Source organism: Candidatus Magnetaquiglobus chichijimensis, assembly GCF_045865675.1.
GTDB lineage: Bacteria > Pseudomonadota > Magnetococcia > Magnetococcales > Magnetaquicoccaceae > Magnetaquiglobus > Magnetaquiglobus chichijimensis.
This window is the reverse complement of record NZ_BAAFGK010000004.1, coordinates 1,319,508-1,434,850: the sequence shown is the minus strand read 5'-3', so window position 1 is coordinate 1,434,850 and position 115,343 is coordinate 1,319,508. Positions and strand designations below refer to the sequence as shown.

Here is a 115,343-nt window from a genome sequence, read left to right as displayed (position 1 = left end):
CTCCGACTGATCGCCGAAGATCCCGCCGGAGATCACCAGCGGGTTGACCGGACGGGCGGTGAGCACCTCGCCGGCGTTGCCCAGGAATTCGATCTGCACCCGTGCCGCGATCAGCGGCTGGCTGCCGTGGTTGTAAACCCGTCCCTGCACGCGCCGCTCGCCGCTCTCCAGAATGAAGATCGCCAATTGATCGACACTCACCCCATCCTTGGCCAGGGTGACCGGTGGGGGTTCCGGACCTTCGATACCCGCCGGGACTCCTTTCAGGGGGCCGGACAGACGCAGTTTCTTTTCGGCTTCCGTGGCCTCGCGATGGGCCTGTTCGGCCTCCGAGGAGTCCTTGATGGCGCCGAGCTTGGTGTAGAACAGCCATCCACCGCCCAAAAGCAACAACAGGGCGATGACCGCGCCACCCAGCAGAAGAATTTTCTTCCTGCCCGGTTTCGCGGTTCCTTCCTCGTCCATACTTTCGACTTCCTGTTCGTCCATGGCTCTCACCCGCCACCTTCAATACGTCTCACATCCCATCCAGCCAGCTTTTGGCATTGGCGAACATCCGTGCCCAGGGACCGGCATCGCCCCGCGCGCCATCCGGGATCCAGGAGTTCTGGACCCAGCGGAACACCCGTTCGGGATGGGGCATCAGGATGGTCACGCGACCATCGTGACTGGTCACCCCCGCGATTCCGGCGGGCGAACCGTTCGGATTGGCGGGATAGTGTTCGGTCACGTTGCCACGGTTGTCCACATAGCGCAAGGCAATCCGTCCCGCGTCCGCCAGACGGGCGCTGGCGCGTCCCTCGCCGTGGGCGCAGGGTACCAGAAGTCGTGCACCTTCCATGCCGGCCAGGAGCACCGAGGGAGAGTCGCCGATCTCCACCCGCGCGACCCGCGCCTCGAAGCGACCGCTTCGGTTGCGCACGAAGCGGGGCCACCCTTCGGCGCCGGGGATCAGTTCGGCGAGGGTGCTCATCATTTGACAGCCGTTGCACACCCCGAGGGAGAAGGTGTCCGGACGGTGGAAGAAGCTCCGGAAGGCCTCGCGCAGGGTGTCGTTGAAGAGAATCGAGCGGGCCCACCCCTGTCCGGCGCCGAGCACGTCGCCGTAGGAGAAACCGCCACAGGCCGCCAGTCCGCGAAATTGTTCCAGGCGGATTCGACCGCTGGACAGATCGGTCATGGTGGCGTCCACCGGATCGAAACCGGCGGCATGGAACGCCGCCGCCATCTCCACATGGCCGTTCACCCCCTGCTCGCGCAGGATCAGCACCTGGGGACGGGCGCCGGTGGCGATCATCGGGGCCGGGATTTCGAACGGCACCCGCACCGACAATCCCGGATCGGAACCGTCTTGCAGGGTGTCGTACTCCTGGCGGGCGCAGACCGGATCGTCGCGCAGGGCGCGGATGCGCCAGCCGGTCTCCGACCAGAGCCGGCGGTAGCGGATCCGGTCGCCGTTCAGAATCTCCCGACCGGCATGGAAAAAGCCCAACCGGGTGCCCGGCATCGGCTCGCCGAGTCGCGTGGCCAGGATGCCCAGGCGGGCCAGGCGGTCGCGGGTGGTCTCCAGGTGTGCGCGGCGTACCTGCACCACCGCGCCCAACTCCTCGGCGAAGAGCGCCGCCAGGGGATCCCGACCCAGGCCATCCAGGGCGATCTCCACGCCGCAACCGCTCGCGAAGGCCATCTCGCACAGGGTGACGAACAGTCCGCCGTCGGCGCGATCGTGATAGGCGAGGATGATCTTTTCATCGGCCAGGGCGCGCACTTCGTTGAAGAAATTCTTGAACGCCACGGCATCGTCCAGATCCGGCGGTTCATCCCCCATCTGGCGGTAGACCTGGGCCAGGGCCGAGCCGCCCAACCGGTCGCGTCCGCGTCCCAGATCGATGAGCAGAAGGTCGGTCGGGCCGGCGTCCAGGCGCATTTGCGGGGTGAGCGCACCGCGCACGTCCTCGACCACCGCGAAGGCGGAGACGATCAGGGAGACCGGCGCGGTGACGGACCGTTCCGTGCCGTGATCGCGCCAGACGCTCTTCATCGAGAGCGAATCCTTGCCTACCGGGATGCCGATTCCCAGGGCCGGACACAGCTCCATCCCCACCGCGCGCACCGCTGCGAACAGGGCCGCGTCCTCGCCCGGATGGGAGGCGGCGGCCATCCAGTTGGCCGACAGTTTCACGCTCTCCAGCGCCTTGACCGGCGCGGACAGCAGGTTGGTCAACGCCTCGCCCACGGCCAGACGCGCCGAGGCCGCCGGATCGAGCAGCGCCACCGGGGTGCGCTCGCCCATGGCCATCGCCTCGCCGGCATATCCCTGATAATCGCGCAGCGTCACCGCCGCGTCGGCCACCGCCACCTGCCACGGTCCCACCATCTGGTCGCGATGGACCAGTCCGGTCACGGTGCGGTCGCCGATGGTGATCAGAAAGCTTTTGTCCGCCACGGTCGGCAGACGCAACACCCGTTCGGCGGCCTCGGCCAGATCGATGCCGCGGGTGTCGAAGGAGATGCGCAGCGGCACGCGGTTGCGGGTGTCGCGCAGCATGCGCGGCGGTTTGCCCAGGAGCACCTCCATGGGCAGATCGATGGACACCTCGCCCGTGCGGCTGTCCACCAGGTGCAGAACCGGTTCGGCGGTGGCCACGCCCAACACCCGGAACGGGCAGCGCTCACGGGCGCAGAATGCGGCGAACAGGGATTGGTGTTCCGGCGCGATGGCCAGCACATAGCGTTCCTGTGCCTCGTTGCACCACACCTCCATCGGCGACATGGTGGGGTCGTCGTTGGGCACGCGGGCCAGGTCGAGCCGACCACCCACGCCGCCGCCGTGCAGGAGTTCGGGCACGGCGTTGGAGAGTCCGCCGGCCCCGACATCGTGGATCGACAGGATCGGGTTGCCGCCCTCGTGACGCAGACAGGTGTTGATCACCTCCTGGCAGCGGCGCTGCATCTCGGCGTTTTCGCGCTGCACCGAGGCAAAATCCAGCTCCGCCAGGGAGACTCCGCTCGTCTGGGACGAGGCGGCCCCGCCCCCCAGACCGATCAGCATCGCCGGTCCGCCGATCTGGATCACCAGGGAACCCGGCGCCAGAGGCTGTTTTTCGATCTGTTCGGGCTCGATGGCGCCGAGTCCGCCGGCCACCATGATCGGTTTGTGATAGCCGCGCACCTCGCCGCCCACCTTCTGTTCGAAGGTGCGGAAATAGCCGGAGAGGTTCGGGCGTCCGAATTCGTTGTTGAAGGCCGCAGCCCCCAGCGGTCCCTCGATCATGATTTCGAGGGCCGAGACGATCCGTTCCGGCTTGCCGTAAGGCTCCTCCCAGGGCTGGATCGCGTCCGGGAGATTGAGGTTGGAGACCGAAAAGCCGCACAGACCCGCTTTGGGACGGGAACCGCGTCCGGTGGCCCCCTCGTCGCGGATCTCCCCGCCCGAACCGGTGGCCGCGCCCGGAAAGGGGGCGATGGCGGTCGGGTGGTTGTGGGTCTCCACCTTCATCAGCACATGGAGTTCGGCGGGCGTGGTCCGGTAGACCCCTCCCTCGTCCGGCGCGAAACGGACGCCGGGACCGCCGCGCATCACGGCGGCGTTGTCCCGATAGGCCGACAGGGCCGGATCCGGGGTTCTGGCCTCGGTTTCGCGGATCATGCCGAACAGGGTTTCCGTCTGTGCGCGACCGTCGAGCACCCAGGCGGCATGGAAGATCTTGTGCCGGCAGTGCTCGGAGTTGGCCTGGGCGAACATCATGAGTTCGACATCGGTCGGATCCCGTCCCACCTTGCCGAAGTGGTCGGCCAGATAGCGGATCTCTTCCGGGGAGAGGGCCAGCCCCAACGCGACGTTGACCTTCTCGAGCGTGGTGACCGGAACCTGGACCAGGGGGCGCGCCTCGCCCTGGGCGAAGAGTCCCATGGCCTCCACCAGATCCGAGCAGACCGATTGGGTCATGCGGTCGTGCAGGAGCGGCATAAGCCGTTCCCGTTGCGCCCGGTTGACCCGCTGGTCGCCGAAGTCGTGCAACACCCCGCGTTCGATGCGGGTGACGGCGGTGAGACCGCAGCCGCGCACGATCTCGGTGGCCTTGGTGGACCAGGGAGAGATGGTGCCCAGCCTCGGAATCACCACCAGCGGCGGCGAGACGAAACGATGCAGCGCCAACTCGCGGGGCTGGGCGTTGAGCAGGGCGGCGAGTCGCTCCCGCCCGTCGGCGGTCAGCGGTTCGTTGGCGGCGACGAAATAGACGTACCGGGCCACGAAGACCGGCAGATCCAGATCATCGGGCCAGAACGAAAGCCGCAACCGGGAGTCGCACACCTCACCCGGCCAGACGAGTACCGGGCGCGTGCTCATGACTCCCCAGAGACTCCCATGCGCCGCGCCACCTCCTGGTAGGCCTCCACCACGCCGCCCAGATCACGGCGGAAGCGATCCTTGTCCAGTTTTTCGTTCGTGACGAAATCCCACAGCCGGCAGGTGTCCGGGGAGATCTCGTCGGCCAGCACCACCTGGGAGGGATCCGAGGCCAGACGACCGAATTCGAGTTTGTAATCGACCAGGCGGATGCCGATGTTGGCGAAGAAGCCGATCAGCACGTCGTTGATCCGTTTGACGGCGGCCTCGATCCAGGCCAGCTCGGCTTCCGTGGCCCAGCCGAAGACCAGGGCGTGGTCGCGGATGATCAACGGGTCATCCAGGGCATCGGCCTTGTAGTAGAATTCGAGCACCGGACGGGGGAGTTGTTGACCCTCGGGCACCCCCAGGCGCTTCGACATGGAACCGGCGGCCACGTTGCGCACCACCACCTCGATCGGAATGATCGACACCTTGCGGATCAGTTGTTCGCGGTCGTTGAGGCGTTGGACGAAATGGGTCGGAATGCCCACCGCGTCGAGGATGGTCATGAGCTTGGAGGTGACCAGGTTGTTGATCACCCCTTTGTCGGCGATGGTCCCTTTCTTGACGCCGTTGAAGGCGGTCGCGTCATCCTTGAAGTACTGGATGAAGTGATTCGGGTCGTCGGTGGCAAAAATGGCCTTGGCCTTGCCCTCGTAGAGTTTTTCCCGCTTTTCCATGATTGAAACATCCCTATTGCCGCATTGGTATTAAAACGAACAACGCACACTCAATCCCTCGCCCACGCGAACCGGGATCATCTCCTGGCACCGTCCGGTCACCGCGTCGGCGCGGATCAGAACGCCGCACAACATCGCCTCGCCCCCCGCCGGTTCGAAGCGGGTGGGCATTTTGGTCACGAATTTGGGCATCACCGTATCGGCGCGCATGCCGATGATCGAGTCGTAACAACCGGTCATGCCCACGTCGGTGATGAAACCGGTGCCCTGTTTCAACACCCGATGATCGGCGGTGGGCACATGGGTATGGGTTCCCACCACCGCCGTCACCCGGCCATCCAGATGGAGGGCCATGGCCATTTTTTCCGAGGAGGCCTCGGCGTGCAGATCCACGATCCACAGATCCGCGTCCCGTCCGAGTCGGGCGATGTCCAGCACCGCGTCCGCGCTTCGGAACGGGCAGTCCAGATCCTCCATGAAGACCCGTCCCTGGAGGTTCATCACCCCGATGCGGGTGCCGCCGGCGGTCGGATAGATGCCAAAGCCCCGTCCCGGCGCGCCGGGGGGGTAGTTGAGGGGGCGCAACAGGGTTTTGCGCTCCTCCATGAAGGGCGCGATCTCCTTGACGTGGCGCCAGACGTGGTTGCCGGTGGTGATCACGTCCACGCCGGCCTTGAACAGCTCGCCGGCCACCTCCGGGGTGATGCCCACGCCGGCGGCGGCATTTTCGCCGTTGGCGATCACGAAATCCGCGCCGCTCAACGCCTTGATTTCGGGGAGATGACGCGCCACGGCGCTCCGACCTGGACGCCCGAAGACATCTCCGATCAAAAGCACGCCAAGGGTTCGGGTTCGAGCGTGATTGCGCATCGACAACCGCCTGTCCATAAAAGTGCGATCGCCTCTTTCGTGACGTGTTGCCGGGCAACACGGAAAGATCGATCGGCAATCCTCAAGGGGAGTGGATGAAACGGATCGAAGACGATTCCAAACGGATCGAAGACGATTCTAAAGTATGCCTCGCCCCGACCATATTGGTGATACATTGCGGGGAAGAATTGCGTGTATTCATTACAAGCCTCGACTCTTCCCCAGCATACCATCCGAGTCGAGGCAGGGAAAAGGGTTCTTGACATTTTCCTGATTTGCCTGATGAGCGGAGGCCCCCTCACCGTCAAAGGTGGATGGGCGATTCCTTCCATGGGATCCCCAAACGCGCGCGAATTGAAAATCGATCGCATGGGGAAAAACACGCGATCGTGATTATTGACAGCTTGAAATGGAGAGGAATCCTGGTATTCTCTTTAAAGAAACCAACTCGCCGCCCACATGGAGAGTCATCCTTGAGTCGATTTCTACCCGTCATCGCACTTTTTCTGCTTTTGGCCGGCGCGGGACTGGGGGTTTCCGTGTCCACGGTGACCGATCTGGAGGCGCACACCCTGCGTCTGGCCCAGGATGGACTCCCGATCCCGGAATTCGGACTGCTGGTGGCCCGCCTGCATGGCGCGCTCGACCTGCTCACCCTGTCGCTGGGGAGCGGTTTTGGTCTGCTTGGGGTGGGGCTCTGGCGTCACCACGCCGCCCGGCGCGAACAACACGAACTGGTCAGCCACCTCTCCGGCCTGATCCAGGCCGCCGAGGAGGGGCGCAAGAGCGAAACCCTGCGTCTGGAGAGCCTGCTGATCACCCAGGTCGAGCAGACCCGCGAGTTGGCCGCCGAGCTGGCGGTGATCCGCGAAACCACCAGCCGTTCCGAAGAGTTGGTGAAAAATGCTCCGCCCCCGCTGCACGCCCCGCCGGTCAACGCCTTGATGCCACTGGTTTCGTTTGCGGCCCACGCCGACGATCACCACCCGCGTGCCCCGTCCAACCGCCGGTTGGCCATCGCCGGTCCCGAGATCCCCGGCGATCAACAGGACGAGGAGTTCGAGCCGTTCTGACGGCGGGCCGGGAGCGGCCCTTGAACCAGGCCCTCCGACTCCGTATCGTGATCCGCTCCGCGTGGATTCCCAATCATCCGTCCAAGGAGCACGAACCACCATGGCTCTGTTGCGTTATTTTTCCTGGGTGCGCGAGAAGATCGGCGTGGCCTCGGAGTCGATTTCCCTGCCCGAGGAGGTCACCACCGTGGCCGCGCTGCGTGCCTTTCTGGCCACGCGCACCGCGGCCCATGCCGAACTCCTCCACCATCCGACCCTGCGCATCGCGGTCAATCAACGTTACGCCCAGCCCGGCGATCCGGTGGCCGACAGCGACGAGGTTGCCATCTTTCCCCCCGTGAGCGGAGGGTGAGCCCATGACCCCCTCCCTTCCGCCGGTGATCGGTTTCGTCGCCCCGAGCGGCACGGGCAAGACCACCCTCATGGAGCGGGTGATCGGCCATCTGGTCGCCTCGGGCCTCAAGGTCGCGGCCATCAAACATGGCCACCACCCCGCCGATCCGGACATCCCGGGCAAGGATACCCATCGCTTCCGTCAGGCCGGGGCCCGGAGCGTGCTTTTTGCCTGCCCGCAACGCTGGTTTTTGATCCAGGATCTGGGCGATCTGCCGGAACCCACCCTCGCCGAGCAGGTGGCGCGTCTGGCCGGTCACGATCTGATTCTGGTGGAGGGGTACAAGGAGGAGGATCACGACAAGATCGTCGTGCGGCGCCGCGACACCCCGGCCAACGATCTGCTCGACCGGTTGAGCCGGATCGTGGCCGTCGCCACCGACGACCCGGAGCCGGACGCCGATCCGCCGCAACTCCCCTTGAACGATCCGGCCCGGGTGGCCGGGTTCATTCGCGCCCGACTGACGCCCGACCAGGCTGGAGCGTAACGCGATGACCAATACCTTGAAGATCCTGACCGGGGATATCACCCGACTGGTGATGGATGCCATCGTCAACGCGGCCAACGCTTCGCTGCTCGGGGGAGGGGGCGTGGATGGGGCGATCCATCGCGCCGGCGGTCCGGCGATTCTCGAGGCGTGTCAACGGATCCGTCGCGAGCGTTATCCGGAGGGGCTGCCGAGCGGCGAGGCGGTGGCCACCCCCGCCGGCAATCTTCCGGCCCGGCTGGTGATCCACACCGCCGGCCCGATCCATCACTCGGATCCGGATCCGGATGGCAATCTGGCGCGCTGCTACCGCCGCTGTCTGGAGGTGGCCCACGAAAACCAGGCGCGACGGGTCGCGTTTCCGGGGATCAGCACCGGAGTGTATGGTTTTCCGAAGGAGACAGCGGCCCGGATCGCCATCGCGACGATTCGGGCCTTTTTCGACGCCCATCCCGATGCCGGGATGGCGGTGACGCTGGTGGCCTTTTCAGACGCCGACGCGGAGATTCTGCGCCGTCACTTGAAGTGATAGAAGGTGGCGTTCAGATAGGCAACCACGTCGGCTTCATCCTCCGGGAACCATTTGGAGTTGAGCACCTGCTGGTTGCAGAAGGCCACCTGGGCCTTGAGTTTCTCCAGGGAGTCCTTGCGGTTCTTGCGGGTGTAGAGGGCGTTCACGTCCCCCGCGCCCTTGGCGGCGTGACAGGCCCCTGCGCACGACGGATCGTGCAGTTCCTTGCCCTTGGCCACATCCCCGGCCCAGGCCGACGCTACGCCCAGCACGACCACCGCCAGACCCAAACCCAATACCTTCCCGTATCCCATGGAGGCCACTCCTTAGTTTCTTCGATGTCCCGCGCGCGGGGTTGGTGACAACGGCCTCGGGTCCGTGGATCCCCGGTTTGAGGGGATGTCGGGCAACCGTGTCGGCCCATTTGGATCCTGCCTGCCCGATGAACGCCCATTCAGGCCGGGAAATACCCTAGCACGCTCTGCGGGGCTAGGCAACCGTCCGTCCATTCCGAATGCACCCTTTTGTCATGGTTTTTCCAAAGGTTGTCTTTTATTTTGTCATTCCATGCTTTTGATTGTAGAGATTCCGCCGCCGAGCCACTTCCGTCACCCCTCCCAGGAGCTTCGCTGGACGCCCGCGCATTCCTCCGGGGTACATGGAGGGGGAATCGAGGTTAAACTGATTTGGCATGCAACCTGCTTGGGTTTGGTTAACCGGAGATGAACTCCGCATTCTTGACTCTGAAATGGGATTTTTGCCATGCAGCTCACTTCGCACGACAGATCGTCTGTCAACCCGTCCATGCCCTTGATGCGCGGCGTGACCGGTGAAATGGAACACCGCGTCCTCGATCACGACAATGCCCGTCGCCTGTGGGCCGCGGTGCTGGAACGGGCCATTCTCGATCTTCAGGATCGCACCACCCGCGCGGACGCCATCACCTGGATCCGCTCCCATCGGCACGGAGTGGGCTCTTTTCACTGGATCTGCCAACAACTCGACATGGATCCCGACTCGGTGCGTCACGCCCTGCTCGGTCCGTTGACCGCCACCGGCGCGACCGGTTTCAAGCCGGTTGACATGGCGCCGGGCTCCCTGTCAACGCACTGACGGCATTTTGGTTCCGGAGGAGGTTGGAGCGGTTCTTGCTTTCTGTTGGACATGGTGGAATGATAGTATCCATCGTTTCCGATGACTTTCAACCTCTGGCAAGGATCTTCCATGAACGTTTCCAGCATCATGCCGAGCGATATCAGCACGGTGAATCAGATCCGTTCCATTCAGGCGGCGCAACGGGTCTTTCATACCGTGCAGAACCAATCCTCGCAGACCCGGCAGATCATCCAACAACAAACCTACATGCCGCCGAACTATCTTTCCACCAAGGCCTATGTGGTGAGTCTGTCGGCTCAGGCCATGCAACTGAGCGCGAGCATCCAGTAGCGCCCGACGTCGGGACCACGAAAGCCCCGGATCGTCGGGGAGGGCGGTTCCGAGCGATTGTTCTTGAGATTCGTCTCCTGTTGGCCTACCATTGTTGCAATGCAACAAATCGAACAAGGCCAGAGGAGCCACCATGTCCAAACACCATCTCCCCCCGAAACTCACGGAGTGGAAACACCATCTCAAATCCGGGGACCGGATCTTCATCGGCTCGAACGCCGCCTGTCCCCACGCCCTGACCGAGGATCTGGTCAAGCACGCCAACGACTTCCGTGACCTGGAACTGGTCCATATCCTGATCCTGGGGCCACACCCCTGGACCGAGCCCAAATACGCCCGTTCGTTCAAGGTCAACTCCCTGTTTCTGGGACCCGGAACCCGCAACTCCGTGGCCTCCGGGGTGGCCGACTATACCCCCTGTTTCCTCTCCGAGATCCCCTCGCTGTTCACGGACGGCATCCTGCCCATCGACGTGGCCCTGATTCAGGTGTCGCCGCCGGATCAATACGGCTACTGCTCGCTCGGCCCTTCGGTGGATATCGTCTCGGCGGGCTGGAAATCGGCTCGCCAGGTGATCGCCCAGATCAACCCCTCGGTGCCGCGCACCTTGGGTCAAAGCTTCATCCACGTCAGTCAGATCCACGCCTGCATCGAGGCCGATCGTCCCATGACGATCCTGCAACCGCCGGAACTCGACGACGTGGCGCTGCGCATCGGTCAGTACGTGGCCCAGTTGATCCAGGACGGGGCCACCCTGCAAATGGGGATCGGACGGATCCCGGACGCGGTGTTGCGCGCGCTCGGCGACCACAAGAACCTGGGCATCCACACCGAGATGTTTTCCGACGGGGTGATCGAGCTGTTCCGCTCCGGGGTGATCAACAACACCCAGAAAACCCTCCATCCCGGCAAGATCATCGCCTCGTTCTGCATGGGATCCCAGAAGCTCTACGATTTTGTCCACGAAAACCCGCACATTGAGTTCCACCCCACCGAGTATGTCAACAACCCCACCGTGATCGCCCGCAACGACAACATGGTGGCCATCAACAGCGCCATCGAGGTGGATCTGACCGGACAGGTGGTGTCGGATTCGGTGGGCCAACGGTTCTACAGCGGCATCGGCGGGCAGGTGGATTTCATTCGCGGCGCGGCCCGGAGTCGCGATGGACGCCCGATCATCGCCCTGCCGTCCACCGCCAAGAACGGCACCATCTCCAAGATCGTCCCGTTCCTGACCGAAGGGTCCGGGGTGGTCACCTCGCGCGGGGATGTCCATTACGTGGTCACCGAGCATGGCATCGCCACCCTGCGCGGCAAAAGCATCCGCGAACGGGCCCTGGAGTTGATCCGGGTGGCCCATCCGGCGTTCCGCGATCGTCTGCTCGCCCAGGTGCGTACCCACCACTGGGTTCCCGACTATCAGATCACCCAACCCAGTCGGGTCGAGGAGTTGGGCGATCCGCAACAGGTCAAGGTGCGTCTGAAGGGGAACGTCTACTGCATGCGTCCGCTGCATGCCGCCGACGAGCGCATCTATCAGGAGTTCTTCTATTCGCTCGACGACGAAACCGTGATGCAACGCTACCGCTATCACCCGGATGGCATGTCGCGGCAGAAGGCGTGCGAGGTGGTGAATGTGGATCAGACCCGTGATCTGGCGCTCTGCATCGTGCGCTGCAAGGGGCCGCACCATGTGATCCTGGCGGTGGGTCGCTATTACTGGATCGAACAGGAGAACAGCGGCGAGGCGACCTTCGTGGTTCAGGAGGGGAGCCGCGCCAAGGGCATGGCGAGCGTGCTGTTGAACAAGATGATCGAAATCGCCCGCAAGCGGCGCCTGAACCGGTTGGTCTGCGTGGTGCGGGTGGACAACAAGCCGATGCGGAAGTTTCTGGAAAAATACAAGTTCGAGACCTATGCCGGCAGCGAACCGATGGAATTGCGCATGGTTTTGCCGTTGAATCCGGCGCCCGTGCCGGCGGTGCAACCGGTCATGCCGGCGGAGTCGCCGCAAGCTCCGGCGTGAACGGACAGACCCGGTTGCGTCCCAGGCGCTTGGCCTGGTAAAGGGCCAGATCGGCGGCCTTGAGCATGGCCTCGGGCCCTTCTCGTCCACACTCCGGGAAGATGGCCACGCCGATGCTCACGGTGACTTTCAGCCCATCGACCACCATGGCCTCGACACTCTGGCGGAGCCGCTCTGCGGAGCGGTTCACGCCGGAGGAGCCGGTGCTGGGCATGATGGCGCAGAACTCCTCGCCGCCGTAGCGGCAGGGGTGATCCACGGAGCGGAAATGGGTGCGCATCACCTCTGCAATGGCCTTGAGGACCCGATCCCCCTGGTCGTGGCCGTGGGTGTCGTTGAACCGTTTGAAGTGGTCCACGTCGAAGAGCAGCAATCCCAGGATCAATCCATAGCGTTTGGCGCGATCGTACTCCTCGAGGAGTGCGGCGTCGAAGCGGCGTCGGTTGAAGAGCCCGGTCAGGGGATCGGTGTTGGAGAGTTTGCGCAGTTCGTCTTCCAGGGCCTTTTCGCGGGTGACGTCGCGGATCATCGCCGCCGAGCCGATGGGATGACCGGCTGAATCGCGGATGTTGGCGGCATGGATCTGTAGCATGCGTTCGTTGTGCAGGACCAGTCCCGGCAGTTCATGGACATGATCGTCCAGGAGGGCGCGCATGTGTTCCGGGTCGTCGAAGAGGGTCATGAACCCCTGGGTTCGGATCTCGTCGGCGCTTTTGCCGATGAACCGTTCCGCCGAAGGGTTGACCAGCACGATGCGGTTTTCCCGGTCGGTGACCACGATGCCTTCGCGGGTGCCGAGCAGGATGGTGGTGAGTTTGTCGTGCTCCTCGCGCAGATCGAACCAGGCGCTGCTCAACTGGCTGCTCATGTGGTTGAAGGCGGTGGCCACTTGGCGGAATTCCGCGCAGCCGGTGACCGGCACGGAGCGATCGGGATCGCCGTGGTGGTGGTCGTCGCCGAGGATGCGGGCCATCCGTTCCAGGGGGGCCACGGCAGAGCGGCAGACCGCCTGGTGGATGATCAGCATCACTGCGGCGGCGATGAGGGTGCCGAGGCCGAAGATCCACCAGCGGGCCTGATGGATTTCGTGATTGGCCTGGGAGAGGGACATGGTGAGTTTGATCAGGCCGCGGAACGGGTCGTTCTGTCCGTGGCAGGGGCGGCATTCGTCCTGGTTGGGGATGGGGGCGAAGAAGGTGAGCAGCGGAGCGCCGTTCAAGGGGTCGCGTTCGTAGATCGGCACCTCGTGACCGTTGCCGAGCACGTTTTTCAGGGTGGTGGAGTCGCTGGGGAGAACCTGGACCTTGTTTTCGCGTTTGCGGGGGTGGAACCGTTCGCCGCCCAGGCGTTGGTTGACCAGACGGATGGTTTCGTTGGTGCGGAAGGCCTCGCTGCCATCGGGTCGCAGGATGCGGAAATCGACCAGACCGTTGATGTTCTGGAGATTTTTGCTGAAATCCTCGGCGATCTCCGCGTCGCCGGCGAGCATGATGGTGCGCAGTCCGCTGGAGACCCCACGGGTGATCAGCAGCACGGCCCGTTCGTTCTGGCTCATCACGAGTTGTTCGTGGAACTCCGAGATGAGCACCGCCAGTCCCAGCCAGCCGAACACGAAGGTCACCCCCACATAGACGAGGATGCGTCCGCCGAGGCGATCGAGCACGGAGTGGGTCCAGACGATGGGGGAGAGACGTTTGAGCGGGGTGAGGAACCGGTTGCTCATGATGGCGCGTTGAACCAGGGGTTGGAGTGGGGTGATCGGACCGGTCGAGAAACCTGGATGCCGTGTGAACGTTGAATCATTCTCGTGCTTGCATGATAATCCCTCGCGGTTCAGGTTTCCATGCAAATTTCGCAGGCTGCGGAAGGTTTTCGCCGGGTTCGATTGGCGACGTCGATGGCGGATCGGGCGGGTGGGCAACGTCAGGAAACAAGGAGAGGCCAAGTGGCAAGACTCGAAGGTATCCGCATTCGGAATTACCGTGCCTTGCGCGATGTGACGCTGGGGAAATTATGGAATTTGCAGAGGGTGGACCCCTTGCAGCCTTTGACCGTGGTGATCGGCAAGAACGGCACAGGCAAGAGTTCGCTCTTCGATGCCTTCGGATTCTTGGGGGATTGCCTGCGGGTCGGGGTCGAGGAGGCGTGTGATCTCCGGGAGCGGGGCGGATTCCAGCGCATCCGTTCCCAGGGGGTCGAAAACGAGCCGATTCAGTTCGAACTCTATTATCGTGAGGAAGGAAAGGCCCGTCCCATGACTTATGAGTTGGCAATCGATCTCGATCTTCAGGGCCGTCCGTATGTGGCCAGCGAGCGACTGCGGCAGCGGCGCAAGGGGCAATCCCACGGTCATCCTTTTTCTTTCCTGTATCTTCGTGAGGGTCGGGGCTTGGTCTGGTCGGGTCTGGAGAGTTATGCCACCGATGCGACGGAAATGGTTATGTCCGGTAGTGATGATTTTTGGTTGGAAAGTATCCAGGAAGAGCCAGAGAGTGAGTGGATCGAACTGACGGATCAAAGGCATTTGGGAATTGTCACCCTGGGATCGCTCAAGGCTCATCCACGCATCGAGCGGTTCCGGAATTTTTTGCAAGGATGGTATTTAAGTTATTTTTCGCCCAATTCCGCGCGGGAGGTCTCCAAGGCCGGGCCACAAAAGCATCTCAACGAATCGGGCAGCAACATCGGCAACGTGGTGCAGTTTCTGGAACGGGAACACAGGCCGCGCATTCAGAAGATTTTGAATCAGATCGCGGACAAGATTCCAGGGATTCAGGATATCCGCATCCATCGTGACGAGATTTCCAAGAATCTCTATCTGCTTTTTTACAGTTCATCCTTCCAGGAGCCGTTCACCCATTACCAGATGTCCGATGGCACGTTGAAGATCTTTTCCTATCTGTTGCTGCTCAACGATCCGGAACCGCCGCCGTTTTTGTGCATCGAGGAGCCGGAGAACGGCCTGTATCACAAGGTGCTGGAGGTGTTGGCCACGGAGTTCCGATCCTATGCGGAATCCAAAAAGGGTGGAACGCAGGTCTTTATCACCACGCATCAGCCCTATTTCGTGGATGCTCTGGAGCCGGTGGAGGTTTGGGTGATCGAAAAGGGGGAGGATGGTTTCTCGAAGATCACCTGCGCCAAGGATATTCCCTTTGTCCAGAACATGGTTCTGGAAGGGCAGCCCTTGGGATCCCTGTGGGCCGCCGATTATCTGGATGCGGGGAGTGTGATCCATGCATCTTGAGGTGCTCGTGGAGGGCACGACGGAGTTGACCGCGCTCTCCATTCTGATGTCCCGGATCATCGGACCCTATCGTGAGCCGCACACATGGACGATTCACAAGCATCGTGGCATCGGTTCTTTGCCGGAGGATCCAACCGCGCGACCGAATCCATTGGATCCGACCTTGCTGCACAACCTGCCGTCGAAACTGCGCGCTTATGGCAAGGAGGACCGCGCCGACCTGCTGGTCGTGGTGTTGGTGGATCTGGACGAGCATCCCGATTGTCGGGCGTTCAAGCAGCAGTTGACCGGGTTGCTGGCGTGGTGCGATCCAAAGCCCAACTGTCTGTTCCGGATCGCCATCGAGGAGCTGGAAGCTTGGTATTTGGGGGATCGTGAGGCGCTTCTCAAGGCCTATCCGGAAGCGGATCCGGTCAAGTTGGAGGCTTACCAGCAGGACTCCCAGTGTCGGACCTGGGAGACCCTGGCCGATATCCTTCATCCAGGGGGGATCGGTGTGAGGAGAACCGCCGGAGTTACGGGAAAAAGATCGCCAAGTGTCCTGAATCACAAGATGCTCTGGGCCAGGACGATCGCACCCGAAATGGATGTGGAGCGGAATCGTTCCGGCAGTTTCCAGTGTTTCCGAGACGGCTTGCGACGCCTGACCGCGTAAGGTGCCGGCGTGCCCGAGGGGCATGACGCTCCCATCCTTCAGAAAACCGGCTCTCGGGAACCTCCCGGTTCCGGTCATGCCGCCCGCTTTGGCGTCCGGGCAGCCGGGCGTGGACAGCCGCTTGCATCGAACCACCTTTTATGGATCATCCATTTCCCGTATGATTGACCTTTGCAGGTGAAAGGGCCACGGCGTTATCCAGGCCGGCCATAGCGGTCATCCGGGGGGGAGGATGGTCACATCAGAACAGCTTCGCATCGCCGAGGCGCCCGAACGGGTGCCGTTGCGCCAGAGGCTCGTCTACCGTCAGTTGCGTCTGGCCCTGTGGGTCGGGCTGGGGGTGGGGGTGGTGTTCGGTCTGGCCGGGTGGTGGGCGGATCGACTCCTCGGAGCCGGCGCGGGCATGCTCTTGTCCATCGGGCTGCTTCAGTCCCTGGTGCTGGCCCTGATTCTCACCTGGCTGTTCCACCGTCTGCTTACCCGTCCGATCCGGCGCATCGGACGGCAGTTGGCCAGCATCGATCCCACTCGTCCGATCCGTCTGCCCATCACCGTCCCGCCGGAACACCAACAAAGTGAACTCGGACTCCTGGCCCGGCACCTCAACCATGCCCTGACCCTGTTCGACAACGCCCTGCTGGTCCACAAGGAGACCGACCGGCTGTTGCAACGGACCCAGTTCAGCGTGGATCACGCGGCGGACATGATCTGTTGGGTCGATCCTGCGGGGCGGTTCATCTATGTCAACGAGGCGATGTGCCTGGCCACGGGGTACTCCCGGGCCGAACTTCTCACCCGTACCCTGTTCGACATCCGCGTCGATCTGACCCTGGACCAGTGGGCCGATCACGGCGAGGCGCTGGAACACAGAGGTCAGTGTTGCATGGAGTACGCGGTGCGCACCAAGGCGGGGGCGTTGCTTTATCTGGAGGTGCAGACCACCCTGCTCAAGATCGAGGGGATGACCATCCATTGCCATTTCGCCCGCGACATCCGACCGCGCAAACAGGCGGAACGGGCCATCCGGCGCGCCAACCGTACCCTGCTCACCTTGAGCCATGGCAACGAAACCATGATCAAGGCCACTTCCGAGCAGGAGTTGCTGAAACGGATCTGCCGACTGATCGTCGAGGAGGGGGGCTATCGCATGGCCTGGGTGGGTTTCGCCAGTGCCGATGGTCGCATCCTGCCTGCGGCCCAGTATGGTTTCGACGCCGGGTATCTCGACACCCTGGAGATCACCTGGCTCGACGCCGGAAAGGGCGGGGGACCCTCGGGCGCCGCCTATCGGACCGGCAAGCCGATTCTGGCGCGGGAGATCGGCAGCGATCCGGACTTCGCCTCCTGGCGGGAGGAGGCGGCACGGCGCGGCTATGTGTCGTCGTTGGCGCTCCCCTTGCCGGTCGATGACCTGTTGCCCCTCGGCACCCTCAACATCTACAGCGGCTCCCTGGATGCCTTCGATCCGGAGGAGATCCAGCTTCTGGAGAACCTGGCCAACAACCTGGCCTTTGGCATCCTCAAGTTTCGCGAGGCCGAGGAGCGGCGTCGCGCTCAAAAGGCGATGCGCATCTCCGAGGAGAAACTGCTCTCCCTGCTTCATCACTCCCCGGACCCCATCATGACCCTGGACCGCGAAGGACGGGTGCAGTACTCCAACCGCGCGCTGACCGATCCGATCCTGGATGCTCTGCTCAAGTCGCGTCTGCCCGATCTCAATGCGCGCATCGCCGAGGTGTTCGTCAACGGCGAGGCGGTGGAGTTCCCCCTCACCGACGGCGAATCCTCCTGGTGGGAGGCGCGTCTGGCGCCGATCTTCCACGACGGACGGGTTTCCGAGGTGCTGGCGGTCTGTCAGGATGTCACCGAAAAACATGTGTTGCAGGCCCAGAATCTGCGTAATGCCCGTCTGGCCTCCCTGGGGGTGCTGTCGGCCAGTGTGGCCCACGAGATCAACAATCCCAACAACGCCATCCAGTTCAACGTGCCGATCCTCTCCGCCGTCTGGGAGGATGCCAGACCCATGCTGCTGAATCTCCACGAGCGCTCCGGGGCCTTCTATCTGGGCGGCATGCCCTGCGAGGAGGCCATGGAGGTGGTGCCGCGTCTGCTCGATGGCATCCGCATGAGTGCGCAACGCATCCAGCTCATCATCTCCGGCCTGAAACACATGGTGCGACAGGACAAAGGGATCCTCACCCAGCGGATCAACATCCTCGACCCGATCCATGCGGCCATGATGATCCTGCAAAACCAGATCCGCGCCGCCACCGACCATTGCCGGTTGTGGCCGCCGGAACAGCCGGTGATGGTGCGCGGCAATGCCCAGCAGTTGGAACAGGCTTTTATCAATATTCTCCAGAACGGTTTGCAGGCCTTGACCGGTCGCGAAGAGAGGATCGAAATCGTCATTCACTCGGATCCTGGCGCGGGTTTTCTGGAGGTGGTATTTCGGGACGAGGGGCGTGGCATTGATCCGGATCATGTGGGAAAATTGACCGATCCGTTTTTTTCCACCAAGACCGAATCCGGGGGCATGGGATTGGGGTTGTCGATCACCAAAACGATCATCGAGAATCATGCGGGTACGATTGCCTTTGCCTCGGAGTTGGGGCGGGGGACAAGGGTGACCGTGCGATTGCCATTGGATGCCAGCACCACGCGGGGAGAGTCGGCATGAGCGAGCCCAACAAGAAGAGTCTGCCCATCGTGCTGGTCGATGACGAGGAGACAGTGCTGTTCAGTTCCAAGATTCTGTTGAAGACCGCCGATGTGTCGCCGGTGGTGACCATGACCGATGGTCGGAATCTCCTGGAGTTTCTGGAGGAACATGGGGCGGCGGTGGTGGTGTTGGATCTGGTGATGCCGCACACGCCGGGCACCGAGTTGTTGCCGCGCATCAAGGAGCGGTTTCCGGAGGTGCCGGTGATCGTGATGACCGCGAATCTGGAGATCGAGATCGCGGTGCAGTGCATGAAGGATGGGGCGTTCGACTATCTGGTCAAGCCCGCGGAGAACAGCCGCTTCATCTCGTGCGTGAAGCGGGCCATGGAGTTGCGCTCGTTGCGCCGCGAGGTGGGGACGCTCAAGCACTATCTTTTGGAGGACTCGTTGCAGGATACCGAGGCCTTCGCCCCGATCATCACCAAGAGCCGCAAGATGCGCGCGGTGTTTCAGTATGTGGAGGCGATCGCGCCGTCGTCGGAGCCGGTATTGATCATCGGCGAGACCGGGGTGGGCAAGGAGTTGCTCGCCCAGGCGGTGCATTCGGTGAGTCACCGTTCCGGGCAGTTGGTGGCGTTGAACGTGGCCGGGTTGGACGACAACATGTTCTCCGACACCCTGTTCGGCCATCGCAAGGGGGCATTCACCGGGGCCAACGACAACCGCGAGGGGATGATCGCGGCGGCGGCGGGGGGGTCGTTGTTTTTGGACGAGATCGGCGATCTCAAGGAGTCCTCCCAGGTCAAGTTGTTGCGGCTGTTGCAGGAACGCAAGTACTACCCCCTGGGTTCGGATGGCTACATGAAGACCGATGCGCGCATCATTTGCGCCACCAATCGGGATCTGAAGGGGCTGATGGCCGAGAAGAGCTTTCGGTCCGATCTTTATTTTCGGCTCTCTTCCCATCAGGTGCGCATTCCCCCCTTGAGAGAGCGCAAGGAGGATATTCCGCTTCTCACCGCCCGTTTTCTCGAGGAGGCGGCACACGCCATGGGCAAGCCTGTGCCGATTCCGCCGCCGGAGTTGTTCCATCTGCTCAACACCTATGGCTTTCCCGGCAATGTGCGCGAGTTGCGGGCCATCGCTTTCGATGCGGTGGCGCGCCATCAGTCCGGGGTGTTGTCGCTGGAGCGGTTCCGGGAGAGCGTGTTCGCCACCGGCACCCCCGAGGAGTCGGACGCCATGCAGGAGGAGGACAACCCCTTCAAGCGCATGAGCGCCAAGCTTCCCACGCTGCGCGAGGCCGAGGTGTTGCTGATCGAGGAGGCGCTGGAGCGCTCCCAGGGCAACAAGAGCGTGGCCGCCACCCTGCTGGGGGTGTCTCGCCAGACCCTGAACTACCGGTTGCAGCAGTTGAAAAAGGGGAATGGCGGGCGGGAGTAGTTTTTCAAAGGCTGGCGGTCGGCAGTCTGTTGTGCGTCACGAGCATGGCCGGGAAGCTGGTTGGCCGGGTGGTTCGGAATCTCCTGATCGCATGAGCGAATTCAGGTAGGCCAGATTCACTTCTATTTGCTGGATATGCGGATGGTCCGGCGGGAGATTGGAGGCACGGAGAATCGTCAGGGAGCGCACGTAATTATCGCGCGCTCCCGCGATGTCGCCTTGATCTTTCAGCACCAGGGCCAGGTTGTTGAGGCAGAGGGCCACTTCGGGATGTTCGGATCCCAGGATTTTTATCCTGATTCTCAGGGCCCGTTCCAGGTGTTGCCTCGCTTCTAGGAGGTCTCCCGAATCCAACAACACCATTCCCATGTTGTTGAGCCACTTGGCCATTTCCGGATGATCCGGGTCCAGGCGCTTGTCGCCGATTTCCAGGGCTCGTTTGATCAGTTCCCGCGCCTCGGAGAGATTCCCCTGCTTGCGCAATACACTCCCGAGATTGTTCAGACGGATTGCGATGGTGGGATGGTCTGGATCCAGATACTTTTCGCCAATGGCCAGTGTGCGTTCGAAGATCTCCCGCGCTCCCGTGAGATCGCCCTGCTCGTGTAGCATCAGGCCCAGATTGTTGAGGGTGGGGGCGACATTCGGATGTTCCGGGCCATGGATCTTTTCGGTGAGGGACAGGGCCTGTTCGAACAGTTCTCTTGCCAGTCCATAGGCTGCCTGGCTTACCCAGAAGAGGGCGCAGCGGTTGTAAAGAAAATTAACGCGTATCAGATCCACTCCGAAACGCTCCCCCATGCGGGCAATATTCAGTACGTGGTGATGAAGACGTCTGGCATCGGGGCGTGCCGCCATGTCATGGAATTCGATGTCATAGGCTTGGCGCATCACGGCCAGGACCAGAGCAAGGTAGCGTTCTTGTCCCTCTTCTCCGAGCCGGTCGCGGGTCACCGCGCCAACCAGACGGTGGATGGAGAGGCTGTCTTTCTCTTTTTCCAGGCGGATCAGCGCGAAGCGGTGCAATGTGGTCAGGGCCAGATCGTAGGCATCTTCGTCTGGCAGTCGCCTGGCCCAGTCCATCTCTTCGTTCAACCATCGAGCCCGCCATTCCCACAACAGATTTCGGGGGATGTCGTCTGGCTCCAGGAAACTCATCAAGTTGAGCAGCACGCAAGCCATCGGGTTTTCATCCATCGCCTGATCAAAGGAGAGTTGCCAGGTGGTGTATATCGTTTGCGCATACTCGCCCAGTGTGGGTCGGGCACTGATTGAGTTCATCAGGGCGAGCCCCTTGGCGCGGAACTTTTTCAGGTAAACCTCCAGGGAAAGGGTCATTTCGTCCATGTAGGAGGCGGCCTGCTCCAGGGCCAATGGCAACCCACCCAACTCTTCGGTCAGGGTATCCGCCGTTTGGCGTTGGGTTTTGGTCGCCGTATCCCACATTTCCATGCGGTGGAGCAGAAAGGCGCTACCTTCTTCTTTGCTCATCACATCCATGTCCAGGGCGTTGGCCAATTTTTTCCATCCGGCGCGGTGGCGGGTGGTGATCAGCAGATGTCCGGCATGGTTTGGTGGAATCCATTCGGTCACTCCTGCCGGGTTGGGAGCGTTGTCCAGAACAATCAGCCAGTTGTCATGGTATTCCAGCCATCCGAGTGCGGCCTGGCTACGCTCTTCGACGTTGGTTCCCGCCAGGCCGATTCTTTCTCCCAAGGAGGCGATATCCGATTGCAAGGTTTGTCCGCTCTCCGCGCGTATCCACCAGATCACCTCGTAATCGTGAAGATGGCGCCAGGCATACTCCAACACCAGTTGCGACTTGCCGATGCCGCCCAGTCCCTGGATCACCTGGGTGCCGCTGGTGCCGGTCGTGGTGTAGACGGCCACGGATTTTCTGCTCAACAGGGTTGCCGCCAACTGTTTGAGTTCCACCTCGCGACCGGTGAAAAAGCGATTGCGCATCCCGAGATTGTGGATCGCCGATTTGGTCGTGGCCGTGGCCGTGGCCGTGGTTGTGGTCGTGGCCGATGAGGGGGGGGTCATGGATCGGGCGTCGAGAGCCGTCAAGGCGCGTTTGATCCCCAACACGACGTTTACATAGGCGTCATCCGGGTTGGTCCATTGTGTGATGGGTTTGGCCTTGTCTTTGTCGTCGTTTGGAAGGGCGGTCAATTTCCCAAAAGGGAGTTGTTCCCAAACGCAGGCGCGCAGGATGACCGGGATCACCACGGCAGAGCCTGATTCATGGCGTTCCATGGCCCGCTTGATCTCCACATCCTTGACGTATTGGGTGGAGTTGAAGTCCGATGAGACCAGAAGCAGAATAATTTCGGAAGTTTCCAATTCGACCTTGATTTTTCCGTCCCACTCCTGACCGGGGATCAACATGCGATCATGCCAGATTGTGACGTCTCCCGAATCCACCAGGGGAGAAAGGTGCTTACCCAACTCGATACGATAGGCACTGTCACTTTTGGAATAGGAGATGAACAGCTTGGCGGCCATGGTTTCCCCAATCTGATGCGGCGGGCAACGGACGAAATGAAAAGATAAGTATATCCCCTACCCGAGGGGATAGCAACCATGACCCAGGATGTCACCGTGGGTGATACGTTCGCCACGCCAGCCAGATGTTTCGTATACAGCGTGGAATCGGCGCGTATTGAAAAAAGAAGATTCAGTTTTCCGGCCCGCGCGACGATAAACGAATCAGCGCTTCCCATGGGGATGACGCGGATCGGGTGGGCTTGCGTCGTGGGGAGCACGGCAGCGCCACAATCGGACGGGCTGGCGAAAAGAGTGGTCGAAAAACATGTTTGTCACCTTGCGGAGCAATCAGGCGGCGCTGAACACGCAACGCGCCCTGGAGATCCAGACCAGAAGTCTGGAGACGACCATGCGTCGTCTCGCCACCGGGTTGCGGGTGGAGCGGGCCTCGGACGACGCGGCGGGGCTCTCCATCGTCACCCGCATGAGTGCCCGGATCCGTGGGTTCAACATGGCGATCCGCAATGTCAACGACGGCATCTCCGTGGTGCAGGTGGCCGACGGGGCGCTGGAGGCCACCACCGAGGCGTTGCAGCGCATGCGCGAACTGGCGGTGCAGGCCGCCAACGGCACGGTCAGCGGCACGGATCGCGCCAGCCTGAGCCTTGAGAAGGATCAGTTGATCTCCGAAATCCAACGCATCGCCGCTCAAACCACCTACAACCATTACACGCTCCTCAACGGGGTTTCCAACATCGCCTATTTCACCACGCCGGGCGGTACGCCGGGCGGGTCGCGCACTTCGCTGCAGATGAGTTTCCAGGTCGGTGCCAACGCCGGTCAGAACGTGGTGGTGGAGATGACCCTGGCCCATGTCAGCGCGCTGGGGTTGGGCAACAACGGCAGCCTCACCTCGATGCTTACCCAGGGTGGGGCCAGCACCCTGATCGGTCGCGTGGACAGCGCCTTGGAGTCGGTGGCCTCGATCCGCGCCAATCTGGGCGCGGCGCAGAACCGTTTCGAGGGGATGTTGTCTAATTTAATGAATGTTAGCGAAAACACCGAGGCCGCCCGTTCGCGCATTCGCGATGCCGACGTGGCTTTGGAAGCCGCCCATTTGACCCGGGCGTCGATTCTCCAGCAGGCGGGCACGGCGATTCTGGCCCAGGCCAACGTGCAGCCGCAAATGCTGCTTAAACTGTTGAGTTAACGATATTTATCACTGGCAGTCAATTTGCATGGTGGGGGGCGCACCCCTCCACCCCACCCGTGGGTCTCCTGAATGGGCGTGCCACGGCAACGCAAGCTTGCGGAGGTTGCCTTGAAGTACCCAATACCATCGTCATGGGAGTCAGAGGGCATGCAAGCGATCGAAATTCAGGCCGACATCACGCCCGAGGGGAACATCACCCTCCCGTCCCCTTACAAGAGTCTCTATGGCCGTCAGGCGCGCCTGATCGTGCTGGTGGAGGAGATCGCCACCTCCGGGGAGAGTCTTCTGGCCAAGGATCCGGTGCAGGCGGTTCAGGAACAGCTGCGCGACGATCCGAGCGGCGAGAGTCTGAACCACGGGATGGACAAGGTGTGGGATGCCTGGCGGGAGTTCAGCGCCGAGGTCGAGGAGGGGGGGGCTTTCAATCAGGCGTTGTTGATCTCCCGCATTCAGTCCGCCATGCCGAGCGTGATCGCCATCTATGCCCTGGGGGAGCGCATCGAGAAGGGATCCGGCACCCTGGGCGTGCCGCTGGAGTTGGCCATCCTCCTGGAGGGGGAGGCCGATCCGGTGGCGTTGTGGTCGTTGGCCAAGGAGTTGTCCACGCTCGCCCACTGCCGGGTGGAGCTTTTGGATCTGCGTGTCAGCGCCACCCAGCTCCAATATCAGGTGGTGACCACCGCCGAGCGGTGGTGGAGTTCCAATCCCCGTGCCGGTCTGTTCGAGTGTTTCGTGCTGAGCGAAAAGAGCGCCCTAGACGAAGCCCGCCCCTCCCTGGGATCCCCGATCCTCCCGACCCTGGCGGAGTTCGATCCGGCGGATCTGGAGATGGATCATCCGTTCTCCTGTTGAGCTGATCGTGGAACTCCCGTCAGGGAGCTTCCCCAGGTCGGAGGGTGAGGGGACTCCCCCATCCTGCCAGTTTTCCGGCAACCGATTCCACGCACTGCCCGATCTTTTCCCTGCGGAGCGCCGCATCTCGCGGAGCGCCGTTTTTTGATTGTTCGCGGACGATCCCACCGGATAAGATTCGGGAACGAATTAAGGCTTTTTGCGTCGCCTGCCGACGCAAAAAAAGCCTTAATTCGTTTGACAAGTGCGACCGGGAAAAGGATTATGAGGCGGTGTGGGCGGAGTTTGTCAGAAGGGGGAACGTTGATGGAATCTGATCGTTTTTTACATTTCTGCACGTCAAACCGGGCTCTTGCTTTAGGTCAGCACAAAGCATTTGTCCAAGGTATTGAAAAACATGTGCTGGATGTTTTTCAATATATTGAAAAAGACGGAGAGGATTTTATTAAGCAAGAATATAAGAGATTGTGTTCAGCCCCTGGATGGGAGGATGGACCAGATTGTGCTGATCTGGCTGAATTGGCCCAGGCCAGAGGACAGGAACACTTTGATAATCTTTTGTTTGTAAAAGGGCAAATGATGAATCTGGCGACAGCCGGGCTGTATCATTTGTGGGAAAGGACACTCAAGTCTTTTCTTGAACGAGAAGCCCATTTTTTTTCAGAGAAGTACTTCGGGGAAGACCCAAAAAAGACGATCCAACAGGCCGATTTTCTAAAAATTCGCAACTGGCTAAAAGAGTGGAATTTTTGCGAACATCAAGATGCGAAAACGATTATGGAAGGTCTCCATACATTAAGCCTTGTTTCCAATACAATAAAACATGGTGCTGGTTCTTCGTGTGAAAAATTATTCAAGAAAGATCCTGGTTTCTTTAAAGGTCCATACCCAGAACTGTCACCTGTTCTGTTTGATAAAATAAAAAAAATCCCCCCTTTTGATCAGGCTAACCCAGACGATCTTTGGATAACTCCTGAGAAGTTTCATGAGCTTTCTGGAATTGTTGAACAATTCTGGGAAGCTCTTCCTGAACAAATTAAAACTACTAACAAAGAAAAAACAATTAATATTATTTTGTCTTTGCGCGTCATGCAGCGAATGTTTGATCAGGAAATATCTATGGATGAGATTCACAACACATTGAAAAAAAATAATGTGATTGAGGATGATCCAGATAATACTCACTACTCAATCAGGTTGATGCTAGGGCATGTAAAAAACTGCAAGCCCTTTCATGTGGTCGTGGCGGAGAATAGTGAAGAAAAAAGAAAAATTATTATCACTGTTTATCATCCAAACCCGACCTTATGGTTGCCGGATTGGAGTACCCGGAGGAACAGACCATGAAATGCGCAGTTTGCAAACACGGAGAGACCAGACCGGGTACGGTCAGCGTGACTCTGGAACGCAGAGGGGCCACCTTGGTGTTCCGCGAGGTGCCAGCCTTGGTCTGTGATAATTGCGGCGAGGCGTATCATGAAGAAAAGGTGGCGACCCAATTGATGCAACAGGCGGAAAAGGCTGTGCGCGGCGGGGTCGAGATTGATGTGGCGGTATGCCGTGGTATCCCCACAACATGAATACCTGAAACGGAGCAAGATCGGCCATGCTGACCACGATTGAAATCAATGACACCCTGATGTTGACCGCTCAACAATTGGCACATCAACGCAATCAGACCCTGCGGCAGGTGGTGGAGTCGGCCTTGCAGTCCTTCGTGGAACAGGAGCAAGAAAGAAAAGCTGGATTCCGTCTGCGCAAATGTACTTTCCGAGGCAACGGTCTTCAAGCGGATATTCAGGAAGGGGATTGGGCGGGGCTCTAGGCTCCGACTATTCTGATGCCTGTTAGCGCATACTAGCAAAACTTACCGAGACGAAATTGTTGACGATAACTCAATCCAAAAGTTTTTATTTATTCATAAACTGCTAATATCACGATCGGAGTTCATTAATTATAGTCCGCTAGCATTTGTTTTCAGATAGCTGCAGAATAGTCGGAGCCCAGTGCCCCGCCTTGCGTCCAACGGTCAAAACCTGGTCTATTGCTCCTAACGCGATCGTGGTGCTCAATCATGAACTGGCACGGGAACTGGGGATCATAACCGTTTGAGGGGATGGGGTCTGGTGCGGACGGGTCGAATTGGAAAGGTTCACATCCCGCCGCCGATGCGGGTGATGAGTTGCGGGTCCTCGGGGGTGGAGGGGCGGATTTCGACCACCTGGGCGGCCTGGTTGCTTTTTTCGAAGAACCCTTCCGCCGCTTTCTGGGCCGACGTCTTGTCGTCGTAACGACCGATCCAGATCAATTGCCAGTTGTGGCCCTGGGCGTCGCGGGTTTCGCACAGGTGCAGATCGAACCCCTGGCGGGAGAGTTGTTCGAGGCGCTTTTCGGTGTCGATGGGATTGCGGAAGGCAGCCACCTGCACCGCAAACCCTTCCAGGCTGGTCGTGGTCGGGGGCTGGAACGAGGCGGCATTCTCCACGGACGGGGCCGGGATGGTGGATTGCGCCGCGTGGGCGTGGTTTTCCGGGGTGGCCTGTTGGGGCGGTTGAGGGGCGGCTGGCTTCTGCGCGCGGGCTGGAATCGGGGCATCGGCAAACGGCAGCGACTGCCCGACCGACGAGCTTCCGCGACGTGCCATCGGGGTGATGAAACCGGGTCTCCCCTCCTGCTCGGTGAATCGTTTCAACAGCGCGCGCGCTTCGGCTTCGTTCTCCAGGCGACCGATCGACACCCGATACCAGATCTTATCCTTCCCCTCCTGGATCTCTTGCAAATAGAGGTCGTACCCCTTGAGCTGCAACAGACCGATGAGCTTCACCGCCGAGGTCTCGTCGTCGAACGCGCCGATCTGGATCGTGTAGTGCAACAGATCCACCGGCGGATATTTCGCGGTGGGCGTGCGCTCCTCCAGACTCATCAGACTGGCCAACTCGCGCGGGGTGACACGATCCCCCTCGGCGATGGCGGGTTGGGCGTTGGCATCGGCCTGAATATGCGGATCGTTGTGCGGTGGGGCCGGGTTGGCGTCGCTGGAGCGGTCCATGGTCTTGGCCAGCGCATCCAGGGCCTGGTTGACCGCGCGGGGCGAGGGTTTGCCCTGTTGACCGGCGGTGGCGAGCAGGGCGGCGCGCGCCTCCGCCGCCGGGATTTTCTCCTCACCGGTCACGGGTGGGGCGACCTGGGAACTCGCGGGTGGCGCGATCGCCTCGTCTGGGGGCAGGGAGGCGCTTTGTTCCGTCTCCGGGAGGAACAGGGCCTCGACCAACTGGTCCATCGCCTCCTCCTGGGCGTGGGTCAGTGGCGCATCCGCGGGGAGCGCGGCGGGGGCGGGGCGGTCCGTGGCCGTTGGTCTGGCGGTTTTTTTCGCCAGTCTGGTCGCGGGCGAGGTGGCGGGTGCGTTCGTCAGTTCGGAGGGGGCGGCGGGTGGCGGCTCCGGAGCGCGGGCATTCGTGGGGGCGCGGGAGGGCTCTTGCGCCTTCTGGAACGGTTGCAACACCAGTTCCGGCGGGGTGGGGTCCGGCTGAACCAGGGTCTCTTTCAGAAGCCCCATCGACGAGATCAGCCGGAACGACTCCATCAGGAACTGATACTCCTCCTCGACCAGCAGCCGTTTGGCGGACTGGAGTTCGTGCTCGGAGTTCAGGAAATCGAGCATGGTCTGACTGCCGAGACGATACTGCTCCTGCCGATCCCGATGGACCGCCCGCATGGTCTCGACGTGTTTTTCCAGGCTTTGCAGACGGGCGCGCGAGGCGATCAGGGCGTTCCAGGAGCGGTTCACCTGCTCTTCGACCTGATCCCGCGTCTCCTCCAGTTTGTCGCGGATGCGCGCCGCTTTGTGGGCGCTCTCCTTGAGTTTGGAGCTGTCCGCGCCACCCCGAAAGAGATTGTACTTGAAACGCAGCATCGCCGAGGCATCCTGCGAATAGCCGCGTTCGCCCCCCGCGTTGTTGCTGTCCGACATCGCCATCTCCAGGCTGATCTTCGGCCACAGGGATGCGGCGCTGGCCTTGCCTTCGGCGCGGGTGGATTCCAGATTCGCCCTGGCCGCCAACAGCGACGGATGTCGGTTGAGCGCGGTCTCCAGGGCGTCGGAACGCTCCCTGGGCAGGAATTTCTTGTCGATCAGGGGAGGGGACAGCTCGCCGGGGGGAAATCCCACCAAGGTTGCGAAGCGGCTCTCGGCGGCGCGCAGATGACCTTCGGTGGCCGCCAGTTCCGAGGCGATCAACGCCACGCGGCTCTCGGTGAGACGGGCATCCATCTCTGCCGTGATTCCCAGCTTGATGGTCTGGCGGGTCTTGACGAGGATCTCCGAATGGATGGTCATCGCCTCCTTGGACAGCTCCAGCAGACGACGCTGCTTCATCACTTCCGCGTAGACCAGGGCGACATCCAGGATGACGGTTTCGGCGGTGTCCAGAAAGCCGTAATCCTCGGCCTGCACCTGCGCGCGCGCCTGCTCCACCTTGTTGACCGTGTTGAAACCGTCAAAGAGCGGCTGGTTGATGTTCAAGCCCGCCTCGCCGCGATCCAGGGTCAGGCCACCCTTGGCGGTGAAGCGGCTGCTCGGGGTGTTGGTCCACTCCCGACCGGTGCCCATGTTGAAATCCACCGTGGGCAGATAGCCGGCGTAGGCCTGCCGGATGCGTTGCCGGGTCTCCTCCAGACTCTGACCGGCGGCCAGAAGCTTGGGATTGGCGCGCATGGCTTCGTTGACCGCATCGCCGAGGGTCAGCGACCAGGCTGGGGCGCTCTGACTCAGGGCGACCAAGGTCAACAGTGCGGCGGTGAGTGAACCCCTTTTCACACGTCTGTCCATTCCGGCAAGAAATCCAATTGACGATGGTTCATCCATCAGCAATTATTGTGCCTGTTATGTTTTTTGCAAGGGCGGGAAGGGTGTTCCCCGTTCGGTGTGCTTCCGCGATGGGGGATATTTTGACATTCGTTCTTGTGATGGCGAAGTCGCCAACCGATAAGCAGGCTGCATGGGGCGTCGAGCCGGGTTGTTCGGTCCGAGCCGGTCCGCCCGGCTCGCGCTTTGGATGGCCGCCAAATTGCAAGTCATTCGTGATTTCTGTTTTGAACGAATTTCAAACCAGAATCGTTTGGCGATTCGTCGGGTTTTGAATCGTCAAACAGCCTCCAAGTTGGGTGGAATGGGGCTGGGCATGGTGAAGGATGCGTTTTTTTCGAAGGATGGCTGGCCCGCGCGCCTGACCCCTTTTTCCGTGGTCGCGGATTCGATCTGGGATCTGATGCTGGTTTCGACCATGCTGAACTTGCTGGCATTGGTCCTGCCGCTCACCCTCCTGCAGGTCTATGACCGCATCCTGGCCAACGAGGCGGTCAGCACCTTGAGTTGGCTGCTGCTCGGCGTGGGCGTGGCGATGCTGCTCGAGGCCCTGTTGAAAATGGGACGCTCCTACATCGGCGCCTGGCTGGGTGCCCGGTTCGAACACAACGCCGGCGTGAGCGCCATGGAGCGGCTTTTTTCGCTGAATCTGGCCGATTACGAACGGACCGGTTCCGGTATCCATCTGGAACGGCTCAACGCCCTGAACGTCATCAAGGATTTCTACTCCGGGGCCGCGGTGCTGGTGATTCTCGATCTGCCGTTCGTGCCGATCTTCCTGATCATGATCTACCATCTGGCCGGCCTGCTGGTGCTGATCCCGATCATCGTCTTCATTCTGTTTGTCCTGTTCACCCTCTACATCGGCGACAAACTGCATCATGCCGTTTCCGAACGGGTCAAGGCGGACGACATCCGCGTCAACTTCATCATCGAGGTCTTGAACGGCATCCACGCCGTCAAATCCATGGCCATGGAGGCCATGATGCTGCGCCGTTACGAGCGGTTGCAGGACGCCTGCGCCATGGGGGCCCAGAATGTCGGCATGCAGAGCGCCGATGCCCAGAACATCGGTTCGTTCTTTGCCCAGTTGGCCACCGTGGCCATCGTCGCCTTCGGCAGCATCCAGGTGATCAACCACGATCTGACCATCGGTGGTCTGTCGGCATGCAGCATGCTCGCCGGACGCTCGATCCAGCCGTTGCAGCGCGCTGTGGCCATCTGGGCCCGTTTCCAGACCATTCGCGTCTCCCGGCGGCGTTTGAACGCCATCTTCGAACTCAATCCCGACGTGCCACCCGGTTCTCAGCCCCTGCCCGAGATCGAGGGACGGCTGGTGATGGAGAACGTCAGCTTCGCCTATCCGGTGGAGATGGCCGATGGACATGCCAATGCCAATCCCAATGCCAAGCCGCCGGTGGCGCCGCTGGTGCTGCGGGATATCAATCTGGTGGTCAATCCCGGCGAGACCATCGCCATCCAGGGCGCGAGCGGCAAGACCACCCTGTTGTGGCTGATGATGGGGGCGATCCGACCGACCCAGGGACGTGTGCTGATCGACGAATATGATCTCAACCAGTACGATACGAGTTCCCTGCACGAACAGATCGCCTACATGCCCCAGACCGGCATGCTCTTCAAGGGGACGATCCTGGAGAACATCCACATGTTCCGCCCGGAACGCGAAGAGGCGGCGATGCGGGCCGCGACCCTGCTGCAACTGGAGGATTTCATCTCCAAACTTCCCAAGGGCTACGAAACCATCATCGACGATGGGGCCGACGAGTCGATTCCGCGCGGCATCAAACAGCGCATCACCATCGCGCGGGCGTTGGTCTCGTCGCCGCGCATCCTCCTGTTCGACGAGGCCAACACCGCCATCGACAGCGGTGGCGATGAAAAGTTGAAACATGCGCTGGAGTTGATGCACGGCAAGGTCACCCTGATCATGGTGACCCATCGTCCGTCGCTCGAAAAACTCGCGGATCGGGTCTATGAACTCAAGGATGGCGCGCTGACGATCAAGCCGCCCAGGGCGCCGTTCAAACCCCCGCCACCGGCTCCCGCCGCCCCTGCTGGAGGCGCTTCGGGATGACCATGCCCCATCCGGTCATTCCCGATTGGGATCTGGAACTTGAATCGATCCGACGCATGATCAAACCCAGGCAGCCGGTCACCGGACTGTTGGCCGAGTTTTCGCGCCTGTCGGACTTCGGGGCCTGCATGATTCCGCTTTTGATGGCCTTGGGATACCGTGGGGATATGCGTCATCTGGCCGAGGCGCTTCCGCACTTCGCCGAGACCCTGGATCTGACCGGTCTTCGCAACATGATGGCCAATCTCACCTACATCAGCCGACCGGCCCGTCTGGATCCGCGCGAGATCGATCCGCGGCTGATGCCCTGCCTGTTCGTGCCGGACAAATCCGCGGCCATCGTGCTGCTCAAACGCAAGGAGGATGGCTGGATCATCTTCAACGGCGAGAACGGCGAGGTGGAACGGCTCCCCCTGGCACGGATCTCGGGCACGGCCTATTTCTTCTCGGCCATGGACCTGGAAGAGCGGGCCATGACCCAGAAGCGGCTCGGCTGGTTCCGGATGATCGCCGAGCGATTCCGGCAGTTGATCGTTTACATCTTTATGGTCACCTTCGCGATCACCATCCTTCAGGTGGTCCCGCCGCTCTTCACCATGGCGGTCTACGACCGGGTGGTGGGCAGCCGCTCCCTGGATACCCTGACCCATCTGCTGATCGGTATCGGCGTGGTGATGATCTTCGACTGGATGATCCGCAAGCTGCGCACCAAGATGCTCATGTATGTCGGCTCGCGCATGGACAGCATCGTCAGCAACGCCATCTTCATGCGCATCCTCTCTCTGACCCCGAGTTTCACCGAACGGGCCCCGACCGGCGCCCAGGTGGCGCGTATCAAGGATTTCGACTCGGTGCGCGAGTTCTTCACCGGGCCGTTGATGATGGTCTTCTTCGAGTTGCCGTTCTCCGTGGTCTTCTTCGCGGTGATTGCCCTTCTTGCCGGTCCCCTGGCCTTGGTGCCCATGGTGACCATGGCCCTGTTTGTGGCCCTGTGGGCGATCATGATGCCCATGGTGGCCCGTGAGGAGGCCCGGTCGCGGCGTGCCACCAGCAAGAAACAGGAGTTCGTCGTCGAGGCGTTGAGTCGCATGCGCGCCCTGAAATACAGCGGCATGGAGTCGATCTGGCTGGGCCGTTTCCGTCAACTCTCCGCCCAGGCTGCCATGGCCAACTTTCGCACCGCGCTCATCAACGCCCTGGTCAACGCCATCTCCACGGTGTTGATCGTCGGATCCGGCGTGACCGTCATCGGTCTGGGGGTGTTCCGGGTGATGGAGGGATCGATGACCACCGGGGGTCTGGTCGCCTCCATGGTGCTGGTGTGGCGGGTGCTTGCCCCGATCCAGAGCGCCTTCATCGCCATGACCCGCCTGGAACAGGTCCGCTCGAGCATCACCCAGATCAACAGCCTGATGAACGTCACCCCCGAGCGGGAAGAGTACACCGCCATCGAGCCGATCAAGAGCTTCAAGGGGCAGATCTCCTTCGTGCGCGTGAGCATCCGCTACATTCCGGAGGCCGAACCGGCACTGATGGGCATCAGCTTCGAGGTGCAGCCGGGACAGGTGGTGGCGCTGATCGGTCCGAATGGTTCCGGGAAATCGACCGTGGTCAAACTGCTGGCTGGTCTCTACACCCCGCAGGCGGGCAGCATCCGCATCGACGGCCTGGACATCCGCCAGATGAACGTCATCGAATTGCGGCATGCCATCGCCTATGTGCCCCAGTCGTGCAATCTGTTTTACGGCACCATCGCCCAGAATCTGCGACTGGCCCACGCCACCGCCTCGGACGAGGATATCGAGGATGCCTGTCGCAAGGCCCAGGTGTACGACGAGATCATGGCCCTGCCGAAAAAATTCTGGACCCGGGTGGGTGACCAGAAATCCGCGCAGTTGCCATCCAGCATGGTGCAAAAGCTCTCCCTGGCGCGTGCCTATCTGAAGCCCTCGACGATCATGCTGTTCGACGAACCGGCCAACAGTCTCGGTTGGGAGGATGACCAGGCCTTCATCCGCGTGGTTCAGGAGTTGCGAGGCAAGCGGACGATCTTCGTCGTCACCCATCGGCCCAGCCATATCCGCCTGGCCGATCAGGTGCTCTACTTCGATCAGGGGTATCTGCGTCTTTCCGGCAAGCCGAATGATGTGCTGCGTCAGATTCCAGGAGGTTTCGTATGAGCGAATCCATCGACAAGCCGCAGTCCCGTCCCGCGCCGCGCATGTCGTTCGCCATCGGGAGAGCGGCGCCCAAGGGGGAGCAGGGGGCTTCTGCCGTGGCTTCCGTACCCTCGGCAGGATCGTCTGTTCAGGCTCCGGCCTCGACCCCCGCGCCGACTCCGGCCCCGACCCCCGCGCCGACTCCGGCCCCGACGCCCGTGCCGACTCCGACGCCCGCGCCGACCCCGGCCCCGACGCCCGCGCCGACCCCGACCCCTGCGCCGACCCCGGCCCCGACGCCCGCGCCGACTCCCGAGGCGCTCAGACGCATGAAGGCCACCTTTGCCATCGGTGCCGCGCCCAAGCCGACTGTCGAGCCCACCCCGGCTCCGACCCCGGCTCCGACCCCGGCTCCGACCCCCGCGCCGACCCCGGCTCCGACCCCGGCGCCGAAGCCCGTACCCGCGCCGACCCCGGCTCCGACCCCGGCTCCGACCCCGGCTCCGACCCCGGCTTCGACCCCGGCTCCGACCCCTGCGCCGATCCCGGCTCCGACCCCGGCTCCGACCCCCGCGCCGACCCCGGCTCCGACCCCCGCGCCGACCCCGGCTCCGACCCCGGCTCCGACCCCGGCTTCGACCCCGGCTCCGACCCCGGCTCCGACCCCGGCTCCGAAGCCCGTACCCGCGCCGACCCCGGCTCCGACCCTGGCCTCGACCCCGACCCCGACCCCGGCTCCGAAGCCCGTACCCGCGCCGACCCCGGCTCCGACCCTGGCCTCGACCCCGACCCCGACCCCGACCCCGGCTCCGACCCCGGCTCCGACCCCGGCTTCGACCCCGGCTTCGACCCCGGCCCCGCCGCCCCTCGCCTCCTCGCCGCCCCCCGCGCCCATTGATCTGGATGCGTTGAAACCCGAGAAAAAGGTCGCCCAGACCATGAAACAGGGGAGCAAGCAGCGGCGTTATCTGGCTCAATCCGTGGTGTTGGAGGAGTCGGGTCTGTCGTATCTGGTGCGGCTCTCCCTGGTGTTCATGGCCGCGCTGTTGATCCTCTTCGTTGTCTGGGCATCCTTCTCCAGCATGGAGGAGATGGCCGCCACGGTGGGTGAGGTGATGCCCGCTGGTCCGGTGCAACGCATTCAGCATCTGGAGGGGGGGATCGTCAAGGCGATCCTCGTCAAGGAGGGGGAGTTGGTCGAGTCGGGCAAGGTGCTCTTTCAGATGGCGCCGGAGTCGGCTTTGGCCGAACTCAATCAGATGCGCGCCCGACATGCGGCCCTGGAATCGCAGATTGCCCGCAATCGTGCGTTCCTGGACGAGAAGGAGCCTGATTTTGCATCGATTCCGAATGAATTCAACCATCTCAAGCGCGAACAGGTGCAGCTGCTCGCCGCGCAACGGTCGTTTCTGGAGAGTCGGCGCGAGGTGATGCGGCTCAAGATGGATCAGCGGCGTACCCGGTTGTCCAGCCTCTCCACCCAGAAGGAGAACCTCGAGCAGCAGTTGCGCTATTACGACGAGGAGGTGGCCATGCGGCGTGCCGGGCTTGCCAAGGGGGTGATGTCCCGCCTGGCGGCCCTGGGCAGCGAACGGGATCGCAGTCGTGTCGCCGGCGATCTGGAGCGCACCCAGGCGGATCTGATCACCGCCAGAAAGGAGTTGGACGAGTCGGTCAAGCAGATCGTCTCGCTCGACGACGAGGTGCGGCAGGAGGCCCTGAAGGAGCTGGGATCCCTCTCTTCGGAGCTGCGTCAGCTGAAAGAGGGGATGCTGCGCCAGGAGAATCGCGTCGAACGGTTGGAGGTCAAGGCTCCGGTCAAGGGGGTGATCAAGAATTTGCAGATGGAGACCCTGCGTGGCGTCGTGCCGCCGGGTGGGATGTTGACCGAAATCGTGCCGGTCGAGACCACCCGGAAGGTCGAAACCCGCATCACCACCCGTGATATCGGTCATGTGCATCCGGGGCAGCGGGTGACGGTCAAGGTCACCACCTACGACTATTCGCGCTATGGGGGCATCGATGGGGTGCTGGAGTCGATCTCCGCGTCCACCTTCAAGGATCCTGCGGATCCGGCCCCCTATTACAAGGGGATCATCCGTTTGGATCACGCCTATGTGGGCACCGATCCGAAACAAAACGAGGTTCTGCCCGGCATGGCGGTTCAGGCGGATATCCACACCGGTTCCAAGACCCTGATGGAGTATATGCTCAAGCCGATCTACGCCTCGGTCAACAAGGCGTTTCGCGAGCGCTGAGACTGGCTTTTTGAGCCGTGATGTGTCAGATTGAACAGATCATGACTGGCGGGATGGATCCTTATGTGAGGGAGATGGGGAAGACCGATGGAAAATGAGACCGGTGACGGGGATGCCCAGTTGGATGAGCCTCGGGATTTGGCTGTCGATTCCACCGCCAATGTTCTGGATCGGCTGGCGATTCTCGAGGAGGAGGTGAGGTTGCTCAAGGCGGCCTTGTACACCCTGCCTGGCGCGCTCGAGAAGGAAAAAATGGAGGTGCGTCGCGGTCTGGAGGAGTTCAAAGGGGCGCAAAAACGTCTGACGGAGTTGGCGAACACCACCGTCCAATCCAACCAGAAGGTGGAGCAGCTCGGCAAGCAGGTGGAAGGGGTCAAGAAGGAGACCAGCTCCTGGCTGGTGGTGAGTATCGTCTGTTTTGCAATCTTTTTCATCGTTTCACTTTTTATCAGGGCAGGTTGAGATGTCAGGAACGAGCGGTTTGGGTGAATCCGGTACGGATCACCAGTTGGAAGAGGAGATCGGCGTGGAGGTGCAGAACATGCTGCACGCCGAGATGAATGGGAAGGTTTCCGTCGTGGAGCGGGAGTTGACCGAGGATGAGAAGCAGCTCTTTTCCGAGGCATTCTTGAGTTCATCCCTGGAACAGATGATTCCCTCGGTGGGTCAGGAGCGGCGTTTGATGGGGGTGCCGAAGGCGGCCAAACGCGCCAAGACCAACAAGCGCGCCAAGACCGACAAGCGCGCCAAGAGCGCATCCAGGCCGGCCAGGCGCGGCAAGGGATCGGACAAGAAGGGGAAGGGTGCCGGGTCCAAGGGAAAGAAGAGCCGAACGAACGCGCGCGCCAAGGGCAAAGGCCGGAGCGGCAAGCGATGAAACGGGTCGGCGCGCATGTGAGCATCGCAGGCGGGGTGGGCAATGCTCCGCTCAATGCCCGTGCGATCGGCGCGCGCGCCTTCGCGATGTTCACCAAGAATCAGCGCCAGTGGAAGTCCAGGCCCTTGACCCCCCCGGAGATCGACGCCTTCCACCAGGGGATGGCGGAGGGGGGCTTTCGCGCCGACGACGTGTTGCCGCACGACGGGTATCTGATCAATCTCGGTCATCCCGAGGAGGGGCCCCGACAACAGTCGCTGGAAGCCTTCATCGACGAGTTGGAGCGCTGCCGTCTGCTGGGTCTGAACCGGTTGAACTTCCATCCCGGCAGTCATCTGCGCCAGATTTCGCCCGAGGCGTGTCTGGATCGGATCGCCGAGTCGGTCAACCGCGCTCTGGAGGCGGTCCAGGGGGTCACGGCGGTGATCGAGAACACCGCCGGGCAGGGGTCGAATCTGGGGTTTGCCTTCGAGCAGCTCGCCTATCTGATCGAGCGGATCGAGGACAAATCACGCATCGGGGTCTGTCTGGATACCTGCCACGCCTTCGTGGCCGGGTACGATCTGCGCGACGCGGCCAGCTATGCGGAGGTCATGGCCGGTTTCGGGTCGATCGTCGGTTTTTCCTATCTCAAGGGGATGCATCTGAACGACTCCAAGCCGGACCTCGGCGACCGGGTGGACCGCCATCAGAGCATCGGCAAGGGGAAACTCGGCCTGGAGCCGTTCCGCTTCATCATGAACGATCCCCGGCTTGAGGAGATTCCTCTGGTCCTGGAGACCATCGACGAAACCCTCTGGCCCGAGGAGATTCGTCTGCTTTATTCGCTGGTCGAGACTGATCAGGATTGAAGGTTCTTCCAGGAAGAATCGGCTTCATTTTTGGGCGCACGCACCAGGAAGTTTCCCTCTGGCTTGTCAATCATCCCGTCATCCAATCATCCCGTCATCGAGCCCGACCTTCCCGAAGGATGAATCATCCACGGGAGGGCCGGGGTTCGATGCACGGGTGAATCAATCGATGCCGATCTCTTCGAAGACGGTGCGCACCACGCGCTTGTCGTAGTCGAGGAGTTCCGGTTTCTTGCCGGTGTAGGGCAGGCAGCTCAATACATACTTGATGCCGTTGATGCGGGCCAGTTTCTTGTCGTTGGACTTGATGATGGTCCAGGGGCACTGTTCGGTGGAGGAGTAGAAGAACGTGTCCTCCTTGGCCTTGGTGTATTCATCCCACTTGTCTTGCGACTCCTTGTCCACCGGGGAGAGTTTCCACTGTTTGAGGGGGTCGTTCTGACGGCTGTTGAAGCGGCGGAGTTGCTCTTCCTTGCTCACCGAGAAGTAGAACTTGAAGAGGGTGATGCCGGAGGCCACCAGTTGCCGTTCGAATTCGGGCACGGTGCGCAGGAACTCCTTGACCTGATCCTTGGTGCAAAAGCCCATGACCCGCTCCACGCCGGAACGGTTGTACCAGCTGCGGTCGAACATGCAGATTTCGCCGGCAGAGGGGAGGTGCTTGACGTAGCGTTGGAAATACCACTGGGACCGCTCCTGATCGGTCGGTTTTTCCAGGGCCACGACCCGGCAGCCGCGCGGGTTGAGGTGTTCGATGAACCGTTTGATGGTGCCCCCCTTGCCCGATGCGTCGCGTCCTTCGAAGATGGCGATGATTTTGTGGCCGTTCTCCTTGACCCAGTTCTGCATCTTTACCAGCTCGATGTGGAGCGGGCCCATGATTTTGAGATACTCCTCTTCGGAGATCTTTTTCAATTTGGGATGCGCGGACCGTTTGGCCTGTTGACTCCCGGTACCCAGGACGACTTCCTTGTGGCGGGACTGGGCGTGATGGCGACCTTTGTGGTGGGTATCTTCGGACTTTTTGGACTCTTCGGACTTCGTATTGGACATTGGGCGGTCTCCCAGAATCTTGAGTGTGAGTTGAAACCGGCAGAGATTCTAGCATTGCCTGAATGAAATAGCCATGGCTTTTACGTGGTCATGGGGACGGGAATCGGTATGGTTCGTGTTTGGGTGGAGAGTTTGTCCCGATTGGGATTTTGGTGCGGGGGACGGGCGATTGGCAGGGTTGGGGTGGTCGGAGACGGCAGGGTGGGTGATGGCGCGGTTATGGATGACGGGTGAGGGGTGGTGTGGATATTTTTCTTACAAATATAATTATATTAGAATATTCTAAATATCAAAGTTATGACGATGGGTTTCGATCTGGCGAATGGGAAGTCGGGTTCAGGAATGGGAAGGAATTGAGAAAAATATTAAAATTCAATGTTCTGATTCGATTGCACGCTGGTCTGCGAGGAAGGTTGCGAAATCGATCGATTTTTTTTGATCGAATACGAATTCTGCCTGGAAAAGGGGTGCAGCAAAATGATACAATAGCAGCAATTGCTGCACCCTTGTTAAAAGTGCACCAAATTATTCCATCAAGGGATCGAGATCAGGCGATCCGTGTTTCGTGCGCATGTTGATCAGCCGACGATTCAGGGATTGCCGGGTGATGCCGAGCAGAGTGGCGGCGATGCCCTGGTTGTTGTTGGCGCGGCGCATCGCCTCGAGCACCATGGCGTCGATCCCCTCCTTGAGGGTGGGGAACGGGCCGGAGGTGAACAGCGCCGCGTTGGGGGTGGCTCCCCCTTCCAGCCGTTCCAGGGTTGCATGGTTGGAATGGTTGTGGGCGCGGATCGCCTGGTGGAAGCTCTCCATGGAGAGGGTCGGGCCGCCGGAATGGAGCGCCACCGCATCATGCACCAGCGCGCGCAGTTCCCGGACGTTGCCGGGGAAGTGATGGGCCCCCAACAGGGTGAGCAGTTGCGGTGGGGTGTTGGGCACGGATTTGTTCATGGAGCGGGCCGCCTCCTGGGTGAAGAACCCCAGCAGCAGAGGGATGTCTTCGGGTCGCTCCCGCAAGGGGGGAATCTCGACGCGGTGAGAGGTGAGCCGGTAGTAGAGATCCTGTCGGAATGTGCCAGCCGCGATCATCTTGCGCAGATCGGTGTTGGTGGCGGTGAGGATGCGGGTGTTGCTGGGTTTGGGGACATCGGAACCCAGGGGGAAGTAGCTCTGCTCCTGCAACAGATGGAGCAACTTGACCTGGGAGGCGGGCTTGAGATCGCCGATTTCGTCGAGAAACAGCGTGCCTCCCGAGGCGCGGGCCACCAGACCCTCCCGGTTGGTGTCGGCGCCGGGAAAGGCCCCCTTGCGGTGGCCGAACAGGGTTTCGGAGAACTGGGCGTCGTCGAGTCCGGAGACGTTGAGCGGGACGAAGGCGCCGGAACGACCGCTCACCTGGTGGATCGCCTCGGCGATCAGCCCCTTGCCGACCCCGGTTTCGCCGGTGATCAGAATGGTTTCGCCGCTGCCGGCCACGGCCTCGATGTATTGGAAAATGCCCTTGAGCTGGGTGGAGTTGGTCAGGATCGGACGGAAGGCCTCTTCGTGGATCAGGCCGCCGTGGATCAGATAGCTCTTTAAGGCATGGACCTCCTTGCGCAGCAGGAAGGTATCGACCGCGCGGCGCACGGTGGTGACGAAGCGGGTCCGTTCCACCGGTTTGACCAGATAGTCGAATGCCCCCTCGCGCATGCAGGTGACGGCGGTTTCCACCTCCTGGGAGGCGGTCACCACCACCACCGGCACCTCGGGGTGGTGGCGAATGATCTCCGGCAAAAGCTCCAGGCCGGAGAGATGGGGCATGAACAGATCGAGGATCACGGCCATGGCCTTGCGGCGGGCCAGCATGGCCATCAGATCGCGACTGTCGCCGATCGTGACCACCTCCTTGATGCCCGAACCGCGCAGGAACAGGCTTAAGCTGTTGAGGACGTGTTCTTCGTCATCGACGAGAATGACCGGCGGTTTGCCGGTGAGCTTGCCATCGTTCATGCGAGATCTCCATGACAGGGGAGATGGACGAATACCGTGGTGCCTTGGTCGGGTCGGGATTCGAAGCGCAGCCGACCACCATGATTCTTGACGATGGACGCGGAAATGGAAAGTCCCAGTCCGGTCCCGCCCTTCTCGAGACGGGTGGTGAAAAAGGGTTCGGTGATCTTTTCCAACACCGCCGGGGGGATGCCGCACCCCTGATCGCGCACGATGAGAATCACCTGGCGGTTGGTCTCGTCGTGGACAGCCTCCAGATGGACGCCGTGGCCGCGATCGGGCAGGGATTGCAGGGCGTTGACGAGGATGTTGATCAACACCTGTTCGAGCTGCTGCGGATGGCCGGAAACCGGTGGAAGATTCTCCGGGAAGTGGTGGGTGAACCGCTCGGTATGACTCTGGATGGTGGTGTTGAGCAGGACCAGCGCTCCTCTGGCCAGTTCCGCCAGATCGACCGGGTGCCGGACGGTGGTCGATTCGTCGCGGGAGAGGTTTTTCAAGGCCTCGACGATCTTTTTGATCCGTTCGGTGTTGTCGAGGATCCAGCCGATGATCTTCGGGATCTTTTCGCCCATCTCCGCATAGGAGAGGCCGGAAATCACGAAATCGCCCTGTTCCCGATGGTAGTCGTCCAGGATCGACTTCACGGTGGGCCAGGCGTCGGCGAGCATGCTGGCGTTGTAATAGATCGAGTTGTTGGGGTTGTTGATCTCGTGGGCCACGCCGGCGGCCATGAGCCCCAGGGCGGCCAGGCGGGCATTCTTGGCGGCCTGCTCCTCCAGCAGTTTGATCACCGAGATGTCGGTGGTGACCACCATGGCCGTGGGGGCCCCGGTCTCCTCGCGCAAAGGCACGACGCGGATTTCGAACCAGCGGTCGTGTCCGGCGCGATGGTGCAGGTGGCGGACTTCGTTCATGGCGAAGGCCTGCTCCAGGGTGTGGCGATAAAGCTCCTGGAACCCCTCCGGTTGGACGACCAGGGGATCCGACGCATCGTTGTCGATGACGGCCCGGGTACGGTTGATCAAGAGCGGGTTGCCCAACCGGTCCACCAGACGGATGGTGTCCGGGGAGCGGTAGAAAAGAATGCTCAACAGCCGTTCGGATTTTTCCAAGCGGCGGGCCATGCGGGTGCGCAGGATCAGTTCGCGGTTGATGCGCCACAGGTGATGCACCAGCAGGCTGGTGAGCAGGAGTCCGGCCAGAAACACCACCCAATCCCCGTGCACGAACCACTCCGCAGAGCGGAAATGGTCGGTCTGGGAGCAGGTGATGGACCAGTCGCGGTTGCCGAAGCGGTTGGTGGCGGTGAGTTTGGGGTTGGGTCGTTCGATCCAGGCTTTCCAGTCGTGGGGGTCGGCGAAGGAGAACGGTGCGCCGATGAGACGCGAGGCGTAGAAGTGCAGGAAACGCGCCTCGGGAGGCGCCCGGTCGTCGAGGATGATGCACTCCACGCCGCGCGGTTCGAGCAGGGCGATGGCCTGTTCGGCGAGGGTGGCGAACTGGAATACCCCGAGAATGTAGCCGCTTAGGAAGGCGTGTCGCTCCAGCACCGAGAGCGCGCGCACATCCGAGCGGTAGACCGGCAGGGCGGCCAGAAAGCCGAAACGGTTCGGATCGCCCGGTGTGAGCGCGATCCTCTGGCTGACCACCATGGCGCCGCTGTCGCGCGCCTCTTCCAGCCAGGAGCGTTGGAGGGGGTCGGCATAGTGGTCGTGGCCGCGGCTGAAGAGCGGGAAGGAGAAGGGCTCCAGATGGGTGACGCGCGCGGCTTCCGGTTGGTCATTCCTGGCGGGTGTCAGGGTGATCCACTGCAGGGATTCGATCCCTGGATGACGGCCACGGATCAGGGTGGCGAGACGCTGGAAGGTCGATTCGTTGACCTCCGGGGCGGATTGAATCAGATCGTGCAGTTCGTGGAGCGCGATGGTGGCGCTCTCCAGACTCTTCTGGACCGCCCGGTGGCGATCCTGGGCCACCCAGGCGAACTCCTGTCGAAGGTGGTGGGTGATCTGCAGGCGCACGCTCAAAAAGAGGAACAGCGAAAAGATTCCGCCCAGAAGGGCCACCAGCAGAATCAGCCCATGGGCGCGCAGCCAGGCGAGCGGGGGGGCGGTGGGCGGTTTTTCCGGGTGGGGCGGGGAAGGGTCCATCGGATCCGGCTCCTGGATGGGTGGGTCATCGATGCGGTTCGGGTTGGGCATGGTGGACGGGTGGAAAGAGGGTTGAAGGTCAATCGCTTTTGCGATGGGAGTGGGTAAGGATGGCTGGGGTGCGTTCCAAGGTGTTGATCGTCGATGACGAGGCCGATATACGGGATACCGTCTGCCTGATCCTGGCCAACGCCGGTTTCGAGAGCCTCGAGGCTTCCAGCGTCCCCGAGGCCCAGGGACTCATGCGCAACATCACCCCGGATCTGATCCTCCTGGACTGGATGCTCAAGGGAACCTCGGGGTTGGACTACCTGCGCCAGCTCAAAAAGGACGATCTGACCCGGAGCATCCCGGTGATCATGCTCACCGCCAAGGGGGAGGAGAGCGACAAGGTGAGCGGTCTGGATCAGGGCGCGGACGATTATATCACCAAACCGTTCTCCTCCAAGGAACTGCTCGCCCGCATCCGTGCCGCCCTGCGACGCATCGAACCCTCCATGCTCGACGATCAGGTGGAGTTCGCCGGACTGGTGCTCGATCGGGCGCGCCACCTGATCAGCATCCATCGCTATCCGCTCAAGTGCAGCGCCATGGAGTTCCGGCTGCTCGGCTTTTTCATCACCCATCCGGATCGGGTCTACCACCGCGATCAGTTGCTGGATCTGGTCTGGGGACGGCATGTGCATGTGGGGGATCGTACCGTGGATGTGCATGTGCGGGCGTTGCGCAAGCTCCTGGAGCCCTTTGGCAAGGATGTGCTGTTGCAAACCGTGCGCGGTGCGGGATACATGTTTTCCGCCAAGCCGCAACCATGAACCAGACGCGCGCCCTGGCCTGGCTGGCGGTGCTCGGTTTTTTGCCGGCCTGCCTGTGGAGTCTGTCCAGCGTTTCGGTGTGGGTCTGGCTCGTGCCGATGGGCATCGTGCTGCTGGTCGGGTACCGTCTGCGACCCGAACCGGTCGTGGAAGACGAGGATATCCCGGACGTCTGTCTGGCGCGCGGGGACGATCCCCATTTGCGTCAGCGCTGGAAGGTGGCCTTCAACCGTTGGCGCGCCGCCATGGATGCCTTGCCGGATGGCGTGCTGCTGCTTGATTACCGCTTCGGGGTGTGCTGGTTCAATCCCGAGGCGCGGCAGATGCTGGAACTCTGCCCGGAGCGGCACATGGGCAGACCCTTGGCGCTGCACATGGAAGATCCTCTGCTCGACGACTATCTGCGTCGCGAGGAGTTCACCCGGCCCATCGAGCTGGCCTCGCCGGTGAATGGCAATCAGGTTCTGGAGTTCCGCTTCCTGGCCCTCAAGGGGGACGAGGGGTGGCTGGTGCTGATTCGCGACATCTCCGGGCCATATCATCTGGATCAGCGGCAGAACGACTTCATGGACAACATCTCCCATGAGTTGAAGACCCCGCTCACGGTGTTTCGCGGGGTGCTGGAGCTGTTGCCGGAGATGGAACCCGACTCTCCCCATTGGGAGAATGCCATCGGACTGCTGCACAAGCAGAGCCTGCGCATGCAGGCGTTGATCGAGGATCAGACCCGGCTGTTGCGGTTGGGAACCAAGCGCTATGGGTTCCCGGTGGAACGGTTGGCCATGGCGCCGTTTCTGGAGGAGATGATCGAGGCTGCCGAGGCCTTGAGCGGTGAGTTGGGACATCGGTTCGTGACCGGGATCGACGGATCGTTTCCGTTCGAGGCCAATCGCGAACTGGTGCGCTGCGTGGTGAGCAACCTTTTGACCAACGCGGTGCGACACACCCCAGCCGGGAGCGAGGTGGGGGTGACCTGGGGGCTGGATGAGCAACGCCGTCCGATGTTGACGGTCACGGACAACGGTCCGGGGATCGCCTGTCACCATCTGCCGCGTCTGACCGAACGGTTTTATCGGGTGAACGCCCAGCAGAAGGTCGAACAACCGGATCTGCACGACGATCACGGTTCCGGTTTGGGCCTGGCCCTGGTGAAACAGGCCTTGGCCCGCGCCAATGGCAAGTTGGAGATCGTCAGTCATCTGGGCAGTGGCAGTCGGTTCATCTGCCGGTTTCCGCCCCTGGTGGAGTCGTGGGTGTAGGGTTTTGTCTGCCGGAATGTTCCGCGAGGGCGTTTTCCGGTGGTGGGTGAGGGGGTTTCCCCTGGTTTTCGTTTAAGTTGTTGTTGAGTCATTCAACCAAAAGACAGTAAGGAGAGATGCATGAGTAAAATTATCGATGCCATTTTGCCCCCCATGCCGGCGTTTCTGGACATGGTGAGCGCCCAGGCCGAGATTCTGGCCAAGTGCATGAGCACCGGAGTGGATTGTCTGACCGATCCGGAACCGATCCGCTATCAGGCCTTGGCCGATCTGGAGAACAGCGCCAAGGAGTTGCGCCTTCGCCATCTGGACAAGTTGAGCGATTCGTTCTCCACCCCGATCGACCGGGCGGACCTGAATGAGGCGATCAATACCCTGGAGACCCCGGTCGAGGAGATGCGCGAGACCCTCGAGGAGATGCGTGCCCTGGGTGTCGAATCGGACAAGTACCTTCTGGAGATGGCCATTGTGCTGCGCGAGGCCGCCGCCGCGCTGCAACGCGGGTATTCGAAGCTGGCCACCAAGCCGGGTCAGGCCGATCCGGATGCGCTGGCCGCCGTGGCCTGTCCGGGGCGGGTGGATGCGATCTACCGCAAGGGTCTGGGCCGTCTTTACACCTTGAACGAGGATATGGAGGCGATCAAGGCCAAGGACGAGGATATCCGCGTGGCCACCTTCATCCACACGGTGGACATTCTCAAGCGGCGCGAGGCGTATCGTCATATGCGCAGCGTCTCCTTGCAGATCGGTGATGCCGCCGAAGTGCTGCACGGCATTGTCGCGCAGATCGGATAAACGTTTCTTAACGCGTGCTTTACAATGGGCGCCATTGTAAAGCACGCGGTCTGTTTGATGGCGCAATTTATGATTATTTTGATAATTTTATAGTGATTTTGAGTATTAATTGACGGTCTGATCCTTTTTGCAAGATTCTTTTAACAAACCCTTAATAATAGCTTAATTTTGAGTTAATCCAGGGCTGCTAGCATCGGATCTGTTTAAGGAGAGTGTTAAATTGATTGGCTTTCCGTGAAGGATTGATGGAGACGGAACGCGCATGGTCACGGCATTGGGTTTTGGTACATTGGGTTCGGAATGGTTCATTTTCAGACACAAGGGGAGAACATCATGGGTATGAAACGGTATTGGCCACTCAACGGGGCGCACGAGGTGAGAGACGATGGATAACAGCACGGTTATGATGATGATGTGGATCGCGATCATCGTGGTTCTGATCTTCGACTTCACCAACGGCTTTCACGATGCCTCCAACATCACCGGATCCATCATCGCCTCACGGGCGATGACCCCGATCCAGGCAGCGATCCTCACGGGTGTCTTCCACTTCATCGGGCCCCTGCTCGGCGGTACCGCGGTGGCGGATACCATCGGCAAGTTCGTGAACATCAAGGATCTGAACGCCAACATGTCGCTGATGATTCTTCTGTGCGGCATCTTCGGATCGATTTTCTGGAACCTCTTCACCTGGTGGTTCGGTCTGCCCTCCTCCTCTTCCCACGCCCTGGTGGGCGGCATCGCCGGCGCGGTGATCTTCGCCGCCGGCTCCGATCACGTCATGTGGGGTTGGGAAGCCCTGGTCACCAAGGGCAAGCTGACCGGCGTCATGAAGGTGTTGCTGTCGCTGTTCGTCTCCCCGATTCTCGGCTTCTGGCTGGCCTGGATCTTCCAAAAGATCGCCCGGCGCCTCGTGGCCAACGCCAAACCGCGCGTGGACAAGTTCTTCAAATGGTCGCAGTGGGGCAGCGCCGCCGCTCTCTCCTTCTCCCACGGCACCAACGACGCCCAGAAATCCATGGGCATCATCGCCCTGGCCTTGCTGTTGGGCGGTGAGATCGATAAATTCCACATTCCGTTCTGGGTGATCCTCACCTGCGCCATCTTCATCACCGCCGGCAACTCGATGGGTGGCTGGCGCATCGTGCGCACCGTCGGTTTCGGGATCTTCCGCGTCCGTCCGATCCACTCGTTCAATGCCCAGTTGACCGCCGCCGCGGTGATCTTCGGCGCCGCCAACATGGGCGCCCCGGTCTCCACCACCCACGTCGCCTCCTCGAGCATCATGGGCGTGGGCACCGCCGAGCAGCCCAAGGCGGTGAAGTGGCGCAAGGGCAAGGAGATCTTCGCCACCTGGATCCTGACCATCCCCGGCTCCGGCCTGGTGGGCGGTCTGACCTACATGCTGGCCGACATGATCACCCACGTCAGTGGCGCCCGTTGATCGCGGTCGTCCAACGTGACAAAAAACATCCGGGGGGGGATCCCCTCCCCCCACCGTGAGCCCTCCCTCGGGAGACCACGGAAAAAAGAGACGCATCCAACACACCATATGGGTCATATAAGGAGAATTTCATGAGCGGCGGATCTTCCCCCTTCACCAAGATGCTCGACAACGTTTTTCCACGCATTCCCCCCTTCCTGGACATGATCAGCGTTCAGGCCGAAGTGTTGAGCAAGGGCATGACCGTGGCGGTCGATTACATGTCCGAGGCCACCACGGCCCGCTTCCACGAAATCATGCAGATCGAGACCCGTTCCCGCGAACTGCGCGAGAAGCATCTGGACATCCTCAACAACGCCTTTTCCACCCCGATCGACCGCGAGGACGTGCTGCGTTCGATCACCGCCCTGGAGGTGCCGGTCGCCTCGATCCGTGTCGTCATCGAAGAGATGGAGTCGCTCAAGATCAAGAGCGACAATTACCTCCTCGAAATGGCCGTGATCCTGCGTGAGTCCGCCGCTGCCATGCAGCGCGGTTTCGCCAAGCTCGACACCACCCCGGCTCAGGCCGAGCCGGATGCCCAGGTCGGTTTGCAGTGCCTGGCCAACGTCGATCGCGTTTACCGCAAGGCGTTGAGCCAACTCTACAGCATCGACGACGACCTCAACCGCATGCGTGCCCATGCCGACGGCGCCGAGGTCCAGGCCATGGTGCATGTGGTCGAGATGCTCAAGCGTCGCGAAGTCTATCGTCACATCCGCAACATCGCCGCCAAGATGGGTGAGGCGGCCCAGGTGCTGCACGGCATCGTGATCCAGATCGGCTAGTCTTTCGTCTGGGTTGTCGGTCCTTTTGACCCCCGGTTCCTCATGGAGCCGGGGGTTTCTGTTTTTATTGTTTGCTTGTTCATGCGATTGACACGCGCCTTTCATGTTTTTCATGGTTGGTTCCCATTTGTTTAATGGCCGGTGGCTGGACTTTTCATGAAGAGATCATGATTTGTTAACATCTGTTCATTATGATGGGATTGCGTCCGTTGTAATGATATAAATTGTTAAAAAACCAATCAATAACCAAAAAGAATGGGGGAAAGAAGAGATGAAATTCAAGTCATTGTCCGTGGCCGCCACCCTGGCGATCGGGGGGTATCTTCTGGCTTCGAGTCAGGTCGAGGCGCGCACCATGATCCAGAACAAGGGTTCCGACACCCTGGTCAACGTGGCCCAGGCCTGGGCCGAAGCCTATCAGAAGATCAAACCCGAGGTGGCCGTGGCCGTGACCGGTGGCGGCTCGGGCACCGGCATCGCTGCCATGATCAACGGCACCGTCGATCTGGCCAACTCCAGCCGCGCCATGAAGGACAAGGAGATCAACGAAGCCAAGAAGAACGGCATCATCCCGATCGAGCATCTGGTGGGGTATGACGCCCTGGCCATCTTCGTCCACAAGGACAATCCGATGAAGTCGATCACCGTCAAGCAGTTGGCCGACATCTACGGCGACGACGGACCGGCGACCAAATGGAGCGATCTCGGCCTGAAGGTGCCGGGTTGCAAGGGGGACAAGATCATCGTCGTCAGCCGTCAGAACAACTCCGGAACCTATGTCTATTTCCAGGAGGCGGTGCTGGGCGAAAAGCGGGATTTCCGTCTCGGCACCAAGGACATGCACGGCTCCAAGGATGTGGTGGATCTGGTGGAGAAGACCCCGTGCGCCATCGGCTACAGCGGTCTGGCGTATGACTCGCCCCACGTCAAGAAGCCGCCGGTGGCCAAGGATGACAAGTCCACCCCGGTGGAGGCCAACATGGACAACGCCGTGGCCCGCACCTATCCCATCGCCCGTCCGCTCTTCATGTACACCAAGGGCGAACCCGCCGGCGATGTCAAGGCCTATCTCGACTGGATCAAGAGCGACGAGGGGCAGTGCATCATCATGGACAAGGGCTATGCCCCGGTGCGTCCGGTGAAGTGCGCCAAGAAGTGATCCCAACGCCCGTGGATCGGGGTTGTTGACCGGATCCACGGGCGTAACCGCCGCGCCCCTGAGCATGGCATGATCCCGCGCCTGACGCGCGGGATTTGTCTTGATTTTGATCCGCGTTGCGTCAACGCGATTCTGGAACGGAGCCAACGATGCCTATTTATGAAAAAAGATTGCAACAGGACCTCAATCAGATCCGTCAGGCCGTGGCCGAAATGGGTGCCGGGGTGGAGAACGCCCTGAAGAATGCCGTTCAGTCGCTGTTGTCCGGCAACGAGGCCCTGGCCAACCTGACCATCCTGATGGATGAGCCCCTCGACCGTCGGTGTCAGCAGGTGGACCAGATGTGTCACGCCTTCATCGCGCGCCATCTGCCGAGCGCGGGTCATTTGCGGCTGATCTCGTCGAGTCTGCGCATGATCTACGAACTGGAGCGGATCGCGGACTACGCGGTCAACATCTGTCGGGAAGGTCTGGATCTGGAGGGCCCCCCTTCCGGCATTCTGCGCCAGGAGTTGGAGTCCATGGCGAACGCCTCCCGCAACATGCTGCATCAGGCGCTCGCCGCTTTCATCCAGGAGAACGCCGGGCTGGCGCGGAGTACCATGGAGTTGAATGCCCAACTGAACAAGGGGTTGGAACAGGCGATTCGCGATCTGGTCGCCGAGGGGGACAGCCATGCGGGCCATTCGCGGGACATCGTGGATCTGTATGTGATCTTCACCATGCTTGAGCGGGTCGGCAACCGCGCCACCAATCTGTGCGAGGAGGTGGTGTTCTGGTTGACCGGCGAGATGCCGCCGGCCAAGGTGATCAACGTGTTGTTCCTGGACGAGGAGAACAGTGCCCTGGGGTTGATGGCCGAGGCCATGGCCAACAAGGGGTACGAGAAGGCTTGCCGCTTCAGCAGTGCCGGGCGTACCCCGGCCAAGGCCCCGGATCTCCGCGCGGTGGAGTTCATGCGCGGCATTGGCATCGACATCTCCGAAATGCAACCCAGGGGGCTTTCCCAGGTGAACCTGGATGCCATCGACGTCATCATCGCCTTGCAGGGCCGGGTTCGTTCCTACATTGCCAAACCGCCGTTTCACGCCGCGTTTCTCGATTGGGATGTGGGCGCGTTGCCCGAAGCGAACGAGGAGCGCAACTCGGCCAATCGGCGTTATGAGGAGATCTATCGGGATCTGGCCGGGCAGTTGCGCGAGTTGATGGATATCCTGGCGGGCCGGGAGGGGGTGTGACCATGGATGCCCTCGCCAACAGCGCCGTCGATGCCAGGGACAAGAACTGGTACATCGACAAGGGGTTCGAGATTCTGATGTTCGTGTGCGGGATTTCGGCCATCATCTTCGTGGTTGGAATTTTTCTGTTTGTCTTCAAGGAGGGGATGGGGTTCATCGTCCACGACATGAACGTGGGTGAGTTCTTTCTGTCGCCGAAGTGGCGTCCCACGTCGCTGAACAATGCCACCTACGGCATCCTGGCCATGGTGGCCGGAACCGCTGCCGTGACCATTCTGGCCATGGCCATCTGTCTGCCGTTTTCCATCGGCGCGGCCATCTACATCGCCGAGTTCGCCACGGGCAAGACCCGCGAGACCTTGAAGATCCTGATCGAATTTCTGGCCGCGATCCCGTCGGTGGTGTGGGGGTTCATCGCCCTGTCGATCATGAATCCGCTGATCATCGACACCTTCGACGTGCCCATGGGCCTTGGGGTGCTCAATTCGGCGCTGATTCTGGCCCTGATGGCCGCCCCCATCGTCACCTCGATCGCCGAGGATGCCTTCAAGGCGGTGCCTGATACCTACCGGGAGGCTGCCGAGGCCCTGGGCGCCACCCGTTGGCAGACCATCCACAAGGTGGTGCTCCCGGCGGCCAAGAACGGCCTGCTCTCTGCGGGTCTGCTCGGGGTGGGACGCGGTTTTGGCGAAACCATGGCCATCCTCATGGCCAGCGGTCATTCGATCAACATTCCGACCTCGGTGTTCGACTCGTTCCGCGCCCTCACCGCCACCATCGCCGCCGAACTCGGAGAGACCGCCGTGGGATCGCCCCACTATCAATCCCTGTTCGCCATCGGCATCTTTCTCTTCCTCATCACCTTTCTGATCAACATGACCGCCGACTTCATCGTGCGCGGCGTTCGCAAGGGGTAACGACCATGTTCGAAGCCACTGGGATCAACCAACGGAATGACCAGGTGCAAAAGCGCTTCAAGCTGCTTTTCGGCATCATGCTGGTGATTCTGATCATACCGGTGATCGTCATCATCGGCACCCTGCTTTACAAGGGGGCCCCAGCCATCAGCTGGACCTTCATTTTCGACCATCCCACCAATGGCATGACCCAGGGTGGGATCTTTCCGGCCCTGTTCGGCACCATCTGGCTGGTGGTGGTGTCGCTGTTGGCCTCGGTGCCCCTGGGCGTGGCCGCTGCCATCTACCTGAGCGAATACGCACCGGACAACCTCCTGACCCGCATGATCAATCTGGCCACCATCAACCTGGCCGGGGTTCCGTCGATCGTTCATGCCCTGTTCGGGGTGGGGGCTTTCGTGGTGTTCTTCCGGTTCGGCACCAGCATCCTGGCCGCCAGCCTTACCCTGGCCATCATGACCCTGCCGGTCGTGATCGTCTCCTCCTGGGAGGCGTTGCAGGCCGTGCCCCGCTCGTTCCGGGAGGCCTGCTGGAACATGGGCGCCACCCGTTGGCAGACCATCTGGAACGTGGTGCTGCCCAACGCCTTCACCGGCATCCTGACCGGGGTGATTCTCCAGGTGTCGCGCGCCGCGGGGGAGACCGCGCCGATCATGTTCACCGGTGCCGCCATGTTCCTGCCGTTTCTGCCCAACAGCGTCTTCGATCAGACCATGGCCCTGGCCCTGCACCTGTTCGTGGTCGCCACCCAGGTGCCGGACGTGCCGGAAAGCCTGCCCTTCGGCGTGGCCCTGGTCCTGGTGGGGATCGTCCTGATCATGAACTTCTTCGCCATCTGGATCCGGATGCGGCTGCGGGGGAAAAAGAAATGGTAAACCACAAGATCGAGGTCAGAAACCTCGCCATCGCGTATGGCGGCAAGCAGGCCCTGGGAGGCGTGAACCTGGAGGTGTTCGAAAACGAAATCTTCGGCATCATCGGACCGGCCAACAGTGGCAAGACCTCCTTTCTGAACGCCATCAACCGCATGGACATGATGCGGCCCAACATGGCGGTCACCGGCACGATCCGCATCAACGGTCTGGATACCCGCTCCTGGCGCAACGTTTACGACCTGCGGCGCAAGATCGGGGTGGTCTTCCCTCTGCCGGTCGGACTGCCCCTGTCGGTCTACGACAACGTGGCCCTGGCCCCGCGCATGGCCGGCACCGCCGGTTCCAGGAGCGACCTGGATGAACTGGTGGAACGGTGTCTGCGACGTGCGGCTTTGTGGGACGAGGTGAAGGATCGGCTCAACCATTTGGGGAGTCTGCTTTCGGGTGGTCAGCAGCAGCGTCTGACCATCGCCCGAGCCCTCTCCCAAAGCCCGGAGATCCTCATGCTCGATGAGTTCTCCATCGCGGTCGATCCCGTGACCACCATGCGCATCGAGGATGTGCTCAAGGAGTTGAAATCGGAAATGACCATCATCCTGGTCACCAACCTGGTGCAGCAGGCCAACCGGCTGGCGGATCGCACCGCCTTTTTCCTGAACGGCGAATGCGTCGAGATCGGCACCACCGAGGCGCTTTTCAACGGGGATGCCAAGGACTCCCGCACCAACGACTACATCGGAGGAAAGTTCGGATGATGACCCAATCCCCATCCTCCGGCGTGGCCAACGCCCCGGAGTTGGCCATCCAGACCCAGGATCTCAACCTGTGGTACGGAACCTTTCAGGCGCTGTTCGACATCAACCTCAAGATCAAGAAGGGGATCATCACCAGCCTGATCGGTCCGAGCGGTTGCGGCAAATCGACCTTTTTGCGCAGCGTGGACCGCATCAACGAACGGCTCGGGTACGTGCGCATCAAGGGGTCCATCGAGGTGTACAACCAGAACGTCTACGCACCGGGCGTGGAGTTGGCGCAACTGCGCAAACAGGTGGGCATGGTGTTTCAGCGACCCAACCCCCTGCCGATCTCGATTCGCGAGAACATTCTGTTCGGGTATCGGATCCATGAGGAGCGCGGGGGCAAGATTTCCAGAAGCGAGGCGGATGGCATCGTCGAAGATGCCTTGCGTCAGGTGCTGTTGTGGGATCAGATGAAGGATCGACTGGATCAGAAAGCCACGGTGGGGCTCTCCCTGGAGGAGATGCAGAAACTGTGCATCGCGCGCCTGTTGCCGGTGAAGCCGACGATCCTGTTGATGGACGAGCCCTGCTCGGCCCTCGATCCCAAGGGAACCGCCGCCGTGGAGGAGTTGATCTGGGAGTTGCGCGGTCGCTATTCGATTCTGATCGTCACCCACAACATGGCCCAGGCCAGACGGGCGAGCGAGGAGTGCATTTTCATGCTGATGGGCCGTGTGGTTGAGCATTCACCCACCGAAAAACTGTTCGTGACCCCCCTGCATCGGGAGACCGCCGATTATATCGAGGGACGATACGGTTGATTCAGATCAACAATCGAACAAACTTTTTTGAGGTGACGATCCGTTCGTCACCTTTTTTTTTGTCTACGGCCAGAAGATTGCATATACTGCCACGGACTCTTAAAGGGGGCGTCGGCATTGGCGGCCCGCGCGATGCGACCAGGAATCATTCTTGAAACGATCGGCGAATGACGTTACGGCATATGGACTCCAAGAACCCACTTCTACACGCACAACATGTCAGTACGTTGCTGGATCAATACGACGAAAGCTTCGAGCTTTATCGTGCCTACAGCGAACGGTTGATGATCAATCTGGGCGAAGTGTTCAACAAAACTTCGTTGCCGATCAGTGCCATCTCCGGCGATCTGATGTCCAGGGCCATTTTGAAGAAGTTCCTGACCGAACGGGGGGGCTACTACAGCCGCCTGCGGGACATCGAGAACCTGATCACCGTGCGCGTGGTGGTCTATTTCTCCGACGACATCGATCTGGCCGTCAGTCTCATCCACAAAGAGTTCGCCCTCGACGACAGCTTCCAACCCGTCACCGAAATGCCGGATCAGGACCGTTTTGGCCTCAATACCCGTCGCTTCGACATCAAACTGTTGACGGATCAGTACGCCCGGCCCGAATACCAGCGTTTCAACGGCCTCAAGGCCGAGCTGGAAATCCGTACCGTGCTGCAACACTCCTGGTCCGAGGTCAAGGGCATCTTTGACATGCTGGTTGGCAGGTCACGGATTCCGGGACAAAACGTCAACAAGCTGGCGCAAATCTCCTATCTGCTCAAGATGGCCGACGAGGAGTTGGTGCGCATCAAGGATCAGATCCTCCAGCAGAACACCCTGACGAACGCTCAACCCTCGCCGTTCGAACCGCCGCCCGGCATGACCCTCGACCTGCCGCAGACCCTCGAGCTTAAGCCGGTCGATCCCCAGAAGCAGGCCGACCTGGCCACGCGCCTGGAGGCGTTCATCCTCAACGACGCCGTGGTGCGCGACATGGATCGCTCCATCGCCGACCACTACGAGACCCGTCTGGTCTATCGGGACAACTTCGTGACGACCCTGGCCGAAATTCTGGTGCGGTTGGGCCTCGATCGCGAAGAACGACTGCGCGAGGAGTTGACCGCCAACAAGTCGGTCATCCTGATCCTGATGAAGAACATTTTTGGCGATACGTCGCGGTCCGGGGTGGAGTTCATCCACAAAGGTTCTTCGCTGCTCGTGCTGTTTTACGTGTTGTTGGCCAAGACCGGCAACATCGAGATCATCAAAAAGAACGTCCGCGCCTATATCTCCTTGAAGGGGCTCTCAGTCGAGGACTTCGCCAACGATCTGTTGACCCACTACAAGAAGGTCATCCGCAAGGCACCGGATCCCAACTGGTGATTCGGCCTCTCCTGGTCTGATCAACGCATCCGTTTTTCTCCGGATTTCAATGGATGATCCGGATCTTTCCCAATTGCCGGTCATCTCGGCACGGTATCTGCTCCGTAGGACGACAGGGATTCTTGATGAATCGCCCGTATGTCGATTTTATGACAGGAGAAGAGCCGTGTCCCAAGTCGGATTGATCGGATCGCCCGATGCCTTCAAAGCCAATTTGTTGAATCTGCGCCAGAACTTGCAAGAGATCGTGGCGCCGTTGCACGAGATCGCGCCGGGCCTGCCCTGGCAGAGGACCAACCAGGCCGATGAATACCACGCCCCGCAACCTGATTTCGAAAACGTGTTGCGCGAGGTTCTGGCTCCGGACGGGGTGGAGAACGCCCCGGAAACCGAGGTGCCTTTCAAACCCGTAGCGCCTCGCGAGAGCGACAGGCCGCCGGTGGAGGGACCGCGCGAGCAGCCCAGGGAGAGTCTGCCGCCGCAGTTGTCGCGCAACATGCTCGATTTCGAGGAGCGTCTGGGTTGGCAGTCGGCGAGTCTGACCTTCACCAACGTCCGTTCCGCCTCCGGTCACTACCGCACCGAGCTGGCCCGCAACGCCTACGCCAGCGTCAACGCCATGGGGCGTGCCGATTGATGGCATCCATGCACGGGGGGTCTCCCGAGCCTTGACCTCATTGGAGGGGGCGAATGACAGAAAAGGCCGCATGACCTTCCGTCACGCGGCCTTTTTGCCGTGAATCACCGCAGAAAAGGCCGCGTGACCTCCCGTCGCGCGGCCTTTTTGCCGTGGATCACCGCAAGGGAGATCCATGGTCGTGGGGCAAGGCAAGTCTGATTGGGGGGTGGGGATGTACAGCTACCAGTCGCGGGGCACGAAGTCGTCCGCGTTGGCCAGGTGGACGTTCTCCCCATTCTGGGTGATGACGAACAGACCCTGATTCATGGCGAAACGGTCGGCCTCGGAGGCGATCACCATGCCGGCGACCGCGCCGTAGACCCGGCAATCGGCGTAGCGGGGAAAGAACGCCTTGAAACAGGCCAGTCGGTCGAGATGCTCCTGCACATCCTCGGCGGTCAGGCGGCTCTTCACCTCGATGAGCACCACCGCGACCGTGTTGGCCAGCATCAGATCGATCTCCATGGTTCTGCCGGCCTTGATTTTTTTGACGCGCGCGAACAGTTCGTCCACCGGGATGCCGCGCGCCTGGAACAGGTTCAGGCAGACCGGTTTGATCATCTCCTCGATGAACTCGCCGAGTCGTCCGCCCAGGCGACCGAGTTGCTGACTCACCTCCCTGAGAACCCGATCCCGCTCTGCCGACTCCTCGCGCATCTGACGATCCAACGCCTGTTTGCGCCGGTCGCTCTCCGCGAACAGGTTGAGGATGAACTGTTTGCTCTCCTGGAATTGTCGATCCGACTCACGCAGACGGCGATCGGTCTCCTGCATCTGTCGATCGGTCTCCTGAATGCGCAGATCGGTCTCCCGCATGCGCAGATCGGTCTCTTTGAAGGCTTTCCAGACATCTTCCAGCGTGACGGTTTCGGTCATGAGGGGCTCCGGGATGAGGGGATCGTCGTGAGCGCTTCGGGTTGTTTCCAGGTTGTAAGATAACATGCGTCAGGGGCTTTGCCAAGCGGTCTGCAAGGAGAGGGGTTGCCAGAGGAGTCGGCTGGTTTCAAGGGTGGAAGCCATGAAAAAAGCCGGTCGGAGTTTGTCCGCCGGCTTTTTCTCCCAGGGTTCGGGTATGCGTGAGGTTCGCCTGGGGCGTGGGCTCACCCGTGGTGCGCCATTTCGGGAGCCACGGTGATTCAGGCGCGTGGGGTGGGAATCAGCGACCCCACTTCACCTGTTGCAACTGGTTGGCGAGATAATCCTTTTCCGCCTGGGTGAGGAACTGATTGAACAGGCCACCATCCTGGGGACGCACAGGCAGAGGAGCCATCGTACCCTGGGAAACGGGCCGGATCTGGGCCGGTTTCATCATGGCGGCGAGATGCGCCGGCGTAATGGTATTGGACATGGAAGCGATCTCTCTTTGCATGGTGTTGAGTAGGGGTTGTGGCTCCAGGCCTGAGCGATTAATCCTTATGCACCTTTTATGCCATGCCAAAAAAGAGTTTCATTTCATTTAAGAAAGTTTGATCTGCTCCCTCGGTTTAAGAAAGTTTGCCACAACAGTACTTGTACTTTTTGCCGCTTCCGCAAGGACAAACAGTGTTTCTTCCCACCTTCTCCCCGTCGCGACGGAATGGGGTGTGTCCGTCGTGGGCGCTCTCCTCGTCGTCGTCCAGGGGTTCCGCGCTCGGGTGGCTCATGGAAAGTTGACGATCCCGGGACGCCGCCCGTTCGGCCTCCATGCGCTCCACCTCGTCGGGTTGACGCACTTCGACACGCGCCAGAACCTCGATCGATTCCGCCTTGATGCGGGTCAAAAGATCGTCGAACAGGCCGAACGCTTCGCGCTTGTATTCGTTCAGGGGATCCTTCTGGGCGTAGCCGCGCAGATGGATCCCCTCCTTGAGGTGATCCATGTTCAACAGATGCTCTTTCCAGAGGGTGTCGAGCACCTGCAACAGGATCGCCTTCTCCAGGTAGCGCATCAGCGGCGCGCCCATGGCGTTTTCGCGATGTTGGTTGTAGGCTTCGATCAACTCCCAGGTCCGCTCGCGCACCACCTTGGCCGTGACCCCGGACTCCTCCTTCCAGGTGGCGACCGGCGCCAGCACGTTGAACTGCTTGCGTGCCGCGTCGGTGAACTCCTGGACTTTCCAATCCTCGGCGTAGGACTCCTCGGGAATGTGCGTCTCCATCAAGATATCCAGAAGATCGCCGCGCATGTCCTGGATGTATTCGGCGATCTCGTCGGCCTCCATCAACTCCTTGCGCTGCTCGTAGATCGCGCGACGCTGCTCGTTCATCACGTCGTCGAATTTCAGGAGATTCTTGCGGATGTCGAAGTTGCGCCCCTCGACCTTCCGTTGCGCCGACTCGATTGCCTTGTTGATCCACGGGTGGACGATCGCTTCGCCCTCCTGAAGCCCGAGTTTTTGCAACATGCCATCCATGCGCTCCGAACCGAAGATGCGCATCAGGTCGTCCTGCAACGACAGATAGAAACGGCTCGAACCAGGATCACCCTGGCGTCCGGCGCGACCGCGCAACTGGTTGTCGATGCGGCGCGCCTCGTGGCGTTCGGTGCCGAGGATGTGCAGACCGCCTGCGGACAGCACCTCGAGTTTTTCGGCGGCGCATTCGGCACGGATCTGCAATTCGAGTTTCTCGCACTCCTCCGGGGTGGCGGTTTCCGGGATTTCCGACTGGATGCGCATCTCCGGGTTGCCGCCCAACTGAATGTCCGTGCCGCGTCCGGCCATGTTGGTGGCGATGGTGATCGCCCCCTTGCGACCCGCCTGGGCCACGATCATCGCTTCGCGTTCGTGGTGCTTGGCGTTGAGGACGTTATGGGGAATCTTCATTTGTTTCAGGCGTTTGGCGAGATCCTCGGACTTTTCGATGGAGACCGTGCCGACCAGAACCGGTTGGCTGCGCTGCCGACAGTCGATGATCTCGTCGATGATCGCCTTGATCTTCTCTTCGTGGGTGCGGAACACCACGTCGTCGGCATCCTTGCGGATCATGTCGCGGTTGGTGGGGATGATCACCACCTGGAGGTTGTAGATCGATTGAAACTCCGAGGCTTCGGTATCGGCGGTGCCGGTCATGCCGGCCAGCTTGGCGTACATGCGGAACAGGTTCTGGAAGGTGATCGAGGCCAGGGTTTGGGATTCGTTCTGGATCACCACCCCCTCTTTGGCCTCGAGGGCCTGATGGAGGCCGTCGGAGTAGCGGCGGCCCGGCATCATGCGACCGGTGAACTCGTCGATGATCACCACCTCGCCATCCTTGACGATGTAGTCCCGATCTTTCTCGAACAGGGCGTGGGCGCGCAGCGCCTGATGGACGTGATGGACGATATCCACGTTGTGGACGTCGTACATGTTGCCATCCTTGATGATGCCGCGCTCCTTGAGGATCTCTTCCACCCGTTCGTTGCCATCTTCGGTGAAGATCACGGTACGGGCTTTTTCGTCCAGGGTGAAGTGGCTGTCGCGGGAGAGCAGGGGGATGATCCGATCGACCTTGTAGTATTTATCCGTGTTGTCTTCGGTGGGACCGGAGATGATCAGAGGGGTGCGCGCCTCGTCGATGAGGATCGAGTCCACCTCGTCCACGATGGCGAAGTTGAACGGGCGCTGGCACATATCCTCCAGGGAGAACTTCATGTTGTCGCGCAGAAAGTCGAAGCCGAATTCGTTGTTGGTGCCGTAGGTGATGTCGGCCCGGTAGGCGTCGCGGCGCTCCTGGTCGTCGAGACCGTGGATGATGATGCCGGTTTTCATGCCGAGGGCGGCGTAGATCTTGCCCATCCAGGCGGCGTCGCGGGTGGCCAGGTAGTCGTTCACCGTCACCAGGTGGGCCCCCTTGCCGGACAGGGCGTTGAGATAGAGCGGCAGGGTGGCGACCAGGGTTTTGCCTTCGCCGGTTTTCATCTCCGCGATCTTGCCCTGGTGGAGCACGATGCCGCCGACCAGTTGCACGTCGAAGTGACGCATGCCGGTGGTCCGTTTGCTGGCCTCCCGGACTGCGGCGAAGGCCTCGGGCAGCAGATCGTCCAGGGTTTCCCCCTCGGCGAGCCGTTTCTTGAAGAGTTCGGTCCTGCCCTTGAGTTCATCGTCGCTCAACCCTGCGAAGTCCGGTTCCAGGGCGTTGATCTTCTGGATCAGGGGGTTGAGGGTTTTCAAGTAGCGGTCGTTGCTGGATCCGAACAGCTTGCGGACAATGGCACCAAACATGGGAAGGGCATCCTTACAAAAAGACCTGGGCAATTTCACGACTGGGAAAAATTTTGTGAACATATCACGTTGGATTGGTTAAGGCAACCGTGACGCGCCAGGCATGCGATGTATACGTTGCGCTGGCAACGCGGCTTGGTTTGAAGTACACTCGAATCGGGGTGGATGGCCCTCGGCACCGGAATAAGGAAACGCGTCATGTTGATTCAGGAATTGATGAAGCAGATCGAGTTCTTCTGGGATTTTACCCGGGAGGAGCGCCAGGCGCTGATCGCGGCAGAGAGTTTTTTCAATACCTACCAGGATGGCGAATTCCTGGTCACCGAGGGGGACGAGGACGATTCGTTGTTCGTGATTCTGAAGGGGGAGGCCAAGGTGGTGCGGCGGGACTTTCCGGATCGGATCCTGGCCACCCTGGAGGCGGGTGCGGTGGTGGGCGAGGTTTCATTCCTGACCCGGCGCAAGCGCACCACCAACGTGATCGCCTTTGGCGAGACCACGGTCTTCCGCATCGACTCCTACAGCATGACCCGCGAGCATCTGGATCAGGCGTTGCAGACCAAGATCAAGAATCAGCTCATCGAGATCCTGGTGCGACGCCTGGATGATGCCAACAAGGCGCTGGCCAGTCAGAAAGAGGCCAACCTCGCCTTGACCAAGGCCCTGCGCGAGCAGGTGATGGGGCAGCACTCCTGAATCGGGATTATCCGGTCCAGCCGCCGGAGCCGGGATCACCCGGTCCAGCCGCCTGAGCCTGGATCACCCGGTCCAGCCGTCGGAGCCGGGATTATCCGGTCCAGCCGCCCGGCCAGAGCCAAGCCGCGCCGCGCACGCCGCTCGAATCTCCGTGTCTGGCCTGGACCAGCCGGGTGCGGGGGTGGTTGGCGAAGACGTGGGGCCTCCAGAGGCGTGGCACCTCCGCATAGAGTTCCTCCAGATTGGACAACCCGCCGCCGAGCACCACCACATGGGGGTCGAGGATGTTGATCACCATGGCCAGGGCGCGCGCCAGCCGTTCGGCGTGGCCGGTCAGCACCGCCCGCGCGGTCGCATCGCCGGTTTTCGCCCGGCGTTCGATCTCATCCGGTTGGCATGACAGACCACCCGCCTCCCGGTATGCCCGACTCAACCCCGGTCCGGACAGAAAGGTCTCGATGCACCCCCGACGACCGCAGTAGCAGGTCGGGCCGGGCAGTTCGCCGGCTTGCGGCCAGGGCAGGGCGTTGTGGCCCCATTCGCCGGCAATCGCATTCGGGCCGGCCAGGAGTTGCCGGTTGAAGGCGATGCCGCCTCCCACGCCGGTGCCGAGGATGACGCCGAAGACCAGGGGCGCGCCGGCCCCCGCGCCATCGGTGGCCTCGGACAGGGTGAAGCAATCCGCGTCGTTGGCCAGCCGCACCGGGCGGGCGAGCAGCGCGGCGAGATCCCCGGCCAGATCCTGGCCAATCAGACAGGTGGAGTTGGCGTTCTGGATCAATCCGGTGGCTGGCGACACGGAGCCGGGAATGCCCACCCCCACGGGAATCGGCGTGGCGAGTCCCAGTCGCGCTTCGGCGTCGTCCACCAGCGCGCGCATGGTGCTCAGGGTGGCCGCATAGTCTCCCTGGGGGGTGGGTGCGCGGCGACGATGGCGAATCGTGCCGCCCGCGTCGAGGGCCACGATCTCGATCTTGGTTCCGCCCAGATCGATGCCCAGTCTCATGGCGCTCCCAGGAAATCGCGGATCAGTCCGTTCACCTCCGCGCTCTTTTCCAGAAAGAAGAGATGATCCGTCTCGTCGATGATCCGGGCTTGGGCATTTGGGATGCGGCTGGCCAGCATCTGGGCGTTGACCGACGGCACCACCAGATCGAGGGCGCCGGAGAGGATCAGGGTCGGCATGGTCAACCGTTCCAGGGGAACCGGTTCGGAGGCGAAGAAACGGGCTACCGCGTCGTATTGCAGCAACACCTGGGCGCTCTCCGGCTCGAAACGCAACCGGTGTTCGAGGATGTAGGCGTGGGTGTCGGGATAGCGGTTGAACAGAAACGGACAGAACGTTTCGGAGAGCGCGGCCCGGACCCGTTCTTCGCGGCGCAGCATGTAGATGGCGCTGATTTGTTCGCGGCTGAGCATCGGGAAGAGCCCCTTGAAGGCCGCGTCGTTGGAGCTGGTACACATGAGCACCAGCCGTTTGACCCGTTCCGGATGGCGCGCGGCGATCAACTGGGCGATGAATCCCCCCATGCTCAGGCCGATCAGCGTGAAGGTTTCGTGTTCGAGCTGGTCCATGAGGGCGATCACGTCCCCGGCCAGATCATCGAGGGTGTAAGGCTGGGTGGCGGGCGGGGAGAGACCCATGCCACGGTTGTCGGGCAGGATGGAGGTGTGGCGGTCGGCGAGGGTCTGTGCCAGGGGGCGATACATCCAGTTGCCGCTGGCGAATCCGGAGATGCAGAGAATGGGCGGGCCGTTGCCCAGGCTGTCCCAATGTCCGTTGAAGGTTTTTTTCATGGAAGAGGTCGTTGGATTGGGGGTTGTGGATTCCGGGTATGGCGTTGCAAAGTTCAAGGGTCGGTTCTTGTCATCGCGCATTGAGCTTTGTCGCCGGACCAGGGAGAATCATGCCATGTCATTGTAATGGATTCCCGGGTCGGATTGCACGCGCGATCCGGCATTCTCGAGCGTTGGAGTGGGCATGATTCGTCTGTTCTGGTTTTCTTTGTCGTTGGTGGTGATGTTGAGTGGCTTGTTGATCCTGCGCGGCGGCGTGCCTGCCGGGGAGGGGCCCAATGCCGGTTGGCGCGCTTGGCTGCTGGGGGAGGATGCGCGTCGCTCCCGGAACGAGGATCGGGTCGCGGCGCTCGAAGTCGGGCAGCGCCATGGGCAGGAGGCGCTTCTGGCGCGGTTGGATGCCGCCGAGTCGGAGTTGCACGCGCTGCGGAGTCGGGTCGAGAAGCTGGAATCCCTGCCCAGATCCGTCGAAATGCGCCTGGAGAGCGGCGCACTGGTGGTCCGGCAGGATGACAAGGGGTGGCGCATCGCCAATCTGTTCCAGCGCGAACGGGAGTTCCGCGAGCGGGTCACCTTCGAGAAGGGGTTCGCGGCCCCACCGCGGGTGATGTTGGGGGTGGTGGGCATGGAGCCGGGTCAGGAGCGGCTCCATTTCCAGCTTTCGGTCGAGGGGGTGGATGCGGCGGGCTTCACGCTGTTGGTGATGACCCGTGCCGAGGAGCGCCCCAGGGAGTTGCGGGTTGGTTGGTCGGCGTTTGGGGAGTAAGGACCGTCACCCCATACCGGTGACGGTCCCTGGAAACGGCTTGGGAGAGGGAAGGGTCATGCCCCCTCTTTATTTCGTCTTTTCCTGGCCTGGGAACAGAAACGACGCCAGAACCCCGAGTCCCAGCACGCAGGCCACGATGGCCAGGCTGGTGGACGGCGAGATGTGAATCCCCGGCCAGTGGAAGATCTCGTTGGAGGCGCCCATGGCCAGTTTCAAGGCGATGTAGAACAACAGCACGATCACCGCCTTGCCGAGATGGACCAGCATGCGCACCATCGCCGCCAGCACGTAATACAGCGCCCGCAGTCCCAGCACCGCGAACATCATCGCGCTCCAGACCAGGATCGGCTCCTGGGTGACCGCCACCACCGCCGGCACGCTGTCGAACGAGAACATCACGTCGGTTACCTGCACCACCATCAGACACAACAACGCTGGCGTGGCGTAGCGGTTCATGCCGGCCTGATAGCGGATCGTGGGGTCGCGTTCGGCCTCGGCCCGTGCCGTGGTCCCGTCGATGAACAGATGCAGACCGCTCAGACGCGGGAAGACTGGAAAATGCTTCTCGGTCCAGCGCACGGACCAGTGGTGGGAGTAATCGACCATCTCCTCGTCGCCATCGTCGGTGGTGAGCATTTTCCAGGCGGTCCAGCCGACGATGGCCGCGAAGACGAATCCCACCCACGGCGACCAGGCGAACAGGGCCGTGCCGACGGAGGCGAAGACGATGCGGAACACGATCGCGCCCAGGATGCCCAGGAACAGCACGCGGCTCTGAATGGCTCCGGTGAGGTTGAAGTTGTTGAAAATCACCATGAAGACCATGAGATTGTCCAGGGAGAGCGATTTTTCCAGCACGAACCCGACCAGGAAGAGATCGGCGAAGCGTTTGTCGAACCGTTCCCAGAGATAGGCGTAGAACAGCAGGGCCATGGCGATCCAGAAGAGGGTCCAGCCCGTGGCCGCCTTCAGCGACAGGGTATCGCTCTTCTGAAAGACGTTGAGATCCAGGGCCGCCGAGACAGCCACCACGCCGGCCAGGATCAACAGGATTTCCAGGGGGAAGCCAATGTGTTCCATTGTCGTTAGTCAGTCCATTTGAGGGTCTTGAGGGGGAAGGGACGGCATCGGTGTCACAGGGTTTGAATCAGCAGGCCATCCCGCAGCTTGGGTTCGAACCAGGTGGATTTGGGGGGCATCACGTGACCGGCGTCGGCCACGCGCATGAGTTCGTTCAAGGCGGTGGGATGCATGGAGAAGGCCACGGCCATTTCGCCCGAATCGACCCGTTGTTTGAGTGCTTCCAGGCCACGGATGCCGCCTACGAAATCGATGCGGGTATCTTTGCGCGGATCGCGGATCCCCAACAGGGGTTCCAGAATCCGCTCCTGGAGGATGGTGACATCCAGGCAGCGCACCGGATCGGCCTCGAGTTCGGGCTCGAGGGCGACCTTGATGCGAAACCAGCGATCTTTCAGGTACATGCCGAACTCATGGCGTGAGCCGGGCTTGACCGGTTGGGAGGCCGGGGCCAGGGTGACGCGGGGCAGGGCGGCGATGCGATCCAGGAAGGAGGCTTCGTCGAGACCGTTGAGATCGGTGACCACGCGGTTGTAATCGAGAATGCGCACCTGGGTATCCGGAAAGGTGACCGCCAGGAAAAAGCCGTGGGGCGCGTCGGGAGATGGATCCTGGTCGCGGCGGGCCAGATGGATCCGCGAGGCGGCGGCGGCGCGGTGGTGACCGTCGGCGATGTACATGGCGGGCAGTCGTTTGAAGGCGGCGGAGAGGGTTTCGATCACTTCCGGATCGTCCACCCGCCACAGGGCGTGCCGGATCTGGTCATCGGCCCGGAAATCGCAGTACGGGGCATGGGTCTGGATCCAGGATTCGGTTGCCGTCTTGATGGCCGGATCGTGGCGGTGGGTCAGAAAGACCGGGCCGGAGTGGGCATCGAGCACGTCGGAAAGACGGGTGCGATCGTTCTCCTTGTCGGGTCGGGTGAACTCGTGTTTTTTGATGCGCCCCTCCAGATAGGCGGCCACCGAGGCGACTCCTGCGATGCCGGTCTGCTCGCATCCGTTCATGGTCAGCCGGTAGATGTAATAACCGGGCGATTCGTCGCGGGTCAGGATTCCGTCGTGCCGGAAGCGGTCGAAAAGCGCCCGCGCGGTGGTGTAGACCCGTTCGTCCGTGGCCGGGACCGACGGTTCGATGTTGATTTCGGCCTTGGAGACCCGCAGGAAGGAGTCGGGATTGCCGTCTGCCATCCGGCGCGCCTCGTCGCTGTTCAGGACATCATAGGGGGGCGCGGCCACGCGCGCTTCCAACCCGGCGCGGGGGCGCCAGGCACGAAAGGGGTGCAACAGAGTCACGACGATTCTCCGGATAATTGACTGATCTCTTTTTGAATGGTCTCTTCCATCAACCGCAGGGCCGAGCCCAGGCGCGGCCAGAGTTCTGCGGCCCGGCGCAACTCGCCCGATTTTCCGGCCTGTTCGATCTGGAAAGCCAGGGTATGGACCTCGACGCGACCAAAGGCGCCGGTGGCCCCTTTCAGGCTGTGGGCGGCCTCGCGGACCTCGTTGGCGTCTCCGTCGGCCAGCCCCCGTTCGATGCGCGCCATCTGACGCGGTGCGTCGGAAAAATAGAGCGAGGAGATCTCGCGCAGCAGGTCGAGGTCGAAGTCCACGGTCTTGAGCAGACGGTCCATGTCCACGATCACCCGTTCGCCATCGGCCTCCAGCGCGGCGGGCGGCGCGGTGTCACCCTCGGCGGGAATCGAGAGCAGTCGCTCCATCTCTGAGAAGAGCACCGCGGCCCGGACCGGCTTGGCGTGATAGCCGTCCATGCCGACCTCCATGGCGTGGCGCTGATCCTCTTCGCCGAGGAGCGCCGTCACCGCCAGGATCGGCAACCGTTTCGCGCCGCTGGTCGCCTCGCGGCTACGGATTTCGCGGGTGGCCTGGAAACCGTCCATCACCGGCATGCGCAGATCCATGAGCACCAGATCCACCGGCAGGCGCGCGAGTTGATCCACCGCATCCTGGCCGTTCTGGGCCACCTCGACCCGATACCCCTGCTGCAGCAACAGGCGGGTCATGAGTTTCTGGGTGAAGGGGTTGTCTTCCACCAGCAGCACCAGCGGTCGGGCCTGGGCAACGTGCAAGGAGGGCTCGACGGGACGTTCGCCCGGCGCGATCGGCTCAAGGGTTGGCGCGACGGTCGTCTCTGCGCCTCCCAGGAGGGTCAGCAGCGCGCCGACCGCCTTGTGGATATACCGCAAACGCTCCCTTTGCAAGTCGGTCAGGGTGGTCTCGAGCAGCAAGGTCACCTGCTCGGCGACCTCTGCCGCCAACTGCCGTCCCCCGGCAATTTGATCCATGTCTGCCAATCGTGCGAATCCTCACTTAGAGTCGGTCAGGGGGGGCTTCCGGATCATGGCCGGACAGCCGACACTTAAAAAGTATCGATGAAACTCTCCACATTCTTGAACGCGCTTTCCAGATGAGCCAGGGTATGGCGCGTCTCCTCCCACTCCAGGCCGCGCGTCGCCTGCTCCATGACCCTCACCAGATGGGCCATGGCCGAGACCCCCATGTTGGAGCAGGCCTCCTTGAGTTCCATGGACGCCTCCCGGACTTGTTCCCCATCCTCTTTTTGGATCATCTCGGCGAGCTTGTCCAGGAGTTCCCGCGCCGAGGGGCGGAAATGGTGCAGCAACTCCCGGATCATTTCGTCGTCGTCTCCGAAAAGTTGTCGCAACTGGGAGATCTCCACCGGCGGCGGTGCGCCGATGCTTTTGGGGATCCAGTATTGCAGTTTCTGCTTGAGGGTCTCCGGCGAGACCGGCTTGGAGAGATAGTCGTCCATGCCGGCGTTGAGACACCGTTCCCGGTCTCCCTTCATGGCGTGGGCGGTCATGGCGATGATCGGGATGTGGCGCGCGGTGGACTGTTCCAGCTTGCGGATGGCGTGGGTGGCCTCGAAACCATCCATTACCGGCATCTGGCAATCCATCAGCACCAGGGCATAGGGGAGATGGGAGACCGCTTCCACGGCCTCTTGTCCGTTGGAGACCGCGTGGGCGGCGTAGCCGAGTTTCTTGAGTTGCAGGAGCGCGACCCGCTGGTTGACCAGGTTGTCCTCGACCAGCAGCAGCAGATTGCCCGACTCCAGGGCGTCGTAGGCATCCGGTTCCGGGGTGCGGGTTTCGCGGCTCGGGGTGACGGTGATCGCCTCCGGGGGTTTGGGGGCGGAGTCGGGTTGGATCTGTTCGACCAGCAGCCGGATCCACTCCGCGCGGCGCATCGGCTTGACCAGCACCCCGTCGAATCCCGACTTGAGGAACCGTGCGCGCTCCTCCTTGTCATCCCAGTCCATGAGCACGATCAGGGTCAGGGGTTGGGTGTCGGCTTCGCGGCGCAACAGGTCGGCCAGGATCTGGCAATCCATGTCCGAGAGGGAGGCGGAGATCACCACGATCCGGAACGGCTCCTTGCGTGACATCGCCTCGCGGAAGGCGACCAGTCCCTGTTCGCCGTTGATGGTGCCGTGGTGGAACATCTCGCAGGAGTCGAAGCAGGCGCCGAGAATCTCCTGATCGGTGGTGCGCTCCATGACGGTGAGGATGCGCATGCCGGGCAGAAGATCCACGGGCTGGCCGTCGAAGTCGTCGGAGACCGGTTGTCGGGCGAGTTGGAACGGCAGACGGAACCAGAAGATCGTTCCCCCCTCGGGGCGGCTGCGTGCGCCGATCTCCCCGCCCATCAGTTCGGCCAGGCGCTTGGAGATCGCCAGTCCCAGACCAGTGCCGCCGAATTTGCGTGCCGTGCCGCGTTCGGCCTGGGTAAAGGGTTCGAAGAGGCGGTTGGTCTCTTCGTCACCCTGTTTGAGGCCGATGCCGGTATCCGCCACCGCGAAATGGACCGTCACCTGGTTGCCGGACAGCTCCTCCATGCGCACCCGCAGCGTCACCTCGCCATCTTCGGTGAACTTGATGGCATTGCCCAGCAGATTCAGCAGCATCTGCCGCAACCGTCCGGGATCGCCATGCAACCCGCGCGGGATCTCCGTGGAGACGTGGGTCATCAGCGAGATCCCCTTGTCGTGGGCCTGGGGCGCGAGCAGTTCGGCGGCGCCTTCCACGACGGTCAACAGCGAGAAGTCGATCCGTTCGATGTCGATCTTGCCGGCTTCGATCTTGGAGAAATCCAGAATGTCGTTGATCAACGCCAAAAGGGAGCGCGAAGAGTCGCGCACGATCTCCGCGAACTCCTGCTGTTCGTCGTTGAGAGGGGTATCCATCAGCAGATCGTTCATGCCGACGATGGCATTCATCGGCGTGCGGATTTCGTGGCTCATGTTGGCCAGAAACACCGACTTCAAGCGCGCGGACTCCACCGCGGCATCGCGGCTGCGCTTGATCTGTTGGATCTCCTCGAGCGGCACCGTGGCGTTGCGGAAGATCGCCATGGAACCGACGATCTCCCCCTCGCGCAGCAGGGGGGAGGTGACGTGGGAAACCGGCAGGAAGGTGCCGTCCCGGCGGATGAAGTGGTCTTCGTCCACCCGATAGGTTCGTCCCAGGAGGCTCTGATGGGCCGGACAGTCGCGAATCGAGAACGGGGTTTTGTCCGGTCGGGTGTGGTGGATGATCTCGTGGAGGTTGCGGTGCAGGATCTCCGACTCCTTCCAGCCCAGCAACCGTTCCCCCTCCTGGTTGAGCATCAGGAGTTGGCCGCGGTTGTCGAGCACGTAGGCCCCTTCGCCCATGGAGTCGATGACATGGCGCAGGAACAGGAGATTCTCTTCCAGGCGGGCCGTGTTCCTGGACCGTTCGGTGATGTCGGAGGCGACGCTGATGTACTGGAAGGGGCGTCCCGCCGGGGTGAGGAACGGCACGATGGCGCAATCAAGCCAGAAGAACTCGCCGTTCTTGGCCCGGTTGCGAATCTCGCCGCGCCATGTCCGTCCGCCCTGGATGGTGCGCCACATCTCCTTGAAGAACGACTTGGGATGGTATCCGGAGTCGAACATCTTGTGGTTCTTGCCGAGGATCTCCTCGAGTTCGTACCGGCTCACCTGGGTCCATTTCGAATTGACATGGAGGATGGTCCCTTCCGGATCGGTGATGCTCATCAGGAGGTGTTGGTCCAGGGCGTGTTGCTGTCGTTCGAGCCGGTGGATGGTCTCGTGGAAACGGCGCGTGCGTTCCATGAGCATCGCGTCGAGCCGGGTCCGTTCCATGGCGTCGCGGAAGATCCCCTGAATGGCGATTCGCTCCCCGGAGTCGTCGCGTTCCACCTGGGCCGAGAGCGACACCGGGGCCTGTTTGCCGCGCCGGCAGGTGAGAATCAGGTCGAAATCCTCGATGCGGTCGCTGGTCTTGAGGATCTGCATCAGTTCCTGGAAATGGTCGGGCGTGACGCAGAGATCCGCGAACGGTTTTCCCTGAAGATCCCCAGGCCGCTGTTTGAGGAGTTTGTGGACCGACGGGCTGATCACCTGGATGAGTCCGGTTGGATCCATGCGGAAGAACACCTCGTCCATCTGATCGCAGATGGCATGGTATTGGGAGAGTTTTTCCTGGACCTTGAGGGTGTGGCTCCGTTCGCGGGTGATGTCGCGCACCACCACCAGATCGCCCGGAATGGCGTTGGAGAGCAGATGGGGATGGCCGGTGAATTCGATGGCGTGGATGATTTCACCCGTGGCCGAGGGGGGGACGAGGGTTTGTTCGATGCGCCCCAGGCGTTGACCCATGCCGCATTGCGGACAGCGGGTAACCGGCGGCAGCGGGGTTTGGGAGGCGATGCGGCTCCACCACACCTCGGGCGATCCCCAGGGTTTGGTCAGGGCGTGCAACACGGCATCCGCGGCGTGCAGCGCGCCGCTTTCACGGATGATCCCCACGCCCGCGGGGGATTTATCCACTTCCGGGACGACGTGCGAGCCGGATGTTCCGTGTTTCATGTTGACGATCGCTCCTGATGGTCGCTTTTTTTCTTGGATATTCAGGGTTCCGTTTCTCGTCCAAAGCATAACCGTCCTGACGCCGTTCGGCAACGGTTCGATGAAGATTCGTCATGCCGGCGCGATTCGGGGTCGGTTTTCAGCGGTTGGCGTTCAGGTTTTTCAGGGAGGCCAGAAAGACCTCCTGTCCCCGTTTGGTCCGTTGCTGGGTTCCGGTTTCGCCCGACGGCTCCCCGGACGATCCGCCGGCATCGGACTCACCCGGTTTGACGCCTGGTTTGCGATTTTTCAGCGGCGGCATGAGCACGAAGGGGGTGGGTTCGGGTTGGGCGGGTTCCGGGGGCTCGGGGGGCGGGGTCATCCAGCCGGGATGGGCCGCCTCGGCGGCGCGCAGGATCTCCGCCACCGTGAGGGATGGGGGCTCCGCGGGCGCGGCTGGCATCTCCTCGGGCGGCACGGGGGGCGCGGTGACGGTGGGCTCCGGGCGTGCCGGGACGGCCTCCGCATCGACCGGCTCCGGGCGTGTCGGGACGGCCTCCGCATCGATCGGCTCCGGGCGTGCCGGGACGGCGGAGTCGTGTCCGGTCTCCTGAACAACGGCTCCGGCTGACTTGAGGAGATGGGACACCACCCGCGCCCGACTGCTGCCCAGGGTGGCGGCCAAATGGTCGAACTGGGCCAACTCCTCGTCCGTCAGCCAGATCTCCAGCCGTTTCATCCCCTCCTGGCGTCGTTTGCGATAGGCCATGACGCGCATCGAGGGGGTGTCGTGTATCTTGCGGGGTGCCATCGTGGTCACATGCTCCAATGCGCTCAAAAAAACGTTTTTCTCCACTTGTCAGAGGGGATTCATCCATGATACCAACGTTTGTTTGTCCATTCCACCCTCCTTAGGCGTGGTCCGTTCTTGCTCGTTGCTCGAAACGGTCCAACGCCCGCAACACGAAACGAAGGTTCGAAAAAAAACAATGACACAACCCACCACCAGTCCCAACGCCGTTTGGCAGGAAGTTTTGGTCAACCGCGCCGACCGGGAACGCATGAACGGTCATCGCGGCGCCATCCTCTGGTTCACCGGTCTGTCCGGATCCGGCAAGTCCACCATGATCCACGCCCTGGAAAAGCATCTCCACGACGCCGGACGCCACACCTATGCCCTGGACGGGGATAATGTGCGTCATGGTCTGTGCGGGGATCTGGGCTTCTCCAATCAGGATCGGGTCGAGAACATCCGGCGCATCGGCGAGGTGGCCAAGTTGATGCTCGATGCCGGCCTGATCGTGCTGTGCGGTTTCATCTCCCCGTTTGCCGCCGACCGACAGCGGGTGCGCAATCTGGTGGCCCCCGGCGATTTTCTGGAGATCCATTGCGAGTGCTCCCTGGAAATTTGCGAACAGCGCGATGTCAAGGGGCTCTACCGCAAGGCCCGGGCCGGCCTGATCCCGGAGTTCACCGGCATCTCCTCCCCCTACGAGGCCCCGGAGAATCCGGAACTGCGCCTCGACACCGGCAACGAGAGCGTGGAAGCCTGCGTGGGTCGGGTGTTGGCGCTGTTGGGTGGCGACTGATCCGCATCAGGGCCGTTCGTGTCGGCGGATCCAGAACCGATACCCCTCTCGTTCGGATGGTTCGAATCCCCTGGCGCCCAAAATCTCCTCGATTTCGGCGCGCCAGGGGGTTGTCCCCTGGATCACCACCAGGCCGATGCGCAGATCATCGATGGCCGCGGTGAGTTTTTCCTTTCCCTTGACCGGTTGTTTGTTCCCCTCCACGTAATCGAGCAGCTCCAGCCGTCCTTCCCGCTCCTCGGACGTCAAGAAATCGGCCAGTTGATTCATGTAGCTCCTTTCCACGGCAACCAGTCGGGGATGGTGACGCCGTGTCGTGACCCAGACGCCCAACGCGCGTGGAACCAGCGCGGAGTGATCGGGAGGGGTCTGACCGACGACGGCCAGCGCCAGCTCGAATTCCAGGCGGGGAGCCTTGATGTCGGGTCGTTCGATCCGTGTTCGGGGTGGGGTCAGAGGAGGGCGTCTCCCCTGTCCGTCGGTGGTCAGGTGGGCGAGGGTGGCCAGCAGGGTGATCAGGGCGAGCACGCCGACTCCGAACCGGAAACGGGGGATGAAACGGACGATCAGGGCCAGCCCCACCAGGGCGATCGTCGGCGCGAAGGGGTCGCCCCACCAGCCGCGCCAGCGCGGCAGGAACGACAGCAGGATCGTCCCGGCGCAGATCAGGGTGATGACCACCGGCAGGCGTGACTCCATGGCCGGGATGCGAGGCGTCGCGCCGGGTTGGCTCTCCGGGCGCGGCAAGGCGATCGCATGGAGCAGCAGCGCGCCGAGCAGGGGCATCGGCATGGTCAGAAACAGCCGCCAGGTGACCGGGCCGGTGAGATGCTCGGTCAGAAGCGGATGGAGGAGTGGATTGAAGACCAAGCCGATGAACACGCAGGAGAGTCCCAACAGCGTGCGCCGCAGTCGCGGGTCGGAGAGGGTGGCCCAGGCGCCGGTCAGAACCAGCAGGTAGAACCACAGATGGGGCCCCTTGCCGAACACATAGTGGATGCTTTGCGCCATGTCGGGCATCTGCCAGGCGGTGTTGACCATGGCATCGACCGTGGCGTGGCGCATTGACAACCCCAGGCCGAGGGGATAGGCGCAGGCCAGCACGCCGAGGAGGGCCCGAAGGGTGGCGATGCGGTTGGGACGCCAGTTGGCGGCCAGCCCCAGTCCGGTGGCCACCGGCCCCAGGAAGATCCCCGACGAGGAGCACCCCACCGCGGCGATCTGTCCCAGAAAGATCCATGCGGCGTCGCGCGTCCGTCCGGTTTGCGCGAAGCGCAGACCGGACCACAGCAGCACCGGCAGCAGCGCGGAGAAGAGCAGCGACTTGCCGAACTGGAGTTGCACGAAGGCGAACACGGCTGGACTGGCACGGAACTCCCCGCCGGCGAGCAGCAGCAGGCCGAGGGTGATGGGAAGCGCGGCCAGCCAGTGGTTGGGGGCCAGATGGCGCAGCAGCAGGGTCTGGGCCAGCACCACCCAGGCGGCGTAAAGCGGGGCGAGCAGCAGGTGCGAGACCCAGATGGGTTCGCGATCCAGGAGCGAGGCGAGCAGCGCCACCAGCAACTCCACGGAGGGAACGCGATCCACGGGCATCCAGCGGAGTTCGGTTTCCGCCCAGACCATCTGGTTCCAGGAGAGCAGGGGCCGGTCCGGGTGATCGAGGGTCATGGCCGCCAGATTCGAGTAGTACTGGTCGTCCGGATCCGGACGATGGGCCATGGCCGTGATCGCCACGGCGGCGATGACGAGCAGGGCGAACAGCCATGCCTCGGCGCGTCGCAAGGGAGCCGGAGGCGCGGGTTCGACTCCCGGCTGGTCGCGCATGGTCCACCAGGCGTGTCCCAGGAAGAGCATGGCGACCATCCAGAACAGGTGTATGCGCCCATTGGGAAAGGGATGGAGCGCGAATTCAAACAGCGCGACAAGGGCCGCGGCCAGGGTCAGGGATGTCCAGTCCACGGGTCGGGGTGGGTGGGGGGCTGGAACGGGGCTGGGGAGCGGGGTGTGTCTGGTCCTGTTCCGGAGTGCCAGCCAGAGCGGCGGCGTGGCGACCAGGGGGATCCAGGCCCAGCGGGTCAGATCGTGAAAATTGCCCTGTCCGAACAGGCCGATCCCGTGGGCGAGAAGGGTCCAGAGGGCCAGGCCGAGCAACGGCAGCAGGGTCAGGGTTTCGATCCGATCGGTTCCGCCTCGCCTTGACAGGGGTGGCGCCGTATTTAGAATGGTCATCCCGCGTGAATTCCCAAGTGCCGACAGGAGTCCGAGCTTGACCGCCTCGTCCCGATTCAAAGTTCCGTTCTTTCTGCACGATCTCGGTCAAGAGGAGATCGATGCGGTTGCCGCCGCCATTCGTCATCCGGTGCTGACCACCGGGGAGACCGTGGCCCGCCTCGAGGCCCAACTGGCCGAGTATCTGGGGTGTCGCCACGTTCTGGCCACCACGAGTTGCACCGGGGCGTTGCACATCTCCCTGTTGGCGTTGGGCATCGGGCCGGGGGATGAGGTGATCACCACCCCGATGACCTTCATCGCCACCGCCGCCGCGATCCTCGAGGCGGGCGCCACGCCGGTTTTCGTGGATGTGGAGCCAGAGACCGGCAACCTGGATGTCGGGTGCGTGGCGGCGGCCATCACCGAACGGACCCGCGCCATTCTGCCGGTCCATCTGTATGGACGACTGTGCGACATGGTAGCACTCCGGGAGTTGGCCAGGCAAAGAGGATTGCACCTGATCGAGGATGCGGCCCACTGCCTGGAAGGGCGTTCCGGGGAGGTCCGTCCCGCCTCCCTGGGGGATACGGCCTGTTTCAGTTTCTATGCCACCAAGAACATCACCTGCGGGGAAGGGGGCGCGCTCGCGGTCAACGACGATGCGTTGCACGAACGGCTGCGTCTGCTGCGTCTGCACGGCATGACCAAGAGCGGGGCCGAACGGGCCTCCAGGGGGTACGAGCATTGGGATATGGTGCTCATGGGGTGGAAATACAACATGAGCAACATCGAGGCCGCGCTGCTTCTGCCGCAGATGGGGCGGATCGAGCGCAACCTGGCGCGCCGCGAGGCGCTGGCGCAACGCTATGAGGTCGGCCTGGCCGGGCTGGATGGGGTGCGTCTGTTCGCGCCGCCGGCTCCGGGAACCCGGCATGCGCGTCATCTGTTCCCGATCCTGGTGGAGGGGCGGCTGCCGAGGGATGGCTGGATCGCCGCCCTGCACGCCGAGGGGGTCAGCGTGATGGTCAACTACCGGCCCGTGCATCTGACCCGTTATTTTTCCGAGCGGTTCGGTTTCAAGCCTGGAAGTTTTCCGGTGGCCGAGTGGATCGGGGAGCGGGTGATCTCCCTGCCGCTCTATCCCCGCATGAGCGACGCGGATGTGGATTTGGTGGTTGAGGCGCTCCACCGCATCGCGCGGGGGTGAACCCCAGGCTTTCGCGCTGACCGCATCGCGCGCGGGTGAACACTTCCGGCTTCTGATCCGGTTCGGGATCCGCGCGTTTTATCGCGGTGCGCGTCGGGGATGGTTGGGGTCGTCGGGAGGGAGTCCGAGACGACGCGCGACGATGTAGAGCGGACGCTGTTTGACCGCGCCGAAGATCTTCCCCACATAGATGCCGATGATCCCCAACACCCCGAGGATCAGGCCGGTGTTGAAGAACAGGGCGACCATCAGGCTGGCCCAACCGGGAACGTCGATGTCTCCCAACAGGGCGCGCAGCAGAAAATAGAGACCGATCAGAAACGATCCGCTCGCCATGATCAGGCCGATGGCCGCCGAAAGATAGAGCGGGCGTTCGGAGTGGGCCAGGATGATGTGGGTGGCCAGTCGGACCCGTTTGTACCAGCCGCGATAGCCGGAGATGCCGGCGAACCGCTCCCCCTGTTCGGCGGGGAGGGTGGCATGGCGGAAACCGAGCCAGTGGACGATGCCGCCGTAAAAGCGCAACTCCTCGCGCAGACCGCGATAGTTCTCGACCACCTGGCGTGAAATGATCGAAAAGTTGCCGATGTCCGGATCGGTGTGGGTGCCGGAGAGTTTCTGAAAGAGCCAGTGGAACATCCGGACCAGCGCGAGGTAGAGTCCGGACTCCTTGCGCTGGCGTCGGGCCACGAACACCACGTCGTACCCTTCCAGGGCTTTCTGGACGAGATCCGGGATCACCTCGGGCCGGTCCTGGAGATCGCCGTCCATCACCACCACCCAATCCCCGTCACAGGCGTCCAGACCCGCAGAGATGGCCAGATGCTGGCCGAAATTGCGGCTGAATTCGATGGCCTTGATGCGCGCATCCCGTGCCGCCAGCCTCGCGAGGATCTCCCAGGAGCGATCCTTTCCGCCATCGAGCACGAAAAGAATTTCGTGATCCGGGCTGATGGGTTCGAGCACGGCATTCAGGCGCGCGACCATCTCCTCGAGGATCGCCTCTTCCCGAAAGATCGGAATCACCACGCTGATGAAGGCCATGTCCGGTGGACTCCTGAAAAGGGGAGATCTTGGAATGACCACGGAACTCCCGAAGGGAGGTCCGTGGTACGGGGGGTGAGGGGGTTCTCCCCCCCATCATGCAAGTTAATGAAACTCGACCTGTCCCGAGGCGGTGACGATCGGGACGGTGCGCATCCACTCCTGTTTTTTCCACCATTCCGGATTGGCCCGATACCAGGCCACGGTCTGCTCCAGACCCTCGCGCCAGGAGATGGTCGGTTTCCAGCCCAGGCGTGCCCGGAGCTTGTCCGAGTTGCCGGTGTGCCGGGAGACCTGGCCGGGACGGTTGCCCCGGTAGGTGATCGACTCCCTGGTGAGCCCCATGATGTCGGTGAGATCGTGGGCGATATCCAGGATCGAGTGGTGCTCGTCGGTGGCGATGTTGAACACCTCGCCGACCACCTGGTCCGCCGGGGCGTGGAGAATCTGGTCCAGGGCGCGGCAGTGGTCCGCGACGTGGACGAAATCCCGCGCTGCGGTGCCGTCGCCGTGCACGGTCATCGGCATGCCGGTCAGGCCGCTGACGATGAAACGTGGAATCACCTTTTCCAGGTGTTGCCGGGGTCCGTAGTTGTTGAAGGGGCGCACGATCACCATCGGAATCCGATAGGTGGCCCAATAGGAGTAGAAGAGCCGGTCCGCGCCGCATTTGGCGCTGGCGTAGGGGCTCATGGGGTTCAAGGGGTGGTTTTCGTCCATCCGTTCGGTTTCGGCGGTGCCGTACACCTCGGAGGTGGAGATGTGGATGAGCCGTTCGATGCGTTTGCCCGCCTTGAGCACGGCGTTGGCGAGCACGTAGGAGCCCATGACGTCGGTCTGGAAGAACTGCTGGTTGTCGAAGATCGAACGGGTGACGTGGGACTCGGCGGCGAAGTGGACCACGATGTCGGCATCGGCGACCAGGGTGTTCATGAGTTCGGCGTTGCAGATGTTGCCGTACCAGAACTGATGCGGGGCCGGATGTTCGGGCGAGAATTCCGGCGGAAGATTGTCGGTGGAGCCGGCATAGGTCAGTTGATCGACCACCACCAGGCGATATTCGGGATGGTGGTCGAGGAGATGCTTGACGAAGTTGGAGCCGATGAAACCGGCTCCGCCGGTGATCAACACGGTTTTCGACATGATGGATCGTTCCTTGACGGGTTCGTCATGCTGGGGGTTGATTCGTCTTTTGACCGGGCGGTGTCGCGGTCGCCGGCGGCGAGGATGGACAGGCTCTCCGGACCGACGTTGAGCAGCAGGTCGAGGGTGGAGAGATAGGGGATGAACTCCCCGTGAATCTGCGGGTAGACGGGGTGGTGGTAGTTCTGCCAGGCCACGGTCACGCCGTGCCGGGCGAACAGATCGACATCCAGATAGGCTTGCGCGGCGTTGCCGGAGAGATAGCGCTCTGCCTCGAAGCGACGACAGATCTCCAGGAGTCGTTCGCTGCGTTCGCCGGGGATGCCCAGTTCCGAGGCCAGACAGGTTTGCCGCTCCAGGCCGAGCCAGCGGCACATCTGCTCGATGAGGGTCAGGTCCAGGTCGATCAGCCAGCGCCAGGGCCGGGAGAGCAGTTCCCGCAGTTCCGGGAGGTAATCCCTGGCAAAGGGGGCCTTGGCATAGCACTGTTCGATCGAAGCGATCTGTTTGCGCGCCCAGGGGTTGGCGGAATCGATTTCGATTTCGCGGATCAGCGGTTTGTTCAGCCCCTTGTGACGCACGGGCACGGTGAGCCAGAGCGGTCCGTTGGCCGAGCGGACGCGGTTGCGATTGCGCCAGCCGTGTTTGTCGTACTGCACGTCGTCGTAATAGACGAACAGGTCGCAGCGGTACATCTGCTCGAAAAAGCCGAGCCAGGGCAGATATCCCGGTTGCAGGACGGCGATGGTTTTCATCGTGGGTCTGACCCGCGTTCTTGGTCGTGGGCTCGGATCGCCGGAGGCATGAGGGTCATGGGATCCGGCGCGGATGGTGGAAACTTCTGGCGCACCAACCTGACAATATGCCATATTCGTTGTCGGGAATCGAGAAAAAATGGGTGCGTCACGGGACGTGGGGAGCCGTGGTCGCGATCGCTGGAGGTGTCGCATGTCCCGTGTGCGCCACTGGACGGAGTACGAGCGGTTGGCCCGGGAGTCGTTCGAGACGGTCCATGCCGAGGTACGTCAGGGGATTCTGCGGATCCCCTACAGCCATCTGTTTCTGGAGGCGCGCGGTGTGCGTGGCAAGACTTGAGGAGGGATGATGCCTGAACAACATTTCGCACCCCCGCTTTTCGTGGTCGGTTGCGACCGCTCCGGCACCACCCTGTTGACCTCGATCCTGGAGGCGGGATTCGGCCTGGCGGCTCCGTTGGAGACCCATGTGATCCCGGCGTTCGCGCGCGGCTTGTGGGCCTGGGGGGATCTGGGCGGACGGGCCGCGCGAGGACGGTTGCTGGCGGCGATGGTCGATTTCGTGACCATCCTGACCGCGCGCACCTATCCCGCCAAGCGTCTCGAGGATCTCCAGCCGGTCACGCTTCTGGCCGTCGCCGACCAGATGGAGGGTCTGGCGGAGGAGAGCCGGGATTTCGGCGGGATGATCCGGGGTTGGTTCGATCGCTACGCGCGTGCCCACGGCCAGTCCGGTTGGGTGGACAACAGCTCCTTTTACGAATCCCTGCCCCTGTCGATCTGGGAGGCCCATCTGCCGGAGATGCGGGTGATCCACATCGTGCGCGATGGTCGGGATGTGGCCCTCTCCTGGCTCAAATCCTGGTGGGGACCGGCCACCCTCGGGGAGGCGGCCTGGTTGTGGAGCCGGCATGTGCGTGACAAGCGCGCCTGGGGGCGGGCCCATCCGGATCGTTACCTGGAGATCTCCTACGAGACCCTGTTGACCTGTCCCGAGGAGATGGTGGCGCGCATCGCCGCCTTCCTGAATCGTCCGGCTCCCGCCTGGCCGGTGGATCTGACCCGGAGCGAATCGGCGCGGGTGCTCTCCACCGGAGGAACCCACGACCTGTTGCGCGGTCCGGTCAAGGCCGACAACCGCGAGAAGTGGCGCGCGGCGCTCGACGATGACGACCAGAGGTTGTTCGAGTGGTTCGCCGGCGCCACCCTGCGCGCCAGCGGCTACCCGATCCGTTTCGGCGGAATGTCGGCCCTCGAACGTCTCGCCCTGGCTCCTCGGGCGCTCTTTTCATGGGGCAAACGGTTTTTCACCCCGGTCTATTACGCCAAAAAGGCCAAGTGGGGGGTTCCCTGGGCCTTGCGCCTGGCCGGTCCGCTGCGTGGATGGGTGGTGCGGTTGGCCTCGGGTTGGAAACGGTGACCAGAATCCGCCCCCATCCGTGGTTTTTTGTGGCGCGCGCGACAAAACCTTTTCAAATCTGCATTTTTGAGGCACTATTTTCGAAAATTGGTATAACGAATGATAGGTGTTTCTCTGTGAATGCCTTGTCGTGGTTGCATCGATCCGGCGTGATGGTTCGAGATGGCGCGCCGGAAATTCAAAAAAACAAGGGGAGCGGTTCACGATGCCCTGTTCACTGCGGTCGTTCGTGAGCGAACTGTTGGGGGAGAGTTCAGCATGTGGAAAAATTTGAGCCTCGGCAAAAAGATCCTGACCGGCATCGGTCTGGTGCTGGTGCTGTTGATGGTCGTGGCGGGATGGTCCCTCAAGGGGATCTCCGGCATGGTGCATGACGGCCTGGAGGTGGTGGCCGGCAACAAGCTGCGTGGCGAGCTGTTGCAGCGCGAGGTGGATCATCTCAACTGGGCCAACAAGGTGAGCGCCTTCATCAACGATGAGAAGGCCACCGAAATGGGGGTACAGCTCGATCACACCCAATGCGCCTTCGGCAAGTGGTACTACGGAGAGGGGCGTCAACAGGCCGAACAGTTGGTGCCGGACCTGAAACCGGTCCTTGCCTCGGTCGAGGAACCGCATAAAAATCTGCACGCCTCGGCCCGAAAGATCAGCCAGGTGTTCCAACGCGCGGATCCCCGTCTGCCGGAGTTCCTGACCCAGCGCGAGGTGGACCATCTGGTCTGGTCGGGCAAGGTGCAGGATGCGATTCTGCAAGGCCAGAAGGATCTCACCGTGCAGCTCGATCCCACCAAGTGCGGATTGGGCAAGTTCATGTACGGCGAGGATGGCAAGCGCATGCGCGCCTCGGATCCGGAGCTGGCGCGGATGCTCGATGCCATCGAACCCGACCATCGTGCCCTGCATGAGGAGGGGGATGCGATCAAGAAGGCGCTGGTGGCCGGAAACGTCGCAGTGGCGGCCAAACACTACCAGGAGAAGGTGATCCCCGCCCTGAGCAAGGTTCGCGCCACCCTGGCCTTGATGCAGGAGCGCGCCCGTCAGAACTTGATGGGCAAGGAGAAGGCCGAGCAGATCTTTGCCGGCGAGACCCAGGTCCATCTGGCGGACGTGAAAAAGCTCTTCCACGCCATGAGCGACCTCACCAAGGCGAAGATCCTCTCCGAGAATCAGATGCTGGTCAATGCCCAGGAGACCCGGAGCGTGGTGATCGGGGTGTCGTTGATGGCCATCGTGTTCGGACTTCTGTTGGCCTGGGTGGTGACCCGTTCGATCACCAGGCCGATCTTCGAGAGCCTCGGGTTTGCCGAAAAGGTGGCCTCCGGGGATCTGGACTCCTCCTTGACCCTGACCAGCCGTGATGAGGCCGGGCGTCTGGCGATGGCGTTGAACGACATGGTGTGCAAGCTGCGCGGCGTGGTCGAGGAGGTGATGGCCGCCGCCGACAACGTGGCCAACGGCAGTCACGAGATGACCGCCAATGCCCAGAATCTCTCCCAGGGCGCCTCCGAGCAGGCCGCCTCGATCGAGGAGACCTCGGCGGCCATGGAGCAAATGACCTCGAATATCCAGCAGAACACCGATAACGCCCAGACCACCGAGAAGATCGCCACCCAGGCGGCCACCAGCGCCCGCGAGGGTGGGGAGTCGGTGCTGGAGGCGGTCGAGGTGATGAAGGAGATCGCCTCGAAGATCTCGATCATCGAGGATATCGCCCGTCAGACCAATCTGCTGGCCCTGAACGCGGCCATCGAGGCGGCTCGGGCCGGCGAACATGGCAAGGGGTTCGCGGTGGTGGCCGCCGAGGTGCGCAAATTGGCCGAGCGCAGCCAGATCGCCGCCGGGGAGATCGGACAGCTCTCCGCCTCCAGCGTGTCCGTGGCCGAAAAGACCGGCTCGATCATGCAACGGCTGGTGCCGGACATTCAGCGTACCGCCGAACTGGTGCGCGAGATCGCTGCCGCCAGCGTGGAGCAGAATCAGGGGGCGCGTCAGGTCAACCAGGCGATCCAGCAGCTCGACAAGGTGATTCAGCTCAATGCCGGCGCCAGCGAGGAGATGGCCGCCACCGCCGACGAACTCTCCGAACAGGCGACCCGTTTGCAGGAGAGCATGGGCTTCTTCAAGATCGGGCATGCGGCGCTCGCCGGATGCGCCTCTCGGCGGGCCGTCAGGCCGGATGCGCCGTCGGCGCGGGTCGTCACGCCGGTCAAGGCCGTGACCGGGGGTGGACGGGCGCCGGCCCTGCCGGCGCCGGCCACGCGGGATGACGAGTTCGAGTCGTTTTGATTGACGTTTGCGTGGGTTGCGGGCCGCGAGAGGTTCCGAACCCACGCGATCTTGGGATGCATCGATACCGCGCATGAACCGATTTTTCTTCGCCCTGGTCCTGATCGCCTTCGGGGTGACCGCCTGGCAAGAGATCCGCTGGATTCCCGGCACGGCTGGGGACTCCCCCATGCAGACGTTGACCAACGGCATGGTGGAGGCGGCCAACGGTTCGGTCACCCTCTCCATCGGCATGGTCGGGGTGATGGCCCTTTTTCTGGGGCTGATGAAGGTGGCCGAGGAGGGCGGGCTGCTGACCGTGCTTGCCCGGTTGATCCGTCCGTTGATGGTGCGGCTGTTTCCCGATGTGCCGGCGGACCATCCGGCCATGGGGGCGATGATTCTCAACCTCTCCGCCAACGCCCTGGGGCTGGGCAACGCCGCCACCCCCTTCGGCATCCGCGCCATGAAGGAGCTGGACCGGCTCAACCCCTCTCCAGGCGTGGCCACCAACGCCATGGCCCTGTTTCTGGCCATCAACACCTCGAGCGTCACCCTGGTTCCCACCAGCGTGATCGCGTTGCGCGCCTCGGTGGGCTCGAGCGAGCCGGCGGCGATTCTTTCCACCACCCTGTTCGCCACCTTCTTCTCCACCTCGGTCGCCATCCTGGCCGCCAAGTTCCTGCAATCGTTTTCGCCGGTCGATCACCTGACGGCGGTGGATGATGGCCGGGAGGATCAGGCAAAAGATCGGGGAGAACCGGCGGAAGGCCCATCCACCCCGGTTGAGGGGTATCCGGTCTGGGTCTCCACCGTGGCCCTTCTGGTTTTGCTCGCCCTGATCCCGGTGACGATCCTGTTCGGTCGTTCGATCTCCCCCTGGGTGCTTCCGGCGCTCATGACCGGCATGTTGAGTTTCGGGTTTGTGCGTGGCGTGCGGGTCTACGAGGTGTTCGTGGAGGGGGCTCGGGAGGGGTTCGAAATCGGGGTGCGCATCATCCCCTATCTGGTCGCCATTCTGGTGGCGGTGGGCATGCTCCGGTCCAGCGGCGCCCTGGGCGCCTTCACCGATCTGATCGGTCCCTGGACCGCCCGATTCGGTCTGCCCGCCGAAGCCTTGACCATGGCGATCCTGCGTCCCTTGTCCGGATCCGGCGCCCAGGGGTATCTGGCCTCTCTGCTGCAAAACCCGGCCATCGGCCCGGATGGTTACATCGGCCTGTTGACCAGCACCCTGCAAGGCTCCTCGGAGACCACCTTTTACATTCTGGCGGTCTATTACGGCGCCATCCGGATCCGGCGGGTGCGTCACACCCTGGCTGCGGCCCTGATCGGTGATCTGGCCGGAATCGTCGCGGCGGTTTTCATCTGTTTCTGGTTGTATGGAGGGTGATGCCCATGGCCACCTGGTCACCGGCGGCTCTGGAAGCGGAATGGACGGGCAATCTGACCCGTCGCAAGCGTCGTTCGATCGCGGAATTGAGTGCCATTCCGCTGCGCGAGATCGCACTGGGTCCGGACGAGGCGTTTTACGCCGTATTGGGGTTGAAGCCGTTGCAGTGGCTCAAAAGGCAGCGTCTGGCCCGTTATCATGCCGCGTTGTTGGCCTTTGTCTGGCGTCAGGCGGTATTGGCCACCCATCCGGCCTATAATGAGCCGTTCGGAGCCACGTTGGAGCGGTTGTTCGGCGAGTTGCCGGGGATCAACCGTGAGCGGCGCGAGCGGTATGTCAACGATCTCAACTTCTTCAAGGTGATCACCGACACGTTCGCGGAAGATGGGTTCATGAGTGCGGCGTTGCATGTGACCCAGCGGGTGTTGGGGGAGATCGACAAACAGCCGGAGAATCTCGATTGGGCGGTGGAACTGTCTCTGTGGTTGGACGAACGGTTTCAGGCCTACCGTGGGGAGTTGCTGGAGGTGGAGTTGGGTGGCGTGGGGTGAGATCTCAAGGGGTCAGCATCGGTGTAATGTCTTGTTCTTTGCAAGACATGGATGGATTTTTGATTTTTTTAGTTAATAAAAATAATAAAAAGATTTAAAATTACAAAAAAAGTCCAGGAGGCTCTGCCTCCGGCCTCCGCCGGGGACCTTCGGTCCCCGGTCCCCTGCAACAGTTTTTCTGGCCGCTGTTCGTTTGCCCTCACCTCGGCGTCGCGTCCGGCAACCCGCCATCCACCGGCAAGGTCGCGCCGGTGGTCGGCGTGCGTCGCGTGGCGAAAAACAACACCGCCTCGGACACATGCGCCGCCGTGATGCGCGCCTTGAGCAGATTGCGGTTGCGGTAGTACTCCTGCAACCCGTCCGCGTCCAACCCGCGCGCCTTCATGCGGTCCGGTCCCACCTCGGCCCACAAGCCCGAAGGCCGGGCGCCGTCGGAAAATACCCCGTCCGGGGACACCATGTTGACCCGAACCCCGTATTCGGCCATCTCCAGCGAGGCGATGCGCGCCAGTTGATGGGCCGCCGCCTTGGTGGCGCTGTAGGCCCCGAAGCGGGCTCCGGGGGCGAAGACGTTCTTGGTCGAGATCATCACGATGTCGCCGCCGGTGGCCTGTTTCTTGAAGATTCGCGCCGCCTCGGCCAATACCAGCAACGTTCCTTCCACGTTGACCCGCTGCAACCTCTGGAACATCGCCGGCTGCAATTCGTCCAACGCCGCCACATGCGCCAACCCGGCATTCGGGATCACCAGATCCACCCCGCCCCACTGCTCCACCAGGGCCGCGAAACCGGCGCTGACCGCTTCCGGGGAGGTGACATCCATCACCACCGGCAGAAAACGACCCGGCGCCCAGACGTTCAACTCCGTGGTCAGCGTTTCGAGCGCCTCGCCGGCCAGATCCGCGCCCGCCACATGGCACCCCTGTTCCAACAACCCGCGACAGATCCCCGCGCCGATCGCTCCGGCGGCCCCGGTGACCAGCGCGATATGACGCGCCAGGGGTTTTTCGCGCAGGCGGGCGAGTTTTTTGATCTGGAGCGGAAAATACTCCATGGCGAACAGATCCGGATCCTCGAGCCCCTGATAGGTTCCGCCCATGGCGGCGATCTGCTCCTTGACCTGCAAAGTCTGCCAGAGGATGTCGCGGGTGATCGCGGCCTCCTGGGCGGTGCGTCCCACGCAGATGGCTCCGATGCCGGGCATGAAGAGGATGCGCGGGGTGGGATCAAAGATCTTCGGCGGCTGGGAGACGCTGGACAAACGTTGAAACCGCTCCCGATAGTGATGCTGAAACTCGGCGATGGCCGTGGGTATCGAGGCGGCATCGTCGATCCACAAGGGGAGGTTCCGGGTGCGGATCAGATGGTCGGAGGTGAGGGGCGGGGTGATGGCCAGCTCCGGGCCGTTCTCCGCATCCACCAGATTCAGGGTCTCGCGGGTGATCACCGGCACCAGCACGCAACGGGCATGGGGGTGATCCGGGTTGCCGGTCGGCAGGGCCAGCGCGCCGCGCAGTCGCGGGGCCAGATCCAGATAGCGCGCACGGGCGACATTCACCGCGGTGACACGCCGCAAGGAGCGGGAGACCGGTTTGCCGATCCGGGTGATGTAGGCCTCGGCGCGGCTGACCAGATCGATGGTGGCGTCATACGACTCGCGGGCGCTCGCCCCCCAGGTCACCAGACCGTGTTTCATCAACACCATCCCCTTGCAACCCGGATGGGCGGCATGGAGGATAGAGACCGCCTTGGCCAGTTCGAAGCCGGGATGGACATAGGGGAGAATCGCCACCTCATCTCCGAGGGCGGCGCGGATGCGCGCTTCGCCATCCGGCTGGTTGGTTAACGCGAGGATGGCGTCCGCGTGGGTGTGATCGATGTAGGCGTGCGGCAGAAAGGCGTGCAGCAGCGTCTCGATGGAGGGGGTGGGGGCCTCGGCGTCGAACCGGCGGATCATCAGTTCGTTGACCATGACCGCATCGTCGAGATGGGGCAGGGCGTCGAGGGCGCGCAGCGGCTGCCAGTCGAGGGCGGTGAACCCCTCGGGTTCGATGGCATCCAGATCCCAGCCCGACCCCTTGACGAACAGGGCCATGACCTCGGTGCCCAGCAGCGTGCGCCGCCTGGCCTTGACCGAGGTGTTGCCGCCGCCGTGCAGCACCAACCCCTTGTCCGCGCCGAGCAGGCGGCTGGTGTAGGTGCGCAGGGCCAGGGGTTCTCCCCAACGGGAGGAGAGCCGCTCGAGAGTTTCGGCGGCGTCGTGATCCGACCAGCGGTTGATCATGCCTGATTCTTCAAGGCCAGATAGAAATCATACGCTTCGCGCGGGGTGAACCGCTCATGCACCACCTTGCCCACCGCCTGGATCATGGCCGCCGGTGCGTCGGACTGGAAGATGTTGCGTCCCATGTCCACCCCGGCGGCGCCCTGATCGATGGCCTGATAGGCCATGGTCAGGGCATCGGCCTCGGGAAGCTTCTTGCCGCCGGCGATCACGATCGGCACCGGGCAGGCGGCGGTGACGGTCTCGAACCCCTTGGAGACGAAATAGGTCTTGACAAAGGTGGCCCCTAACTCGGCGCAGATGCGCGTGGCCAGACGCATGTATTTGGCGTCGCGGGTCAGCTCCTTGCCCACGGCGGTCACGCCGAGAACCGGCAGTCCGTAGCGCAACCCTTGATCCACCAGACGGGTCAGGTTGTGGATCGACTGGGTTTCGTGCTCCCCGCCGATGAACACCTGCACCGCCATGGCCGATACGTTCAGACGCAGCGCATCCTCGATGTCCACCGCGATCCGTTCGTCGGAAAGCTCCTTCAGGATGCTTGGCCCGCCGCTGGCGCGCAGCGAGATCCCACGGGTAAAGGTGGCCGGCGTCAGGGCGCGCAGCACCCCGCGGGTACACATCAGGGTGTCGGCGTACTTGAGCAAAGGCCGGATGGTGACATCGATCCGTTCCAGGCCGGTGGTGGGGCCCATGAAGTAGCCGTGATCCACGGCCAGCATCACCGTACGTCCGGTGGCGGGCGAAAAGATGTTCGACAGGCGATTTTTCATGCCCCAGTCGAGATTGTCGCACCCCTTGAGCGGGAACGGTTCGGCGGTTTGGGGGATCTCCAGGTGGTAGTCGTGGGTATCTTTCAGGTCGTCGGTATCGGCCATGGTGACAATCCTTGGTACGGGAAGTGGGGGTGTCGCGTCATTGCGCGGGCGCGAGCTGGCAGTTGGCCGGATCGGCCTTGTAGGCATCGACGCCGAGTGTGAGCAGTTTTTCCAGGTAACAGGGGTAGCTCTTCCGCCACGCTTCGGCGCGCGGATCGGCGATCAGTCCCGGCACGTTGGTGATCGAGGCAAAGGCGACCTCCAGGCGTTGAATCTCCAGGTTCTCCATGACCGCGTGGATGAGCAGCATGTCGGTGACCAGGGTGGAGAGATAACGGATATCGCAGACCGGCTGTCCGGGGTGGGTCAGGGGGTCGTTGAACAGCCGGTTCAGGCCGGTATCGTCCATCTCCTGCAACAGTCCGATGGCGTCGAGCAGGGTGGCGCGATCGAAACCCCGTTCGTCCACGCCACCGGAAGGGATCGCCTGGCGATCGTCGGCCAGGTATTTCAACACCGGGTGGATGGTTTTGACCACCGGCGCGCTGATCGCGGTGATGTTGAGTTCCGTGCCCACTGCCTTGACCGCCTCTTCGAAGCGCGGCTGCAACAGGCGCAAGGTCTCCTCGACGGACTTTTCTCCCACCGGATTGGGGGAGCAGGCGGGATCCTTGTTTTTTTTCACCTGTTCGCAATAGAGCTTGCGCCATGCCTTCTGTCCCAGATCCGCGCCCCATCCGGACTGTTCGCCGGCGATCTGCAGGCTTCCGCCCCCCAGATCGAGAATGAAGGGGGTGGTCAGCTTCTCTCCGAGATTCTGACGCGCGGCCAGATGAGCGTGGGTTCCCTCGACATCCTGCGGGATGACGAACAGGGGGACTCCGGTTTGCGCGTGGATCTGGCGGAGCGTTTCGACCAGTTGGGCCGGATCCCCCTTTTGCAGGGCGAATCGCCAAGCCGAATAGCCCCCGGCCACCGGCTGACACCCTTCCGGAGCGCCGCCCTTGCCGGGCAGTTCCCGAAACGCCTGGATGGTTGCTTCGACGGTGGTGTTGATTTCGTGATCCGGCCAGACATCGCCGAGATAGTCGATGGCGACCTTGGCTTTTTCGGGATGTCTGGCTGGTCCCATGCGGATTCCGGAGGAGCCGACGTCGAAGCCGATGCGGCATTCGTCGGCGTGGGTCGGGGATGCCAGGCCAAGGGCGACCAGAACGATGAACAGGGTGAAGAGTCGCCGGACATTCCGGGAGGATGCGGTCATGGACGATCACTCAGTCAAGTTGCGTGACCGTGGAACTCCCGAAGGGAGGTCCACGGTGCGGGGGGTAAGGGGGTTCTCCCCCCATCCTGTCCAGTTAGTGAGCCGCGAGCCAGGCCATGCTGGCGATCGCCACGCCGACCCCGGCCAGTCCCCCCGCCAGGTAGGCCAACACCACCACCCCGGTGGCCGCGCCCGCCGAGGCGAGCACGATGCCGATCTGCATGCAGGCGGCGGCGTACTCGTAGAGATGGTAGGCATGCAACGCCTTGTCGTGTTTGGCTTCGGACTCCTTGGCGCGCTGCATCAACTCCTTGCGGCCCTCCCTGGTCTCCGGCTCGCTGTCGTAGCGTTTGGCGGCGGCGCGGAAGTCGTCGATCCTTTTGGTCCAGGCCGCGGCCTGGTCCGAGGGGACTCCCCTGGGCAGCATCGCCTCGAGCATTTCCGCCGAGGATTTGGTCTGGGTCATGCGGATGGTCTTGGCCTGGTAGAACGCCCACAGATTCGAGGCTTCGATATGGGCGGCCAGGGCGTTGTGCTGGGAGCTGTTGCCGCCGATCTCGATGATGGCCAGCAAACAGGCGATGAGGCTGATGAGAATGGCGATGCGGCGGTTACGTTTGGCGGCGTCCTCGGCATGTCCGTGATCGCCGTGTCCACCACCGTGGGCGGCGTGGTGGACCATTTCGTGGGTTTCGTGGGCTTCCATGGATGATGACTCCCCGGATTCTTCAAGAGGATGGTGGTGATTGGCGGTTTTTCCGTCATCATGCGGGGGAACCTACCCCAGGATGACGGAAACCGAGCGATCGGACAGGATCGCTCGGAGCGCCTTCACCTTACAGCTTGAAGAATTGCAGAGCAGTTTGCAAGGTCGCGGCTTGCGAGGCCAGATCTTCCGCCGAGGCGGACATCTCCTCGGCGGTGCCGGCGTTCTGCTGGAGCACCTGATGGAGCTGCTGGATCGCCTCGTTGACCTGGGCCGCCCCCTGGGCCTGCTCCACGGAACCGGCGGTGATCCCCTGGACCAGTTCCGAGGTCTTGCGGATGTCGGGGACGAGGGTGGCGAGCAGATGTCCGGCCTGTTCCGAGACCTGCGCGCTGGTGGCGGAGAGTTGGGTGATCTCGCCGGCGGCCACCTGGCTCCGTTCGGCCAGCTTGCGCACCTCCGCGGCCACCACCGCGAACCCCTTGCCGTGCTCGCCGGCGCGGGCCGCCTCGATGGCGGCGTTCAGGGCCAGGAGGTTGGTGCGTCGGGCGATCTCCTCGATGATGTTGATGCGCTCGGCGATCTGGCGCATGGCGCTCACCGCCTCATTGACCGCCGCGCCGCTCTCGATCGCTTCGTGGGAGGCTTTCTGGGCCATTTTTTCGGTCAAGTGGGCATTTTCGGTGTTTTGATGGATGTTGGCGGTCATTTGTTCCATGGCCGCCGAGGTCTCCTCGATGGCGGCGGCCTGTTCCGTGGCTCCCTCGGAGACGGTCTGGGCGCCGGCGCTCACCGTGCCGCTCTGTTGCACCAGGTTCACCCCGACCTCTTGCAGGGTGGTCACGGTGGCGCGCAGATTGGCCACCATTCTCTCCATGGCCGCGTAGATCCCGCTTTTGGGACGGTCGTCGAAGGCGACGTTCAGTTCGCCGGTGGCGATGCGTTCCACCATCCCGGACACCTCGTCGGGTTCGCCGCCGAGCTGTTTCATGATTTCGCGACCGATCAGATACCCCAGGATCAGACTCACCCCCAGCACCATCAGCGAGATCACCAGATAGAACCAGAGCAGACCATGGGCCTCGCGGGCCAGGGTGGCAGCCTGGCGGTCCAGATCCTCGGCCAGATGGTCCTCGACCTCCTTCATCAGGTTGATCTTGTCGGTGATGGTCGAAAACCAGACGTTCGGGTCGATGCCGAACTCCCCTCCCGTGGGTTTGGCCAGGGCGATCCCGCGCATTTTTTCCACCTCGGCGACCGCTGGAGCGTTCATCTTGTTCTTCAAGAACTCCTTTTGCGATGCCGGAGCTAGGGCGTTGAACACCCCCAGATAGGCGGTCTGTTCGGTCATCAGGGCGATGAACCGGACATAGATCCCCTCGGCAAAGGCGTTCTTGGCAAAGGTGTTGGTGAGGATGGCCCGTTCCTGGCCGCTTTTCTCCTTGGCGAGCAGGAAGTGGAGATAGCCACCGGTCATGGCGGCCATGTCGGCATTGGCGGAGAGCTTGGGCAGGGTGGCGGTGATGCCGAGCAGATCGGTGATGGTTTGGGTGTAAAAGCCGATCGCCTCCGGGGTCTGGATCGACAGGGCCAGCACCTGTTTGCGGATTTCGGAGAGTTTTTCAAGTTTGGACTGGGCGTTCTTGATCGAGGTTTGGAGTTCCCCGCCGAATTCACGGGGGTCGAATCCGCGCAGATACTCCTGGAGATGCTTGATCCGGGCGTCGGTATCCTGTTGCTGTTTGGGGAGTTGGTCGGCGAATTTTTTTCCCTGACTCCCCAGGAAACCGGCGCTCATGCCGCGCTCTTTCTGGGATTCATGCACCACGGCACTGGCGCGCACGCCGAGTCCCGAAAGCAGGTTCATGGCATCCATGCGCCGGGCGAGTTCCTGTTTTTCGAGTACCGTGGTCAAACCGAAACCGGCCATGCCCAGCATGGGTAAAAAGAGCATGATCAGGATCTTGGTGCGCAAATGGATGCTGCGGAGAATGGACATGCGAGCGGTCCCCCTCTGGATAACGTTGCATGTGATTATCTGTTCACATTGTTTTATGAACGGTCGGATTTTGTGAAGCGTCATGATTATATCGAAATGAGACTAGCTAACTATCGATGCATGGTCAACCATTTGCCTGCTCATTAGGCAATTGAGCTTGGCGATGGATGGGGATAAGATCGAAATGGTCGCGGGTGGTCCCGCAAATGGCCGATTGGATTGTTGGGGGAGAGTGATTGAAAATGGACGAGGTGTCGTCAAGGCGTTGCCGGGCTGATTGGTTCCATCCGGCGCAAGATTCCATGGAACTTTTGCCGCGCTGGGAGTATCACTTGCATTCGGATTTCTCCGATGGCGCCTCCTCCGTGGCCGAGGGGATCGCGACGGCCCGGGCGCGGGGGATCGAACGGTTGATCTTCACCGAACACACCGAGCCGGAACTCGTGCATGGACCGGATTGGTTCGCGCGTTATGCCGATACCGTGCGGTCGCTGCGTGGCGCGGTCGCGGGCGACATGGAGGTGATTCTCGGACTCGAGGTGCCACTGGTGGATTTCGCCGGGACGCTTCTGGCCGACGAGCGGATGCTGGCCGAGGCGGAGTTCATCCTGGGCGCGGTGCATGCCTATCCGGGACATGGCTGGAACCTCTCCGGCATCGATCCGGCCCTGGCCATCGAGTTGGAGTTCCAGGGACTCATGACCCTGGCCGAACACCCGCTGGTCGATGCCATCGCCCATCCGGGCGGGGTGTGCGAAAAGTATGTCACCCCGTTTCCCCTGGAGTTGTTCGAGCGGGTGGTGGTGCGCGCCAAGGCGTTCGGCAAGGCGATCGAGTTGAATCCCGCCTATCACGAACCCATGGCCCCCTATCTGGAGATCTGTCGGCGACACGCGGTGTTGATCTCGCCCGGTTCCAACGCCCACCATCCCGAACACATCGGTCTGGCCTGGCGGGTGTTGCGTGCGTTGTGATTTTCACCTTGAAACAAGTCGTATCCAAAGTTTTTTTTATTTTCCTGGGCATGGGTATCCGAACATCATGAAATTCGCCGCCATCGACATCGGCTCCAACGCCGTCCGTCTGCTCCTCTCCAATGTTTACGACGTGGGCGCGCCGCTTCCGGTGGTTCACAAGGCCGATCTCTATCGGATTCCGGTGCGGCTCGGACAGGATGCCTTCCAGCTGGGACGCATCTCTCCAGGGCTTGCCGATCGGCTCGTGCATGCCATGACCGCCTATCATCACATCATGCGCGCGGTCGAACCGATGGATTACATGGCCTGTGCCACCTCGGCGCTCCGTTCGGTGGAGAACGGCGCGGAGATCGTGGCACGGATTCGCGACGAGGCCGGGATCCGGCTGGAGATCATCGACGGGGCCCGCGAGGCGGAACTGATCGCCTTGAACCGCATCGATGGCCGTTTTGACGCGGGCCATTATCTGTGCATCGACGTGGGGGGCGGCAGCACCGAACTGGTGCTGTTGGAGAACAACCAGACCCGCGCCAGCCGCTCTTTCAACATCGGTACCGTGCGTTTGAAAGAGGGGATGGTGAACCGGAATACCTGGCGCGAGATGGAGCGTTGGGTGCGTGCGCAGTGCCATGGTCTGGACGACCTGCGCGCCCTGGGCAGCGGCGGCAACATCAACGCGCTGTTCAAGATGACGCGCCAAAAGGCCGACCATCCCCTCTCGCGTCACAAACTGCTCGAGCTGCATCGCGATCTGTCGCGTCTGGATCAGGACCGGCGCGAGATCGAGTTGGGCCTCAAGCCGGATCGCGCCGATGTCATCGTGCCGGCCAGCGAAATCTTTCTCAAGGTGACCGGATGGGCTGGCATCGAACGCATTCTGGTTCCGCAGATCGGTCTGGCCGATGGCATGATTCATGCTCTTTATCATCGTTGGAAGACAAATCAAGTCGAGGATTGAGGCGAGTCAAGAAAATCTGGAAAAATCACTTGACAAGCAGTGCTCGGAACAACGAACATTTTTACATATAAATTTTGTGCGACCCGGTGAGAATCGGAAACGCCCGACTTTTACGCTTTTGGGAGATCTGCCATGGAGTCCGGCCTGGGGAAGGGTAACGGCACGCAGGGTGTCGGCAAGTTGCGGTTTTGGATCATCTTTGCGGGCGGTATCGCCGTCGGCGTGATCGGGTTCCTGGGGTTCCACTTCACCATCATGGATGGCTACACCAACAGCCTGGCGATGTGCACCTCGTGTCACGAGATGGATGGGGTGTACGAGGAGTATCAGAAGAGCGTCCACTACAAGAACCCCTCCGGTGTCCGGGTGGTCTGTTCGAGCTGTCATGTGCCCCATGGCAAGGGGGTGACCGACTACATCGACAAGTTCCTCGACAAGGCCATCGTCGGAGGACGTCACCTTTACCATCATGTGGTCGGCACCTATCCGGACAAGGCGTCTTTCGAGAAGGCGCGCTACCGTCTGGCCCAACAGGTCATCGAGAACATGCGCGGTCGCGACTCCAGGGAGTGCCGGCAATGCCACACCTATGAGGCCATGCAGTTTGCCGATCAGCAGCGTTCCGCCGCCAACAAGCACGAGAAGATGATGAAGGACGGAACCAAAACCTGCATCGATTGTCACATGGGTATTGCCCATGAGGAGCCGACGGAACCTTCGGAACCGGAAAAGTAGCGCTCATGGCAAAGCCAAGGGACGTCGTTCGTCAAGGGTTGCTTGATCATTGTTGTGAGGGTGTCATGAACAGTCGAGTCGGTTTGGTGAATCACCGCGTGGGACGCCTTGGGCGTTGCGGCGCGAAGATCGGGTTGGCCGCGGCCCTGCTGGGTACGGCGGCCCTGCTGGCCTGGAGCATCCCCGTCGCCCAGGCGGGGGAGAAGGAGCACTATGTGGATTCGGTCATCAGCATGATCCGTCTGCATTCCGATGCCATTCGGCAACTGGCCACCCACGATTTCCGTTACAGTCGCAATCTGGCCCGGCACGCCACCGGTCTGCAGAACACCTTCGGTCTGCTCGGTCCCATGGAGTGGCACGTCAGCACCTCCATTACCCTGCAAAAGGGGGGAGAGGGGCCGAAACTCACCGAGGATGATTTCAACAAAATGGCCGATCAGTGCCAGAAATCCATGAAACACCTCTATCAGGCCTCGATTAAACATGTGGAACAGAAGTCTGGCGCCGATGCGGTGATCAAGGCCCTGGATGACGTGCAGTCCAAATGCACCCACTGTCACGGTCTGCTCGATGGCGTGGCTCCGGATGTCTGGGGCAAGAAGGGGTCGTGACGAGCGGGTTGTCCTGCCTTGGTTGACAGCAATCTCATTTTGTGTTTTAATATGCCGGATGTTGATTGGTTATATTGAAGCGTGACGTGAGGTTCTCGCATGACCCCGGAACAACATGAACAGTTGATCGATCACCTCTTTAAGCGCATCAACCTGCGCGGCGATCTCGGAACACAGCCCCCAGCGGAACCGGAAGGTCAACCCGGTCCGCGCGGTCGGAGCGGCAAGCGTCCGATGGAGCATGTGGACCCCTTCGCCCTGGATGAATCCTCCTCGGACAAGCCGTTACCGGACAGGGTATCCCCCTGATTCCGGTCTGGGCGGGATATCCCCCTGATTCCGGTCTGGTCTGGATTCCCCGGATTCCCGCGCCTGGCGGGATATCCCCCTGATTCCGGTCTGGTCTGGATTCCCCGGATTCCCGCGCCTGGCGGGATATCCCCCTGATTCCGGTTTTGCGGGGGATCCCCCCTGAGGTTGGCCGTTCCCCGATTCTGTCCATCCTGCTGATCCTGGTCGATGTCGTTCCGTCCCCTTTTGTATCCGCGCTTATGAGTGAACCGGTCTGTTTTTCTCCTTGCGTCGCGATACGGATGCCGGTTCTCGAATTCTTCTGTCAGGGCCGCTCCGGCTCACCGATCAACTCCTCCCCGCGAAAGATCCAACCCGCTTGTCGCAACGTCGAGGCCGGGATCATGGTCAGGCTCGGATCCATGGCCTCGATCGCCTGGTCGAGATGTCGAACCAGCTCCCGCGCGTGTGGATTGACCACCCCTTCACCCTCCCAGATGGTGACGTTGAAGACGTGATAGAGCGGATAGCGCCCTTCGGTGAGGGCGGCTACGTCGTTGGGGGCGATGCCGTCGAGGACGACCGGTTTGGCGCGTCCGTTCTGTCGGAACCGATCCACATGCCAGAGCGTTTCGTAGCCGATGGCGCCACGTTGCGCCAGAATGCGCTGGAGCATGTCGGCAATGGTGCCCACTTCTTCCATGCGCGGGCTGAAATCGTCCGGGTCCGGGAGCAGCGCCCGCCAGTGACCGGGCCGAAGCTTGCAGTGCAACCTTCCGATGGGCTGAATGTCCCAGGCCGGACCGATCTGTCCGCTCCGGTCGCTGATCTGGGTCCATTGGCGGTGTTGCCCCTGGAAGATCTCCTTGACCTGTGGGATGGTCAGATCGCCGATCGGATTGTCCGGATGGAGCAGAATGGCGATGCTGGCGACCCCCAGCGTGTGGAAGGTGAGCCCCGGCAGCCGGTCGCTCTTGCCGGGCGGACAGCAAAAGCCGGCGATATCCACCGCCTTGCGGCTGATCAACCCCGCCGAGGTGCCACAGGTTCCCTCGCGCACGCGGATGTCGAGTTGGTTGGCGTGGGCGTACCGGGTGATGGTTGGGAGCAGCAGTTGATGGATCTGTTGATCGAGCATGATCACCAGATCGCCCCCCTGTCCCCAGCGATCCGGACGGATCGGTTGGGCGACCCAGGATGGCAGTTGGGGGAAGGTTTGATCCGGCGCGCAGAAGGCCCGGTCCAGTGCCTTCAAGACCGCCTGTTCGGCCTCGGAGGCACTGGTGACCCGAGGCGGTTCCCTTTCGGAGACCAGACTGGCCTGGGCAGGCAGGGCGGGAAGGATCCACCATCCCACGGTCAGCCACAACCACAGCAGATGGGTCTGTCGGATCATGGTCCCTCCTCCATCACCCAGGGCGAGAAGAAGCGCACCGTGTCGCGTCCGGCATCTTTGGCCTGATAGAGCGCCTTGTCGGCCTTGTCGATCAGATCGTCCATTTCGTCCCCGTCGCGTGGATAGAGGCTCACCCCGATCGACGAGGTGACGTTGATCTTGTTGCCGAGCAGCGTGAATTTTCGCCCCAGGGATTTCAACATCTTTTTGGCGACCTTGCGTACCTGGCTTCCGTCGGTGACATTGGTCAAAACGGCGGAGAACTCATCGCCGCCGAGTCGGGCCACGGTGTCGCTTTCGCGCACGCAAGCGCGCAAGCGCGTGGCCACCTCCTGCAACAGTTGATCCCCGGCGGCGTGTCCCAACGTATCGTTGATGTGCTTGAAGTGATCCAGGTCAAAGAGCATCACCGCCACCATCTGTCCATGCCGGCGTCCCTGGGCCAGGGCCTGATGCAGACGGTCGTGGAACAGTTGGCGGTTGGGCAGGTGGGTGAGGGGGTCGTGAAAGGCTAGATGCATAAGCCGGTTTTCGGTTTCCCGGCTCTGGGTGATGTCCCGTTCCAGACAGACGATCCGCTCGGTGCGTGCGGTGGCGTCCAGGATCGGCAGGGTGAAGAGTTGGGTGTGGCGCGGTTGGCCTTCGGCGTCGCGGCTGGAGAGGCAGATGGTGTGCGACTCCCCGCTCTCGGTGGTGACGCGCAGGATGCATTGACTGTTTTCCGGGCCTTCGCACCCCTGACAGGCGTACAGCTTGTCGTGGAGCAGTTCGTGGCAGCGCTCGCCGACCACCCGATGGCGGGGGAGGTTGAGTTGTTCCAGAAAGACCCGGTTGGCCTCGCGGATCAGATGGGTTTCGCGCTCGATGACGCAGATGGCCTCCTGCATGCTGTTGAGAATGGCATCGGTGAGCGATTTTCCTCGTTGCAGGGCGTTTTTTTGCGCCTGGATGGCATGGATATGGGCACGGGTTTCCAGAGCGATGCGGATGCGGGAGACCAGTTCCAGGGGGCGGATCGGCTTGTTGACGAAATCGACCGCCCCGAGTTGAAAACACGCCTGAATCAGGGATTCGTCGGTCTCCCCGGTGATCATGATGACCGGGATCTCCTTGAGGTGCGGTGCGGCGTGGATTTTTTTGAGCAGGGTGATGCCGTCGATCTCCGGCATGTTCACATCCAGGAGCAGGAGATTGGGCGGCGAGGTTTCCAGTTTGGCGATGAGGTAAGGGGATTCCAGCAGAAAATCGACCGTGTGGCCGGCATTGGCCACCAGTCGGGCGATCTGCTCGATGGTTTGACCATCGTCATCCACCACCAGAATGCGTGCCATGATCGGAGTGCTCTCCCTGAAACGGGTGGTTGGGGTGCCGAGCGTTATTCCGAAGGGATTAATCTTGTTAACTTGACACAGAGAGCGGGTGTGGATCAAGTCCTTTTATAGGGTTATGATGAATGGTCGGGATCATTTTTGGGTGATCTGTGGGGGGAGGGGGCGTGCCTCCTGTCAATTTTCATCCTTGCGGGTCAGATTCAAATGGTCCAGCCCGGCAGAGAGATCCCGATTCTTGGCATCCTTGCCCTCGAGTTTGATCCGCAGACGCAATTCGTTGGCCGAATCGGCGTTGCGCAACGCATCCTCGTAACCGATCAAGCCGGCTTCGTGCAGATCGAACAACGCCTGATCGAAGGTTTTCATCCCCAGTTCGTTGGACTTTGCCATCGCCTCCTTGATGCCGGCCACCTCGCCCCGAAAGATCAGATCCGACACCAGCGGTGACTTCAACAGGATCTCGATCGCCGCCACCCGTCCGCCACCCTGCCGCTTGATCAACCGCTGCGACACGATCGCACGCAGGTTCAAGGAGAGATCCATCAGAAGTTGTTGACGTTTTTCGGACGGAAAGAGATTGATGATCCGGTCCAGGGCCTGGTTGGCGCTGTTGGCATGCAGGGTCGAGAGGGCCAGGTGACCGGTCTCGGCGAAGTTGATGGCGTGCTCCATGGTCTCCTGGTCGCGGATTTCGCCGATCAGGATCACGCTCGGCGCCTGACGCAGGGTGTTCTTCAAGGCTGCATGCCAGCTCAAGGTATCGACCCCCACCTCGCGCTGGGTGATCAGACAGTTCACATGCGGATGAACATACTCGATCGGATCCTCGATGGTGATGATGTGGTCGTGGCTGTCGCGGTTGCGGATGCCGAGCATGGCGGCCAGCGTGGTGGACTTGCCCGATCCGGTCCCGCCCACCACCAGAACCAGACCGGTCTTGCTCATCACCACCTCTTTCAACACCGGCGGCAGTCCCAGTTGATCGAAATCCGGGATCGTGGTGGTGATGGTGCGTAGCACCATGCCGGCCTGTCCCTGCTGCATGAAGGCGTTGACGCGGAATCGTCCCACACCGGGGGGATTGATGGCGAAGTTGCACTCCTTGGAGGTTTCGAACTCCTTGACCTGGCGATCGTTCATGATCGCCCGGACCAGAATCAGACTCTGGGCGGCATCCAGGGGGGTGCGGTTCAAGGGGGTCATCTTGCCGTCGAGCTTGGCCGCGGGCGGAAATCCGGCGCTGATGAACAGATCCGATCCGCCGCGCTTGAGCATGGTTCTCAAGGCGTCGAGCATGAACTTGATGGCCTGGTCACGTTCCATGGTGTGGGTCCTGACAGGGGTTGGGTGGTGAAAAACGCAAAATCCCGGTTCATGTTTTCAATGAACCGGGATACGTTTTAATATAAACCAGGATATGATTCAACGACACCGGTCGCCGTTCTGGTGTGGCTATTTCAGCAGCGCCTTGATGTTCGGGGTGAGCGGTATGCTGTAGTCGCTCGAGGCCATCACCACGCCATCCGAGGTGCGCACCAGCTGGGCGTTGACATAGACCCGGTTTTTGGCGGTCACATAGCTTCCGGCCAGTACCGCCGAGACCTTGTGGGTTTTCTTGATCTCCTTGGCCTCCTGGGAGAGCACGAACTGTCCGGCTCCCTTCTTCAGGAGGATGTCGCTGCGCAGGGTCAGTTCCACCACCGAATGGCCGGCCTGGGTGAAGCGGGTGGCCATCTGCTTGGCGAGCATCCGTCCGAGGGGCGAGCTTTTTTCCATGTTGCTCTCCTCCACGAACGAGGCGGGGAGGATCACTTCGCGGGCATGGAGCCGTTCGCCCACGGTTTGCAGCATCACCTCGGCGGCCTGTTGGGCCACTTCGCCGGGTTCCACCTCCGGGGTGGAGGTGAGCGGCACCGACACCAGCGGATACCCCTCCTGGCCCGGGTTGGTGGCGCAGCCGCCGGCGACGAGCAGGACGATCGCCAGGGCGGGGGTGGCGCATCTTGCCAGGGAGTTCCGGAAGGGGGATCCCCGGTCGGGGGATGTGGGGGTTCTCTCCCCATCGTGCAGGTTCGGGAGCGGGCGTTTCATCGCGTGACCACCGGCATGTTGGTGCCGCCATTGGTGTTGATCAACAGATCACGGGTCGAGCCGTTGACCGGCACCTTGGCATCCACCGAGGCGAGCACCTGACGGCTGTTCAAGGCGATCATGCGCGAGGTGAAATCCAGGGTGTCGCGGGTTTCGGTGTAGGTGCCGGTGACCACCGCGTAGGCCTTGTTGTCGTGGCTGATCTTTTCGATGTCGCGGGAGAGGATGAACTCACCCTGATCCTGACGGATGGCCAGGCTCTTGCGAAGTTTGGGCTCGACCACGGTGAAGCCCTGCTGGGTCAGGCGCGAGGCGACGTGATCGGCGATCAGGTTGCCCAGTTCCGAGGTGCTGTCGAGCTGGCCGCGACTGACGAAGCTGGTCACCAGGATCGGCTTGCGCTGGTGGAACGAGGGGTGATTCTTGCGCAGTTCCGCCACCAGGGCGTCGGTCAGGGCGTGACTCATGCGGATGAGATCCACTTCGCTCTGAACGATGGACGAACCGCCGGACGGTTGACCTTGGAACCCGGGGGCGCATCCACCCATCAGGGCGGCGAGCAGCAGAGTGGCGAGACCGGAGTGGATTTTCTTCATGAGTCGAATTCCTCGCAGGGCAGAATGCTTATTTGAACCCGTCCTTGATGTTGGCCTTTTCACGGGCGGCCTCTTTGGTGATGAGTCCCTTGTTCAGGAGTTCTTGCAAGCATTGTTCCAAAGTTTGCATGCCCATGCCGCGTCCGGTCTGGATGGACGAGTACATCTGCGCGATCTTGTTTTCGCGGATCAGGTTGCGGATCGCCGGGGTGGCGACGAGGATCTCGTGGGCGGCCACCCGGCCTCCCCCCTTCTTTTTCAACAGGTTTTGAGAGACGATGGCGCGGATCGATTCGGAGAGCATGGTGCGGATCATCTCCTTTTCGGCAGCGGGAAACACATCCACCACCCGGTCGATGGTCTTGGCCGCCGAGGTGGTATGCAAGGTTCCGAAGACCAGATGTCCGGTTTCGGCGGCGGTGAGCGCCAGGCGAATGGTCTCCAGATCGCGCATTTCCCCCACCAGGATGACGTCCGGATCCTCGCGCAGGGCCGAACGGAGCGCCGCCGAGAAGCTGCGCGTGTCGCGATGCACCTCGCGCTGGTTGATGAGACATTTTTTTGACTCGTGGACGAATTCGATCGGATCCTCCATGGTAAGGATGTGACCGTATTCGTTTTTGTTCTTGTGGTCGATCATGGCGGCCAGGGTGGTGGATTTGCCCGAGCCGGTAGGCCCTGTCACCAGCACCAGACCGCGCGGGGTGGCGGCGAACTCCTTGAAGATCTCCGGGGCGCCGAGTTGCTCCAACGAGAGGATCTCCGAAGGGATGGTGCGGAACACCGCCGCCGGACCGCGATGTTGATTGAAGGCGTTGACGCGGAAACGGGCCAGATTCGGCACCGCGAACGAGAAATCGCATTCGTACTCCTCTTCGTAGGTTTTCCGCTGCTTGTCGTTCATGATATCATACACCATGCCCTTGACCTCATCGGTGGCCAGGGGGGGCACGTCGATGCGCCGGATCTCGCCATCCACGCGGATCAACGGCGGCATGCCGGCGGAGATGTGCAGGTCCGAGGCCCGGTTGCGCACGGAAAAGGCCAGCAGTTCAGCGATATCGACTTTTTTGGACATGGTGCCTCTTTAAAGGATGGAGTCCGGATCAGGGGCGGCGCGACCCGGTTCAAGGGGCTGTCACCCGTAGTTCAAGGTTTCATTATAGGCCTATTTCCGCCAGTCGGGCAACTTGCGGTATCCAATTTTTGACGCCACCGGACGTGGCTGGCGGGTTGGGAAGCATGACGTTGGCACGACTTCAACCATGAGAATGTGAACCTCGAACATTCACCTGGACCACAGATTCATTCATCCCCATAAAAAGGAGCACGATAAGGACCATGGCACTGGACACGGATCGCACCAAGGCGCTGGAAGCGGCCATCTCGCAGATCGAGCGGCAGTACGGCAAGGGATCCATCATGCGCATGAGCGCCGCCGCCGCCGCGGATGTTCCGGTCTTTTCCACCGGCTCGCTGAGCGTGGACCTGGCCCTGGGCATCGGCGGGCTGCCGCGCGGGCGTGTGGTGGAGGTGTTCGGTCCCGAGGCTTCGGGCAAGACCACCCTGGCGTTGCATGTGGCTGCCGAGGTGCAGCGCGCCGGAGGCGTGGCCGCTTTCGTGGATGCCGAGCACGCCCTCGACCCGGCCTATGCGCGCAGGCTCGGGGTGGACATCGACCAGTTGCTCATCAGTCAGCCGGATACCGGCGAGCAGGCGCTGGAGATCGTGGATATGCTGGTCCGTTCCGGCGCGGTGGAGTTGGTGGTGGTGGACTCGGTGGCTGCCCTCACCCCCAAGGCCGAACTCGAAGGCGAGATGGGCGACTCCCACATGGGATTGCAGGCCCGCCTGATGTCCCAGGCGTTGCGCAAACTGACCGGTTCGATCAACCGTTCCCAGTCCGTGGTGCTGTTCATCAACCAGATCCGTCAGAAGATCGGCGTGATGTTCGGCAATCCGGAAACCACCACCGGCGGCAACGCCTTGAAGTTCTACGCCTCGGTGCGCCTCGACATCCGCCGCGTGGCCGCTCTCAAGGACAAGGAGCAGGTGGTCGGCGCGCGCTGCAAGGTGAAGGTGGTCAAGAACAAACACGCCCCGCCGTTCCGCACCGTGGAGTTCGACATCAACTACGGCGAGGGAATCTCCCTGGAAGGGGAGGTGCTCGACATGGCCGTGGACGAGAAGATCATCGAAAAATCCGGGGCCTGGTTCTCCCTGGACGGCGATCGGATCGGTCAGGGTCGGGAGAACGTCAAGCAGTATCTGCGCGACAACCGCGAGATGCTGTTCTCCCTCGAAGACCGGCTGCGCGCCCATTTCGGTCTGGCGCCGAAACGCGGCGGTGGGGAAGGGGGCGCGATGGCCTTTGGCGCGGCCACGCCCAAGGGGGGCGGAGGCAAGGGTGGGGGACGCTCCTCCAAGCCGGCGGGGCGCGCCTCGGGTGGGGATGAGGGCGGCTACGAATCCGATGGAGGGGATGGTTGAATCCTGAATCCGGCGTCATCATCGACGCACCTCTGCGTCAGGAGCTTGAGAGCCGCTATCTGGCCTATGCCCTCTCGACCATCATCAGCCGTTCGCTGCCCGATGTGCGCGACGGACTGAAACCGGTTCACAGGCGTATCCTGTTCGCCATGCGCGCCTTGAACCTCGATCCGGGGTCGGCCTTCAAGAAATCGGCTCGCGTGGTCGGCGACGTGATCGGCAAGTTCCATCCCCACGGCGATCAGGCCGCCTACGACGCGATGGTCCGGCTGGCCCAGGAGTTCGCGGCGCGCTATCCCCTGGTGGATGGCCAGGGGAACTTCGGCAACATCGACGGCGATGGCGCGGCGGCCATGCGTTATACCGAGGCGCGCCTCACGCTGGCTGCCCGCGCCATGCTCGAAGATCTCAACTTCGACGTGGTGGATTTCACCGCCACCTACGACGGCTCCCTGGAAGAGCCCACCGTGTTGCCGGCCCGGTTTCCGAACCTGTTGGCCAACGGATCCACCGGCATCGCCGTGGGCATGTCCACCTCCATCCCGCCCCACAACGTCGGCGAGATCCTCGACGCCTGCCTGCACCTCATCCAGAAACCGGAAAGTCGTGTCGCGGATCTGCTTCCCATTCTGCCGGGTCCGGATTTTCCCACCGGAGGGGTGCTGATCGCCGACGCCTCCGAACGGCTGGCGGTCTACGAGAGCGGGCGCGGCTCGCTCAGGCTGCGGGCCCGCATCGTCAAGGAGGATCTGCCGCGCGGCATGTGGCGGCTGGTGGTCACCGAGATTCCCTACCAGATCAAGAAATCCCAGCTCATCGAGCGGATCGCCGAACTGATTGTGGATCACAAGTGCATGTTTCTGGAAGACGTGCGCGACGAGTCGGACGAAAAGGTGCGCATCGTGCTGGAGCCGCGCTCCAACCGCATCGATCCGGAGATGGTGCTCGCCTATCTCTACAAGAACACCGATCTGGAAACCCGCGTCACCATCAACTTCAACGTCATCGACCAGGGGCGTCCCCATGTGCTCGATCTGGTCGGACTGCTCAAGGCGTGGCTCGATCACCGCTTCACGGTGCTCGGACGGCGCGCCCGCTATGAGTTGGCCCGCATCGGCGAGCGGTTGCACCTGTTGGCCGCCTATCTGATCGTCCATCTGAACATCGACGAGGTGATCGCGATCATCAAGGAGCACGACGAACCGGCTCCGGTATTGATGAGCCGGTTCATGCTCGATCGGGAGCAGGCCGAGGCGGTGTTGAATCTCCGCTTGCGGTCGTTGCGCCGGCTCGAGGAGATGGAGATCCGCAAGGAGGTGACCGAGAAGGAGGCGCGCGCCAGGGAGTTGACCGCCATGCTCGCCGATGATCGGCTGATGTGGCGGGAGATCGAAAAGGAGTTGCTGCGCACCCGGTTGGAGTTTTCCGATCCGCGCCGTACCGAGCTGGCCGACGCGCCGCCCCCGGAGGTGGTGTTGAAACCCGAGGATCTCGCCCCGCGCGAGGCGGTGACGGTGATCCTGTCGCGACTGGGCTGGGTGCGCACGGTGCGCGGTCATGAGGAGATCGTGGCCGACAAGTTGCGTTTCAAGGGTGAGGACACCCTCTTTGCGGCCATCCATGCTCATGCCAACGATCAGATCACCTTCATCACCGCCTCGGGCAAGGCCTATTCGATCCTGGCCGACCGTTTGCCGACCGGCAAGGGGTTCGGCGATCCTTTGACCGTCCTGTTCAACATCGAGGGCGGGGATGCCGTCGTCTGGATGATGGCGGTGGATCCGGACAAGGAGTATTTCGTGGTCACCCGGCGCGCCCAGGGATTCCGGGTGCCGGGCGCGGACCTGATCGCCAGCCGGCGCGACGGCAAACAGTGGCTGGTGTTGAAACCCAACGACGCCCTGATCCACCTCCATCCGGTCAAGGGGAGTCTGGTGGCGTCGATCTCGCGGGGTCGCAAGCTGCTGGTGTGCGATCTGGAGGAGTTCCCGGTGCTGTCGCGCGGTCAGGGGGTGCGGATTCAGTTTCTGCTCTCCGACGAGGTGCTGATGGATGCGATCACCTTCCGACCCGAGGATGGGATGACCCTGGATACCGGCAAGAAACAGAAGCAGTTCCTGGATGTCACCCTGTGGCGCGGACGACGGGCCACCCGCGGGGCGATGCTGCCGCATGGTTTTCTGGCCGGCGCGGTCTTTGCCGGCAGCGGCGTCTCGTCCTGGGAGGCGGGTCGCGGCTATACGCGCGAGATGTTTTGATCGTGATCCGATCCCGACCCCGCCGGACAGCCCAGACCGTCGCCGGGGGGCGTGGCCGACTTGCCTGACGGGGGATCCTCCTCACCCCCGATCGTGGAGCTTCCCTTTGGGCGTTCCACGGGACCACCGTCATTCCTGCTGCAGGTGCCCTGTAATCTGCGACCATGCGCGACAAACTCCTCTCCCTGCTGGCTTCCCTCACATGGACCCTGCTTCTGGCCGGCTCCCTCTTTTGGAATGTCCGCGACGCCGAAACCCGAATGCGGGAGGATCTGCTGCGTTTCGCCCGGATGTTCGCCGACGAGCGGATCAATACCCACCTGTGGCTCTCCCGACAGGGCGGGGTCTATCTCAAGCCGGGCGACGAGGGGAACCTGGCCCCGGACCCTTACCTGAGTCCGGTCAACCGGGAGTTGCAGGCCAAGGATGGGGCGCGGCTGGTGCTGATCCATCCGACCAAACTGTTGCGTCAGATCGAAACCTTGCCCGGTTCCGGGCCGCCGGTTCATTACCACTTCGTGGCCCTCAAACCGATGCGCGCGGCCAATGCGCCGGATGACTGGGAGCAGACCGCCCTGCGCGATCTCACCCGGAGCGAGGAGGAGCGGTTCGACCTGATTCCCCAGGCCACCCTGTTTCGGTACCTGCGGCCTCTGGTCGCCGATCCCTCCTGTCAGGGGTGTCACGAAACCCAGGGCGTGGCCCCTTCCGGGCTTTTGGGAGCCGTCTCCCTGACGATTCCCGCGACCTTCCAGATCGAGCGGCTCCAGACCACCCGTCTGACGCAGACGTTCGGCCATGGGGTGGTCTGGGCCTTGGGAATCTGGGGAGTCGTCTGGTTCGGACGCTATCGCGTCCGCCAGGAGATGCTGCTGGAATACGGTCGCCAGGCGCTGTTGCTGGAAAAGAAAAACGCCGAGGAGACCGCCCGGGAAAAAAGCGAGCTGCTGAGCCAGTTGTTGCAGAAATCGGCCAAGCTGACCAAACAGAACAAGGAGTTGGAACTGCTCGGTCAGATCCGTTCGGTCACCAACCGGTTGTTGATCGATGCCCTGGAGCCGCTCTCCCTGACCGAACACCTGGAAGAGGCGATGTTTCTGATCACCGCCACCCCCTGGTTCGGCATTCAACCGCGCGGTTCGATCTTCTTGTTGGACGAGGCCGCCAATGAACTGGTGCTGGCCGTCCATCACCAGCTTTCCGATCCGCTGTTGACCTTGTGCGCGCGGGTTCCGTTGGGGAAGTGTCTGTGCGGACGGGCGGCACTCTCCAGGCAGATGGTCTTTTCGAGCCATCTGGAAGAGCGTCACGAAATCCGTTTCCACGGCATCGAGGAACATGGTCACTACTGTCTGCCGATTTTGACCGGGGAACGGCTGCTCGGGGTGTTGAACCTCTACGTGGCCCACAACCATGCGCCAACCACCGAGGAGGCCAACTTTCTCAAGGCGGTCACCAGCACACTGGCCGGGATCATCGTGCGCGCCGAACAGGATGAACAACTGGCCGAGGCCAAGCGGCACGCCGAAGAGGGAACCCGCGCCAAAAGTGCCTTCCTGGCCAACATGAGCCACGAAATCCGTACCCCGCTCCATGCGATTCTCGGCCTGGGTCACCTGTTGGAACGGACCGTGCTCTCCGATCAGCAGCGCGACTATCTGCGCAAGATCCGCTTCTCCTCGCAATCGCTTCTGAACATCATCGACGACATTCTCGATTTCTCCAAGATCGAGGCGGGTAAATTGACCATCGAATCGGTCCCTTTCCAGTTGATGGAGATCGTCCACAACGTCATCGATCTGCTCGAACATCGGGCCCGCGAAAAGGGGTTGGCCGTGCATGTGCGTGTGCCGGCAGATCTGCCGTGCGCCCTGCGGGGCGATCCTTTGCGGCTTGGACAGGTGCTCACCAATCTGATCGGCAATGCCGTGAAGTTCACCGAATCGGGCGAGATCACCATCCGCATCACGCCGCATTACCTCTCCGAGAAGTTCGTGGTCCACGGTTTCGAGGTCTCGGATACCGGTATCGGCCTCACCCCCAAGCAGCAGGAGGGGCTGTTTCAGGCCTTCAGCCAGGCCGATCCTTCGACCACGCGCCGCTTCGGGGGGACCGGTCTGGGGTTGGCGATCTGCGGTCAGCTGGTGCGGATGATGGGTGGCCGGATCTGGGTGGAGAGCGCGCCGGACCAGGGGAGCACCTTCGCGTTCACCGCCGCTTTCTGGCGTCAGGACGAGCGATTCCCGGAGCGCGCCTCGGACGGCGCGGCAACGGCTCCGGAGGATGCGGCGCGTCTCGAGGAGGCGTTGCAAGGCCTTCGCGGCGCGCGGGTTCTGGTGGTCGAGGACAACGACATCAACCAGCAGGTGGCCAGTGAGATCCTGGAATACTTCGGACTGGTGGTGACCCTGGTCGGGGATGGTCAGGCCGCCATCGAGGCGGTCGAGGCCATGCATCCGCCCTTCGCGATGGTCTTCATGGATGTGCAGATGCCGTTGATGGACGGTTATCAGGCCACCCGCGCCATTCGGCGTCTGCCGTCCGGACGTGCCCTGCCGGTGATCGCCATGACCGCCAACGCCATGTCCGGGGATCGGGAGAAGAGCCTGGAAGCGGGCATGGATGACCACCTGGTCAAGCCGATCGAAATGGCCGCGCTCAAAAGCTGTCTGGTCCGTTGGATCAAACCGGGTCAGGCTGGCGCCTCCGTTTCTGCGGAGCCGGATGTGATCGATCGGCCCGCGACGGAGATCGCCCTGCCGATCCTGCTGCCGGGGATCGATGTGGAGGAGGGGTTGGCACGGTTGGCCGGCAATCGCTCCCTGTTCGTCCGGCTGCTGATCGAGTTCGGAGCCCGTCACGCCCAGGCCGGTCGCGAACTGCGCGCCGCTTTGTCGCAAGGGGCGCATCCACGGGCCCGGACCCTCCTGCACGCCCTGGGCGGCATGGCGGGCAATCTTTCGGCGCATGATCTGCTGGCCGTGACCAACGCGTTGCGCCTGGCGATCGCGCGGGAGAACCATGCGGAGATCGACGGATTGCTGGACCGTTTCGATCAGCACTTGCAAACCGTGCTGGAATCGGTTTCTCTTCTTGACAGGGAACGCGAGGCGCACGCCACCGACGAACCGGACACGGTGTCTCTCCTGGATACGGAACGGGTCAGACCGCTGCTTGAGAGCCTGTGGAACCACCTTGTCGAGCATGATCTGGCTGCCAAGCGACGGTTGCCCGAATTGCGGGCGATCCTGCCGGGCGCGCGTTTTCAGGATGCGTTGCGGAGTTTGGAAAAATCGGTGAATCAACTGGATTTTGATGCCGCGCGGGCGCCCCTGGCGATCCTTGCGCGGCACTTCGGCCTGGCTTTGACAACGGGTGATACCCATGAGCATGAATCGTGAGCGACCGGTCATCCTGGTGGTGGATGACGAACCGATCAACATCGAGGTGTTGGATGAGATCCTGCGCCGCGATTATGGGGTGCGTTTCGCCACGAACGGGGTGATGGCCCTGGAAATGGCCATCAGGCACGATCCGGATTTGATTCTGCTCGATATCATGATGCCGGAGATGGATGGCCACGAGGTGTGTCGCAGACTCAAGGCCGATCCGCGCACCAAGCCGATTCCCGTGGTGTTCGTGACCGCCATGTGCGGCAAGGAGGACATCGTTGAGGGTTTGCGGCTCGGGGCCTACTACTACCTGACCAAGCCTGTCGATCCGCCGGCGATTCAGGCCGTGGTCGCCGCAGCCCTGAACGAATATGCCACCTACAGCGCCATGCGCGATGAGGTCAACCGCGCCGTCAGCACCTTCGGATTGCTGGAGTGTGGTCGATTCCGCTTTCGCACCCTGGAGGAGGCCCGTGCCCTGGCGGTGTTGTTGGCCAAGGCCTGTCCGGAGCCGGAAAAACGGGTGTTGGGGTTGACGGAGTTGATGGTCAACGCCGTCGAGCATGGCAATCTCGGCATCAGCTATCATGAGAAAAGCGCCTTGCACAAGCGCGGCGAATGGGTGGCCGAAGTGGCGCGTCGTCTGGCGCTGGCCGAGCATGCCGATCGTCACGCCACCGTCGAGTTCACCCGCCTCGCCGACGAGATTCACTTCCTCATCCGCGATCAGGGGGAGGGGTTCGATCCGCGCGCTTTCATGAAGATCGATCCGGAGCGGGTGTTCGACTCCCACGGGCGGGGGATCGCCATGGCCAACATGTTCAGTTTCGACGAGGTGCGTTATCTGGGCAAGGGCAATGAGGTTCTGGCCATGCTCAAGTGGGCGTCCGTGAAATAAAGATCGTAGCGCACGCTTTTGCCCTCGATCACCGCGTCCGCCACCCGTTCACCCAGGGGGATCGCCAGGCGGGGGCGTTTCACCACCACCCGTTGCCTCGCGATCCGCAACGCGGCGTCCACCAGCCCGTCCGCATCCCCATCCTCGCCCACCACCTGGCGCAGCAGGCGCATCTCCTTCTTGACCAGCGCCGCCTTGGTCCGCTCCGGATGCATGGGATCCAGATAGATCACATCCGGTCGCTGGCATGCGGAGTGATCGTTCAAGTGATGGGCAGCGTCGTCCTGAATCAGCGTCATGCGTTCCGACTCGGGAAGCGCGCTCTCCCGGGCACGTTTCAACCCATCCGCGAGCAGGGCATGGATCACCGGAGAGCGCTCCACGAAGGTGACCCGACACCCCAGGGCCGCCAACACGAAACCATCCCGTCCCAACCCTGGCGTGGCATCCAGAACCGACGGGCGCCACCCACCCTTCAGACCCACCGCGCGGGCGAGATCCTGCTTGATCCCCTCCTGACGCCGCGCCGTGGCGATCGTGGACGAGAAATCCACGCACACCGGTTCCCCGCGACCGCGATTGCGCGCCACCAGTTCCAGCCGTTCCGGACGGAGCGATAGAACCAGCCGCTCCCCGGTCTCGGCCCACGCCAGAAACGGTACGCCCAGACGTGCGGCCAACCGCTGGGCCGCGGGGATCGATTCCGGCTCCGGGGTCGTGACCACCAGGGACATGGGTCACGCCTTGCCGTTGGGGTCAGTATGGGGCATCCGGAACCGAGGGAGCGTTGCGAATGCGGGTGTGCGGGTCGGCATCACTTGCGCAGGAACACCTGGGTGCCATTCCACTCCGGCGGGGGCGGGTTGGCCTGGAACTGTTCGCAGCGGCGGATGTAGAGGGTGGCCAGGGTGCTTTCGGGAACCAGTTCCAGCAGACGCCGGCAGATTTCTTTCACCTCCTCCCAGCGTTGCGCCTGATAGAGTCCAATCACCGGGGCCCAGATTTCCAGCTCCCGCATGCGTGCTTCGGGCACCTGCAACGCCTCCGGTCCATCGCGCAATCCCAGCAGTTCATGCAGCTCCACCGGCTCCTTGACCCCTTTGGGGAGCACCTTGTCCACCATGCGGGTGACGAACTCCGGTCCGATCTGTTTGAGGACGGCGTTGGTGATGAGAATCTGCGAGCCGTAGATCGTGTTCAGGGCCTCGATGCGGGCCGCCTGATTCACGGTGGCGCCCATGGCGGTGTAATCCATGCGGTCCGTGGAGCCGATGTTGCCTACCACCGCTTCGCCGGTGTGCAGACCGATGCGGGTGAACATCTCCTTCTGACCGATCTGACGCCACTGTTCGTTCAGCTTCCGACTCGCCAGAGCGCATCCCAGGGCGGCGCGACAGGCGTGGGTGGCATGATCGTCCAGACGCGCCGGCGCGTTCCAGAAGGCCATGATCGAGTCGCCGATGTATTTGTCGATGGTGCCGTTGTTGTCGAAGATGGCGATGGTGAGGTGTTTGAGATATTCGGAGATCTTGTAGGTCAGATCCTCGGCGGACATGGTTTCCGACATCGAGGTGAAGCCGCTGACATCGGTGAACATCAAGGTCAGGGTGCGACGATCGCCTCCCAGGCCGACCCCCTTGCCCGATTCGATCAGTTGGTACACCAGGGCCTTGGGCACATACTGTCCGAAGGTGTTCAAGGCGCTCTTCATGGCGCCGATCGACTGGGTGAGCATTTTGATTTCGCTCACCGCCGAGGAGACCTTTACCGGACCGGTCAGTTGGAACTGGCGGATCCGTCCGGTTTCGGCCACCAGTTCCCGCAACGCCTTGCCGATGCGCACCGAGATGATCAGGATGATCGGCATGGCCAGGGCCAGGGCGATGGCGGCGAAGATCAGGCTGTTCTTGCCGGTTTCGGAAATCGGACCCAGGAATTCGCTTAATGGCACCGTGATGGCGATCTTGGTGTCCTTGGCGTATTTGTCCGGCACCGAGGTGATCTGGCCGATGTGTTTTTCGCCGTTGACCTCGAAGACCATGCCGTTTTTCCAGAAACCGTATTGATGGCGGAAAAACAGCTCGTTGACGATCGGATCGTGCAGGTCGGCAACCCGTCCGAGCACCAGGATCGGATTGCCGTTCTTTTCGTCCGTCGCGACGCGCATCGACTTGGAGGCGTCCGGGTGGGCGGTCAGTTCCCCCTTGCCGTTGAAGAAGAGGAGTTGACTGGATGCTGAAAATTTTTGTTGTTGCAGGAAGTGGGCGAAATGGCTGACGGTCATGTCCACCCCGAACACCCCGTCGATCTCGTCATCGCCCTGAAACCGTTGCGAGATGGTCACGCCCGGTTTTTTGCTGGAGCTGTAGACATACAGTTCCGACGCCTTGGCGCTCGTGGTCTCCAGGGCATTGATGTACCAGGGGCGTACCCGCGGGTCGAACTCGGTCTTCTCCAGGGGGTGAACGCCCAGGCTGAAGCCGTTTTTGTCCAGGAACACCCACCGTTTGCGCGGGATGTCCGGATCGTTGGCCAGAACGGTCATCACGCCGTATTGCGCCTCCTCGGGGGCATTCAGGGATTTCCGGAATTCGGCTTCCGGACCCAGATTCACCACATAGAAGAAGTCGCCGGTATCGTAACCGATGTAGACCGCGAACACCTGGGGATTGTGGCTGAGGATCTGGCGCAGATAGTCCTGGCTGGGGTGGAGTTTGTCCAGGGCGGGCAACTCCTTGATCGGTCGAATGCTGGTCACGATGTCGGTCAGGGAGAAGATCGGATCATAGGCGCGTTGGAACCGTTCGATGATCTTTTGATTGACCTGTTCCAGCAAGGCCTGGGCCGCCGAGATGGCGGTCGCGGAGTTGGCGGAATAGTTGTACCAAGTCAGGGCGCCGCACAACGTGCCGACCACCATCAGGAAGATGGAGAGCAGGTTGATGTGGAAGGGGATCCCTTTTTTGAACCAGTTCATGGAGCACCTTTGGAGGATGCAGGGGCGTCAGGGAGTGGGGTCGGAAAGTGCCTGGATGGATTCACGGGCCCGTTTTTCCGCCTCTCCGGCGGTTGTGCGCGTATGGGCGAGCCATGCGCCGCGTAGTTTTTCCTGGGCCTGCTTCTGGGCGTCGGGAACGTTCTGTGTGCTTTCCGGAAAGAGTTCCAACATCTCCTTCTGGCTGGCCAACTCGAGCGAGATCGGAACCTCGCCCAGAGATTTGCGCGCCAGGTCGAGTTTTTCACGGGCCAGGCTGATCTGTCCGGCATTCTGGATGTTCCAGGGAATCGAGAACCAGGGCGTGGTCAGAGTGGATTTTTCGGCGATCGCCTGGTGTGCCTGGTGGATCGCCTTGGTGGCGGCCTGGATCTCCGGCAATCCCTTGACCAGGATGGCATCGAAGAGGTGATTGATCAGTCCGTAACGATCCTTGGAGAGCATGACATCGAACGGCTGGGCGTTCAGGAGATCGCTGTTGGTGAATGGATTTGGATAGTTGCGCGGAGCCTGGTCGTAGACCGACGGATTGACCGGCAGGCGGCTGATTTCCGGGAGCAGCAGCAGTTTTTGCCCTTCCGGGGTGAGAAGAAAGTCGATGAACGCCTTGGCCGCCTTTGGATTGGCGCCGTTCTTGATCAGGGCGATGTTGGCGGGGACCAGCGAGGGGCGTTTGGGGGTGACGAAATCCACAGCGTATCCTGCCGATTCATTGGTCAGACCGTAAAAGTCGATCACCACCCCCGCGCCGGCGGTTCCGGCCACCACGGCATCCGGCACGTCGATGGAGTTGTTGGTGAATTGGCGCACATTGCCGGCCATTGCCTTGAGGAGCATCCAGCCGTTGTCCCAACCGTAGTTTTGCAGAATCGATTCCACCGTCATGTGGGTGGTGCCCGAAAGGGCCGGCGTGCACATGGCCAACTGACCGAAATAGGCCGGGCCGGTCAAATCTTCCCAATCCTTGGGATTCGGGATTCCGTGCAGGCGGGTGAAATGGTCGTTCCACATGATGCCATAGCTGGAGAGGGCGAAGCCGGTGAAGTGGAAATCGGCATCATGCACCAACTGCCCGCCGACCTGTTTGGCCACACCGGGGACGCTGGATTGATAGGGGAGCAGCAGGTCGTCGCCTGAGAGGATTTCGAAGGCATCCTTGGCCGATGCCCAGAACAGATCGGGCGCCTTGCCTTCGGCGACTCCTTTTTGAACCGCCTTGATGCTGGCTTCGGTTTTATAGCGGAGCAGCTCGATCTTGAGATCCGGATGGCGTTTCTCGAAGGCTTGTTGGAAGGGGTCGGTGGTGAATTTTGGAAACGGGGTGATGATCCGCAGCTTTTCCGTGGCCATGAGGCGGGCAGGGAGAAGCCACGTCAGCAGGAGCGCCAGGAGGGATGTGATGTGGATCCAGCGCGGAATGTGAGGATTCATTCTTATGATGCTCTGCCTGGGGCAATAAGTAAAGATGATGATGGGCGATCAGATTTTAAGATTCTGGGTACGTAACCAGTCGGTAAAAACCGGCAAGGCGTCATCCATGTCGAAATTGGTCAAGTGCGCTTGAACCTGGTCCAGCAGAGGATGCGTTTCAGACGGATCGAGAAGATCTCGCAATTTCTGAAGAATCCCCTCGGATTCAATATCGTTTTTTTGGATCATGAGCAAGAGTTTATAGGCAAGGGTAAGAATTTGTTCCTCACAAGAGACTTTTTCCGGACCAACCGGCTGGGCGGACGGGTTCTGAGCGACGCGCAACCGGCCAATGGCGGTGCCGACCGACTGGAAGGCGGTGTTGAGTTGTTCGAGCCAATGCAGGCGGGAGGGGGTGTCGATGGGGTTCCTGATGGCGGCTTCCAGCCCCTTGGCGACCTCGTGCAGATGTGTGGCGCCCAGATTGCCGGCTGTCCCCTTGAGGGTATGCAGGCTGCGCGCCAACCCTGCGTCCGGGGTGTCGGTCATCGCCGGGAGGTGAGCCTGGAGCGTTTGCACGATCGGGGCAAAGGTCTTCTCAAACTCTTCAAGGAGCAGCAACAACAAGGGTAGATCTCCATGCAGCCGTTCCATGATCGCCGGCATGTCGAAACCGGCCAGGTCGGGCCAACGCTCGGCGTCGTCCATGCCGACCAACGGCAGGGACGCAAGGGCGGTCGCCGGCTTGCCGCGCCCCGGAATCCAGCGCATCAGGGTGGCGAACAGGGCGGGGCGATCGATGGGCTTGGTCAGATGGTCGTTCAATCCGGCTCGCAGGGATTTTTCCCGATCCCCGCTCATGGCATGGGCGGTCATGGCGATGATCGGCAAGGCCGCCAGTTCCGGACGTTCGCGCATGCGGTGCGTCGTCTCATACCCATCCATGTCCGGCATCTGGAGATCCATCAGCACCGCCGCGTGTCGATTCGGATCCACCAGAGACAGCGCCTCCGCGCCGCTCGCGGCGCAATCGGCGGACAGACCGACCCCCTTGAGGATCTCCACGGCGATCAGGGTGTTGACGTGGTTGTCTTCAACCAGCAGGATCCGGTTCCCGGTCAGATGGGCGCGGGCGACCTCGATGGCCCCGGACGAGGTTGTCCGCTCCTGGGTGGGGGCATGGGCGGGCAGATGGATCACGGGCGCGGACACCGGGGGATAGGCGCGCTCGAAACGACTCGCGGCGCTGCGTTCGCATTCGATGGAGAAGCGGAACGTGGTGCCCGAGCCGGCTTGACTCTCCACCTGGATCCGTCCGCCCATCAATTCCAGAAGCTTCTTGCTGATCGCCAGGCCCAGTCCGGTGCCACCGTAGCGGCGGGTGATCGACTCATCCGCCTGGGAGAAGGGCGAGAAGAGCTTTTCGCATTGCGCCCGTGACATGCCGATTCCCGTATCGCGCACCGAAAAGTTGAGTTCCAGACGATGCGCGTCGATGTCCCGTCCCCAGGCTTGCAGGTCGATACCGCCTGATTCGGTGAACTTGATGGCATTGCCGATCAGGTTCATCAGGATCTGTTCGAGCCGCAGAGGATCGCCGAGCAGCGTGGTCTGGCACTCCGGAGCGATCTGCACGCGCAGGGTGAGTTTTTTTTCCGACAGGCGGGAGCGGAACAGTTCATGGAGATGATCGAGCATCGGTTGAATCCGGAACGTCTCCCGCGACAGGTCCAGACGTCCGGCCTCGATTTTGGAATAGTCAAGAATGTCGTTGATGATCCGCAACAGCGAACGGGCCGCCTGCAAGGCGATGTGCAGATGCATCCGCGCCGTATTCGGGAGCTGCTCCCCTTCCAGAACCAGATCGGTCAGACTGATGATGGCATTCATCGGGGTGCGGATCTCATGGCTCATGCTCGCCAGGAAGTTGCTTTTGGCCTGGCTGGCCTCGATGGCCACCTTTCTGGCCTGTTCGAGTTCGGCGGTCCGTTTTTCGACCTTCTTGTCCAACGAGGCGTTCAGATCCTTGAGTTCGTTCCGCGAGGCGCGGATTTGCGCCACCATGCGCTCCAGGGCGTGGGAGAGGGTGAGAATCTCATCCTGGCCGATGATGGGGATTTCGAGGTTTTCGTCACCCGAGCAGATGCGGTTGGCGGCCTGGGTCAGGGTGGTGA

General features: G+C 61.8%; 94 protein-coding genes (2 of these 94 cut by a window edge). 53 read left to right on the top strand and 41 right to left on the bottom strand.

Annotation, left to right across the window (positions count from 1 at the left end; translation table 11 throughout):
- The 4 genes in view from ACOY6C_RS10395 to ACOY6C_RS10380 are tightly spaced (at most 30 nt apart) and all read right to left on the bottom strand, a layout consistent with a single transcriptional unit that may run on beyond the window.
- Positions 1-489: the 5' portion of a hypothetical protein gene (locus ACOY6C_RS10395; RefSeq protein WP_420905408.1), read on the bottom strand. Its footprint begins 135 nt before the window's first position; 489 of the gene's 624 nt are visible here — the first part of the coding sequence; its start codon is at positions 487-489; its stop codon lies off the left edge, out of view.
- 28 nt (positions 490-517) lie between these two features.
- Positions 518-4,351: a phosphoribosylformylglycinamidine synthase gene (purL, locus tag ACOY6C_RS10390; protein WP_420905407.1), complete on the bottom strand. Its 3,834-nt coding sequence runs from the start codon at positions 4,349-4,351 to the stop codon at positions 518-520.
- Positions 4,348-5,073: a phosphoribosylaminoimidazolesuccinocarboxamide synthase gene (gene purC, locus ACOY6C_RS10385; RefSeq protein ID WP_420905406.1), complete on the bottom strand. Its 726-nt coding sequence runs from the start codon at positions 5,071-5,073 to the stop codon at positions 4,348-4,350. The genes purL and purC overlap by 4 nt, the downstream gene beginning before the upstream one ends.
- Positions 5,074-5,103: 30 nt before the next feature.
- Positions 5,104-5,943 carry a TIGR00282 family metallophosphoesterase gene (locus tag ACOY6C_RS10380; protein WP_420905405.1) on the bottom strand — a complete coding sequence of 280 codons (840 nt, stop codon included), beginning with the start codon at positions 5,941-5,943 and terminating at the stop codon, positions 5,104-5,106.
- 473 nt (positions 5,944-6,416) lie between these two features.
- Here ACOY6C_RS10380 and ACOY6C_RS10375 point away from each other — a divergent pair, with 473 nt between their 5' ends.
- The 4 genes from ACOY6C_RS10375 (at position 6,417) to ACOY6C_RS10360 (ending at position 8,426) form a co-directional block, all read left to right on the top strand.
- Positions 6,417-7,016, top strand: a complete 600-nt coding sequence (locus ACOY6C_RS10375; protein WP_420905404.1) for a hypothetical protein — start codon at positions 6,417-6,419, stop codon at positions 7,014-7,016.
- A 100-nt stretch (positions 7,017-7,116) separates the two neighbouring features.
- Positions 7,117-7,368 carry a molybdopterin converting factor subunit 1 gene (gene moaD, locus ACOY6C_RS10370; RefSeq protein ID WP_420905403.1) on the top strand — a complete coding sequence of 84 codons (252 nt, stop codon included), beginning with the start codon at positions 7,117-7,119 and terminating at the stop codon, positions 7,366-7,368.
- A 4-nt stretch (positions 7,369-7,372) separates the two neighbouring features.
- Positions 7,373-7,897: a molybdopterin-guanine dinucleotide biosynthesis protein B gene (gene mobB / locus ACOY6C_RS10365; RefSeq protein ID WP_420905402.1), complete on the top strand. Its 525-nt coding sequence runs from the start codon at positions 7,373-7,375 to the stop codon at positions 7,895-7,897.
- Positions 7,898-7,901: 4 nt separating this feature from the next.
- Complete coding sequence (locus ACOY6C_RS10360; protein ID WP_420905401.1) at positions 7,902-8,426, top strand: O-acetyl-ADP-ribose deacetylase; 525 nt, start codon at positions 7,902-7,904, stop codon at positions 8,424-8,426.
- Here the strand turns inward: ACOY6C_RS10360 and ACOY6C_RS10355 are convergent.
- On the bottom strand, positions 8,414-8,722 hold the full coding sequence (locus ACOY6C_RS10355) for a hypothetical protein (protein ID WP_420905400.1): 309 nt from the start codon (positions 8,720-8,722) through the stop codon (positions 8,414-8,416). The two genes, ACOY6C_RS10360 and ACOY6C_RS10355, sit on opposite strands and share 13 nt — an antisense overlap.
- Before the next feature lie 448 nt (positions 8,723-9,170).
- On the opposite strand from ACOY6C_RS10355, the gene ACOY6C_RS10350 reads away from it, so the two are divergent.
- From ACOY6C_RS10350 to ACOY6C_RS10340, 3 genes are all read left to right on the top strand, one after another.
- Positions 9,171-9,521 (top strand): hypothetical protein, encoded by a 351-nt coding sequence (locus tag ACOY6C_RS10350; protein WP_420905399.1) that lies wholly within the window; start codon positions 9,171-9,173, stop codon positions 9,519-9,521.
- Positions 9,522-9,632: 111 nt separating this feature from the next.
- On the top strand, positions 9,633-9,854 hold the full coding sequence (locus tag ACOY6C_RS10345) for a hypothetical protein (RefSeq protein WP_420905398.1): 222 nt from the start codon (positions 9,633-9,635) through the stop codon (positions 9,852-9,854).
- A 133-nt stretch (positions 9,855-9,987) separates the two neighbouring features.
- Positions 9,988-11,883: a GNAT family N-acetyltransferase gene (locus tag ACOY6C_RS10340; protein WP_420905397.1), complete on the top strand. Its 1,896-nt coding sequence runs from the start codon at positions 9,988-9,990 to the stop codon at positions 11,881-11,883.
- Here ACOY6C_RS10340 and ACOY6C_RS10335 read toward each other — a convergent pair.
- Positions 11,849-13,606, bottom strand: coding sequence for a sensor domain-containing diguanylate cyclase (locus ACOY6C_RS10335; protein ID WP_420905396.1), 1,758 nt, complete (start codon positions 13,604-13,606; stop codon positions 11,849-11,851). The two genes, ACOY6C_RS10340 and ACOY6C_RS10335, sit on opposite strands and share 35 nt — an antisense overlap.
- Positions 13,607-13,828: 222 nt before the next feature.
- Between ACOY6C_RS10335 and ACOY6C_RS10330 the strand changes: the two genes are divergently transcribed.
- The 4 genes from ACOY6C_RS10330 to ACOY6C_RS10315 all read left to right on the top strand — a co-directional run bounded on the left by ACOY6C_RS10330 (position 13,829) and on the right by ACOY6C_RS10315 (position 19,892).
- On the top strand, positions 13,829-15,130 hold the full coding sequence (locus ACOY6C_RS10330; RefSeq protein WP_420905395.1) for an AAA family ATPase: 1,302 nt from the start codon (positions 13,829-13,831) through the stop codon (positions 15,128-15,130).
- Entirely contained in the window at positions 15,120-15,785 is a 666-nt protein-coding gene (locus tag ACOY6C_RS10325) for a DUF4276 family protein (RefSeq protein WP_420905394.1), read from the top strand. Before ACOY6C_RS10330 ends, ACOY6C_RS10325 begins: the two co-directional genes overlap by 11 nt.
- Positions 15,786-16,017: 232 nt before the next feature.
- A complete protein-coding gene (locus tag ACOY6C_RS10320) occupies positions 16,018-18,465 on the top strand; it encodes a GAF domain-containing sensor histidine kinase (RefSeq protein WP_420905393.1) in 2,448 nt (815 codons plus the stop codon).
- Positions 18,462-19,892: a sigma-54-dependent transcriptional regulator gene (locus ACOY6C_RS10315; protein ID WP_420905392.1), complete on the top strand. Its 1,431-nt coding sequence runs from the start codon at positions 18,462-18,464 to the stop codon at positions 19,890-19,892. Before ACOY6C_RS10320 ends, ACOY6C_RS10315 begins: the two co-directional genes overlap by 4 nt.
- Before the next feature lie 36 nt (positions 19,893-19,928).
- Here ACOY6C_RS10315 and ACOY6C_RS10310 read toward each other — a convergent pair whose 3' ends face one another.
- A complete protein-coding gene (locus tag ACOY6C_RS10310; protein ID WP_420905391.1) occupies positions 19,929-22,400 on the bottom strand; it encodes a tetratricopeptide repeat protein in 2,472 nt (823 codons plus the stop codon).
- A gap of 307 nt (positions 22,401-22,707) precedes the next feature.
- Here ACOY6C_RS10310 and ACOY6C_RS10305 point away from each other — a divergent pair, with 307 nt between their 5' ends.
- The 5 genes from ACOY6C_RS10305 to ACOY6C_RS10285 all read left to right on the top strand — a co-directional run bounded on the left by ACOY6C_RS10305 (position 22,708) and on the right by ACOY6C_RS10285 (position 26,272).
- A complete protein-coding gene (locus ACOY6C_RS10305; RefSeq protein WP_420905390.1) occupies positions 22,708-23,592 on the top strand; it encodes a flagellin N-terminal helical domain-containing protein in 885 nt (294 codons plus the stop codon).
- 150 nt (positions 23,593-23,742) lie between these two features.
- Positions 23,743-24,447 (top strand): hypothetical protein, encoded by a 705-nt coding sequence (locus ACOY6C_RS10300; RefSeq protein ID WP_420905389.1) that lies wholly within the window; start codon positions 23,743-23,745, stop codon positions 24,445-24,447.
- 306 nt (positions 24,448-24,753) lie between these two features.
- Positions 24,754-25,794, top strand: coding sequence for a DUF4258 domain-containing protein (locus ACOY6C_RS10295; RefSeq protein ID WP_420905388.1), 1,041 nt, complete (start codon positions 24,754-24,756; stop codon positions 25,792-25,794).
- On the top strand, positions 25,755-26,027 hold the full coding sequence (locus ACOY6C_RS10290) for a type II toxin-antitoxin system MqsA family antitoxin (protein WP_420905387.1): 273 nt from the start codon (positions 25,755-25,757) through the stop codon (positions 26,025-26,027). Before ACOY6C_RS10295 ends, ACOY6C_RS10290 begins: the two co-directional genes overlap by 40 nt.
- A 26-nt stretch (positions 26,028-26,053) precedes the next feature.
- Positions 26,054-26,272: a type II toxin-antitoxin system VapB family antitoxin gene (locus ACOY6C_RS10285; RefSeq protein ID WP_420905386.1), complete on the top strand. Its 219-nt coding sequence runs from the start codon at positions 26,054-26,056 to the stop codon at positions 26,270-26,272.
- Positions 26,273-26,599: 327 nt separating this feature from the next.
- On the opposite strand, the gene ACOY6C_RS10280 is transcribed toward ACOY6C_RS10285, so the two are convergent.
- A complete protein-coding gene (locus tag ACOY6C_RS10280; protein WP_420905385.1) occupies positions 26,600-29,263 on the bottom strand; it encodes a TolC family outer membrane protein in 2,664 nt (887 codons plus the stop codon).
- 364 nt (positions 29,264-29,627) lie between these two features.
- Here ACOY6C_RS10280 and ACOY6C_RS10275 point away from each other — a divergent pair, with 364 nt between their 5' ends.
- On the top strand, positions 29,628-31,406 hold the full coding sequence (locus ACOY6C_RS10275; protein WP_420905384.1) for a peptidase domain-containing ABC transporter: 1,779 nt from the start codon (positions 29,628-29,630) through the stop codon (positions 31,404-31,406).
- Positions 31,403-33,586 carry a peptidase domain-containing ABC transporter gene (locus ACOY6C_RS10270; RefSeq protein ID WP_420905383.1) on the top strand — a complete coding sequence of 728 codons (2,184 nt, stop codon included), beginning with the start codon at positions 31,403-31,405 and terminating at the stop codon, positions 33,584-33,586. Before ACOY6C_RS10275 ends, ACOY6C_RS10270 begins: the two co-directional genes overlap by 4 nt.
- 127 nt (positions 33,587-33,713) lie before the next feature.
- Here the strand turns inward: ACOY6C_RS10270 and ACOY6C_RS10265 are convergent, their stop codons facing one another.
- Positions 33,714-34,460 carry a hypothetical protein gene (locus tag ACOY6C_RS10265; protein WP_420905382.1) on the bottom strand — a complete coding sequence of 249 codons (747 nt, stop codon included), beginning with the start codon at positions 34,458-34,460 and terminating at the stop codon, positions 33,714-33,716.
- Positions 34,461-34,473: 13 nt separating this feature from the next.
- On the opposite strand from ACOY6C_RS10265, the gene ACOY6C_RS10260 reads away from it, so the two are divergent.
- From ACOY6C_RS10260 to nfo, 4 genes are all read left to right on the top strand, one after another.
- Complete coding sequence (locus ACOY6C_RS10260) at positions 34,474-35,823, top strand: HlyD family type I secretion periplasmic adaptor subunit (protein WP_420905381.1); 1,350 nt, start codon at positions 34,474-34,476, stop codon at positions 35,821-35,823.
- A gap of 87 nt (positions 35,824-35,910) precedes the next feature.
- Positions 35,911-36,285 carry a hypothetical protein gene (locus ACOY6C_RS10255; protein ID WP_420905380.1) on the top strand — a complete coding sequence of 125 codons (375 nt, stop codon included), beginning with the start codon at positions 35,911-35,913 and terminating at the stop codon, positions 36,283-36,285.
- Positions 36,286-36,304: 19 nt separating this feature from the next.
- Complete coding sequence (locus tag ACOY6C_RS10250; protein WP_420905379.1) at positions 36,305-36,700, top strand: hypothetical protein; 396 nt, start codon at positions 36,305-36,307, stop codon at positions 36,698-36,700.
- Positions 36,697-37,551, top strand: coding sequence for a deoxyribonuclease IV (gene nfo, locus ACOY6C_RS10245; protein WP_420905378.1), 855 nt, complete (start codon positions 36,697-36,699; stop codon positions 37,549-37,551). Before ACOY6C_RS10250 ends, nfo begins: the two co-directional genes overlap by 4 nt.
- A 162-nt stretch (positions 37,552-37,713) precedes the next feature.
- Here nfo and ppk2 read toward each other — a convergent pair whose 3' ends face one another.
- The 3 genes from ppk2 to ACOY6C_RS10230 form a co-directional block, all read right to left on the bottom strand.
- A complete protein-coding gene (ppk2, locus tag ACOY6C_RS10240) occupies positions 37,714-38,604 on the bottom strand; it encodes a polyphosphate kinase 2 (RefSeq protein ID WP_420905377.1) in 891 nt (296 codons plus the stop codon).
- Positions 38,605-39,129: 525 nt separating this feature from the next.
- A complete protein-coding gene (locus ACOY6C_RS10235; protein ID WP_420905376.1) occupies positions 39,130-40,596 on the bottom strand; it encodes a sigma-54-dependent transcriptional regulator in 1,467 nt (488 codons plus the stop codon).
- Positions 40,593-42,749: an ATP-binding protein gene (locus ACOY6C_RS10230; protein WP_420905375.1), complete on the bottom strand. Its 2,157-nt coding sequence runs from the start codon at positions 42,747-42,749 to the stop codon at positions 40,593-40,595. The genes ACOY6C_RS10235 and ACOY6C_RS10230 overlap by 4 nt, the downstream gene beginning before the upstream one ends.
- A 110-nt stretch (positions 42,750-42,859) precedes the next feature.
- Between ACOY6C_RS10230 and phoB the strand changes: the two genes are divergently transcribed.
- The 13 genes from phoB to ACOY6C_RS10165 all read left to right on the top strand — a co-directional run bounded on the left by phoB (position 42,860) and on the right by ACOY6C_RS10165 (position 55,649).
- Entirely contained in the window at positions 42,860-43,564 is a 705-nt protein-coding gene (phoB, locus tag ACOY6C_RS10225) for a phosphate regulon transcriptional regulator PhoB (RefSeq protein ID WP_420905374.1), read from the top strand.
- Positions 43,561-44,823 (top strand): ATP-binding protein, encoded by a 1,263-nt coding sequence (locus ACOY6C_RS10220; RefSeq protein ID WP_420905373.1) that lies wholly within the window; start codon positions 43,561-43,563, stop codon positions 44,821-44,823. Before phoB ends, ACOY6C_RS10220 begins: the two co-directional genes overlap by 4 nt.
- Before the next feature lie 120 nt (positions 44,824-44,943).
- Entirely contained in the window at positions 44,944-45,618 is a 675-nt protein-coding gene (locus ACOY6C_RS10215) for a DUF47 domain-containing protein (protein ID WP_420905372.1), read from the top strand.
- Between the two features lie 385 nt (positions 45,619-46,003).
- The gene (locus ACOY6C_RS10210) at positions 46,004-47,062 is read left to right on the top strand and encodes an inorganic phosphate transporter (protein ID WP_420905371.1); all 1,059 of its coding nucleotides are present in this window, start codon (positions 46,004-46,006) and stop codon (positions 47,060-47,062) included.
- Between the two features lie 131 nt (positions 47,063-47,193).
- Positions 47,194-47,889, top strand: coding sequence for a DUF47 domain-containing protein (locus tag ACOY6C_RS10205; protein WP_420905370.1), 696 nt, complete (start codon positions 47,194-47,196; stop codon positions 47,887-47,889).
- 271 nt (positions 47,890-48,160) lie between these two features.
- Positions 48,161-49,048 (top strand): phosphate ABC transporter substrate-binding protein, encoded by an 888-nt coding sequence (locus ACOY6C_RS10200; protein ID WP_420905369.1) that lies wholly within the window; start codon positions 48,161-48,163, stop codon positions 49,046-49,048.
- A 149-nt stretch (positions 49,049-49,197) separates the two neighbouring features.
- A complete protein-coding gene (gene phoU, locus ACOY6C_RS10195) occupies positions 49,198-50,286 on the top strand; it encodes a phosphate signaling complex protein PhoU (protein WP_420905368.1) in 1,089 nt (362 codons plus the stop codon).
- Positions 50,287-50,288: 2 nt separating this feature from the next.
- The gene (gene pstC, locus ACOY6C_RS10190) at positions 50,289-51,203 is read left to right on the top strand and encodes a phosphate ABC transporter permease subunit PstC (RefSeq protein ID WP_420905367.1); all 915 of its coding nucleotides are present in this window, start codon (positions 50,289-50,291) and stop codon (positions 51,201-51,203) included.
- Positions 51,204-51,208: 5 nt separating this feature from the next.
- On the top strand, positions 51,209-52,078 hold the full coding sequence (gene pstA, locus ACOY6C_RS10185; RefSeq protein WP_420905366.1) for a phosphate ABC transporter permease PstA: 870 nt from the start codon (positions 51,209-51,211) through the stop codon (positions 52,076-52,078).
- Positions 52,072-52,833, top strand: coding sequence for a phosphate ABC transporter ATP-binding protein (locus tag ACOY6C_RS10180; RefSeq protein ID WP_420905365.1), 762 nt, complete (start codon positions 52,072-52,074; stop codon positions 52,831-52,833). The genes pstA and ACOY6C_RS10180 overlap by 7 nt, the downstream gene beginning before the upstream one ends.
- A complete protein-coding gene (locus ACOY6C_RS10175) occupies positions 52,830-53,639 on the top strand; it encodes a phosphate ABC transporter ATP-binding protein (protein ID WP_420905364.1) in 810 nt (269 codons plus the stop codon). The genes ACOY6C_RS10180 and ACOY6C_RS10175 overlap by 4 nt, the downstream gene beginning before the upstream one ends.
- Positions 53,640-53,806: 167 nt before the next feature.
- Complete coding sequence (locus ACOY6C_RS10170; RefSeq protein WP_420905363.1) at positions 53,807-55,012, top strand: hypothetical protein; 1,206 nt, start codon at positions 53,807-53,809, stop codon at positions 55,010-55,012.
- A 166-nt stretch (positions 55,013-55,178) separates the two neighbouring features.
- Positions 55,179-55,649, top strand: a complete 471-nt coding sequence (locus tag ACOY6C_RS10165; RefSeq protein ID WP_420905362.1) for a hypothetical protein — start codon at positions 55,179-55,181, stop codon at positions 55,647-55,649.
- Between the two features lie 222 nt (positions 55,650-55,871).
- Here the strand turns inward: ACOY6C_RS10165 and ACOY6C_RS10160 are convergent, their stop codons facing one another.
- From ACOY6C_RS10160 to secA, 3 genes are all read right to left on the bottom strand, one after another.
- A complete protein-coding gene (locus ACOY6C_RS10160; protein WP_420905361.1) occupies positions 55,872-56,567 on the bottom strand; it encodes a hypothetical protein in 696 nt (231 codons plus the stop codon).
- 280 nt (positions 56,568-56,847) lie between these two features.
- The gene (locus tag ACOY6C_RS10155) at positions 56,848-57,039 is read right to left on the bottom strand and encodes a hypothetical protein (RefSeq protein WP_420905360.1); all 192 of its coding nucleotides are present in this window, start codon (positions 57,037-57,039) and stop codon (positions 56,848-56,850) included.
- A 136-nt stretch (positions 57,040-57,175) separates the two neighbouring features.
- Entirely contained in the window at positions 57,176-59,872 is a 2,697-nt protein-coding gene (secA, locus tag ACOY6C_RS10150) for a preprotein translocase subunit SecA (protein WP_420905359.1), read from the bottom strand.
- 198 nt (positions 59,873-60,070) lie between these two features.
- Here secA and ACOY6C_RS10145 point away from each other — a divergent pair, with 198 nt between their 5' ends.
- On the top strand, positions 60,071-60,568 hold the full coding sequence (locus ACOY6C_RS10145) for a Crp/Fnr family transcriptional regulator (protein WP_420905358.1): 498 nt from the start codon (positions 60,071-60,073) through the stop codon (positions 60,566-60,568).
- A gap of 91 nt (positions 60,569-60,659) precedes the next feature.
- Here the strand turns inward: ACOY6C_RS10145 and ACOY6C_RS10140 are convergent, their stop codons facing one another.
- Both ACOY6C_RS10140 and ACOY6C_RS10135 read right to left on the bottom strand, forming a co-directional pair.
- On the bottom strand, positions 60,660-61,574 hold the full coding sequence (locus ACOY6C_RS10140; protein ID WP_420905357.1) for an ROK family protein: 915 nt from the start codon (positions 61,572-61,574) through the stop codon (positions 60,660-60,662).
- Positions 61,571-62,365, bottom strand: a complete 795-nt coding sequence (locus ACOY6C_RS10135; RefSeq protein WP_420905356.1) for an alpha/beta fold hydrolase — start codon at positions 62,363-62,365, stop codon at positions 61,571-61,573. Before ACOY6C_RS10135 ends, ACOY6C_RS10140 begins: the two co-directional genes overlap by 4 nt.
- 184 nt (positions 62,366-62,549) lie before the next feature.
- On the opposite strand from ACOY6C_RS10135, the gene ACOY6C_RS10130 reads away from it, so the two are divergent.
- A complete protein-coding gene (locus tag ACOY6C_RS10130; protein ID WP_420905355.1) occupies positions 62,550-63,131 on the top strand; it encodes an H-type lectin domain-containing protein in 582 nt (193 codons plus the stop codon).
- A 69-nt stretch (positions 63,132-63,200) separates the two neighbouring features.
- On the opposite strand, the gene ACOY6C_RS10125 is transcribed toward ACOY6C_RS10130, so the two are convergent.
- The 5 genes from ACOY6C_RS10125 to ACOY6C_RS10105 form a co-directional block, all read right to left on the bottom strand.
- Positions 63,201-64,214, bottom strand: coding sequence for a TerC/Alx family metal homeostasis membrane protein (locus tag ACOY6C_RS10125; RefSeq protein WP_420905354.1), 1,014 nt, complete (start codon positions 64,212-64,214; stop codon positions 63,201-63,203).
- Positions 64,215-64,267: 53 nt separating this feature from the next.
- Positions 64,268-65,509, bottom strand: coding sequence for a DUF1015 domain-containing protein (locus tag ACOY6C_RS10120; RefSeq protein ID WP_420905353.1), 1,242 nt, complete (start codon positions 65,507-65,509; stop codon positions 64,268-64,270).
- On the bottom strand, positions 65,506-66,519 hold the full coding sequence (locus ACOY6C_RS10115; RefSeq protein ID WP_420905352.1) for a response regulator: 1,014 nt from the start codon (positions 66,517-66,519) through the stop codon (positions 65,506-65,508). The genes ACOY6C_RS10120 and ACOY6C_RS10115 overlap by 4 nt, the downstream gene beginning before the upstream one ends.
- Positions 66,520-66,593: 74 nt before the next feature.
- On the bottom strand, positions 66,594-70,109 hold the full coding sequence (locus ACOY6C_RS10110; protein WP_420905351.1) for a PAS domain S-box protein: 3,516 nt from the start codon (positions 70,107-70,109) through the stop codon (positions 66,594-66,596).
- A gap of 139 nt (positions 70,110-70,248) precedes the next feature.
- Positions 70,249-70,899: a hypothetical protein gene (locus tag ACOY6C_RS10105; RefSeq protein ID WP_420905350.1), complete on the bottom strand. Its 651-nt coding sequence runs from the start codon at positions 70,897-70,899 to the stop codon at positions 70,249-70,251.
- 178 nt (positions 70,900-71,077) lie between these two features.
- Here ACOY6C_RS10105 and cysC point away from each other — a divergent pair, with 178 nt between their 5' ends.
- The gene (cysC, locus tag ACOY6C_RS10100; RefSeq protein WP_420905349.1) at positions 71,078-71,677 is read left to right on the top strand and encodes an adenylyl-sulfate kinase; all 600 of its coding nucleotides are present in this window, start codon (positions 71,078-71,080) and stop codon (positions 71,675-71,677) included.
- Positions 71,678-71,683: 6 nt separating this feature from the next.
- Here cysC and ACOY6C_RS10095 read toward each other — a convergent pair whose 3' ends face one another.
- Positions 71,684-73,906, bottom strand: a complete 2,223-nt coding sequence (locus ACOY6C_RS10095; protein ID WP_420905348.1) for a DUF6077 domain-containing protein — start codon at positions 73,904-73,906, stop codon at positions 71,684-71,686.
- A gap of 37 nt (positions 73,907-73,943) precedes the next feature.
- On the opposite strand from ACOY6C_RS10095, the gene ACOY6C_RS10090 reads away from it, so the two are divergent.
- A complete protein-coding gene (locus ACOY6C_RS10090; protein ID WP_420905347.1) occupies positions 73,944-75,095 on the top strand; it encodes a DegT/DnrJ/EryC1/StrS family aminotransferase in 1,152 nt (383 codons plus the stop codon).
- A 78-nt stretch (positions 75,096-75,173) separates the two neighbouring features.
- Here ACOY6C_RS10090 and ACOY6C_RS10085 read toward each other — a convergent pair whose 3' ends face one another.
- The 3 genes from ACOY6C_RS10085 to ACOY6C_RS10075 all read right to left on the bottom strand — a co-directional run bounded on the left by ACOY6C_RS10085 (position 75,174) and on the right by ACOY6C_RS10075 (position 78,037).
- The gene (locus ACOY6C_RS10085; protein WP_420905346.1) at positions 75,174-76,139 is read right to left on the bottom strand and encodes a glycosyltransferase family 2 protein; all 966 of its coding nucleotides are present in this window, start codon (positions 76,137-76,139) and stop codon (positions 75,174-75,176) included.
- Positions 76,140-76,244: 105 nt separating this feature from the next.
- Positions 76,245-77,282 (bottom strand): dTDP-glucose 4,6-dehydratase, encoded by a 1,038-nt coding sequence (locus ACOY6C_RS10080; RefSeq protein WP_420905345.1) that lies wholly within the window; start codon positions 77,280-77,282, stop codon positions 76,245-76,247.
- The gene (locus tag ACOY6C_RS10075) at positions 77,264-78,037 is read right to left on the bottom strand and encodes a WbqC family protein (protein ID WP_420905344.1); all 774 of its coding nucleotides are present in this window, start codon (positions 78,035-78,037) and stop codon (positions 77,264-77,266) included. Before ACOY6C_RS10075 ends, ACOY6C_RS10080 begins: the two co-directional genes overlap by 19 nt.
- Before the next feature lie 193 nt (positions 78,038-78,230).
- On the opposite strand from ACOY6C_RS10075, the gene ACOY6C_RS10070 reads away from it, so the two are divergent.
- From ACOY6C_RS10070 to ACOY6C_RS10050, 5 genes are all read left to right on the top strand, one after another.
- A complete protein-coding gene (locus tag ACOY6C_RS10070) occupies positions 78,231-78,377 on the top strand; it encodes a hypothetical protein (protein ID WP_420905343.1) in 147 nt (48 codons plus the stop codon).
- Between the two features lie 9 nt (positions 78,378-78,386).
- Positions 78,387-79,457 carry a sulfotransferase family protein gene (locus ACOY6C_RS10065; protein ID WP_420905342.1) on the top strand — a complete coding sequence of 357 codons (1,071 nt, stop codon included), beginning with the start codon at positions 78,387-78,389 and terminating at the stop codon, positions 79,455-79,457.
- A gap of 258 nt (positions 79,458-79,715) precedes the next feature.
- The gene (locus ACOY6C_RS10060) at positions 79,716-81,743 is read left to right on the top strand and encodes a methyl-accepting chemotaxis protein (protein ID WP_420905341.1); all 2,028 of its coding nucleotides are present in this window, start codon (positions 79,716-79,718) and stop codon (positions 81,741-81,743) included.
- Positions 81,744-81,816: 73 nt separating this feature from the next.
- The gene (locus ACOY6C_RS10055) at positions 81,817-83,115 is read left to right on the top strand and encodes a nucleoside recognition domain-containing protein (protein WP_420905340.1); all 1,299 of its coding nucleotides are present in this window, start codon (positions 81,817-81,819) and stop codon (positions 83,113-83,115) included.
- A gap of 5 nt (positions 83,116-83,120) precedes the next feature.
- Positions 83,121-83,666, top strand: coding sequence for a hypothetical protein (locus ACOY6C_RS10050; RefSeq protein WP_420905339.1), 546 nt, complete (start codon positions 83,121-83,123; stop codon positions 83,664-83,666).
- A gap of 199 nt (positions 83,667-83,865) precedes the next feature.
- On the opposite strand, the gene ACOY6C_RS10045 is transcribed toward ACOY6C_RS10050, so the two are convergent.
- The 5 genes from ACOY6C_RS10045 to ACOY6C_RS10025 form a co-directional block, all read right to left on the bottom strand.
- Positions 83,866-85,950, bottom strand: a complete 2,085-nt coding sequence (locus ACOY6C_RS10045; protein WP_420905338.1) for a bifunctional aldolase/short-chain dehydrogenase — start codon at positions 85,948-85,950, stop codon at positions 83,866-83,868.
- Positions 85,947-86,828: a 3-hydroxy-5-phosphonooxypentane-2,4-dione thiolase gene (gene lsrF / locus ACOY6C_RS10040; RefSeq protein WP_420905337.1), complete on the bottom strand. Its 882-nt coding sequence runs from the start codon at positions 86,826-86,828 to the stop codon at positions 85,947-85,949. The genes ACOY6C_RS10045 and lsrF overlap by 4 nt, the downstream gene beginning before the upstream one ends.
- Positions 86,829-86,865: 37 nt before the next feature.
- Positions 86,866-88,032 carry a hypothetical protein gene (locus ACOY6C_RS10035; RefSeq protein WP_420905336.1) on the bottom strand — a complete coding sequence of 389 codons (1,167 nt, stop codon included), beginning with the start codon at positions 88,030-88,032 and terminating at the stop codon, positions 86,866-86,868.
- 94 nt (positions 88,033-88,126) lie between these two features.
- Positions 88,127-88,738, bottom strand: a complete 612-nt coding sequence (locus tag ACOY6C_RS10030; RefSeq protein ID WP_420905335.1) for a DUF4337 domain-containing protein — start codon at positions 88,736-88,738, stop codon at positions 88,127-88,129.
- Between the two features lie 130 nt (positions 88,739-88,868).
- Complete coding sequence (locus ACOY6C_RS10025; protein WP_420905334.1) at positions 88,869-90,737, bottom strand: methyl-accepting chemotaxis protein; 1,869 nt, start codon at positions 90,735-90,737, stop codon at positions 88,869-88,871.
- A gap of 302 nt (positions 90,738-91,039) precedes the next feature.
- On the opposite strand from ACOY6C_RS10025, the gene ACOY6C_RS10020 reads away from it, so the two are divergent.
- From ACOY6C_RS10020 to ACOY6C_RS10000, 5 genes are all read left to right on the top strand, one after another.
- Entirely contained in the window at positions 91,040-91,711 is a 672-nt protein-coding gene (locus ACOY6C_RS10020) for a PHP domain-containing protein (protein WP_420905333.1), read from the top strand.
- Positions 91,712-91,778: 67 nt separating this feature from the next.
- A complete protein-coding gene (locus tag ACOY6C_RS10015; protein ID WP_420905332.1) occupies positions 91,779-92,672 on the top strand; it encodes a Ppx/GppA phosphatase family protein in 894 nt (297 codons plus the stop codon).
- A gap of 132 nt (positions 92,673-92,804) precedes the next feature.
- A complete protein-coding gene (locus tag ACOY6C_RS10010) occupies positions 92,805-93,407 on the top strand; it encodes a NapC/NirT family cytochrome c (RefSeq protein ID WP_420905331.1) in 603 nt (200 codons plus the stop codon).
- A 65-nt stretch (positions 93,408-93,472) separates the two neighbouring features.
- Positions 93,473-94,021, top strand: coding sequence for a hypothetical protein (locus ACOY6C_RS10005; RefSeq protein ID WP_420905330.1), 549 nt, complete (start codon positions 93,473-93,475; stop codon positions 94,019-94,021).
- Positions 94,022-94,120: 99 nt separating this feature from the next.
- The gene (locus ACOY6C_RS10000) at positions 94,121-94,330 is read left to right on the top strand and encodes a hypothetical protein (RefSeq protein WP_420905329.1); all 210 of its coding nucleotides are present in this window, start codon (positions 94,121-94,123) and stop codon (positions 94,328-94,330) included.
- A gap of 307 nt (positions 94,331-94,637) precedes the next feature.
- Here the strand turns inward: ACOY6C_RS10000 and ACOY6C_RS09995 are convergent, their stop codons facing one another.
- The 6 genes from ACOY6C_RS09995 to ACOY6C_RS09970 all read right to left on the bottom strand — a co-directional run bounded on the left by ACOY6C_RS09995 (position 94,638) and on the right by ACOY6C_RS09970 (position 100,804).
- Positions 94,638-95,708, bottom strand: coding sequence for a type 2 periplasmic-binding domain-containing protein (locus tag ACOY6C_RS09995; protein WP_420905328.1), 1,071 nt, complete (start codon positions 95,706-95,708; stop codon positions 94,638-94,640).
- On the bottom strand, positions 95,705-97,039 hold the full coding sequence (locus ACOY6C_RS09990) for a two-component system response regulator (protein WP_420905327.1): 1,335 nt from the start codon (positions 97,037-97,039) through the stop codon (positions 95,705-95,707). Before ACOY6C_RS09990 ends, ACOY6C_RS09995 begins: the two co-directional genes overlap by 4 nt.
- Before the next feature lie 174 nt (positions 97,040-97,213).
- Entirely contained in the window at positions 97,214-98,362 is a 1,149-nt protein-coding gene (locus ACOY6C_RS09985) for a PilT/PilU family type 4a pilus ATPase (RefSeq protein ID WP_420905326.1), read from the bottom strand.
- Between the two features lie 129 nt (positions 98,363-98,491).
- Entirely contained in the window at positions 98,492-99,130 is a 639-nt protein-coding gene (locus tag ACOY6C_RS09980) for a FlgO family outer membrane protein (RefSeq protein WP_420905325.1), read from the bottom strand.
- Complete coding sequence (locus ACOY6C_RS09975; RefSeq protein WP_420905324.1) at positions 99,127-99,726, bottom strand: FlgO family outer membrane protein; 600 nt, start codon at positions 99,724-99,726, stop codon at positions 99,127-99,129. Before ACOY6C_RS09975 ends, ACOY6C_RS09980 begins: the two co-directional genes overlap by 4 nt.
- Before the next feature lie 28 nt (positions 99,727-99,754).
- Positions 99,755-100,804: a type IV pilus twitching motility protein PilT gene (locus tag ACOY6C_RS09970; RefSeq protein ID WP_420905323.1), complete on the bottom strand. Its 1,050-nt coding sequence runs from the start codon at positions 100,802-100,804 to the stop codon at positions 99,755-99,757.
- A 263-nt stretch (positions 100,805-101,067) separates the two neighbouring features.
- Between ACOY6C_RS09970 and recA the strand changes: the two genes are divergently transcribed.
- The 4 genes from recA (at position 101,068) to ACOY6C_RS09950 (ending at position 108,764) form a co-directional block, all read left to right on the top strand.
- Positions 101,068-102,216 (top strand): recombinase RecA, encoded by a 1,149-nt coding sequence (gene recA / locus ACOY6C_RS09965; protein WP_420905322.1) that lies wholly within the window; start codon positions 101,068-101,070, stop codon positions 102,214-102,216.
- Positions 102,213-104,474: a DNA topoisomerase IV subunit A gene (gene parC / locus ACOY6C_RS09960; protein ID WP_420905321.1), complete on the top strand. Its 2,262-nt coding sequence runs from the start codon at positions 102,213-102,215 to the stop codon at positions 104,472-104,474. Before recA ends, parC begins: the two co-directional genes overlap by 4 nt.
- A gap of 164 nt (positions 104,475-104,638) precedes the next feature.
- Positions 104,639-107,875 (top strand): ATP-binding protein, encoded by a 3,237-nt coding sequence (locus tag ACOY6C_RS09955; RefSeq protein ID WP_420905320.1) that lies wholly within the window; start codon positions 104,639-104,641, stop codon positions 107,873-107,875.
- On the top strand, positions 107,859-108,764 hold the full coding sequence (locus ACOY6C_RS09950) for a response regulator (protein ID WP_420905319.1): 906 nt from the start codon (positions 107,859-107,861) through the stop codon (positions 108,762-108,764). The genes ACOY6C_RS09955 and ACOY6C_RS09950 overlap by 17 nt, the downstream gene beginning before the upstream one ends.
- On the opposite strand, the gene ACOY6C_RS09945 is transcribed toward ACOY6C_RS09950, so the two are convergent.
- The 4 genes from ACOY6C_RS09945 to ACOY6C_RS09930 form a co-directional block, all read right to left on the bottom strand.
- Positions 108,707-109,498, bottom strand: a complete 792-nt coding sequence (locus ACOY6C_RS09945) for a class I SAM-dependent methyltransferase (RefSeq protein ID WP_420905318.1) — start codon at positions 109,496-109,498, stop codon at positions 108,707-108,709. The genes ACOY6C_RS09950 and ACOY6C_RS09945 overlap by 58 nt on opposite strands.
- Positions 109,499-109,578: 80 nt before the next feature.
- The gene (locus ACOY6C_RS09940) at positions 109,579-111,741 is read right to left on the bottom strand and encodes an adenylate/guanylate cyclase domain-containing protein (RefSeq protein WP_420905317.1); all 2,163 of its coding nucleotides are present in this window, start codon (positions 111,739-111,741) and stop codon (positions 109,579-109,581) included.
- Positions 111,742-111,768: 27 nt separating this feature from the next.
- Positions 111,769-113,190 carry an ABC transporter substrate-binding protein gene (locus tag ACOY6C_RS09935; RefSeq protein ID WP_420905316.1) on the bottom strand — a complete coding sequence of 474 codons (1,422 nt, stop codon included), beginning with the start codon at positions 113,188-113,190 and terminating at the stop codon, positions 111,769-111,771.
- A 48-nt stretch (positions 113,191-113,238) separates the two neighbouring features.
- Positions 113,239-115,343, bottom strand: the 3' portion of a protein-coding gene (locus tag ACOY6C_RS09930) for an ATP-binding protein (protein ID WP_420905315.1). It continues 574 nt past the right edge of the window; the window shows 2,105 of its 2,679 coding nt (coding positions 575-2,679); the start codon falls outside the window, past its right edge; the stop codon is at positions 113,239-113,241.

Coding starts and splice junctions, on each gene's coding strand:
- purL (WP_420905407.1), bottom strand. CDS start 4,351: ATGAGCACGCGCCCGGTACTCGTCTGGCCGGGTGAGGTGTGCGACTCC.
- purC (WP_420905406.1), bottom strand. CDS start 5,073: ATGGAAAAGCGGGAAAAACTCTACGAGGGCAAGGCCAAGGCCATTTTT.
- ACOY6C_RS10380 (WP_420905405.1), bottom strand. CDS start 5,943: ATGCGCAATCACGCTCGAACCCGAACCCTTGGCGTGCTTTTGATCGGA.
- moaD (WP_420905403.1), top strand. CDS start 7,117: ATGGCTCTGTTGCGTTATTTTTCCTGGGTGCGCGAGAAGATCGGCGTG.
- mobB (WP_420905402.1), top strand. CDS start 7,373: ATGACCCCCTCCCTTCCGCCGGTGATCGGTTTCGTCGCCCCGAGCGGC.
- ACOY6C_RS10360 (WP_420905401.1), top strand. CDS start 7,902: ATGACCAATACCTTGAAGATCCTGACCGGGGATATCACCCGACTGGTG.
- ACOY6C_RS10355 (WP_420905400.1), bottom strand. CDS start 8,722: ATGGGATACGGGAAGGTATTGGGTTTGGGTCTGGCGGTGGTCGTGCTG.
- ACOY6C_RS10350 (WP_420905399.1), top strand. CDS start 9,171: ATGCAGCTCACTTCGCACGACAGATCGTCTGTCAACCCGTCCATGCCC.
- ACOY6C_RS10345 (WP_420905398.1), top strand. CDS start 9,633: ATGAACGTTTCCAGCATCATGCCGAGCGATATCAGCACGGTGAATCAG.
- ACOY6C_RS10340 (WP_420905397.1), top strand. CDS start 9,988: ATGTCCAAACACCATCTCCCCCCGAAACTCACGGAGTGGAAACACCAT.
- ACOY6C_RS10335 (WP_420905396.1), bottom strand. CDS start 13,606: ATGAGCAACCGGTTCCTCACCCCGCTCAAACGTCTCTCCCCCATCGTC.
- ACOY6C_RS10325 (WP_420905394.1), top strand. CDS start 15,120: ATGCATCTTGAGGTGCTCGTGGAGGGCACGACGGAGTTGACCGCGCTC.
- ACOY6C_RS10320 (WP_420905393.1), top strand. CDS start 16,018: ATGGTCACATCAGAACAGCTTCGCATCGCCGAGGCGCCCGAACGGGTG.
- ACOY6C_RS10315 (WP_420905392.1), top strand. CDS start 18,462: ATGAGCGAGCCCAACAAGAAGAGTCTGCCCATCGTGCTGGTCGATGAC.
- ACOY6C_RS10310 (WP_420905391.1), bottom strand. CDS start 22,400: ATGGCCGCCAAGCTGTTCATCTCCTATTCCAAAAGTGACAGTGCCTAT.
- ACOY6C_RS10305 (WP_420905390.1), top strand. CDS start 22,708: ATGTTTGTCACCTTGCGGAGCAATCAGGCGGCGCTGAACACGCAACGC.
- ACOY6C_RS10300 (WP_420905389.1), top strand. CDS start 23,743: ATGCAAGCGATCGAAATTCAGGCCGACATCACGCCCGAGGGGAACATC.
- ACOY6C_RS10295 (WP_420905388.1), top strand. CDS start 24,754: ATGGAATCTGATCGTTTTTTACATTTCTGCACGTCAAACCGGGCTCTT.
- ACOY6C_RS10290 (WP_420905387.1), top strand. CDS start 25,755: ATGGTTGCCGGATTGGAGTACCCGGAGGAACAGACCATGAAATGCGCA.
- ACOY6C_RS10285 (WP_420905386.1), top strand. CDS start 26,054: ATGCTGACCACGATTGAAATCAATGACACCCTGATGTTGACCGCTCAA.
- ACOY6C_RS10275 (WP_420905384.1), top strand. CDS start 29,628: ATGGTGAAGGATGCGTTTTTTTCGAAGGATGGCTGGCCCGCGCGCCTG.
- ACOY6C_RS10270 (WP_420905383.1), top strand. CDS start 31,403: ATGACCATGCCCCATCCGGTCATTCCCGATTGGGATCTGGAACTTGAA.
- ACOY6C_RS10265 (WP_420905382.1), bottom strand. CDS start 34,460: ATGGGCGCGGGGGGCGGCGAGGAGGCGAGGGGCGGCGGGGCCGGGGTC.
- ACOY6C_RS10255 (WP_420905380.1), top strand. CDS start 35,911: ATGGAAAATGAGACCGGTGACGGGGATGCCCAGTTGGATGAGCCTCGG.
- nfo (WP_420905378.1), top strand. CDS start 36,697: ATGAAACGGGTCGGCGCGCATGTGAGCATCGCAGGCGGGGTGGGCAAT.
- ppk2 (WP_420905377.1), bottom strand. CDS start 38,604: ATGTCCAATACGAAGTCCGAAGAGTCCAAAAAGTCCGAAGATACCCAC.
- ACOY6C_RS10235 (WP_420905376.1), bottom strand. CDS start 40,596: ATGAACGATGGCAAGCTCACCGGCAAACCGCCGGTCATTCTCGTCGAT.
- ACOY6C_RS10230 (WP_420905375.1), bottom strand. CDS start 42,749: ATGGACCCTTCCCCGCCCCACCCGGAAAAACCGCCCACCGCCCCCCCG.
- phoB (WP_420905374.1), top strand. CDS start 42,860: ATGGCTGGGGTGCGTTCCAAGGTGTTGATCGTCGATGACGAGGCCGAT.
- ACOY6C_RS10220 (WP_420905373.1), top strand. CDS start 43,561: ATGAACCAGACGCGCGCCCTGGCCTGGCTGGCGGTGCTCGGTTTTTTG.
- ACOY6C_RS10215 (WP_420905372.1), top strand. CDS start 44,944: ATGAGTAAAATTATCGATGCCATTTTGCCCCCCATGCCGGCGTTTCTG.
- ACOY6C_RS10210 (WP_420905371.1), top strand. CDS start 46,004: ATGGATAACAGCACGGTTATGATGATGATGTGGATCGCGATCATCGTG.
- ACOY6C_RS10205 (WP_420905370.1), top strand. CDS start 47,194: ATGAGCGGCGGATCTTCCCCCTTCACCAAGATGCTCGACAACGTTTTT.
- ACOY6C_RS10200 (WP_420905369.1), top strand. CDS start 48,161: ATGAAATTCAAGTCATTGTCCGTGGCCGCCACCCTGGCGATCGGGGGG.
- phoU (WP_420905368.1), top strand. CDS start 49,198: ATGCCTATTTATGAAAAAAGATTGCAACAGGACCTCAATCAGATCCGT.
- pstC (WP_420905367.1), top strand. CDS start 50,289: ATGGATGCCCTCGCCAACAGCGCCGTCGATGCCAGGGACAAGAACTGG.
- pstA (WP_420905366.1), top strand. CDS start 51,209: ATGTTCGAAGCCACTGGGATCAACCAACGGAATGACCAGGTGCAAAAG.
- ACOY6C_RS10180 (WP_420905365.1), top strand. CDS start 52,072: ATGGTAAACCACAAGATCGAGGTCAGAAACCTCGCCATCGCGTATGGC.
- ACOY6C_RS10175 (WP_420905364.1), top strand. CDS start 52,830: ATGATGACCCAATCCCCATCCTCCGGCGTGGCCAACGCCCCGGAGTTG.
- ACOY6C_RS10170 (WP_420905363.1), top strand. CDS start 53,807: ATGACGTTACGGCATATGGACTCCAAGAACCCACTTCTACACGCACAA.
- ACOY6C_RS10160 (WP_420905361.1), bottom strand. CDS start 56,567: ATGACCGAAACCGTCACGCTGGAAGATGTCTGGAAAGCCTTCAAAGAG.
- ACOY6C_RS10155 (WP_420905360.1), bottom strand. CDS start 57,039: ATGTCCAATACCATTACGCCGGCGCATCTCGCCGCCATGATGAAACCG.
- secA (WP_420905359.1), bottom strand. CDS start 59,872: ATGTTTGGTGCCATTGTCCGCAAGCTGTTCGGATCCAGCAACGACCGC.
- ACOY6C_RS10145 (WP_420905358.1), top strand. CDS start 60,071: ATGTTGATTCAGGAATTGATGAAGCAGATCGAGTTCTTCTGGGATTTT.
- ACOY6C_RS10140 (WP_420905357.1), bottom strand. CDS start 61,574: ATGAGACTGGGCATCGATCTGGGCGGAACCAAGATCGAGATCGTGGCC.
- ACOY6C_RS10135 (WP_420905356.1), bottom strand. CDS start 62,365: ATGAAAAAAACCTTCAACGGACATTGGGACAGCCTGGGCAACGGCCCG.
- ACOY6C_RS10130 (WP_420905355.1), top strand. CDS start 62,550: ATGATTCGTCTGTTCTGGTTTTCTTTGTCGTTGGTGGTGATGTTGAGT.
- ACOY6C_RS10125 (WP_420905354.1), bottom strand. CDS start 64,214: ATGGAACACATTGGCTTCCCCCTGGAAATCCTGTTGATCCTGGCCGGC.
- ACOY6C_RS10115 (WP_420905352.1), bottom strand. CDS start 66,519: ATGGATCAAATTGCCGGGGGACGGCAGTTGGCGGCAGAGGTCGCCGAG.
- ACOY6C_RS10110 (WP_420905351.1), bottom strand. CDS start 70,109: ATGAAACACGGAACATCCGGCTCGCACGTCGTCCCGGAAGTGGATAAA.
- ACOY6C_RS10105 (WP_420905350.1), bottom strand. CDS start 70,899: ATGGCACCCCGCAAGATACACGACACCCCCTCGATGCGCGTCATGGCC.
- cysC (WP_420905349.1), top strand. CDS start 71,078: ATGACACAACCCACCACCAGTCCCAACGCCGTTTGGCAGGAAGTTTTG.
- ACOY6C_RS10095 (WP_420905348.1), bottom strand. CDS start 73,906: ATGACCATTCTAAATACGGCGCCACCCCTGTCAAGGCGAGGCGGAACC.
- ACOY6C_RS10085 (WP_420905346.1), bottom strand. CDS start 76,139: ATGGCCTTCATCAGCGTGGTGATTCCGATCTTTCGGGAAGAGGCGATC.
- ACOY6C_RS10080 (WP_420905345.1), bottom strand. CDS start 77,282: ATGTCGAAAACCGTGTTGATCACCGGCGGAGCCGGTTTCATCGGCTCC.
- ACOY6C_RS10075 (WP_420905344.1), bottom strand. CDS start 78,037: ATGAAAACCATCGCCGTCCTGCAACCGGGATATCTGCCCTGGCTCGGC.
- ACOY6C_RS10070 (WP_420905343.1), top strand. CDS start 78,231: ATGTCCCGTGTGCGCCACTGGACGGAGTACGAGCGGTTGGCCCGGGAG.
- ACOY6C_RS10065 (WP_420905342.1), top strand. CDS start 78,387: ATGCCTGAACAACATTTCGCACCCCCGCTTTTCGTGGTCGGTTGCGAC.
- ACOY6C_RS10060 (WP_420905341.1), top strand. CDS start 79,716: ATGTGGAAAAATTTGAGCCTCGGCAAAAAGATCCTGACCGGCATCGGT.
- ACOY6C_RS10055 (WP_420905340.1), top strand. CDS start 81,817: ATGAACCGATTTTTCTTCGCCCTGGTCCTGATCGCCTTCGGGGTGACC.
- ACOY6C_RS10050 (WP_420905339.1), top strand. CDS start 83,121: ATGGCCACCTGGTCACCGGCGGCTCTGGAAGCGGAATGGACGGGCAAT.
- ACOY6C_RS10045 (WP_420905338.1), bottom strand. CDS start 85,950: ATGATCAACCGCTGGTCGGATCACGACGCCGCCGAAACTCTCGAGCGG.
- lsrF (WP_420905337.1), bottom strand. CDS start 86,828: ATGGCCGATACCGACGACCTGAAAGATACCCACGACTACCACCTGGAG.
- ACOY6C_RS10035 (WP_420905336.1), bottom strand. CDS start 88,032: ATGACCGCATCCTCCCGGAATGTCCGGCGACTCTTCACCCTGTTCATC.
- ACOY6C_RS10030 (WP_420905335.1), bottom strand. CDS start 88,738: ATGGAAGCCCACGAAACCCACGAAATGGTCCACCACGCCGCCCACGGT.
- ACOY6C_RS10025 (WP_420905334.1), bottom strand. CDS start 90,737: ATGTCCATTCTCCGCAGCATCCATTTGCGCACCAAGATCCTGATCATG.
- ACOY6C_RS10020 (WP_420905333.1), top strand. CDS start 91,040: ATGGAACTTTTGCCGCGCTGGGAGTATCACTTGCATTCGGATTTCTCC.
- ACOY6C_RS10015 (WP_420905332.1), top strand. CDS start 91,779: ATGAAATTCGCCGCCATCGACATCGGCTCCAACGCCGTCCGTCTGCTC.
- ACOY6C_RS10010 (WP_420905331.1), top strand. CDS start 92,805: ATGGAGTCCGGCCTGGGGAAGGGTAACGGCACGCAGGGTGTCGGCAAG.
- ACOY6C_RS10005 (WP_420905330.1), top strand. CDS start 93,473: ATGAACAGTCGAGTCGGTTTGGTGAATCACCGCGTGGGACGCCTTGGG.
- ACOY6C_RS10000 (WP_420905329.1), top strand. CDS start 94,121: ATGACCCCGGAACAACATGAACAGTTGATCGATCACCTCTTTAAGCGC.
- ACOY6C_RS09995 (WP_420905328.1), bottom strand. CDS start 95,708: ATGATCCGACAGACCCATCTGCTGTGGTTGTGGCTGACCGTGGGATGG.
- ACOY6C_RS09990 (WP_420905327.1), bottom strand. CDS start 97,039: ATGGCACGCATTCTGGTGGTGGATGACGATGGTCAAACCATCGAGCAG.
- ACOY6C_RS09985 (WP_420905326.1), bottom strand. CDS start 98,362: ATGGAACGTGACCAGGCCATCAAGTTCATGCTCGACGCCTTGAGAACC.
- ACOY6C_RS09980 (WP_420905325.1), bottom strand. CDS start 99,130: ATGAAACGCCCGCTCCCGAACCTGCACGATGGGGAGAGAACCCCCACA.
- ACOY6C_RS09975 (WP_420905324.1), bottom strand. CDS start 99,726: ATGAAGAAAATCCACTCCGGTCTCGCCACTCTGCTGCTCGCCGCCCTG.
- ACOY6C_RS09970 (WP_420905323.1), bottom strand. CDS start 100,804: ATGTCCAAAAAAGTCGATATCGCTGAACTGCTGGCCTTTTCCGTGCGC.
- recA (WP_420905322.1), top strand. CDS start 101,068: ATGGCACTGGACACGGATCGCACCAAGGCGCTGGAAGCGGCCATCTCG.
- ACOY6C_RS09955 (WP_420905320.1), top strand. CDS start 104,639: ATGCGCGACAAACTCCTCTCCCTGCTGGCTTCCCTCACATGGACCCTG.
- ACOY6C_RS09950 (WP_420905319.1), top strand. CDS start 107,859: ATGAGCATGAATCGTGAGCGACCGGTCATCCTGGTGGTGGATGACGAA.
- ACOY6C_RS09945 (WP_420905318.1), bottom strand. CDS start 109,498: ATGTCCCTGGTGGTCACGACCCCGGAGCCGGAATCGATCCCCGCGGCC.
- ACOY6C_RS09940 (WP_420905317.1), bottom strand. CDS start 111,741: ATGAACTGGTTCAAAAAAGGGATCCCCTTCCACATCAACCTGCTCTCC.
- ACOY6C_RS09935 (WP_420905316.1), bottom strand. CDS start 113,190: ATGAATCCTCACATTCCGCGCTGGATCCACATCACATCCCTCCTGGCG.